The organism is Microbulbifer maximicatervae (SeqCode), assembly GCF_052468295.1.
Genome location: NZ_CP174340.1, coordinates 3305857 through 3421199, shown reverse-complemented (window position 1 = coordinate 3421199; position 115343 = coordinate 3305857). Strand labels below are relative to the sequence as shown.

Sequence of the window (115343 nt, the reverse complement as noted above, 5' to 3'; positions counted from 1 at the left end):
GAGTTGAAATGGGGTTTTTGTTACATTATCCTTGGCGGCAACTTAAACAAGACTGTTTACTATGAAATACACGCAAGAACTTCTTTCTATATGTTGCTGCCAAGCAACCTGCGTGCTTCTGTAAATTTATTCGGAAGCGTTTTTTGCTTCCGTAGAGTCAAAGAACCCGGAGCGGAAGCGCCGGGTTTTTTTATGGCCAGGTGGCAGAGAGGAAATGCGACGGTCTGCAACACCGTTTTTCACCGGTTCGAATCCGGTCCTGGCCTCCATCTATTCTGTTGATCTATGGATATATGCTTGGCAAGCTGTCTTTTGTATAGCTATCCCCCTTTTCTTTTCTCAGCTTGCTTTTAAATTCCGTCGATAGCGCCAAAGAGCCAATAGTTGTCTGGGTTATCCGGGCAGACAGTAGGTCCACACTCTGCGAAGGTTATAAATATATTAAGTGTGGTAATTGAAAATGCAGCCACTATGGCTGTTTTTCCGAGAGCTCTCTGATCTCGAAAGCTAATAAATATGGGGTTCCCATATTGCTTATTAAATGCACTGACAATCGCGATGCCAATAATTGTCATGTAGAAGATAATCAGTGCCCAGGTGTAATAGTGATACCCCATTAATGGATTGCCATAACCTGGCGTTCCGGGAATAACATGTAGGCTGACTTGGCGCAATGCGGTAGCGGCGCCAAATAGCGCTGACAGTGTAGCCAGGCTGTAATGTAGTGGGCGATTGCCATAGAGTACATTTAGCATCAGGCCAAATAAGACTCCTGTGAGCCCAATTCGTTGAAGTAAACAGAGAGGGCAAGGCATTTCTCCATTCACTAATTGAAAGTACTCTGCGGCGACGAGTACTGCACATACGGCAAGTATGCCCAGTGCATTAAGCTCTCGAAATATTTGCCCCATTCACCCTCCCCTACAAGGCTAAGTTGAGATTGTCGCCGGTGTGATAGCCCAGCCAGGCGATGCTTGATATCAAGGCAAAAATGAATGTTGCGGTTGCTAGGGTGTGGTAATTCTTCACGGCTAGAGACATTGCTAGGAGATGGAAGAGAAATAGTAGGCTCATCATAACGAGGTGCCCCTCGGTTTTTGCATCGATCTCACTCCAACCACTTCTTCAATCGTATAAAAAAGCACCACTTGTTACGATAGCTGTAGTGGTGGGGGAGGGGTGATACAGGTAATGCGCTACCTGTCAGGGTTGGCTAGCTAATACTCGATTCGTTGATTTTGAAGGTTGCCGGGTCATTTTAAGGGGGAGCAGTGAATTTAATTGGTTCGACAGTCTTGAATTGTGTGAATTTAACCAAATAAATTTGTCTTTAGGTTGTTGTTGGTGGACTTTGTTTGCCAGTTGGGCTTCTTCCCTGTTTAATGCTGGCTTTGGTTTCCGGCGACTGCCGGGAAGCACTTGTCATCGTAGATGCGTAGAAGAGTGGTACGTTAGGGTATCTCTGAAAATTTAGTAACTATAAAAGTAGCTAGGAGTTGTACTTATGGCACAGATCAAAGCTTTGGATAAAAAGGCACATGCCAACCTGAAACTCACCCAGGACATTACTTTTGACCATGTAAGCGGTAATCACATTTTGCCGCTGGTGGTTCAGGAAATCGTACAGGCAGCCCAGAGCTACCCGATCCTGTTCGTTAAAGACCAGAATACTGACCAGTTTAAAGTTGTGGCGCTTACAGGTCTGCGCCCCGGTGAAAACCTGTTCTCTGGCGCTGATGGCTGGAATGGCAGCTACATTCCTGTGCAAGTGCGCACTTACCCGTTTGTTTTGGTGAAGAATCCAGATAACGCTGATCAGGCTGTTCTGTGCATCGACGAAGACTCCAAGATGCTGAGCGACTCTGAAGGTGAAGCGCTGTTCGATGGGGAAGGCGAGCAAACTGACTTCCTGAAGAATCGTGCTCAGGCAGTGGTTGAAACTGCACAGCGTGTTGCAGTGACTGAGTCTTTTATCGAGTTCCTGGTCTCCAAGGACTTGCTGACCCAGAAGAAGCTGACTTTGCGTGTTAGCGAAGATGATAAGCCTTACGATCTGACAGGTTTCTTTGTTATCGATGAAGAGAAGCTTAACAAGCTGTCTGATGAAGACTTCCTGGAACTGCGTAAACGTGGCGCCCTGCCGGCAATCTACGCCTCTATGATGTCCTCTATGCAGGTTCAAAACCTGATTCGCAAGAAGCGCTTGAACTAATCGCGCTTTGCCCGGCAGCTGCGGCTGTCGGGCGACCCTCCTGACCGGAATAGGCGAACTCGCCAAATCTTGTCTTGATCCCATCTCACGCTCGTACCACTATTGTCTCCCTCTGACGCTTTAGCTCACAAATAATAAGATGAAAAACGTGGCGCGATTCTCTCTTCGCTATTGGCTCGCTTGGTTGGTTTTGTTTTACGGTGTTTGGTTGTTCCTGATTTTACAGGGCGAGAACCTGGCCCTGGCGCTCGAGCATTGGTCCATGGCGCTGGCGATGGCGCTGGGTAGCTATGCCGCAGGTTCTACGCCGATGGGCGGCGGCACAGTTGGGTTTCCCGTGCTGGTGCTGTTTTTTGATATGCCGGCAAGCCTGGGTCGCGACTTTAGTTTTGCGGTTCAGTCGATAGGGATGGTCAGCGCCAGTTTGTTTATTCTCTGCCGACGCCAGCAGCTGGCTTGGTCGATGTTGCGGGGGGCGCTGCTGGGCTCCCTATTGGCGACTCCCGCCGGTATCCTGCTGTTTGCCCCTCTGATACCCGAACTCTGGGTGAAACTCTCCTTTGCCGTTCTCTGGGGCAGTTTTGGCATTTTCCATCTGTATCGCCTCAGCGAAATTATTGATTGTGAGCACGCGGGGGACCCCCAGTGCCCGACTGATTTTCGTGTCGGCTTGCTATTGGGTGCTTTTGCCGGCTTTTGCGTGGTGGCAGTTACCGGTGTGGGTGTGGACATGCTGGTGTATGCGGCTCTTGTGCTGTTGAGCAGGGTGGATCTCAAGGTGGCGATCCCCACATCCGTGGTGATCATGGCATTTTGTTCGGTACTCGGAGTAATAGTGAAGTCGCTGGCGGGAGATTGGCAGCCTGGGGTGTTTGGGAATTGGCTGGCGGCAGCACCAGTAGTAGCCCTGGGGGCGCCTCTGGGCGTTTTTGTCGTTAGCTTGCTGGGACGCAAGCCGACCCTGTTGATTGTGGCCTTCCTGTGCGTTGTGCAGCTTGTGTGGACTTGTGTGTCCGAGAGTGAGGCTATGAAGGGATATGGCGGTCCGCTAGTGCTGCTGGCATTGCTGTGCTGCCTGGCGGGGTTCGAGTGGCTGCGAGCCCTGGGTTTGCGCAGGGAACAAGTGCGAACGCCTACCGCAACTTCAGGAACTGCTGACCTGGAGCCCGATAGCGCCGGAGTGACCGTTATGGAAGCTAATGGTGTGGTGCTGCCGGAGTAGTTGATTTTTGGATAGAGTTCGAGGACGAGTTCTGGCGAGCTATTCGCAGAATCAGATAAAAAAACGGTTGCGTTTTTGGTTGCTGCCCAGATTTGGGCCTGCTAGATAATTTAGGAATATGGCTGGGGCGGAAGGATTCGAACCTTCGCATGACGGGATCAAAACCCGCTGCCTTACCGCTTGGCTACGCCCCAGTTTCAAGATTCACAAAGAATAGTCTCTGTGATTTGAAATGGTAGCAAGGGGGAGACTCGAACTCCCGACCTCAGCATTATGAGTGCTGCGCTCTAACCGGCTGAGCTACCTTGCCATTTCTTTTGTTGTCTCGGCTGTCCCGAGGGCGCGCATTATTAAACGATGGGCCGGGGGTGTCAACACTTTTTTTGTATTCTTTTCAGATAGTTAGCGATTTTTTTCATCTGATGCCCGGGACTGCTCAGAACTGCGCCTGGAACTGATTGCGGCGAGGGCGGAACCGAGTACCACGGCGCCGGCGCCGGCCCAGCTGATCCAGTTGAGCGGCTCAACTGCAATATAGTCGGGCCAGATAGAGCTGATCAGCGTACTGAACAATAGGGTGATGACTGGCACTAATGACAGGGTTGCGCTGACACTGGATGCCTCCCAGTGCGCTAGTGCCTTGCTAAAAGCCCCATAGGCGATCAGCGTGTTGGCGGTGAGAAATGCCAATAGCACCCACTCGAGCCAGCCCAGGTGGGAAACCTTCATTGGCTCCGCCATGGGCAGGAAGAGCAGGGTCCCTGCGATATAAATTACTACCAGTAGATCCTGGGGCGTTGCGCGGCTCAATATTTTTTTCTGAAAAAAGCCGTAAATCGCCCAGGTGACAGCGGCGATCAGGATATAGCCGAGCCCCAGCAGGTATTCGCCGCCGGCGCCACTGGTCAGCTCTCCCAGGCGCTGGTTAAAAAATAGCAGTAGCCCGATTACCACCAGTACCACGCCGCTCCACTGACGCAGAGAGAAGCGCTCTCCCAGCCAAAGCACGCTGGATATCAGTAGAAGCAGGGGGGCCAGCTGGATTACAACCTGAGCGGCACCAGGGGTGATGTAATTGAGTCCACTGGCGTAGGCGAGGTAGTTCACCAGGAGGCCGGCAACGGCTAGGAAGGTGAAAAGCAGTAAGCCGCGACTGAATAGTGGCTTGAGCTGTAATTTGCGCGCTTGTCCGTAGTAGACGCCCGCTAACAGTGCTGCACCGGCAAAGCGATACCAGGTGGCGGTACCGGGACTGATGTATTCCAGAAGCCCTTTGAGAGCGATGGGCAGGGTTGCCCACATAAATACGGTAATTAGCGACAGGGGCAGGCCGACTTTCCAGTTTGATTGAGCCATGGAATTTACACGGGTGGCGCGCCTCCCCGGGGTGGGGAGGCAAAAAAGGAGAGGCGGTTAGACGTTAAAACGGAAGTGGATTACGTCGCCGTCGGCGACAATGTAGTCCTTGCCTTCCAGGCGCCATTTACCAGCGTCTTTAGCGCCGGCTTCACCATTGTTGTCAATGTAATCGCTGTAGCTGATCACTTCTGCGCGAATAAAACCCTTTTCAAAATCGGTGTGGATTTTACCGGCGGCGTTGGGAGCGGTGGCGCCCAGTGGGATGGTCCAGGCACGAACTTCCTTCACGCCAGCGGTGAAGTAGGTGTGCAGGCCCAGCAGTTGGTAGCCGGCGCGAATCACGCGGTTCAGCCCGGGCTCTTCCATACCCAGTTCTTCCAGGAACTCCTGCTTTTCTTCGTCGTCCAGCTCGGCAATTTCCGCTTCGAGCTTGTTGCAGATAGGTACCAGTACCGCGTTTTCTTCAGCGGCGATGGCGGCTACAGCATCCAGATGCGGATTGTTCTCGAAGCCATCTTCGTCCACGTTGGCGATATACATGGTGGGCTTGATAGTGAGCAGGCTCAGTTCGCGCAGGTCTGCCAGTTCGTCTTCTGAAAGCTCGAAAGAGCGCAGCGGCTTGGCTTCATCCAGGTGTGGCTGGATTTTTTCCAGCAACGCTTTCATCTTGATCGCGTGCTTGTCCTGCCCCTTGGCGGCACGGGTAAAGCGCTGTAGGGCCTTTTCCACAGTGTCCAGGTCGGCCAGGGCTAACTCGGTGTTGATCACCTCGATATCCGCTACCGGGTGTACCTGGTTGGCGACGTGGATAACGTTATCGTCTTCGAAGCAGCGAACAACGTGGGCGATAGCGTCGGTCTCGCGGATATTGGCGAGGAACTTGTTACCCAGCCCTTCCCCCTTGGAGGCGCCTGCAACCAGGCCGGCGATATCGGTAAATTCCATGGTGGTGGGAATTACCTTTTCCGGTTTGACGATCTCAGCCAGCTTGTCGATGCGGGGATCTGGTACCGGCACGACACCGGCATTGGGCTCGATGGTACAGAAGGGGAAGTTTTCCGCATCGATACCCGCTTTGGTTAATGCGTTGAATAGGGTGGATTTGCCCACATTAGGTAGGCCGACAATACCGCAAGTAAAACCCATGGTGATATTTTTCCGTTTGCCCGAGGCGCATACAGCGCGCTCTGCTAATTGCGTTTGAGGTCCGGTAGTGATTGCGCTGGCGGGATTTTGGATGGGCGGGGTGTCTCGGCCACCACAGGGTCCGGGCCAGCCGGGAAAATACCGGCAATTTAGCGCAGCACACTATCGAGATTTCCGCGGCAAAAGGCAAGCCGGCGGGTGGGATCTATTTGTTGGTGTGCAGCGTTTTCATGGCTGCGCCCCAGTCGCCGGAAGCGGCGGTGGGCAGAACGTCGATCGAGCGATCGATCGCATCAGCCAGTGTTTCCTGTTCCGCCCTGGGGGCTCGCTGGAGTACAAACCGGGCCACTTCGCTCGAGCTGCCGGGGTGGCCAATGCCGAGTCGCAGGCGCATAAAGTTTCGGTTGTTGCCCAGTGCGGCAATGATATCCCGCAGGCCGTTGTGTCCGCCGTGACCGCCGCCGGCTTTCAGGCGCGCGATACCGGGGGCCAGGTCCAGCTCATCGTGAGCGACCAGAATGGCTTCCGGGGGAATCTTGAAGAAGTTCGCCAGTGGGCCGACAGATTGGCCACTGCGATTCATGTAGGTGGTGGGAATCAGCAGCCGGATATCCTGGCTGCCGACTCGCACACGGCCAGTGAGGCCGTGATATTTGCTGTCGAGGCTGAGCTGGGTGCCTTGTTGGCGGGCCAGCTCGACAACAAAGTCGGCACCGGCGTTGTGTCGCGTCCGATCGTATTCCGGTCCGGGGTTTCCCAGGCCGACAATCAACTGGATCGGAGTATCCGGTGCCGCAGCCAAGGCGATTACTCTTCGCCTTCGCCAGCTTCGGCTTCAGCTTCTACAGCGCCGCGAGGCTTGTGGATAGAAGCTACAACCAGGTCGTGGTCTGCACCGTGGCTCAGTGCCACAGACTCAACACCTTCCGGCAGTTTCAGGTCGGAGATGTGCAGTACGCCGTCCATTTCCAGGTCGGCCAGGTCCACTTCGATGAACTCAGGCAGCTTGCCGGCAGGAGCGTTAACTTCCAGCTCGGTCAGGGTGTGGGAAACGATACCGCCAGCCTTAACACCTTTGCTGCTCTCTTCGTTCAGGAAGTGCAGAGGTACTTTAACGTGTACTTTGGTGTTGGCAGATACACGCTGGAAGTCGATGTGCAGCAACAGGGCTTTAGCCGGGTGACGCTGCAGGTCGCGCAGGATAACTTTCTCTTCCTTGCCGTCTACGTCAACAGTCAGCATGGAGGAGAAGAAAGCTTCGTTTTCCAGAGCTTTGGTCAGGTCTTTGTGCAGCACGGAGATAGAAGCAGGCTCTGCTTCACCGCCGTAGATGATGCCGGGTACACGGCCTTCCAGGCGACGCAGGCGGCGGCTCGCACCTTTCCCTTCATCGCTGCGGGCAATGGCGTTCAATTTAATATCAGACATGGGATAAACCTCGGGTTGTCTGTCCAGAGTGACCTGCGACCGGACCGCTCTGGCATGGATGTTAAATGGGCACTGGGCCCAAAAGTAATCGCCCGGCAGTGCCGGGCGGGCGCGTATTCTACGGGAATCAGCGCTAAAGGCAAAGTGCCCCGGCATGCGGGGCGCGGGGATACCTTGATCGGCAAGTTCCTAGCGGAACATTGCGGACAGGGATTCCTCATTGCTGATACGGCGCATGGACTCGGCCAGCATTGCAGACAGGGTCAGCTGGCGAATTTTTGGTGCCTTCTCCATTTTGTCACCCAGGGGGATGGAGTCGGTAACCACCAGCTCATCCAGAACGGAGTTGTTCAGGTTGGTGATGGCGTTGCCAGACAGTACCGGGTGGGTACAGTAGGCGACAACTTTCTCGGCGCCGTGCTCTTTCAGGGCGTTGGCGGCGTTACACAGGGTGCCGGCGGTGTCGACCATATCGTCTACCAGCAGGCAGGTGCGGCCGCTGACTTCACCGATAATATTCATGACTTCGGCAACATTGGCGGCCGGGCGGCGCTTGTCGATAATTGCCAGGTCGCAGTCGAGGCTCTTGGCCACAGCCCGGGCGCGTACAACACCGCCGATGTCCGGGGATACCACCACCAGGTTCTGGTATTTTTGGCGCTCGATATCGTCGAGCAGGACAGAGGAGCCGTAAACGTTATCCACAGGAACGTCGAAGAAGCCCTGGATCTGTTCCGCGTGCAGGTCGACGGTTAATACGCGGTCGATACCGACGCTCACCATCATATCGGCAACCACTTTTGCGGAAATCGGCACGCGCTGGGATCTTACGCGGCGATCCTGGCGGGCGTAGCCAAAGTAGGGGACTACAGCGGTAACGCGGCCGGCGGAGGCGCGGCGCAGGGCGTCTACCAGCAGGATCAGTTCCATCAGGTTGCGGTTGGTAGGTTGGCAGGTGGATTGCACCACGAAAACGTCGCGGCCGCGTACGTTATCGGTAATTTCTACTGCAATCTCGCCGTCGGAGAAGCGCTTGACCGTGGCTTCACCCAGGGGGATCGCCATATGGTCGACAACCTTCTGTGCCAGTTCCGGGTTTGCGTTGCCGGTAAAGACCATTAAGTCAGCCACTGCGAGTTCCTTTAATTCTGTCTTGAAGTGAATTGAAGTGTAGATGCCTGCATATTTGCTAGCAGTCAGGGTTTTTGCTGCAACACTTTTGTGTTGAGCGGCGCACTGTTGCGCGGATAAAAACAGGGTTTTGGCCACAGTTTTTTTCCTTGCTCAACGGGTTGCTCTGGGTGCGTGCTCGCACAACCATCGGGCGATTGCATTCAAGCCTGCCTTCAGGATTCTTTAAAAATTGGGGAGTGGCTCTGTAAAGCCCTGTGCGAATGGCCTGGGCCGGCTGGATCAGCGTAGACTGAATCATGTCGGAACCGGTTTTTGACTGTGCCATTGCATATAAAGAAAGTGGCTGGGGCGGAAGGATTCGAACCTTCGCATGACGGGATCAAAACCCGCTGCCTTACCGCTTGGCTACGCCCCAGTAATGTTTCCTCAAAAATCTGAGGAGATTTTCGCTAGCGCTTGATGTGTCGGTGAAACCAATACACCCGCTGCTGTAAAACCCTGCCACGCTTCAGGCAGTTTGGCGTGTGCCTCAATGGCTGCCTCTGCCGTAGGGAATGCAGCAAAAATGCAGCCCCCGGTGCCGGTGAGTTGTGCTGGAGCAAATTGCTCGAGCCATTCTCTGGCATCGCGTATTTCAGGGTAGAGCTTTTCAACTAATGGCTGGCAGTCATTGCCGGAAAATGTTTCCAGTTTTTCGCTGCCGAGTCGCATCTCGTTGGCCTGCTCCTCGCGAAGGGCCGCTAATGTAATTGCGACTGAATCTCTTGTCAAACGTGAATCGCGAAAAATTTTTGCAGTGCTCACTTCGCAACCAGTTGAGACAACCAGGTAGTGGCGTTGCTCGGTGGTTATTGGGGTTAATTTTTCACCAACCCCTTCCGCCCAAGCGGTGCGCCCGCGCACAAAAACTGGAACATCCGCGCCTAATTGTCGTCCCAGCTCTGCCAGTTTATCGATCGATAAATTGCACTGCCATAAGTGGTTGAGCCCGAGCAAAGTGGTGGCGGCATCGCTACTGCCTCCACCGATGCCGCCGCCGTGAGGCAACTTCTTTATCAACCGAATAGAGGCGCCGAGAGAATTTTGTCGGTCCGGCTCAGCTTGTTTGCGCAGCAATTGGGCTGCGCGATAAACCAGGTTGTCTTCTTCAGCTACATCCAGCTGGCCGGCATCGACACTGACAATGCCATCGCTGCGCTCACTGAATTCCAATAAGTCGCCGAAATCGAGAAGTTGGAACAGGGTTTGTAACTCGTGATAGCCATCCGGGCGACGGCCGAGAATGCGCAGAATCAGGTTGAGTTTTGCTGGGGCGGGCAGGGTTAGCAGCATGAGGCAAAAAGGGGGCAATCAATTACAGGATCGCCATAATACCTGCATGCTGCGATTTGGGCATTGGCAGAGTTATGTAAAACTCTCTACAAACCCCAGTCTTTAATCACCAGGGTGACGGATACCGGGCCAGTAGGACTGTTGGTTTGTGCTTTGATCCGGGTTGGCAGCATAAATGGACCTTCGCTGCGATATTCACTAAAACTCAAAGCCCAGCCGGATTGTTGCAGGCTTTGCAGCTGGCCCTGGGCGTTGCGCTGCTCGCCACTTTTGGCGCCGGGCGCGGGAAGACCGCGCACCCAGTAGAACATCTCCCGGGCGGGCAGGGGCCAGCCCAGTGCTTCCTGGGTTAGCTGTGCCGGGTTGCGCGCATAAATTGGCGGCTCGCTACCGCGCACCAAACTGACTCCACCGGCTGAGCCGGTGATGACGGTAGTGCCCGCTCCGAGCGGACCGCTGAGATGCAGGCGAAAATTCTCTGCACCGCCCTGAAGCCAGGCCAGGTTAGCGCTGCCGTTTTCTTTGGGGGAGCGAACACCCAGCTTGCCCTTGAGATTCCACTGGGTAAATTCAGCTACTGTTTGCGGTGCCGGATTTTGATTTTCAGTGGGGGAACCTGGCTCCGGTTCTTGTTTGGTTTTTTGTCCGGCACAGGCGGAAATCATTATTGCCAGACATGCCAGCAATAACAGATAGAATCTTCGCGCGGTTGTCTTGTCAGCTATCTGATGCATGTTGTTCCAGTGACTCTTCGATTTGTAGGCGCTTCATGGCAGCCGGAATAATTTTGCTGTGGGGATTCAGCAGAAGACCTTTTCTCCACATTTTCATGGCGGCTTCTCTGTTTCCCTGAACCCAGAGTACTTCACCGAGGTGTGCGGCAATTTCGTGGTCGGGCAACTTTTCCATCGCCTGCCGCAGATACTTTTCCGCAGCTTCGTGATTGCCGAGACGGTACTCTATCCACCCCATGCTGTCGATTATTGCCGGGTCCTCAGGCTCGAGTTCCAAAGCGCGGCTGATCAACTGGTAGGCTTCTGCGTGCCGGGATTTATCTTCAATCAGTTTATAGCCGAGTGCGTTGAGAACTGTGGCGTTATCGGGATTTCTTTCCAGCAGGTCTCTCAAGTCCTTTTCGAATTGTTGTGCGTTGCCGAGTTGGTCATGCAACAGCGCGCGGGTGTACATCAAGCGACCGCTGGTGCTGTTGGTTTGTAATGCCTCGTCTACTCGCTGTAAAGCCATACTGGCTTCACCACTTTTGCGAAGTAATTCGACCTCCATTAGGTAAAAATGTTCTTCCTGAGTGGGGTGTTTTTTTCTCAGTTCAGCAAACCATTCCCGGTTAGTGCTGTGCTGTCCCAGGCTCGCCAGCAATTCCGTACCGCGAGTAATGGCTTCTACGTAATCACTGCCGGGCCCCACTTCGCGGAAATATTTAATTGCATGGGAAAAATCCCCGGATTTTTCTGCAATGCTGCCCAGGTAAAAATAAGCAGCGGATTCGTGCTTCTGTAATTCAAGTAGTTGGGTAAAGAGGACTTTGGCCTCGTCAGTTTGCTCGGTCTCGTACTGAATTAGGGCCAACGACAAAATCAGGTTGCCATCTTCAGGGCGCTGCTTAACCAGTTCGGCAAACTGCTTGCGTGCCAGGGCTAGGTCCTCCCGAATCAACAGGCGGGCGTATTGAAGGCGCAAGCGACTCTCGGAGGGATGGATGCCTACGAGTCGTTCGAGTAGGGAAATGGCTTCCTTGCGCTTGCCCTGATCAACCAACAGGTGACTTTCCAGCAGTGGTGCATCCAGTTGGTCTGGATGGTGCTCTTGGACGCGGCGCACCAGGGACAGGGCGCGGGCGAATTCTCTTTCGGTGCGCAGTACCATGGCATAGGCGAGCACGACCTCGTCATCGAGGGGGTAGACTTTTGCCAGCCGGGCAAACTCCCGCTTGGCTTGTTCCGTGAGTTGCTCGTGCCCGATTGCGGTTGCCGCGAGAGATTGCATGGGCGGATTGCCGCCGAGTTCCAGGGTTTTACTGGCGTGAATCAGGGCAGTGTGTAAGTCGCCGGACAAAGTCAGCTCGGCTGTGAGGGCCAGCTGTGCATCGGCGTTTTGTGGCTCAAGCTCTACCCATAGCCGGGCCGAATCCAAGGCGGCCTGGCGGGCATTTAAAAAGCGGGCAATGCGTGTAGCGCGGGCGGCGACCCCGGGATCTTTGGTGACCTCCGCCTGGTGGTAGTAATTGGCCAGTGCGACATCGTACTGTTCGCGGATACCGGCGACTTCGGCCACCAGAAGGGTGTAGAAGGTATCAATTGGGAAGGTTTTAGCTTCCGGCTCTTCTGACTCAGTGGTTTCCCTACCCTTAAGGTTGCTCGGCTCCAGTGCTGTGCTCGCGATTTCTGTAGAGGGGGCCGCCGGCGTCTGGTGTTGGGTGCAAGAAACAAGCATTACGGATGCTACAAGGAAAGCGGCAAACTTGGGCACGTGGCTGGAAATTCGGGCCGGAAGCTGATTTGTGCGAGGTGGGAGCATAGATCGTGTCCATACGTTACGTTGTCGCTGAAAGCGGGGTATTACTGGCGTGTTTTAAACGATTATCGCCATATAATTCTAGTCGTGAATCGGGTTTGGAACGGTAGTGGGCAGGGGCTCTTGCCAAATCGGCGGGCAATTTTACTGCCTCTTACGCTTGCAAGGGAGACGGCTGCCTATGAAAATGCGCTCCCAGTGCGGTTTCCGCCTTTTAAGATTTAATGCTAACGGAAGTCTATGCCAATTCTTACCCTGGGTATCAACCACGATAGCGCGTCGGTCGAAGTGCGCGAGCGGGTGGCCTTTGCCCCCGAGGTGATGCCCGGCGCACTGGGAGATGCGCGAAAAGCACTGGGGTGCCGCGAGCTGGCCATCCTGTCTACCTGCAATCGCACCGAAATATACGGAAATGTGGAGTCAGAAGCCCTGTTGCAATGGCTATCTGAATACCACCAAGTGCCCCTGGAGCAGCTCAAGGGCTGTGCCTATGTGTACAGCGATGAAGAAGCGGTACGCCATATGATGCGCGTTGCCTGTGGTCTCGATTCCCTGGTGTTGGGTGAGCCGCAGATCCTCGGCCAGATTAAGTCCGCCTATGCGGTGGCGCGGGAATCCGGCAGTGTGGGCAGTGAACTGCACCGGGTTTTCCAGCGGGTGTTTACCGTCGCCAAGAAGGTTCGCACCGAAACTGCAATCGGTGAAAACCCGGTTTCTGTTGCCTACGCCGCTGTTTCTCTGGCTTCGCGTATCTTCACCGACCTGAAAAAGCAGACTGCCCTGTTGATCGGTGCGGGAGAGACCGTGGAGCTGGTTGCCCGCCATTTGCTCGATCAGGGAATCAAGCAGGTCATTGTTGCCAACCGCACATTGAGCCGGGCCCAGTTGCTCGCAGAGAGCTTTGGGGCCGAGGCAATCCTGCTTGCGGATATCCCCGAGCATCTGGCGCGCGCGGATATCGTTATCAGCTCCACCGCGAGCCAGCTGCCGATCCTGGGTAAGGGAGCGGTCGAATCGGCGCTGCGCAAGCGTCGGCACAGCCCCATGTTTATGGTGGATATTGCGGTACCCCGTGATATCGAATCGGAAGTTGGCGAGCTGGATGATGTTTATCTGTATACGGTGGACGATCTGCGCGGGGTTATTGATGAGGGCAAGCGCTCCCGTGAGAAAGCGGCGGAGGCCGCTCAAGAGATCGTAAATGCTGCAGCGGCTGAATTTACCAAAGAGAGCCGCTCTTTGGAGGCTGTGGATAGTATTCGCAGCTACCGGCAGCGAGCCCAGGAAGTGAGCACTTCCGAACTTGAACGGGTACTTTTGCAGCTGGAAAAAGGCGAGGACCCTCGTCGACTGATGGAGCAGCTCGCTCGCTCTCTCACCAATAAATTAATTCATGCACCCACCGTCAGTCTGAAAAAAGCTACGGCGGAGGGTGATATTGAGCGTTTGCGTATCGCTCGCGAGGTCGTTGGGTTGGATGATCTCACCGATATCGATTTAGAGAAAAAGCATCAATGAAAGAATCGTTACTGAATAAACTGGAAACCCTGCTTGAGCGCCATGAGGAAGTATCTGCGCTGTTGGGCGACGCCGACGTAATTGCTGATCAGGATCAATTCCGCGATCTTTCCCGCGAGTATTCTGAGCTGGAAGAAGTGGTTAAATGCTACGGCGCTTACAAACAGTTGCAGGAAGATATGGTCGCGGCTCGGGAGATGCTGGGGGAAGATGACCCGGAAATGCGCGAAATGGCTCAGGAAGAGCTGCGCGAGGCTGAAGGTCAAGTGGAGCCGCTGGAGCGAGAGCTACAGACTTTGCTGTTGCCGCGCGATCCTAACGACAGAAAAAATGTTTTCCTGGAAATTCGCGCAGGAACCGGTGGTGATGAAGCAGCTATTTTCTCCGGTGATCTGTTCCGCATGTACTCTCGCTATGCGGAGAAGCAGGGATGGCGAATAGAAATTGTCAGCGAAAATCTCGGTGAGCACGGCGGTTACAAGGAAATTATCACTCGCGTCGCCGGTGAAGATGTCTACGCAAAATTAAAATTTGAGTCCGGTGCGCACCGGGTACAAAGGGTTCCTGAAACAGAATCCCAGGGTCGTATTCACACTTCGGCTTGTACGGTCGCGGTGATGCCGGAGCCGGATGAGCGCGATGCGATTGAAATTAATAAAGCGGATTTGCGTGTGGATACCTACCGTGCATCCGGTGCCGGTGGTCAGCACGTTAACAAAACCGATTCCGCTGTGCGCTTAACCCATATTCCCACGGGGATTGTGGTGGAGTGTCAGGACGAGCGCTCCCAGCACAAAAACAAAGCCAAGGCGATGGCACTGTTGCAAGCGAAGCTCAATACTGCGCAGGAAACGGCGGCGGCCCAGGAAATTTCCGATGCCCGCCGCAGCCTGGTGGGCAGCGGTGATCGCTCTGAGCGAATCCGTACCTACAACTATCCCCAGGGCCGGGTTACCGATCACCGTATCGGCCTCACTCTCTATAAACTCGATGAGATTATGCAGGGGTCTCTGGGGGAGGTGATCGGGCCATTGCGCACGGAATACCAGGCCGATCAGTTGGCAGCCCTGGCCCAATAAATCCAGATTTTTTACGCCGCCTCGAGCGGCGTTTTTATAGGTTTTTCTCCATGACCAGCGTCAAGGAAAATATCGCACGCTGCGCCCAATTAACCGATAGCGACAGCGCGCGCCTGGATGCAGAGCTTCTGCTCGGCAGTGTGTTGGGGCGCGAGCGCACCTGGCTCTATACCTGGCCGGAATACGAATTGAGTGAAGCTGAGCAAGTGCGCTATGAGCAGTTGCTCCAGCGCCGGCAAGCGGGAGAGCCGGTGGCACACCTTATCGGTGAGCGCGAATTTTGGTCCCTATCGCTAAAGGTGGATTCCTCCACTCTGATCCCCCGCCCGGACACTGAATTGTTGGTGGAGACCGCGCTGGAGTTTTTCCCCCAGGGCAGGTTGCGAGCACTGGACCTGGGCACTGGCACTGGTGCTATTGCACTGGCTCTGGCGTCGGAGCGACCGGGATGGGAAATTATTGCAGCGGAGAAATCACCCGCTGCGGTAGCACTGGCAGAGGAAAACCGGCGCTCCCTCAAGTTGCAAAATGTGCAAGTTATCCAGAGCGATTGGTTTTCTAGTTTGGAGCCACAGCCGTTTTCCCTGATCGTCAGCAACCCTCCCTATATCGATGCATCTGACCCGCACTTGGTGCAGGGCGATGTGCGCTTTGAGCCCCGCACTGCGTTGGTGGCAGAGCGACAGGGTTTGGCAGATATTGAGCATATCGCCACAACCGCTAGTGATTACCTGGAAAACGATGGCTGGCTAATGGTGGAGCACGGTTGGCAGCAAGCCGAGAGCGTGCGGGATATTTTTTCTGCGGCGGGATTGAATATAGTTTCAAGTCGCAGGGATTATTCCGGTTGGGAGCGAATTACCTTAGGGCAAAAATAGTGATACCTGCGGAGCTGCCACAGGGATTTGAGGAGGGAGCCTATGCATGATCATGTCCACCACCGAACCGGCAATGGGGCTTTGCGCCCATTAATTATTGCACTGGTTCTCACTCTCAGTTTTTCCATAGTTGAAGCCATAGGTGGTTGGCTATCTGGCTCCCTGGCATTGCTCGGCGATGCTGCCCATATGCTTACCGATACTTTTGCCTTGGCACTGGGGGCTATTGCCGCAGTACTGGCGAAAAAACCCGCTGATCGGGAATTGTCGTTTGGCTGGGGGCGAGCGGAGGTCTTAGCTGCGGTAACCAACGGCCTGATTATGCTTCTGATCGTGGTCGGTATTTCTTTTATGGCCATTGATAGGTTGCGCAATCCCCAGCCGGTGCATGGCAGTACGGTGATGTTGATTGCAGCCATGGGGTTGCTGATTAATATTCTGGCGGCCTGGGTTTTATTAAAAGGCGAGCGCACGCTCAATATTCGCGGTGCGCTTTTGCATGTGATGGGCGATATGCTGGGCTCTGTTGCGGCACTGGCTTCCGGAGCTGTGATTTATTTTACCGGTTGGGTACCCATCGACCCCCTGCTTTCACTGCTTATTTGTCTATTAATCCTGGTTTCCTGCGTGCGACTGCTCAGGGATGCAATCGATGTATTGATGGAGCGGGTACCCAGGGAATTGAGCCTTCCGGTTGTGGGCGAGACACTGGCGGCGGTAACCGGGGTACGCTCTGTGCACGATCTCCATATTTGGCGCTTGGATTCCAGCACTATTTCCCTGTCGGCCCATATTGTGGTGGATGACTTGCAGGCTTGGCCCAGCGTACTGGAGCGCTTGCGGGAAACCCTGGTCAAGCGCTTCGATATCGACCATATCACCCTTCAACCGGAACCTTTGGCAATGCCCGAAGTGACGGTGATCGATAAGGTCAGTGATTAACAGGTGAGGATTTACTCCTCACCTTCTGTCGGCGGCTGGCGGTTCTCTGGAGTGGCCGGTACTTTACTCTCTGATTTGTCAGCGACCGACTCTTCCGCTACTACTTCCTGGGGCTGGCTGATTTGTTCCTGGGGAGCCTGGATACCGATATGGTAGGCGGCAAATCCCGGTTGCACGACCTGGTTTAATGCCATGCCGAGAATACGGCCGTTGTGTTCAGAGCGAATTTCTGTGCGCACATTGGTAATTGGGTTGGTTACCGTTCCCAGTAAATCGCCTTTACGCACAAACTCACCGAGCTGTACCTCACTAAAGATAACCCCGCCGGTCGATGTCCGCTGCCAGGTGGAGGTGTAGTAAACCGGTTCGGGATCGCCCCAGAGGCGGAATTTACTCACCATACCCAGCTGGTTGAGCAGAGTGCGTATACCTTTCACACTGTGACTTACCGATAGCTCATCCAGCACCATGGGTGCTCCGGCTTCCAGCGTGACGGTTGGGATACCTGCCTCCACAGCGGCGCGGCGCAGGGTACCCTTGGCTCCGGCGCTGTGCAGTACCACAGTGGAGCCAAAACCCTGGGTCATTTTCACTACCTTGGGATTGGTTAAGTCGCCGCGTAACTGTGGCAAGTTGGTGCGATAAAAAGAACCCGTATGTAAGTCCACCACGGCGTTACAGTGGCTGATCACTTCGTGGAAAAATGAATTGGCAATTCGCGAAGCCGAAGAGCCATTGGGATCGCCGGGGAAGTGCCGGTTCAGGTCGCGTCGATCAGTCAGGTAGCGGGAGCCTCGATGGAAGCCTTGCAGGTTGACGATGGGTACGCCGATTACCGCACCGCTCAAATGGTCTGCGTCCAGGTCGTACATAACTCGCCGCACAGTTTCCACACCGTTCAACTCATCACCGTGCACCGCCGCAGTAAGGCAGAGAACCGGCCCTGGCTTGGCGCCGTTAACCACCAATACAGCGGTGGGGCTATAGACGCCTTCGAAGTGTTGGCTGGGAGACCAGGCCAGGCGCGTGGAGGTCGCAGGGGGAACCTCTGAGCCTAACAATCGCAGCGGCTTGGCAGTCTCTCCCGGAACCAGGGAGATGGTGCCGGGCTCCGGTAATTCGGGCTGAGGTTTAACTGTTTCAGTTTCTTTATCGGCAGTGGGAGCAGTCTCGGTGGGAGATGCCGGTTTATCCAGTTCCTGGATAGGTTGGTCCAGCTCCAGATTTTCCGCTTGGGGCAGGGAAACTTCTTCAGAACCAGCATCTGTCGACTGGGATTGATCTTCAGTAGGGGCAACGTTGGTGGGTGGCCCCAGCTCTGTGATCACCGGTTGGTCCAGCTGCATATTGGCAGCCTGGGGGACCGCTTCTGTCTCTTCGCCTGTGCGGTCGTCGGCGCTCAGGGCCTGGGTGGATGAAAGCAGTAAAGCCAGGCTTAACAGGTGTCGGGTCCTTCGGGAGGATTGGCGCGGGATCATTCGGCACTCCGGTCAACTTCGTATATCTGGGTGTGCCGGAGAGCCTTGTGTCCGGCACAGATTGGGACTTTGGAGCGCCAGTATAGTCAATACGTTCCCGAGGAATGTGATACGCGCCGAATTACGCGTATCCGTAGGTTCGCTCGATGGCTTTGCGGCTGGTTCGCCAAAAGCGAATTCCCAGCAGGATTGAAGCCGTTCCCAAGCCGATACAGACACCGGTCCAATAACCGTATACCCCCCAGAAGCTCTCTCCCAGCCAGTAGGCGGTAGAAAGCCCCACCAGCCAGTAGGAAAATAGCTGTATAAACATGGGCGCACTGGTGTCCTTATATCCGCGCAGTGCGCCCCAGGTCATTGCCTGGGTGACATCCACGAGCTGGAATGCGGCACACAGCAATAGCAGGTTGGCAGCCACCGCGATAATTTCTTCATTGCTGGTGTAGGCCTGAACAAACAGGGTGCGCAGGGTAATCAAAAGTACACCGGTGCCCAGTGCGTAGATTAGCCCGCTACTGATGCCCACTTTGCCACAGAAGCGCGCGCGCTTTGGCCGTCCCTGACCGAGTAGTTGGGCGGTGCGGATACTCAGGGCCTGGGCCAGTGCCAGTGCGACCAAGTAAAAAATCGAGCCCACATTCATGCTGATCTGATGGGCGGCGACAATGGCTGCGCCATAAGGGGCAAGCAAAATAGTAAGGCTGGCAAAAAAAGTCACTTCACTGGCTGCACCCACACAAATTGGCAGGCCAACTGCGAGCAAGTGGCGCAGGGTTGGCCAGTGGGGGCGAGGCGGTAACAGCCTAAGTTTTAGCTTGTGGTAGACCGGATCAGTGTTCGCGTGCCAGAAGAGTGCCAGTGCGATCAGGCAGCTGACCGCTGCGGTAGCCCACCCACATCCTGCCCCTCCCATTGCCGGTATGGGGCCGGCACCAAACACCAAAAGAATATCCAGGGGAATATTTAAAATTGCGGCAGTGATATAGATGCGCATTACCGGGCGCACTTGTCCCATACCCTCACAGTAACCGCGCAACGCCGTGCCGAGTGCAAAAGGCAGGGTGCCGACAGTCAGGGCCAGTACATAGCCCTCCATCACCTTGCGGACAGGCTCTTCCGTGTCTATCCAGTGGCTCCAGATAGGAACCGCAAGCAGGGCGGAAAACACCAGGATGCCACCGATCAGTGCGATCCACAGCGCCTGGTGCAGTTGCCTGGCGCAGCCAGCTTCATCGCGGCCACCGCGCAAGTGTGCAACAACCGGGGAGATAGCAGCGAGCAGGCCGATTAGTGTCACTGCGCAAACAGCCCAAATACTGGCCCCCAAGGCGAGCCCAGCGAGACTTACTTCTCCAGCGCGTCCTGCTACCAGAGTATCGACAACTCCCATGCTCACCACAGCCAGGTTACTGACCACCAGGGGGCCTCCCAAGGTGGTTAGGTGCGACAGTTCGGTTTTAGTGGCATTTCGGTAAAGCTTGAACAAAGAAAAACCTGAGCTCTTGTTGCTGGTCTCGATAGAGGGTTCTGGGGTCTGGGCTAATTTTGACAAAAAATTAATCCTGCGGGGGTTGTTAACAGGCCCTGGCCTTCGTAGTTACAGCTGAAAACGGGCGGCGGGCCAAAATTCGGAGAGGCTTTCAGTCTGCCGGGGGAAGGCGGGGCGGTACTGCAAAAAGGTCCGACATTCTACGGTACAAATGGCGCCTGCGCCCAGTGCTGATTACGGACTTTCCTCAAGTAGTTTGGTCACAATTTCTGCCTTACTAATGATGCAGTCGTGGTTTATTGCTACCTCCCGATAAAGCCACCCGCTTATCCGCTTTGCTTTGCGGCTACTGTAGACGGCTGGTGGGTATTCGGGTTGGGTACAGTGAATGAAAGTACACGGCGGGCCCTGTTCAGGAGAGCGTTTTAAGTGGATGGGGTCCAGTAGCGTTTTGATAGGGTGCGGGGTCATACGGCGTTTTAGCCAGTTGATATCATCTGGCTGGGTTATCCCCAAGGCTTCTGGAGATGGAGGCATAATACAGAGAGTACCGTCGATATCCTGTGCCTGCTTGAGCCGCTGCTCTTCAATACCGCTGGGGAGTTGGCTGCTGAATGGGCGCCCGGGCTCTGGAACAGCGCCATCCAGGTAGATCAAGCGGTGCACCCGCTCGGGTAGAGCGTCGGCGGCACCGGTTGCAGCCATTCCCCCAAAGCTGTGGCCCACAAGGGTGACTTGCTGCAACTCCTCCCAGAGGATTGTATTGACTAGGTCCTGGATAAAGGTATCTAGGCCAACGGAGGGGGAGAGTAGGTGTTTGCGTTCCCCCAGGCCACTATGGGTGGGGGTGAATACTCGATGCCCATTACGCTGTAAGAGGTGGGCGACTCTGCTCCAGCACCAGCCTCCATGAAATAGCCCGTGGACCAGTACGTAAGTTTTCCCCACCAGATTGCTCTCAAGTTACTTGGGTTCTGCAAGCATAGATGTGCTTTCTGGGGCGCTGAGATAGGGCCGTGTAAGAGTTGGCGATATCACTCGACTAAAGTGAACAAAGACACTGATAAGAGAGTGAGCTAAATGAGTGGAGCTATGAATAGCCTAAGCGGTTGGTACAACTGCTTTGTACATTATGTACGCAAAATAGACTGGCTGGGGCCATTATTACTACGGATTTATTTGGCGCCAATTTTTATCCTGGCCGGCATGAATAAGATGAATAATATCGAAGATGTCGCTGCCTGGTTCGGCAATCCCGATTGGGGGTTGGGGCTTCCAGCGCCGATGTTGATGGCGTGGGTAGCTGCATTGGTGGAATTCTTAGGTGGCATCGCCATCTTGCTGGGCGTAGCAACTCGGCTGGTGGCGATTCCCCTGATGTTTGTGATGGCAGTGGCAGCCTATACGGCCCACTGGGAGAACGGTTGGTCTGCGTTGCCTGATAAAACCTTGAGTGTGCCCTGGGAGTGGCGCAAGGATCTGATCGATGAAGCCTCAGTGCGTAAAGAGAAAATTGTCGGTTTACTCAAGGAGCACGGAAATTATGAGTGGCTGGTGGAAACTGGAGGAGTGACCATCCTGAAAAATGGTATTGAATTTGCAGCTACCTACTTCATTATGCTGCTGGCGCTATTTTGTAGTGGGGCTGGGCGGTTTTTCAGCGTGGATTACTGGCTGTGCCGTCACTATAGCGGGCAGGGAGCCCCGTAGAGATGTTATACTCGCCGATTATTTGAACATTTGAGCGAGTATTTCACTTGATAGGAAAGTTGTTCCGCCGATCCTCCTCCAAAGAGGATAAGGGCTCCCGCCGGGGAGAAGACAGCTCCGGACGCCGAAAAGAAGGGCAAAAGCCGTCTGATAAGGCTGCCAAGGGGCGTACAAAATCCGCACAAGCGGAGGGGAAGTCGCGCCGGGGCGGTAGCAGAAACGCTCAAAAAGGGCGCCAGCGCAGCAGAAAGCCAGCGGCACCCGCAGCGCCCTGGTCCCTGGATGAATTCCAGGTTCCAGAACAGGAGGGCAAGGTCCGCTTCCACGACCTGGGACTGCCCAATGAGCTGATGCACGCTATCCACGACCTGGGTTTCCAGTATTGCTCGCCAATTCAGGGTCGCTCCCTTCCCCACACCCTCAATGGCCACGACCTGGTGGGTAAGGCACAAACCGGTACCGGTAAGACAGCGGCCTTCCTGATCACAGTGATTGACGATCTGCTCAAGCACCCGTTTGAAGGTGAGCGCTATGCCGGCGAAGCCCGCTCCCTGATTATCGCTCCGACCCGTGAGCTAGTAATGCAGATTGCCGATGATGCCAAGGCACTGTGTAAACACACCGAGCTGGAAATTCATACCCTGGTGGGCGGTATGGATTATGACAAGCAGCAGAGAAACCTGAATGAGCGGCTGGTGGATATCCTGGTGGCGACGCCGGGTCGCCTGCTGGACTTTGTCAGCAATCGGGATTGCTTCCTGGATCAGGTGGAAGTCCTGGTGATCGATGAGGCGGATCGCATGTTGGACATGGGCTTTATCCCCCAAGTGCGCCGCATTGTTCGTCAGACGCCGCGTAAAACTCATCGCCAAACTATGTTCTTCTCCGCCACATTTACTCCCGAAGTGGATGATCTGGTGGAGCAGTGGACGGATGATCCGGTAGTTGTGGAGATTGAGCCGGAGAGGGTTGCCACAGATACCGTGGAGCAGCATGTTTACCTGTCCGCCAGCGAAGAAAAGTACACCTTGCTTTACAACATTGTGCAGCGAGAAGAAGTGGATAGCCTGATTGTTTTTGCCAACCGCCGCGACCAATGCCGCCGCTTGCACGAGCAGCTTCTCGCTCACGGCATTTCTGCGGGCCTGTTGTCCGGTGAAGTGGCGCAAAACAAGCGGGTTCGCACCCTTGATGACTTTAAGTCTGGTAAAACCAAGGTGCTGGTAGCTACCGATGTCGCCGGGCGTGGTATTCATATCGACGGTATCAGTCATGTGGTGAATTTCACTTTGCCTGAAGAGCCGGAGGATTATGTTCACCGCATCGGCCGAACTGGCCGGGCGGGTAAAACGGGCACTTCTATCAGTTTCGCCTGTGAAGATGATGCCATGCGCCTGGAACCTATTGAGCAGTTGCTCGGTGGCAAGCTCAAGTGCGAAGTGCCCCCCGAAGAGCTTTTGGTTGAGCCACCCAAAGTGAAAGTTCAGCGCAGTCACGGTGATCGCGATGGGCGTCGCGGTGGCTCTGGTGGTCATCGTCGTCCACGTCGGCACTGATTCTCCTGTGTGCTGTAAGGGGGTTAGCCCTTACAGCACTTACTACCTGCTTGAGAAAGCCATTCCTCCTCCTGCTATTCAGCGCTCCTCTGCTTTGTTAAGGTTTAAACTGTGACGAATGTACCAGTAGAGGCTTTAATTTCATTCAAACTGTCAATTCTGTCCTAAAATTAAACAAATTTGGCCTATTACGTGAAGTAAGGCCCTGCAACTTCAGATGACACCGGTAATACTGGAGTCTACTTGCGGCCTGAAATTGACATCCTTCGTTCAATAAAAATTACAGTTCATATTCGGATGCGTATCCTTTATTTACATATCGGTTTCCATAAAACTGGCTCCAGCTCCCTTCAATTGGCAATGAAGGAGCAAGTACAGGCTCTGGACCAGGCAGGCTTTGGATTTCTTTCCCTTGGGAAAAAGGGGAACTCTTCAGGGTGTATTGATGTATGCAAAGAGAAGGGCCGTGTCCATTTCCAGGTGAATTCCCGGCTTGATGAGCTGCTTGCTGCGAGCCGCAGTGAGCAAGTGATAGTTTCAGCTGAGCATCTTTCCTATCTGTATCAGCGCGATAGAATCGAGCTTGTTCAGAGAGTATGTAGCAAGTATTTCGATAAGATTGTGGTAATTGTTTACTTGCGTAGGCAAGACTTACAGGCAATATCTTTCAAGAAGCAAGGAGCTAGAGGAGCGGCCTCCAATCGGAGCTCCTCGAGTAAATTACTCGGCCACGATGAAGGGGCTTTCCCTTCTTTCAGTAAAGATATTGAAATTTACTACGACTATTTTACCAAGTTAAAGTTGTGGGCGGATGTATTTGGAGCTGATTCCCTCAAAGTGAGGCTTTTCAGTCGGGAAGCCTTGCACGGTGGTGATATTGTGAGTGACTTTCTCGCTTTGCTTGGCGGGGGAGTAGAGCTTTCTGCTCGCAGAGTGAATGAGGGGGTAGGCAGAAAGGAGTTTTTGCTGACCCATAAATTACTGGAATTGGGGGTGGCGGAATCTGATTTGATTAAGCTGAAGCCAATGATGTTGGAGGATGACACTCAGTTGCTGCCTTCAAGGGGTGATGCCAAGCAGTTCTTTATGAGGTTCAAAAACTCCAACCATTTGTTAAATAATACTTTTCTTAGTAACGATTCCGGCCTGGCATTCGATACGGATTTTTCTGGCTATCCTGAGCAGGGAAATGATTGGATAACGGTTCGGGATCTGTCTGAGTGGATTCCTGAAATTCTTTCTGCAGGTATTCAGAGGCCAGAGGGGTTGCGTGATGCATTGTTGGCAGACAAGCTCCAGCAGATGGTAAGAAAAAAATTTTCAGGTGAAGTGCTTACCCAGGAGCTTGAGGATTTGGCCAATTGCCTGTCGGCTAGCGCTTATATCGCCAAGGATCAGCAGCCCTGGTATCGCGCACTGAAAAAGAAGAAAACATCGGGAAGATAGAGTCAAAATAAAAAGCCCTCTGTACGAGAGGGCTTCCTATCTTACTGGTAAGGTTACTGAAGTACTGGAGTTTGAGTCCCCGGATCCCCTTCAATACGAAGTCGCTCAATCCACAGAGCCGTACCGCCAGCAACTGCCGCAGGCATAATAAAGATATTTAAAATCGGCACCATTTTGGCAAGCATCACGGTCCCACCAAAGGTAAGGCTAGTGAGTTTACGGCGGCGCAGTACCGTTTTTAATTCATCGAATGGCCGCTGGTGGTTATCCAGTGGGTAGTCAACGTATTGAATAGCCATACACCAAGCGCCCCAAACTGCGGTGAGCACTGCGGGGATAATAATGGTCCAGCTGGTGATGGTGGCAATTATAAATACGATCAAACCCCAAAATATAAAGTAACCCAGCTTACGCAATTCCCGGCCCAGGGTACGCCATACCATTTGCATTATCGGCTCGGCAGGAGGAGCTTTACCGGTTAGCAGTTCCTCTACTTTCTCAGCGAGCAAACCGTTAAAGGGGGCGGCAATAATGTTGGTGATGACGCTAAATAAATAGCCGTAAGCAAGGAAAAATAGGAAAAGCACTATTAGTGCAATAATCCAGGCCAGCCAGCGAAAAACACTGGCGGTCCATGCTGCACCCTTGGCCATAATGGCTTCCCACCAGGACATATTCTCCGTATTTACCGGCGTGTGGGAAAGCAGGCTACTTATATAATCCGTAAGCCCTCCGAGCTGTGAAATCATTATGCTACTGATAATAATAAACAGTACCAGATTTATTAGTAATGGCACCAGGATAAATGGGCGTAACTCACGCCGGGTAATCAAGTGGATACCGCGCACCAATGCGTCGATACCGTGAACGGGATTTGAAGTCATACTCTCACCTTTCGCTGGTACGATGCCTAAATTTCCAGAGTTCTCAGTTGGCGCCAGCGGCTTTTAAAATCTCGCTATATTCTGCGCCCTGGCGGTGTTCAGCAATACGTGCCAGCAGAGTTTTTCCATCGGGACCAGGACTGTTCAGATCCAGGCCTTCAGCGAGAAATAATTTTATAAATGTGGCAAAGCTCTCTGCTTTCATACTTCGGTAGGCGCGCTCGAGAAGATGAAAATCCCGGTTTACGCCTGCGGGAGCTTCGCCAATCAAGAATCCAGCAATACGCTCCTCGTCAAAAACTTCTCCGAGTACTTTCTGTTTGTCTTTTTTCAGGCTCAAAACTATATCCTTGCTACATAAATAGGGGGCGGGCGAAGCCCGACCCAGGTCTTGAAATGTTGAGGGTTAAAGCAGTGCGTCCAATTTTTGTTTGAGGATTTTATTAATCATCTGTGGGTTTGCCTGCCCTTTGGACGCTTTCATGATTTGCCCGACGAAATACCCCATCATTTTGGGGCGCTTTGATTCATCGGCCTTGCGGTAGTTTTCTACCTGGGCATCGCTTGCAGCGATCACCTCATCCACCATTTTTTCGATAGCGCCGGTATCCGAAACCTGTTTCAGCCCACGCTTTTCGATGACTTCGTCGGCACTGCCCTCTCCGTCGGCAATAGCCTCGAATACCTGTTTGGCGATTTTGCTGGAAATGGTGTTGTCTTTGATGCGCGAGATTAGTCCAGCTAGTTGGTCGGCAGAAACCGGCGATTGTGAAATAGTTAGTTCACGACGGTTGAGCAGCGCTGCCAGTTCACCGTTAATCCAGTTGGCGGCAAGCTTGGATTCGCCACAGGATTTACTCACAGTTTCAAAATAGTCTGCACTGGCACGCTCCTGTGTCAGCTGGTCTGCATCATAAGCAGATAGCTGGTATTCCGCTTGGAAGCGGGCTGCTTTTGCATCAGGCAGTTCTGGCAGGATGCTGCGCAGTTGCTCGACATATTCATCAGTGAGTACAACTGGCAGAAGGTCAGGGCAGGGGAAGTAGCGGTAATCATTGGCCACTTCTTTACTGCGCATAGAGCGGGTTTCATTTTTGTCCGCGTCGTAGAGGCGGGTTTCCTGGGTAATGGTGCCGCCGTCTTCCAAGATATCGATCTGACGTTCAGCTTCGACTTTAATTGCGCGCTCGACAAAACGGAAAGAATTGATGTTTTTTAATTCTGTACGGGTGCCGAGTTTTGCTTCGCCTTTCAAGCGCACGGATACATTGGCATCACAGCGCAGTGAGCCCTGGGACATATCACCATCGGAAATGCCCAGGTAGGTTACGATGCTGTGAATTTTTTTCAGGTAGGCCACAGCCTCGGCGGCACTGCGCATATCCGGTTCAGAGACAATCTCAATCAGTGGCGTACCTGCGCGGTTCAGGTCGATACCGGACATCCCGTGGAAGTCTTCGTGCAGGGATTTACCGGCATCTTCCTCCAGGTGAGCGTGATGCAAACGCACCTTCTTACTGCTGCCATCTTCCAGGTGAATTTCCACTTCGCCGGGGCCGACAACCGGCTGTTCCAATTGAGTGGTTTGATAGCCCTTGGGCAAGTCGGGATAGAAGTAATTCTTGCGTTCAAAAACAGAGTGCTTGCCGATCTCTGCGTTCATCGCCAGGCCGAACATTACTGCAAAGCGAAATGCTTCCTCATTCGGTACCGGCAGTGTGCCTGGCATGGCCAGGTCCACAGCGCATGCCTGGGTATTCGGCTCGGCGCCAAAGCGGATGCTAGCGCCGGAAAAGAGTTTTGACTGGGTGGAGAGCTGGACGTGAATTTCCAACCCGATAACGATTTCCCATTCCACAATTTATCTCCTTATACGGCGCTGGCTTTGTGCCAGTCGGTTACCTGTTGGTATTGGTGGGCGATATTGAGCATGCGCGCCTCTTCCAGGTAATTACCGGTTATTTGCAGGCCCACTGGCATATTGCCCACCAGGCCACAGGGTACAGACATGCCAGGTAGTCCGGCGAGGTTGGTGGCGATGGTGTAGATATCCTCCAGGTACATAGCTACCGGGTCAGCGCTCTTTGCGCCAAGCTCGAAAGCAGGGGAGGGGGTAGTGGGGCCCATAATCACATCCACTTTTTCGAATGCTTCGACAAAGTCCTGCTTGATCAGGCGTCTGGCCTGTTGGGCTTTGTTGTAATAAGCATCGTAATAACCGGCGGATAGGGCGTAGGTGCCTACCAGGATGCGACGCTGTACTTCTTCGCCGAAGCCTTCACCACGGGAGCGCATATAGAGATCGCGCAGGTCTTTGGGCTCTTCACAGCGGTAGCCGTAGCGCACCCCATCGAATCGAGATAGGTTGGCAGAGGCTTCAGCGGGGGCGATCACATAGTAAGCAGGTATCGCTAACTCGGTATGTGGCAGGCTGATATCGACCAGTTGTGCACCCAGCTTTTCAAACGCTCTCAAAGCCTCCTGAACCCGGCTTGCGGTGTCTGGGTTAAGCCCCTCCCCAAAGTACTCTCGGGGTACTCCGATCCGCAGCCCGGCGATCGGGTTATTCAGTTCGGCGGTAAAGTCTGTGGGCTGTTGCTTCAGGTTGGTGGAATCTTTCGGGTCATGGCTGGCCATCGCGGACAGCAGGTAAGCCGCATCTTCGGCGTTGCGGGCGATGGGGCCAGCCTGGTCCAGGCTGGAGGCGTAGGCCACGATGCCATAGCGGGAAATACGCCCGTAGGTGGGCTTCAGCCCGGTGGTGTTTGTCAACGCCGCTGGCTGGCGAATAGAGCCGCCGGTATCGGTAGCTGTGGCGCCGGGTATCAGTTGTGCAGCAACTGCCGCAGCTGAGCCACCGGAGGAACCGCCGGGTACACAGCGGGTATTCCAAGGGTTTTTTACTGGGCCGTAAAAGCTGCTTTCGTTGGATGAGCCCATGGCGAATTCATCCATATTGGTCTTGCCCAGGGAGACGGTTCCGGCAGCGTTAAGGTTATCTACCACCGTGGCATCGTAGGGAGGGATAAAATTATCCAGCATTTTTGAGGCACAGCTGGTGCGCACGCCGTTAGTGCAAATAATATCTTTGTGGGCGATGGGCACACCGCACAGTGCCGGTGCCTCCCCGTTGGCCAGGCGTTGGTCGGCAGCCGCGGCTTGCGCTAGGGCGCTCTCTTCGGTGACGGTAATAAAACTGTTGTAGTTGCTGTCCAGTTGCTGGATGCGGCCGAGTAAATGGCGGGTTAGCTCTGTACTCGAGAACTCTTTGCTCCGCAATCCACGGATGATCTCGGCGATAGTAAGCTGATGCATATTATTCCCTTAAAGGCTCTAGACGGGCTGAGGGCTGGGTATTTAGGTGAATTTCGTCAGTGTTGGGCCGGCTAATCAATTACTTTGGGAACCAGGTAGAGACCTTCTTCGGTTTGGGGAGCCAGTTCTAGGAAGTCTTTGCGCTTGTCAGCCTCTGTCACTGCGTCAGCGCGCAGCTCCTGGACTTCGTCCAGTGGGTGCGCCATCGGGGCGATACCATCGGTATTGGTGGATTGCAGCTGGTCGACCAGTTGTAATACATCGCCGAGGCGGTTGCTGACTTCTTCGATGGTTTCTTTGGATATGGCGATACGGGCCAGTTCCGCCAGTTTTTCTACAGTTTGCGTATCCACTGCCATGGTGATGGACTCCTCCAGCTTGAGTTGCGAGTCGAAAACTGCCCGGATTAATTGCGGCGGGCAGAACCGGCAAATTTAGCACATTGGGGTTATATTCTCACCGGCTCTGGCAGTAATGGATAGTGGGCCCCAAATGACCTCCCTTCAGCCTTGCCCTGATGCCTAGCGGTTGTTAGAGTTTGCCGAATCCTGCCGAGTGATGAGAGACTCCGGTATTTTGCGTAGAATCCGATTCGAAATGCGGCTCGGAACTCAGAATTATTTTTGCGGACTAATTAGGATTTGTATCCATAAAAGAAGCCGCGCCCGCAGTGCCCGACCTGGGGGCTGATAATTAGTACAAGGTAATCGAATTCCATGTTTAAACGTTTGCGGGGTATGTTTTCCAGTGATCTCTCCATCGACCTGGGAACTGCCAACACGCTGATTTACGTTCGCGATCGCGGCGTAGTACTCGACGAACCCTCTGTCGTCGCAATCCGTCACTACAATGGCCAGAAAATCGTTGAGGCTGTCGGAGTAGAAGCCAAACGCATGCTCGGCCGGACTCCTGGCAATATTACCGCTATTCGCCCGCTGAAGGACGGTGTTATCGCCGACTTCCAAGTGACCGAGAAAATGTTGCAGCACTTTATCAAGAAAGTGCATGAAAATAGCTGGATGCGCCCGAGCCCGAGAGTGCTGGTGTGTGTTCCCTGCCAATCCACAGAAGTGGAGCGTCGCGCGATTCGCGAGTCGGCCCTGGGTGCAGGTGCTCGCGAAGTGTCACTGATCGAAGAGCCCATGGCCGCTGCCATAGGCGCAGGTTTGAATGTCGAGGAAGCGAGCGGCTCCATGGTGGTGGATATCGGTGGGGGCACTACTGAGATCGCCATTATCTCCCTGAATGGTGTGGTTTATTCCGATTCGGTGCGTATCGGCGGTGACCGTTTTGATGAAGCTATCGTCAACTACGTGCGTCGCAACTACGGCAGTGTGATTGGTGATGCAACTGCTGAACGGATCAAAGAGGAAATTGGCTGTGCTTATGCAGGCAGTGAAGTTCGCGAAATCGATGTGCGCGGACGCAATCTGGCCGAGGGCGTGCCTCGCAGCTTTACCTTGAACTCCGACGAAATTCTCGAAGCCCTGCAAGAGCCTCTGACAGGTATTGTGCAGGCTGTCAAAAGTGCACTGGAGCAATCCCCTCCCGAGTTGGCTTCTGATATCGCTGAGCGCGGTATGGTGCTGACTGGTGGTGTTGCTCTGTTACGCGATCTGGACCGTCTGTTGATGGAAGAATCGGGCTTACCGGTAATTGTTGCCGATGACCCGTTGACCTGTGTGGCGCGGGGGGGCGGTAAAGCGCTGGATATGTTGGATCGCAGCCGTCTCTACCTGATGTCTAACTAGTAGACATCGGTATTATGAAACCTGCTAGGGAGCTTGTGGCTATATCCGCAAGCTCCTTGTAATAAAAAAAATGCAAGTTATCTTTTGTGGCTTGTACTGTTCTCACCATCTTTGATTGACCTGTTAAGAGGGGATTGCCTGTGAAACCGCTATTTACCCGCGGTCCCTCTGCCGAATACCGCCTGGGCTTTCTCATCATACTCGCGATCTCGCTGATCGTTTCCGATCATTACACCAATTGGTTTCAGCCTGTCAGAGAACGCTTATCAGGAGTTATTGCTCCACTGTACTGGGTTACAGGAGCCCCCGAGCGTGTGGGTGATTGGGCCGATGAGCAGTTTCGCTCGCGCGAAGAACTGCAAGAGGAAAATAGCCGCCTCAAGCGCCAGGTTTTATTGCTGGAGCAGCGCAGCCAACTATTGGCGGCCGTAAAAGCGGAAAACACTCAGCTCAAAGAACTGATGAACTCAGCAGAAATGGTCGATGATCGAGTACTGGTGGCTCAGGTGATTGGCGTTACCCCGGACCCTTTGGAGCATGTGCTGCTGATTGACAAAGGTCGCGATGACGGCATTGATATCGGTACCCCGGTAATGGATGCCAGTGGATTGCTGGGGCAGGTGATTGAAGCTGGCGACTCCTACAGTCGTATCCTGCTGATAACTGATTCCAGTCATGCCATTCCCGTCCAGGTTCTGCGCAACAGTATGCGCACCGTCGCCGAGGGTACAGGTGATCTGTATCGCCTGAAGTTACGTCATCTTGCTAATACCAGTGATATTCGTGAAGGCGATTTGCTGCTCAGCTCCGGCTTGGGTAGCCGCTTTCCCGCAGGTTATCCGGTTGGGGAGGTCATCTCGGTGCAGAGAGATCCGGGTAAACCTTTTGCGGAGGCTGAAGTGTTGCCGAGGGGGCGGATGAATCGCAGCCGCTTTGTATTGGCGGTCATTGGCAGTGGAGGACATTCTGTTGCAAGCGAATAACCGCTGGTTTATCGCGGTCACTATTCTGCTATCACTGCTTCTCTCGGTTATGCCCCTGCCACAGCAGTGGCTCTGGTTTCGGCCGGCATTTCCGGCTTTGCTGGTGATATTCTGGATTACCCGAATGCCCCAGACCTTTGGGGTGGGGTTCGCTTGGATGATCGGTATTGCCCAGGATTTGGCTACGGGGGCGAGCTTGGGAACCCATGCCCTGGCCCTATCGGTACTCGCCTATTTCAGCTTACTGACTTACCAGCGCACCCGGGCATTTAATCCGGCCCAGCAATTGTTGTGGGTATTTGTTCTGGTGGGCATTCATCAAGTGGTGGGCAACTGGGTGCACGGCCTTGAGGGGAAATCGGTACCCGGGCTGACCTTCCTGTGGCCCGCCTTGACTACAGCCCTGCTCTGGCCCTGGGTGACCCCGTGGCTCAGGGGGCTTTCCGGGCGTTTACACGTTCGTTGACCGTCTCGTCGGCACTGTAAATCAGTGTAAAAAATCGATCATTTTTCGAACAGTGCCGCTATAATCAGCCGCTGACCCACAGGGAATATGTAATAGAGTGACAACAAGCGCTTCAGAAAATCGACTTCTTTTGGCCTCTGGTTCGCCGCGCCGCGCCGAACTGTTGGCCCAGATTGGGGTGCCTTTCTCCCAATTGTCCCCCGCTGTTGTAGAACAGCGCCAACCTGCTGAAAGCCCTCTTGAGTACATAGAACGCTTGGCCCACGACAAGGCTGTCGCCGGGTTTCAAGCCGCTGACAGCCCGCGGGGACTCTGGTCTTTGGGAGCGGATACGGTGGTTATGGCAGGTGAGAGGCTGCTGGAAAAACCCCAAGATTTTGCTGACTTTGAGTCCATGATGCTGGCGTTATCGGGAGGAGAGCACTCTGTTTTCACGGCAGTGTGCTTGCGTTCACAGGATCGACAGTTTAGCCGAGTAGTTGAAACTCGAGTCAGGTTCCGCCACTTGTCCAAAGTTCAAATAGCGGATTACTGGAGTACCGGAGAGCCTGTCGATAAAGCTGGCGGTTACGGTATTCAGGGTTTTGGTGCCGCCTTGGTAGAAGCTTTTAGTGGCAGTTACAGCAATGTTGTAGGGCTCCCATTGGAAGCTGTAGTCCCAATGCTGGATCATGCGGGCATTCCCTATTGGCAGGAGGGCCAATCTTGAGCGAAGAGCTGTTAATTAATGTTGCGCCGACTGAGACCCGGGTTGCGCTGGTAGAAAATGGTGTGCTTCAGGAGGTCTACCTGGAGCGGAGTGCCCGGCGAGGGATTGTAGGAAATATCTATAAGGGAAAGGTGATTCGCGTACTGCCCGGAATGCAGGCCGCTTTTGTCGATATAGGCCTCGAGCGCGCGGGCTTTATCCATGCCTCGGATATTGCACCTCTCGACGAAGAAGGTATGGAGGCGCGGGATGCCGAGGTGGCGGATATCCGCGCGCTAGTCAGAGAGGGGCAATCACTGATCGTGCAAGTAGTGAAGGACCCTATCAGCAGTAAAGGTGCCCGGCTGACTACCCATCTGTCGGTTTCTGCACGTTACCTGGTGTATATGCCGCAGACGCGCCATATCGGTATCTCTAATCGAATTGAAGACGAGAACGAACGCGAGCGATTGCGCCAGTTGGTTGAAGCAGCTTCTCTACGCCTCGCGGAAGATGGTTTGTCGGCCGATGGGGGCTTTATTTTGCGTACCGTTGCCGAGGGAGTGAGTGAGGAAGAGCTGCTGAGAGATATCCCCTTTCTGTACAAATTATGGGGGGAGCTGGATGAGCGCATTAAGGAGCGTCCAGTGCCTTCGGTTATCTATGAGGACCTTCCACTATTTATGCGCGCATTGCGTGACCTTGCGCGCCCTTATACCGAAAAGATTCGTATAGACTCCCGAGAGGCCCACGGCCGTGCGGCAGAATTTGCCGGTAAATATGCGCCGGAAATTGCCGGTCGCCTGGAACACTATCCCGGTGAGCGCCCACTGTTTGACTTGTACGGTGTTGAAGAGGAAATAAGAAGGGCACTACACAACAAAGTCACCTTGAAGTCTGGCGGCTACTTGATCGTAGAGCAGACAGAGGCGATGAGTACAATTGATGTCAATACCGGTGCTTTTGTTGGGCATCGAAACCTTGAAGAGACTATCTTCAAGACCAACCTGGAGGCCGCTACAGCGATTGCCCGCCAGCTGCGTTTGAGGAATCTGGGTGGGATTATCATTATTGATTTTATCGATATGAAAGACCCCGAGCACCAGCGACAAGTCTTGCGCACCCTGGAAAAGACCCTGGAGCGCGATCATGCCAAGTCCAGTATCACCGGGGTCTCCGAACTGGGGTTGGTGGAGATGACTCGCAAACGCACCCGTGAGTCACTGGGGCAGATTTTATGTGAGCCTTGCTCTGTTTGCAGTGGGAGGGGCACCTTAAAGAGTGCAGAGACAGTTTGCTTCGAGATTTTCCGCGAGATTATTCGAGAGGCGCGCTCTTACGATAGTGAAAAAATTATGGTACTGGCCAGTCAGGTGGTAATAGATCTTTTACTGGATGAAGAGTCGGCTAATGTCGCCGATCTTGAAGAATTTATTGGTCGGCCGATTCAGTTCCAGGTAGAGCCCATTTACAACCAGGAGCAATATGACATTGTTCTTGTGTAATCCATTATTCACTCGCCAGCAAGCTAAGAGAGCTTATTGTCAGCGCTCGGTCCATGCCTGTTTGGTGGTGAGGGTATAGCGATGGTTGTAATACGCTGGATTGCAAGAAAGTTCTGGTTACTGTCGGTAAGTTTGGTGATTGCATTGGCAATCATCGTGCAAACAGGCCGACTACTGTCCCCGCAGGTAGAGAACTATCGCCCGCAGATTAGTCATTGGCTTAGTGAGCAGCTAGGCGTTCCTGTACAGATGGATCGTATTTCCCTGCGTTGGGAGGCCCTTGAAGTTGCATTGCAGCTGGATGGACTGCGCCTGGGGGAGCACGGTGAGCTGAGAATGGGGCACGGCCTGTTCCAGCTGGATCTACTTTCCAGTCTCTGGAGCCGGGAGTTGGTCTGGAAAGACCTGCAAATGAATCAGTTTTCGGCCGGGCTCAACCGCGATGAAAATGGCCTCTGGTATCTACAGGGGTTTCCCGATGCCCCGCTTAAGCTTGAAGGCAGCACTGCACCCAATCCCGAAGCGGCAGATCCGGCCCGCCTATTCCGGTTGAGCCCCAAAATTCAAATCAGTGATGCAGCGATCACTGTGCGCCTTCCCGATGAGCAGCTGGCAGAAATCAATTTGCCTGAAATCCAGCTGGAAAATAGCGGAGATTTTCACCGACTGACTGCACGGGCTTTTATTTCCCGTGAAGGGGAGAGCAGCCAGGTTGATGAAGAGACCCTACGGGTTGTGTTAGAAGGGCGGGGCAACCCCAAAGATAAAGAGCACTTCTCACTGCGCGGCTATATGCAGCTTAATGAGTTGCTACTGGATGAAGACATTGTCAGCTTGCTTCACGAACTCACCCCGTTACCTGACCGGTTTCACTGGCAGGGGAAGAAGTGGGCAGACGGCCGCTTGTGGTTGCATAGTGATGCCGTAAGTGGGTATCGCATAGTAGGCCAGGTGGACTTGGCCCAAGTAGAAAGCCTGACCGATATGCAAAGGGCAGGAGATGATATAGAAGAGCATACACTGGCTCCGTTGCGCGCTTTTTCTGGCAACTTGTCGGGCCGCTGGTTGCCGGGAGAGCATTGGCGATTAGCGCTGCAGGATATTGAAATCGATTGGCAGGGCTTGAAAATGCCGTCGCTGAACCTGCAGGTTAACAGTGACCAAGAGGGTATAGCCCTGATGGCCGATCTGGTCGATCTCGCTGGTTGGAGCAGTATCTTAAATCGCTTGTCGTTACTAGAGGGAGCTGCAGATGAATGGTTGCGTGCACTAAAACCCCAAGGTCAGTTGCGCAGCCTGCGTCTGCGAGCTGGTGCAGACCGGCAGTTAGAGATCAGCGCAAACTTGGAAGATATTGCGGTCGAGGCGTTTCGAGGAACCCCGGCAATTACTCAGTTGAGTGGATATCTTCAGGTTGAGGGCGCCAGTGGCCGGGTTGAACTCGACGGTACCTCCCTCGGGGCGCACTTTCCCAGTCTGTATAAGAATGCTTTTGGATTTGAGCAAGCCAGCGGCACCATAGCCTGGGATGTCGATAAGGCGTTGAACGAAGTCAACGTATTGTCGGGCCCGCTGATGCTTGGCGGTGAACTTGGTCAGGTCGGTGGTCAGTTTATGCTGTCACTACCCTTCCACGCCCAAACACGACCTGTGGATCTGGTGCTTTCCCTATCGATAAAAGATGCGGGGGTGATTACCCAGGAAGAGCTGGTGCCATTTGTGGTTAGCGATGATTTGCGCAGCTGGTTGAAAACTGGCCTGGGTAAGAACAATCAAGGGCGCGTTGAGAGTGCGGCCTTTATCTATCGCGGCAGCAGTTATAGCAAAGAGGGTAAAGAAGAATCCCTTAAAGCATTCGCGACTCACCAGAAGCGCAGAACGATTCAGTTGGCGCTCGACTTTTCAAATGCGAGCCTGGACTACGCCAGTGAGTGGCCTGAGGTCAGGGATGTGGATGGCCGTTTGTTGCTCGATGATGAAATTGTGCGGGTCAATGCCGATAAAGCCAAGCTCTGGAATATGGATGCTGGAAATATTCTGGTTGCGGTAACCCCTCAGAAGGGTGGAGGCTCACGCCTTAATGTACAAACTGAGGTGGTTGGACCCGCTACCGATGGGTTGCGACTATTGCGTGAATCACCACTCAGAGATCACCTTGGAAGTGCCTTTGATGATTGGAGCCTGACCGGGAGTTTGGATGGCGTTGTATCCTTAACTCTACCCTTGGGACAGTCATCCGTAGTTCCCGAGCAACAGGTTGAAGTCAACCTGAAGCACGGTGACCTTCAACTGAAAGGGCTCCGCCTCGATGCGACTGCGTTGAATGGTTTGGTGAAATACGATAGTGCGACAGGCCTTGAAGGGACCCAGCTGAATGGCAAATTGTGGGGCCGCCCGCTGACTGCTCGTATCCAACATATTGGCGAGGGGGATGCACGGGATACCCAGGTGGTTATCGACGGCAATGCATTGGTTGAGTCGGTACACGCTTGGAGTTCGCGGCCAGAACTGCAGTGGCTGGAAGGAGAAATGGATTATCAAGCCCTGGTGACCATTCCTGCAAAATCAGCGGAAACCCCCTACGCCGCAGTATTTGAGCTCACTTCCAACCTGGCCGGTGTGGCTGTAAACCTACCTGACCCACTTGGTAAGACGGCGGAAACAGAAACCAATTTTGTATTGCGAGTGCCGATTGGAGAGCAGGGCAGCTTGTTCCACTTGGACTATGGAGAACATTTACAGGGGCAATTCTGGCTGATTGATGGAGAGTTAGATCGGGCTGCAATCGCCTTGAATGCTGAGGCAAATTTGCCCTCCAAACGGGAGTTGACGGTCACTGGAGATATTTCCACTGTTGACTTGCCTCGCTGGCAGTCTCTGTTGGATGTTTACCAGTTGTCTGAACCAGCGAAGCCAAGCGCTGCCAGTTCTGTTGCAAGTAATGCAGAAAATCCAGGAGAGGCTGCGGGTAGTGCCAGTGAGCCACTTCCGATACGCCTGGATCTCAGTACAGATCAGCTTCGGTTGGGCTCTGCAGAAATTGAGCATATCCATGTTACCGGTGAGGGGGTGGGGGCGGATTGGAAGCTCAAATTTGACAGTGAAATGATTGCAGGAAATCTAACAGGCTTATTGGATGGCAGTACACCGTTACGCCTCAAACTGGCTCATTTGCGTCTGCCTCAGCCAGAGAAACCGGCTGAAGTCAGTGATGAAGCTTTTCCCGTAGACCCCTTTGCGGAGGAGGTAGTAGCGGATCCTTTGGCGCAGTTTGATTTTACTAGTTTGCCACAAATCGATTTTAGTACTGATAACCTTCAAATAGGTGAAGAGGCCCTGGGCCCCTGGTCATTTAAGTTGAGGACAGCTGCAGATCGTTTGGTGGTGAGTGATATCCACGGCACGGTGAGAGGGTTCCGGATCGAGGGACAGGGCAAACACAGTGGTGAGCTAGGTGCAGAATTGGTGTGGATGAGGGATGCCGAGGGGCAGCAGTCATCACAATTTATCGGCCGATTGGTGGCTGATGATCTTGCAGATATCCAGCGCAAGATGGGCCATGAGCCATTGATTGAGAGTAAGTCGGCGATCTTTGAAACTGCTTTGAAGTGGGAGGGGGCCCCGACTCAGGTGAAAGGAAGCCTTCTCTCCGGAGAGCTTAAGGTTGATATTCGCGATGGCCGATTCCTGCGATCAACCGGTGCGACAGGCTCTACCGTGTTGCGTCTATTGTCACTGTTTAATTTTGATACCTGGGCGCGACGTTTGCGTCTTGATTTCACTGACCTTTACAAGAGTGGTATGGCTTTTGATAGGGTGCGTGGTGAAGTAGTCTTTGAAGGCGATGGTCAGCTTTTAATCGCTGTACCCATCCAGGTAGAGGGGCCCACCAGTGAACTGCAGATGGCGGGGCGGGTTAATTTAGTCCGCGAAGATCTGGATTTAACGTTGGTGGCTACTTTGCCAGTTGGGAATAACCTGGCTTTGGTTGCAGCCCTAGCCGGTGGCTTGCCTGCAGCTGCGGGTGTCTACCTGATCAGTAAGGCATTTAAAAAGCAGGTGAAAAAGGTCGCCAGTGTCAGTTACCGAATTAGTGGTGGCTGGTCAGACCCGCAAATGCGATTTGAGAAATTGTTTGATGGAGATGGCGCCAAACGAGAGGGCGCGGTTCTGGACCACGAGGGGAACAAGACACAGGTTGGGGTCGGTTCTGAAGAGAAGTCCCCTCCTGCAGCTTGAGTTTTAATATCCAGAGGCAGTGTGCAATAGCCATCTAATCTTAGTGAGGATCCCCTGTAAAAGGAGCACTCTAGATGGCGTTGCATTCATTATTGCCCCTCCTTCTTTTTACAGCCGTCACCCTTTCGGCGTGTTCTGAGGCAGATGACCACCAGCGCGACCAGAATATGACGGTGGCTCAAGCTGAAAAGCATATTGCAGAGGGGACTGATCTCGATCAGATCCCTAAGTCTGTATGGAAGCAGATCCTGCCAGAGGATCGCTATAAGGTTCTCTGGAAAAAAGGTACCGAGCCCGCTTTTAGTGGCAAGCTTCTGAATAACAAAGAGAAAGGTGTTTATGTCACTGCGGGTTGCCGTTTACCGGTTTTCAGCTCTGAGCAGAAGTTTGAATCGGGTACTGGTTGGCCCAGCTTTTGGGATGTTGCCTACCCACAAAATATTGTCTTAAAGGACGATTACAGCTGGGGCTTGAAGCGGACTGAGGTGTTATCAAAGTGCGGGGAACACTTGGGGCATGTTTTTAAAGATGGCCCGGAGCCCACTGGTTTGCGCTACTGTCTAAATTCTCTCGCCCTGGACTTTGTGCCGGCTTCTGGGGATAAGAAAGCGCAATAACTTCTGGTGTCTAGATTGCGGGCGCTGCCAGCAAGTTCACTCTGGAGCGCCCGGAGCCCTTATTCCGCTTCCTGGATAAAGAAGTCGCGAAGATAGCGGAATAATTTTCGTTGATTTGTTGGTGGCTTATTGTTTTTGATTTCTCGATGGGAATCCCTAATCAGTTGGCGCAGCTGTTGGTGGTCGACACCGGGATATTGGTCAAAGAACTCACCCTGGGCACTATTGCCTTCCTCCAGTAGTCGTTTGCGCCAGTCTTCAGCCATTTTATCGAAACGCAGGTGTTGTTGGTCTCGCTCTTTAAAGCGGCTCAGCACAGCTTCTATCGCCTCTTGGTCGGCACTGCGCATCAACTTGCCGATGTACTGCATCTGGCGCCGGCGGGCTTCATTGGATTTGATCCGATGTAGCGTAGCAATAGCCTCCTGCAAGTCCTCATCTATGGGGACTTCAGCCAGTTGGGCCTTGGAGAGCTCGGTTAGTTGCTTGCCGAGATCCTGCAGCTCGTGCATTTCTTTTTTGACCTGAGTTTTACTTTTCGGCAGGTCGTCATCGTAGTCGTCGTATTCGTACATCTTTGATTCGCTTTCGGTAAATAAGGGGGCTTGGTTCAGAGGTGGTTTAGCTAAAGTACCAAGTGGCCAAGCCCAGAAAAGACATAAAGCCTACTACATCGGTGACTGTAGTAAGGGCTACCCCGCCGGCCAGTGCTGGGTCTATATTCATGGCACGCAATGCTACTGGTAATATCGCTCCAGCGAGTGCGGCGGTTAATAGGTTGATTATCATGGCGGCAAGGATAATTACCGCAATCCATATATCGCCAAACCACATGGCGGTTATCAAGCCCATCACAAGCGCCCACAAAAGAGCATTGAGTGCTGCCGAACCCAGCTCACGGGAAAGTAGCCAGCTTAAATTACTGCGTCCTATCTGGCCTAAGGCCATACCGCGAATGACCACTGTCAGCGTTTGGCTACCGGCCACGCCCCCCATGCTGGCGACGATGGGCATTAGGACTGCTAGGGCTACCACCTTGTCCAGGGTATTTTGGAACAAACTGATCACCCAGGAGGCAAGCAGAGCTGTGAGCAGATTAATACCCAGCCAAACGGCCCGACGTCGAGCAGTGCGCCCAACTGGGGCAAAGGTGTCTTCCTCCTCATCGAGGCCGGCAAGGCTCATCAGGGAGTGATCTGCATCCTCTCGGATAACATCTACTACATCGTCAATGGTGATTCGCCCCAGCAGGCGGTTATCCTCATCGACTACTGGTGCGGTAATCCAGTCATACTTCTCAAATAAGCGCGCGACTTCTGTGTCGGGCATATCTGCGGGTATTGGTTCCACATCGGTATTGACCACTTCGCGAACTGTCACCGATGGGTCTGTGGTGAGAAGTTTGGATAGTGGCAAGAGACCGATATATTGGCCCCTCCGGTTAATCACAAAAAGGCTGTCGGTAGATTCCGGTAGTTGTTCATGGCGCCTAAGGTAGCGAAGTACCACATCGAGAGTCAGGTTGGGGCGGACAGAGATGGTGTCCGTGTCCATTAAACCGCCGGCCGTGTTCTCATCATAGGCGAGAACACTTTCAACCCGGAGGCGGTCGGTTTCCGTCATTGATGAGAGCACTTCGGCAACAACTCGCTCCGGCAGCTGCTGAAGTATATCGGCGATGTCGTCGGCATCCAGGCCTTCCATCACCTCCACCATCTCCTCGGTATCCATAGTGGCGAGGATCTGGCTGCGCACATCGTCGGTGAGTTCCTGCAGGACCTCACCCTCTATTTCCCTGTCCACCAAATTCCAAAGTACCTGGCGGATACGGGGTGGAGAGCTCTCCAGCAATTGCGCAACACTCTGGGGAGTCAGGGTCTTGAGCATGCGCCGGACTTCTTGTCCCGTACCGCTATCCAGCGCGGCATACAGCTCACCCAGCTGATTCTGTGCGCGGAATTTGATTTCGGCTTGGGGAGAGCTGGGCACAACAAGTCCTTACTGCTAGTGGTGGATTTGGGAGGCGATGTAAAAGCTTAGCGATTTAATGTTTGGAGTGAGCTTTTCGTGGCAATAGTATACTGGCCTTTATTCAGCTTCGCCGAATCGATCGGAGATCAGTGTGCTGATAGCTTCCAGGGCGGCACTTTCATCTGTCCCCTCTATTTCCAGTTCCAGCTCCGTGCCTTTGCCTGCAGCTAGTAACATTAGGGCCATCACACTTTTTCCATCTACGGCTTTACCCTGGCAATGCACTTTAATATTGGAGCAGAACTTGGAGGAAGTCTGCGCGAACTTGCTTGCAGCGCGGGCGTGCAAGCCGAGTTTATTGATGATGGTCAGTTGGTGTTTCTGCATTGCGCTGCTCGACAAAAATCTATTTTTGTTGCTCCCTGTGGCGTATCTGGACGTTATCAAACTCTTTAGAAAATTTCTTTACCAGCTGTTCAACCATATAAACTGATCGATGTCGGCCCCCAGTGCAGCCGATAGAGACACAGGTGTAGCTGCGATTACTTTTCTGGTAGGAGGGTAGCCAGTTTTCCAAAAAGTTGGTGATGTCAGTCTCCATCTTTGCGGTCTCTGGGTGAGTGCGCAAGAATTCAGCGACCTCGATATCCTTACCGGTTTTTTCTCTTAGAGCTGGTTCCCAGTAGGGATTGGGTAGACAGCGCAAGTCAAAAATCAAGTCTGAATCCACAGGCACCCCATACTTGAACCCGAAGGACTGGAAGAGAATCGCCATGCTGTTTGATTGTTCCCCAACAACACGATTTTTAATCAGTTCGCGCAGTTGGTGCAAACTCAGGGTGCTGGTATCAATAACCATATCCGCGATGGTTGAGATAGGGGTGAGAAGCTCTTTTTCCTGATTGAGAGCTTCTAGCAAGTGGGTGCAATCATTGCTGAGAGGGTGCTTCCGTCTGGTCTCACTGAATCGCTGTACTAAAACCGGCTCGCGGGCATCGAGATAGATAACATCACATTGAACCCCTGCCTCGCGCAAGGACTCAATAACACTGGGAGCCTGTCTAATGTCTTGCCAGAGGTTGCGGGCATCGACACCCAGGGCCAGAGGCGTGTTTTCTTTTGGCGGTTGTGCCTTGACCCTCTTAACCAGCTCCGGGAGCAGGCTGGTGGGAAGGTTGTCGATACAATTGAAGCCGACATCTTCCAGTAATTGTAGTGCAGAACTTTTTCCGGAGCCGGAGCGTCCACTAATTATCACCAAGCGCATGGAGAGCCCTTTTCTTTGATCAAGTTTTTATTATTTCGCTTGTTGCACTACCTGAACAACGAGGTGAATGTCAGCTCTGAGACTCAGTTACTAACAAAACCTCCTCTAGGCTGCTGCGGTACTATCAATAGCGAGGGCATATAGCTCATCACTACTTTGTGCTTGCCTTAGCTTATCTCTAACCAGGCTGTTGGAAAACAGAGCGGCGATTTCGGCTAGTGTATCCAGATGTTCCTGTTCAGCATCTTCGGGGACCAGAAGAGTAAATAGCAAATCGACAGGCTGGCGGTCGACAGAGTCAAAATCAATGGCGGGCTGGGTGGTACAGAGAACCCCAATGGGGCTATCACAGCCGGGTAACCTGCAATGGGGAATGGCAACACCATCGCCGATACCGGTGGAACCAAGGCGCTCACGGGCGATCAGTTGGTTAAAAACTGTATCGGAGTCGTGTTGGGGATATTGTTCGGCGATGGCCTGGGCAATATTGAGCAGTAGCTTTTTTTTGCTGCTCCCCGCCAGATGGCAAAGGCTAAGGCGGGGAGAGAGTAATGCTTCCAGTGTCATAGTTCAGCGATGGTTCTGCAACTTCTCTTTGTGTTTTTTTAGTTGGCGGTCCAGCTTATCGGTGAGCGCATCAATTGCCGCGTACATATCTCTGTCTTCGGATCCAGCACAGAGGTCGTGACCGTTTATATGTACCGTCGCCTCAGCTTTTTGGATCAGTTTTTCGACGGATAAAATTACTTGCGCGTTGGTGATGTTGTCGTAATGTCTGGACAGCTTTTCCATTTTGCTTTCGCAGTAGCTGCGCATAGGTGAGGTAACGTCGACGTGGTGGCCACTAATATTGATCTGCATGGATTTCTCCTTAAAGGTGCATCACAAGCCGGCGCTCACCCCCTATCGGGTCGCAACCCTACTAGGAAGTGGGCCAGAATGGAAGGATACACTCAAATTTTGGATTTTGGTTGCAGGTTGGGGGCGGAAGGCGCCAGTAGCGTATGACTGGAGGTGGGTTAGGGGTCAGTTTAATTGGCTGTGTTTGGGGTGTGACTTAAATGAGCCTCTTTCTCTCACTTGAGGAGGGGATACCCATAGATTCGCGGTATTTCGCTACCGTTCGGCGCGCAACCTTGATGCCTTGCTTGTCCAGCTCCTGAGTGATCTTGTTATCTGATAGCGGCTTTCGAGGTACTTCTGTGTCAATCAGCTTGCGAATCAGGGCTCGAATGGCGGTGGATGAAGCATCCTCACCGGAATCTGTACTGACGTGGCTTGAGAAGAAATATTTGAGTTCGAAAACTCCCCGTGGAGTCAGCATATATTTTTGAGTGGTCACTCGGGATATGGTGGATTCATGCATGCCAATGGTTTCAGCAATATCTGCCAGAACCATTGGTCGCATTGCCTCTGGGCCTTCCTCAAAAAAGCCTTGCTGCTTATCCACAATGGACGTGGCGACCTTTAGCAGAGTGTCGTGGCGGCTCTGTAGGCTCTTCAAGAACCAGCGGGCCTCCTGCAAGTGATCCCGCATGAAATTGTTTTCCCGGGAGTTATCCGCCCGTTTTACCAAGGAGGCGTAGTGGCCATTAATCCGGATCTTTGGAGTGATTTCTGGATTAAGTTCGACCAGCCAGCGGTGATCCTTGCGGGACACAATAATGTCGGGAATGACATAAGCGGGCTGTTCCCCGCTGAACTCCTCACCTGGGTTGGGGGTTAGTGTCTGGATAAGGCGGATCACTTCGCCGAGCTGGGCTTCGTTGAGGCGTGTGCGTCGGGTGAGTTGCCTGAAATCCCTTTTTCCAAGTAATTCCAAGTGGCGCTCAATGATGGTCTGCGCTTCGTTTAGCCACGGAGTTTCCGCTGGTAGCTGCTTGAGCTGGAGTTGAAGGCACTCTTGGAGGCTTCTGGCCCCACAGCCAGCTGGTTCGAATTGTTGTACAGCTTTAAGGACTGCAACTACCTCATCTTCTTCGAGCTGAAGGGAGTTGGCCACGTCATCAACGGTGGTATTGAGGAGACCGTTTGGGTCGATGGCGTCAATAAGGTGCTCGCCGATCCATTTATCGTGACTGGAAAGTGCTGTCAGGTTTAATTGCCAGCGCAAGTGGTCTTGAAGTGTGTCGGTGGAAGAGTTGCGCTCAAAATTGGGGTCGTCGCCCTCGGCGGGGCCACTGTAGCTGCTGTAAATGTCGTCCCACTGAGAATCAACGGGCAGCTCTGTTGGAATATCCTGGTTCCAGTCGGAATCACCAACCTCTTTTTCCTCAGCGGCTGCGTGGTTTAAATCCTCCCCTACAGCGGCTGGTGGCTCTTGTTGTGCGTTGCTCTCGGTATTGACTGTTGCTTGTTGAGCCAGATCTTCACCCTCAGCTTCCAGCATTGGGTTGCTGTCGAGGGCTGCCTGGACTTCTTGCTGTAAATCTAGTGTGGAGAGCTGCAGGAGGCGTATTGCCTGCTGCAACTGGGGGGTCATAGTTAGCTGTGCGCCGAGTTTGAGCTGGAGAGACTGCTTCATAATTTAAAGTTGCAGGCCAGTGCGACAAAGGGTTCGTCAAAATTAACCCGAGATGGCGCAGACTACCTCGGCCCTCAAACTATTACAAGCAATAAGCATGCCGACTATTGCCTGCCAGGAGGTCGACTTCTATGTGGAGTATGATATGTTTTTCGAAATTTTACCTATTGAGTTACGCCTGTCATCATTTGCCATTAAATGGTGAACTCGTGTCCCAAATAGACTTCGCGCACTTGCTGGTTAGCGAGGACATCATCGGGCGTGCCTGAGGCAATAATATGTCCCTCGCTAACGATATAAGCGGTTTCACAGATATCCAAGGTTTCCCTTACGTTGTGATCTGTGATCAAGACGCCAATATCCCTGTCCCGCAAGTGGCGAATAATGTGTTTGATATCGTTCACTGAAATAGGGTCGACACCAGCAAAAGGTTCATCGAGCAAGACAAAGCTTGGGTCTGTAGCCAGGGCTCGTGCAATCTCTACCCTGCGCCGCTCTCCGCCGGATAGAGCCATTCCTAGGCTGTTTTCGATGTGTGTAATGTTGAACTCTTCGAGCAACTCCTGGGCCTGCTCTTCGCGCTCTGTACGATTGAGCCCTTTTCGGGTTTCGAGGATTGCGAGAATGTTGTCACGTACTGACAGGCGTCGAAAAACAGAGGCTTCTTGGGGCAGGTAACCGATTCCCTTGCGGGCGCGCCCGTGCATTGATAGGCGGGTAATATCTTCGTTGTCGATTAGGACTTGCCCGGCATCGGCCTGCACCAGTCCTGCGATCATATAGAAACAGGTGGTTTTCCCAGCTCCATTGGGGCCAAGTAAGCCAACGACCTGTCCACTTGAGACGCTGACAGAGACATCTTGGACAACTTTTCTTTTCTTATATTGTTTGGCGAGGTGTAACGCTTGTAGCGTTGGCATAATGAGTCCTGAAATCTAACCGCAGCCGAGACAGGCCGCGGATTACATCATTGTAAATAGCGCTGTTTTACAGGCATTGAAATTTGGGTGGATTACTGATCTGTGTCGGTATTTGTTTCAGTTGGCTCGCTGGATTCGGTGCTCTCAGGTTTCCAGATCATCTCAACTCTGCCTTGACCAGGTTGGCTGCGAGCGCTCATTTGCTCAGTAGCGAGATCGTAGTCGATTTTCTCGGCAGTCAGGGTGTTGCCATCGCGATCGATATAAGCTTGCCCTGTGAGCTGCAGTTCTTCAGAGCTGATGACATACTCTATGCGCTCAGCGCGGGCTTTAACTGGTTCCTCGCTCTCCAGTATCTTTTGCTGGAAGTGCGCGGGGCGGCCCACAGCAATGACCCGGCTGATTTCATCGCTGGCCGTAAAGTACACTTCCACGCGATCTGCCCTGATTTGGAGTGAGCCCTGTGTGATGACCACATTGTCACTATATACCACTAAGTTATTGGCGCGGTCGGCTGACATAGATTCCGAGCCCACAGAGATTCTCTGGGTTCTATCATCAGGTAAAGCCTGTGCTACGGTGGTAATAGCTGCCAGCGTAATCGCAGTGAAGGTCTTAAGCATAGAGGGATAGCGGTTATTGGGTGTCATAGCTGCTCTTCACGTCGGATAGAATTTCCATCCGGTTTTCTTTCAGGTAAGCGCGCATCCCCGTTCCTTCAGTGCGGTTGGGGCCGGAGCTAATAGTAACAACTTTGTCGGTCTCGGCGAATTCCCTGTCAGGGAAGATTGTGATTCGCGGTGTCTCCAATTGGATGCCATTCGGGCCAGGGAGTTCATCAATTTGAACGTCGCCACTAAGTACGATACGTTCTCCTCGATTGAAGGCCACCCCCCTTTTGGACCGAGTTGCCCACTTGGGCTGGTCGTCCGTATAGAACAGCATGCGCGGCTCTTTAAGGTTGGCTCGATCCCGACGTTTAAATTGAAAATAGGTGATTTGCTCTGCATCCACTCGATAAGCTAGGTTGCCTGCCTGGTCAAAATGGCGAGTTTCAGCCCCTTTGATAACAAGGTCCGCAGCCCGATTTTGTTGCTGAGGAGTGGGCCTTTTGCCTAAGAACTGTTCTGGCGGACTCTCGGAAAACCAGAGCCCGGCACTTATAAGCAGAATGACCAGTATGAGAGGCAACCACGAGCGCATCATTTTTCTCCGATATAGGGGGCGAGCGCCGCGTCAAAGGTCCCTTGTGCAATCATAATGCGGTCGCAGACTTCGCGTACAGCACCCTCGCCGCCACGGGCCTCTGTGATCCACAGGGCTCGCTCCCGTACGGGGGGGGCTGCATTAGGTGGTGCGATGGGACATCCGATCTTGGTCATTACCAGTAGATCGGGATAATCATCCCCGACATAGGCGATATCTTCCAGGCGGCATGACTCTTCAGAAAGTAACTCCTGTAGTGCGGCAAACTTGTCCTCCCGGCCCTGAATCAATTTATTGATACCCAGGTCGTGTGCTCGGCGCTCTACAACATTACTGCGCCGGCCGGTAATGATTGCTACACGTACACCAGAGTTTTGCAGCATTTTAATGCCGTGCCCATCCAGAGTGTGAAAGGTTTTGAGTTCGTTGCCGCTATTGTCAAAATAAAGCTTGCCATCTGTCAGAACACCGTCCACATCCAGAACAAGCCAGCGGATATTATTCAGGGAATCATTTAATTTTTGTTCGGGTATCACCGGAGTAATCTCTCTTCGCCTTTGATTGTGAGGGCAAAACTTGCGTATTAATTGTCCGGTATTATCTCAGATAACTCCGGCGCGCAGAATATCGTGCATATGGAGTACGCCGACAGGGTGGTGGGCTTCATCTTCTACTACTAATGCAGTGATTTTGTAGTCCTCCATAATTCTCAGGGACTCTGCAGCGAGAGTGTCAGCAGAAACCGTTTTAGGGCGGCGGCTCATCACCTCTTCCATTACAGCTTTGTCGAGTGCGATTTTTTGATCTATTACTCGGCGCAAATCGCCGTCGGTGAAAACGCCGAGTAATTCACCGTCGCTATTTACAATAGTTGTCATACCGAACCCTTTGCTGGTCATCTCTAGCAGGGCTTTTGATAGCAGCGTCTCTGGAGTTACCTGGGGGAGTTCATCGCCCGCATGCATCACATCCTCAACCTTTAGAAGAAGTCGGCGTCCGAGGGCTCCGCCGGGGTGGGAGAAGGCAAAATCTTCGGCAGTAAAACCCCTGGCCTCGAGCAGGGCGACTGCAAGTGCGTCTCCCATCACCAGAGTAACTGTTGTCGATGAGGTGGGGGCCAAATTGAGCGGGCAAGCCTCTGTGGCTACTGAGATATCCAAATTGACTTCCGCAGCTTGAGCCAGAGGGGAGTCAGTTTTTCCTGCCATGCTAATCAGTGGAATGCCCAGGCGTTTTAGCAGAGGCAGTAGGGTGAGGACTTCAGCGGAGGAGCCAGAGTTGGATATGGCTATGACTACATCATCCCGGGTGATCATACCGAGATCACCGTGGCTCGCCTCGCCGGGGTGAACAAAAAAGCTTGGTGTGCCAGTACTGGCAAGCGTAGCAGCGATCTTGCGGCCAATATGCCCAGATTTCCCCATGCCGGTAACTATCGTACGGCCGCGGCATTGCATGATCATTTCACAAGCACGCTGGAATTCGCCATTAACTCTGTTTTCCAGTGCTGCTACCGCTTCGGTCTCCATGCGGACGGTGCGGCGCCCGGCTTCCAAGATCAGATCCTGTGTCATCAACTGCCTCAAATCGCTTACTAGTGCTTAATAGGTGGTAATCAAGCCGTCTTATTATGCGACAGCTTCAATATTTACTTATGCGACAGCGTGAATGATTTTTGTCATAAGATTCCAGTAGTTTGAGGAAAGCTCAGTTTTTTGCTGTCGTGCTAATCTATATTAGCGGGCTGCTGGCGGCTGAAAAAGCCAGTGTGCTTTTCCTGGGTGTCAAATGACACGCTCGTACACCACCACATTGCCGTGTGCGGCCATGGTATAGTTTGCCGTCACCGCTGTCAGCTATGTCACTCAATGGATGATCGACACACTCTCAGTTGGACTGCGGGAAGGTTGGTATGTGGTATTGCTATGGCACTAAATTGCGCCATATGCGTCCAAGGAATGATTTGCTAATTGGAGATAATTTGTGAACGTATCATTTTGGATTGGCCGGTACGGTTTGTCGCGATGGATTAGGTTTGCGCTTTGTGCTGTTTTTGCATCTGCAATAGTGCCTGTAGCTAATGCTGCCCAAAACCCTTATGTAATGATTAAAGGGGTTTCTGATGAGTTGCTGGGGGTGATCCGATCCAATGCCCAGTATGCAAATTCAGACCCACAAAGATACTACAGTGCTGTTGAGGGGGTTTTGACCCCGGTTGTTGATTTTGACTTTATCGCTCGCGGTGTAATGGGGCGCTATGCCAAGCAGGCGACTGCCGACCAACGCTCTCGCTTTACGGATGCTTTTCGTCGCGATCTTGTAGCGACATTTGCTCGCGGTGTGGCAAATTTTGGCGACCTGGATGTAAAAGTGGTCAATCCCGGCACCACACCTCAAGGTAATCGTGTAAATGTGCTGCAAGAAGTTCGCAGTAAAGAGGGTATAACAAAAGTTTCGTATACCTTGGTGCGCAATCGGGCAGGCCAGTGGAAGTTGATCAATGTGATTCTGAATGGGGTCAACCTGGGTAAGACTTTCCGCAGTCAGTTCTCACAGTCAATGCAGACTTATGGGGACATCGACAAGGTGATTTCTAATTGGTCAGCGGCAGACGATGCCGCAAATAAAGTGAGTTGATCCGCGAACTTTGGGGTGCGTAGCTGCGCACTCCGCTTGATTCAAGTACACTTGCGTGCTGTTTTTAACCAATCGCAAGTCCCTCCTATGCAACCAGATGAAATCAAGGCCCTGATCGAAGGGCAAATTCCCGACAGCACTGTTGAAGTGGCTTTTGAAGGTAGTCACCTGATGGTCACTGTAGTGAGCAGTTCCTTTGAAGGTCTGAGTCGTTTAAAAAAGCAACAGCTTGTCTATGCCGCTCTTGGTGAAAAAATCGCCGATGGCACCTTGCATGCCGTGCAAATGCAGACTTTGACCCCAGAAGAAGCCAGTCGTTAACTTGCCATTGCCACTGAGGTGTTGGCTATCTAGAAAGAGATTGAATGGATAAGTTGATAATAGAGGGCGGCAGCCCAATTTCCGGGACTCTGCGGATTTCTGGAGCTAAGAATTCAGCCTTGCCGATATTGGCTGCTGCTTTATTGGCTGACGGGCCTGTACAAATCGATAATTTGCCGCATCTCAACGATATTACCACCATGATCACCTTGCTCCGGTGTATGGGGTGTGACGTCACTATTGATGAAAAGCTGGGTGTTGAGATTGACCCTCGCTCAGTCAATGACCTGACCGCTCCCTATGAGTTGGTTAAGACGATGCGGGCCTCAATCTTGGTTCTTGGGCCCCTGTTGGCTAGGCATGGGGTTGCGAATGTCTCCTTCCCTGGTGGTTGTGCAATTGGCAGTCGCCCGGTCGATATTCACCTAAAGGGCCTTGAGGCAATGGGTGCTGAGATAACCATCGATGGTGGTTTCATTCGGGCGCGCTCCAATGGTCGTCTTAAGGGAGCCAATATTGTCATGGAGAAAGTGACAGTTGGCGGCACTGAAAACCTGTTGATGGCAGCGGCACTGGCAGAGGGAACTACGACTTTGCACAACGCCGCTCGCGAGCCCGAAATCGTCGATTTGGCAGAGTTCCTTATTGCTATGGGGGCTCAGATTGAAGGGGTTGGCACTGACACCCTGCGTGTTCACGGTGTACCTAAGCTTACCCCCTGCAAGTTCACTGTTATGCCGGACCGTATTGAAACCGGAACCTTCCTTGCGGCAGCTGCTGCGGCGAGGGGCAAAGTGCGCCTGCTCAATACTCGTGCCGATATCCTCGATGCGGTTATGGTTAAGTTCGAAGAGGCCGGAGCTCATATCAGTTGTGGCGACGATTGGATTGAGCTGGATATGAAAGGCAATCGCCCTAAAGCGGTGAGCTTCCGTACCGCGCCTTACCCAGCCTTCCCTACAGATATGCAATCCCAGTTCACAGCAATGAATGCTGTTGCCGAAGGGAAGGGTACTGTAGTTGAGACAATCTTTGAAAACCGCTTAATCCAGGTTCATGAGCTGAATCGAATGGGGGCGGATATCACTCTGGAGGGCAATACAGCAATTGTTACCGGGGTGGAGAAGCTTAAGGGCGCTCCAGTAATGGCTTCAGATCTGCGCGCGTCAGCTAGCTTGGTTATAGCTGGTATGGTGGCGGAGGGTACTACTATGGTAGATCGTATTTATCATATTGACCGCGGCTACGAGTGTATTGAGGAAAAGCTACGACAGCTCGGCGCGAATATTCGGCGTGTCCCTGGCTGATTGCTGCCAAGTTAACCTTAAGAGCCAATGACGGACTGGCATAAATCAAAATGACTGCACAAATTACAATCGCACTGACAAAAGGGCGGATTCTTCAGGAGACTCTACCGCTTCTTAAGGCGGCGGGGTTGGAGCCTACTGAAGACCTAACTAAAAGCCGAAAGTTGATATTTCCGACGAATCGCGAAGGGGTACATCTCCTCCTCCTGAGGGGAGTGGATGTACCAACTTATGTGCAGCATGGAGCCGCAGATATTGGCGTGGCGGGGAAAGACACTCTTCTCGAGCATAGTTCTGATGGTATTTACGAGCCTCTCGATTTGGGCATTGCCCGCTGCCGCCTGATGACAGCTGGTGTCAAGGGCGGGCAACTGCCCAGCGGTCGAATTAAGGTCGCTACCAAGTTTGTACAAAGTGCCAAAAAGCACTATGCCTCTATTGGTCGTCAGGTTGACATCATTAAACTGTATGGAGCTATGGAGCTTGCTCCACTAATGAATTTGGCTGACGAGATTGTCGATATTGTAGATAGTGGCAATACGCTAAAGGCCAATGGCCTTGAGGCCCGAGAAACCATCGCGCAAATCAGCAGTCGATTGATCGTCAATAAAGCAGCCATGAAGATGAAATATTCGCCAATCAATAGTTTGATTGAGAGGCTGGCATCGGCTGTGGCACAAACCAAATAGATACCCGAAGCATTATGACGAGCAAAGTAATTCGTCGGCTAAATACGGTCGATAGAGATTTCGATGGCCAATTGAAGCAGCTATTGGCTTGGGAGGCAGTGGCGAATCAAGAGGTCGAAAGTATCGTTGCAGAAATATTGCGGCGTGTTCGCTCCCTTGGTGATAAGGCTGTTATCGAGTTCACCAACCGCTTTGATCATCGGCATCTGGAAAGCGCGAAAGACTTTGCTCTATCGGCCGCTGAGCTTACCGCAGCTCTAGGTCGTATTGGTATCGAGGAGCGCGAGGCCCTGGAGGCAGCCGCTGATAGGGTGAGGCGCTATCACGAGCATCAAAGGCAGGAGTCCTGGCGCTATACGGAAGCCGATGGGACTGTCTTGGGGCAGCAGATTACCCCTATGCAAAGTGTTGGCATTTATGTTCCCGGCGGGAAGGCTAGTTACCCTTCCTCCGTGCTTATGAATGCAATTCCAGCAAAAGTAGCTGGCGTAGATACTGTTTATATGGTGGTGCCGGCTCCGAAGGGGGAGCTGAACGACCTGGTGTTGGCGGCAGCGGCAATAGCTGGAGTGGACCAGGTGTTTACGATTGGTGGTGCCCAGGCAGTAGCGGCGCTAGCCTATGGTACTGAGTCTATTCCCGCGGTGGATAAAATAGTTGGCCCGGGGAATATCTTTGTGGCCAGTGCCAAGCGAGCTGTTTTTGGTCATGTTGCTATCGACATGATTGCTGGCCCCTCTGAAATTCTGGTGATTTGTGATGGGCAAACAAATCCTGACTGGATTGCCATGGATCTGTTGTCACAGGCTGAGCACGATGAACAGGCGCAGTCAATTCTGTTGTGTCCTGACTCCAAGTACTTAGATCGGGTTGAGAGTTCGCTGCAAAGGCTTTTGGTCGAGTTACCTCGGGCTGAGATTGCTTCCCGTTCCCTTGCTGATCGTGGAGCGTTGATCCAAGTGGAGTCCATACAGCAGGCGATCGAAATCTCTAATCGGATTGCACCGGAGCACCTGGAAGTTTCAGTAGATAATCCTGAGGCTTACCTTCCTGAGATCCGGAATGCCGGAGCCATTTTCCTTGGGCGCTATACGGCAGAGGCATTGGGGGATTACTGTGCTGGCCCCAATCATGTCCTTCCTACCAGTGGCACTGCCCGTTTTTCCTCACCGCTGGGAGTTTACGATTTCCAGAAGCGAAGTTCGGTGATCCACTGTTCTGAAAAAGGTGCTGATACCTTGGGGCGCGTGGCGCATACTCTTGCGCTCGGGGAGGGGTTAGAAGCTCATGCCCGCTCTGCGGGTTTTCGGGTCAAGGATCTCTGAGTAATACACCCCGACAGGTTCCTCTATGCGGGATGTACATAACGCACTTATTCTATAGGGGGGATGCGGGTAGCCTGCCAGGCTAGCGCGCGCCACTCACCGTCCCGTTTAATAAATGTGCCGGTATTAAAGTAGTAGCTTTGTTCACCCTTGCCGCTGTCATTTGCAGATAACTTGAATGCAATGATAGCGATATTCCCTAGCAACCGAATGTCGATCTCCTCGGCGGCATAGCTCGTAGTTACAGGCTCGGTGGGAGATGTTTGCATTCCTTGCATAATCTCGCTTTTTCCAAAGCGTTTTCCTCCGGAGCTGGTATATACCAGATCCTCGGCCCAGAAACGTTGATGGGCCTGGGAATCAGTGGCGGCCTTGCCGATAAAGTTTGTCAGCAATTGGTGTAAATCCTCTCTATCCCCAGCCATTGCGGGCGCAGTAGAGGTAATAAAGAGCAAGGCTAATACCAGTGAGCGCATAGAGACACTTCCTTATGAATTTACTCTATCGTCGTTTTTGTTTGGGGTTCTTCTGAAACAGTTGCTTCAACTGTGTGGGATGCCCCATCACGAATAAAGGTGATGGAGATGGTGTCGCCGGGACGCAGGGTGGCCATAGTTGCTTCTCCTTGCTTGCCATCGCCGATGGGCAAGCCATCCAGGTGCGTGATGACATCCCCTGGTTGAAGGCCAGCAACATGTGCGGGGCCTTCATTGTAGATGGCTGTCACCAATACACCACCCATGGAATTTAAATTGAACTCTTTGGCCATTTGGGGGCTAATGCCGGTGGCTTCAATACCCAGCCAGCCGGGCACGACGCGACCGTAAGCGATAATATCCTGCATTACTTTAAAGGCAATATTGGCTGGAATGGCGAAGCTAATACCGCCGGAATAACCGGATTGATTGAGTATTGAGGTATTGATGCCGAGCAGGCGTCCACGGGAATCAACCAGGGCGCCTCCTGAGTTCCCCGGATTGACTGCAGCATCTGTCTGCAAAAAGTTCTGTAAGTAGCTGCCGGTACCTGAGTTTTCAAGGTGACGGCCTTTCGCACTGATAATACCTTGGGTCACAGTTTGTCCAACACCAAAAGGGTTGCCGATTGCGAGGACGACGTCGCCCACTTGCGCCCTGTCGGGCTCACCAACAGAAATAGAAGTCAGCCCGTCTAGATCAATCTTGAGGACGGCTAAGTCAAAATCGGTATCGCTTCCGACGAGTCTTGCTTGTGCTTCCCGTCCATCAGCTAAAAGAATAACAATGGCATCAGCCTGATCGACGACGTGATGATTGGTTAAAATGTAACCGTTGTCGCTGGCAATGACACCTGATCCAAGGTTGGACTGCATCCTCTGCCTTTGTGGCACGTCCATATTGTCGAATAAACGCCTAAAAAGGGGGTCGTTAAATAGAGGGTGCTGGCGTTTAGGCATGGCCATGCGGGTATAGATATTCACAACAGCGGGACCTGCCACATTGACGGCATGGGCATAGGAAACCGGGCCTTGGATACTGCTTATATCTGTCTTGGGGGCGACACCACGCAGTTGAGGGAATATAACCAAGAGCAGGGCGGCCATGGCAAGGCCTATCAGGGCAGGTAGGGCCCAATCTTGTAGAAATCGGTTCTGGGACACTCGTGACTCCTCTTTGCCCTGATTATACACACGTCCTTAGGGAGAATCGCTGTGGACAGCATGAAGAGAGGGAAAATCTTGTCCTCTCTTGTAGAGCTGATGTCACGATGTAATGGGCAATCTAGAGCTCTGTATTGCTTACAGGTTTCCAATTGCTATGTTTCAAGGAATAAGCCTCCTCTAGTTGGTATCTCGTTTGAAGCTTTTGTGTTGGAGGAACCGCCACTAGCGCCTCATGCAAATTGGTGGCGGTTGTCGTTATATCTGTTTCTAGTGGCTATGCGAGGTGTCAAGGCACTGGACGGTCATATTTCTAGCGTATTCAACAGCGATAGGTAAGGCGTAAAGCATGTAGGCGTTGCGAGAAGGCTCTATATGATATTCGGCTTCACGTGCCGTGTCCGTGCCTATATCGTGGTTGTCTTGTAAGTATTGTGATTTAAAGGCAAACCATCCTGATGTGTTGTTCTCGGTCGGCATATCATCAATTCTGCTTTTGAAGTCGACATTGTGATCCTTCATTTCCTGAAAGAGCGCGTCTGCCACACTTAAGTTCCACTCTAAAGCAGCTTTACTTTCCTGATTGCAAGTAGCTTGGTAGCCGATGCCATTAAACATGGGGGCCAAACTTTGCGAGACGAAAACGCCTTTGGCAAAGGTGGCATCTGACTCGGGGGTTAGATATACATTGGCTAATTGTTGAGGCAGTAATGACAAGTTAAGGTTATCGCTCGATGCAGGTTCAGTATGAAAGTAGTAGTGTGCATCGAGAAGGGCAGACAGCTTGCGGTCAAGTTTGTAGTGTACCTTTAGGTTGTTGTGGCCTGGATAGTTTTCTTGCCAGTAATCGGGTGATAAAGCAAAGGCTTCATGCTGACTGTAAAAGTGAGGCAGAAACTCCTCTAAAGCATCCCTTATCTTGGTTTCGTGAACTACTTGCCCATTCTCTATTCTGCCTGTGAGGGCTTTGTGGGTACTAAGCATCGCAGACATTGAAGGAAAAGGTGTACTGGTAAAGTAATATTTCTTTATGTGATCCCGCTGTTCTACTGGTGAGGCGTTTTTGGGGTATGGGTATCTATTCATATGGTAGTAGATGAAATCCTGATAACCTTTCAATGTGTCGAAACTGGCAAGGTCATCAAAAAGAAAATACTCATACATAATTGAGGAAAGGTCCTCCCCATCACTTATCTGTTGCATGACGTCTAGTGCAGGTTTTGTCCAATAAAAAGGAAAGCGTGAGTCCTTACCGCCCAGGTATTGACCTGTAAAGTGGGGGGCGTTGGATATACTTGTTTCGAGTTTGTGAGAAAAGTGGAAGTCCCGGGTGTGTCGATTCGCTTTGCGGGCAAAATCTATATATTTTCGGTCTCCAGAGCGGGCCCAGCTGAAGATACTATTGCGAACAATGTGGTAGTGAGAAATGGTTTGCCGATACCAGTTTGGGTAAATGTCAAAGTTGCCCTCAGAACTTTGTGATGGATTTTTCATAAACCGGTTGTAAGGTACTCTCCCATAATCGTACCAGCCGCTAAGTGGATACCATTCACTTTGCTCTAAATAATGATCAAACCATTGTGAACGCAAATCCTCGAGATTTTTGTTGTAATCGACTCCCTGTAGGTAGGTAGCCATTACTGGAAATACAGCGTTATCAACATGCGTAATGTATTCAGGGTCGATGTAAGCCAAGTGTGGTGAAATTAGGGTTTGAAGGAGATAGTTTTCTATGGCGGTGTTGTCGGAACCTTGGGGAGGAAAGGATATTCGTAATTTGTGAGTGCGGGCAGTGCCTAAATGAAAGGGTTTTTCTTTATAGTGGTTGATCACATCCTCAGGGCTGTTGAAGTCTGTCATCTCCGAGATTGTTTGAACATATGCCTTAGGGAAGCTATCAAGAATGGATCTTAGTTTGTAGTCAACGTGTTGAATGTACTCTTCATCTTCAGTGGACCAAAATATGAATGGGGATGTAGTTAGGCTGCTGTTTTCGGTGGTTAACGTGTTTTCAGCCCGCTCCTGGCTAGATGCAAAGAGCTCAAACTGATCAGTAGGCTCTAACATTATTCCTAGCTCTCTGTATTGAATTTCCTCCTTGATGTTAAATAAAGTGTGTTCAATATCGATGATGTCAGAGTTGTGTTTTAGTGTAAATCTGACTTGAGCTTCGGCTAATATAGCATCGCTCTCTGTTACGTAATTCGCTCTTCCGGTGATGATTATTCGTAGAGGACTATCGCGTTCAACCTTCCAGTGAACGTTGTCGATTAACTTGGATGTTGTAGTGCAGTCACTTGGATCGCAGTCCGAGCTATCTTTCAAATAAAAGTGAGGGAGTATGGAGGTGTTTAAAATGGGCTCAGAAATTTGACTGCTGGACTGCTCGATGTTCTGAGGGAATAGAGAGGTATTGTTAAATGCTAGTCGAATTTTTCCTGTGTTAATAGTTATGGAATTATCTTCCATATTTTCAATGGTGATCCCACCTTGTAAGGTATTTTCTCTTGGGTTTTGCTGGGGGGCGAGATTGAGTTCGCACCCAGAATATTCAGGAGACCACTGGTATTCAACCCAGGCCCAACGAACACTTCCATCGCTCCAAACATTTTTTACCTCTTGGTGAGAGGGAGCATCTTCTTCTTGCTCCGCCTGAGTACAAGTTACCCGAGTATTGAGTAGGTCGGATTGACTCATAACACCTTTTTTAAATGGGATGCCAAAGCCGAGTATCTCTGAGAAGTTGTTATCAGCTCCCCCTAAGCGTTGGTCAGGAAAGGCTACTTCAATATTAATCTTACTGGGAAGAGGGGGTGATTCAGTTGTGGCAATAGCATTACCGCTAAAGGTGAGTGAGGCTAGTAGCGCCATCCCTGTAGTTGCGATTGTTTTATGTCTTATTGGCAGCACTTTTACATTCATTGGATTCAAGTTGATGATCTCCATATTGAGTGTTATTTCAAGATCTAGGTGGCCCCCTTAAAAGTTGGCTAATCGCCTCTGGGTGCTAGGGGGATTTACCGTGATATCTGATTACCTCTTGCATCATTTGTTGGCACTTATGGGTGTCACCAATTGATAAATAAATAGTAATAATTTGATTAGTGAATTTGGAGTACTGCTGGATTACTGATCATTACACGTCAAAGTTGGGGGCTTACTAAGTAGGTGGGATTTTCTAGTGCTTAGTGGGTGCTTTGCCCTGCTCTTGGATGCAGGGGCCTAAAGCTTCCCTATCTGTGCGTATAATATGGCCCATGTATCCTTTTGAAATTGGTCGCTTGCGATAGATGCGTATAATGGCCAGTCAAAATTTTAAGACTAACCGGTAACTACTGTTTTTGGAGACCTAAATGTCCCTAGTTCGCCCCCATGGCAGCGTTGAGCTTCAGCCGCGCTTTGTATATGACAGTGAAAGGCATCACCAATTGATGCACGAAGCGGAGTCCCTGCCGTCAATCGTGGTCAGTTCTGCTGCCGCCGCCAATGCGGTGATGCTTGGGGCGGGGTACTTTAATCCGTTGCACGGCTATATGAATTTGGCAGATGCTATGAGTGTCGCTGAAACCCTGCGCACGGTAGATGGTTTATTCTGGCCGGTGCCGGTTGTTAACGTTGTAAAAGATGTCAGTGAAATCGAGGGTGCCTCTCGTATTGCCCTGCGCGACCCGAACGTAGAGGGTAACCCGGTTCTCGCCGTAATGGATGTTGAAGCGATCGAAACCATCTCTGAAGAGCAAATGGACACCATGGCTGAGCAGGTGTTTGGTACTCTGGATGGGAAGCATCCTGGTGTTGCAACTTTTAAGTCTGCGGGTCGAACTCTGATATCGGGACCGATCGAAGTGTTGAACTTTAGCTACTTCCAGAATGACTTCCCGGATACTTTCCGCACTGCGGTTGAGATTCGCAATGAATTCAAAGAGCGTGGCTGGAATAAGGTTGTAGCCTTCCAGACTCGCAACCCGATGCACCGCGCACACGAAGAGCTTTGCAAGATGGCCCTCGACGGAGTGGAAGCCGATGGTGTGCTGATTCATATGCTGCTTGGCCAGCTGAAGCCTGGTGATATCCCCGCTCCGGTGCGCGATGCCTCCATTCGCAAGATGGTAGAGTTGTACTTCCCGGCGAATACTGTGATGGTGACCGGCTATGGCTTCGATATGTTGTATGCTGGCCCGCGCGAAGCGGTATTGCATGCGGTGTTCCGCCAGAACTGTGGCTGTAGCCACCTGATTGTTGGTCGCGATCACGCCGGCGTTGGCGATTACTACGGCGCTTTCGATGCTCAGACAATCTTCGATGAAAAGGTGCCCGAAGGCGCTCTTGAGATTGAAATTTTCCGTGCTGACCACACCGCTTATTCCAAAAAACTGAATAAGGTGGTGATGATGCGTGATGTTCCTGATCACACGAAAGAAGACTTTATTCTGCTTTCAGGTACTAAAGTGCGTGAAATGTTGGGTGATGGTATTGCGCCGCCTCCTGAGTTTTCTCGCCCTGAAGTGGCGCAGATTTTGATGGATTACTATCAAAGCCTGTAAGTACTGAATAAAAAAGGCGGGTGATTACCCGCCTTTTTTATTTCTTAGAAATCTGCGTTTCATCATCTCGTACAGCTTGTTAATTATTAGCTGCTCTCATGGGCCTCTTTTTCGAGCCCGTAGTCCTCAGCAAGCGTGCCTTTGGCGCCAGGTTCCTTGGGGGCCCAGTCGCGAGGTGGCTCTATATCCTGCAATTTCTCATCGTTGTCTTTTAATTTTCCACTGCCGGCTTTTAGCATCTGGCGGCCAATATCCTGGCTGGATAAGCGCAGCGCACTATTGGATAGGTATTCGTGAACCTCTTTATAGCTCTCGGTGAGGTTGTGAACAAGTTGTGACGTTTGGTCAAAGTGATCGTTGACCTGCAACTGGAAATCTTCGAGTTTGTTGTTGGCTTCGCGGAGTCTCTGCTCCAGTTCCTCTGAGCGCTCCACACTGGTACGCCCGCGCACAGCCAGGAATGCGAGAAATGCACCCAGGGTCATACCGAGGACGCCAACTAGAATTAATACCGATGTAGAGTGCACTTACTACCTCCTCAACTTGCTTTTTTATTGTACAGATCGCCTCGTGGAGAGATGAGGCTGCCAATCTTGGCCCAGCCGGTTTCTGCACTTTGGGTAGCCCGCGTTCGTGGCTATTGCCGCTCATAATAGAGAGGCCAGTATACGCGATTATTACGCTGACAATTAATGTTGTCGGTCAATTGCGACAGAATGGTTAGTGCCTGGTTCCAGTTTGCGGGGAGGGCTGGCTATTTCGGGTGGTTGCACTGTTGTAAAGGATGCCAGCCCCGTCGCTCTGCGGTCTATGCGTAGATTGGTTGAATTTGATAGAGTGCGCGCCAGTTATTCAGTAGTCGAAGAAATTTTCCTCTATGTTGCCCGCCAAACCACTATTTTCTTCCCCTCTTGAGCGTTATGAGAGTGATCTTCAGCGCCCGGACTTCGTTGAGGATCAATCCCAGCGTCAGGCAGTTGAGGAGTTGCAGGATCTTCATCGGCGCCTGGTGGCTCGGTCTGAGCGCGGTGCGATCGTCAGTTTTTTGTCCCGTATTCGCAGTGGTGCTAATGAGCCCGAGAAGGGTCTCTACTTTTGGGGTGGGGTAGGCCGTGGAAAAACCTACCTAATGGATGCGTTTTTTGAGTCCCTGCCGTTCGCGGAAAAACAGCGCACCCATTTCCATCGCTTTATGCGTCGAGTTCATCAGGATCTAAAGGAGTACGCAGGGGAGAAGAATCCGCTGGAGAAGGTGGCGGATAAGATTGCCCGCCGCGCTCGGGTGCTCTGCTTTGATGAGTTTTTCGTCTCAGATATTGCCGATGCCATGATATTGGCCGGTCTGTTGGATGCGCTGTTCCGCCGGGGGGTGGCCCTGGTGGCGACCTCGAATATTGTGCCCAAGGGCTTATATAAAGATGGGTTGCAGAGGGTACGGTTTCTCCCGGCCATCGATCTGCTGGAGAAGTACACCAAGGTGGTTAATGTCGATAGCGGTACCGATTACCGGCTGCGCACCCTGGAGATATTGGAACTATATCATTCTCCGCTGGGACCTGAGGCGGATAGCAGTCTGGAGCAGAGTTTTTCGCAGCTGAGTGTCAGTGGCTGCGAAGCTCGTAGCGAGGTTCAGCTGCAAGTGGAGGGGCGTCCAATTCGAGCCTTGAAAGTAGCGGATGATGTTGCGTGGTTTGATTTTGTGGATTTGTGCGATGGGCCGCGATCGCAAAATGACTATATCGAATTGGCCAGGGAGTTCCACACGGTGCTTCTGGGGTCGGTAGTCAAGTTTGATGAGCGTATGGATGCCCAGGCGCGTCGCTTCATTAATCTAGTGGATGAATTTTACGACCGGTGCGTGAAGTTGGTAATTTCTGCGGAGGTTCCAGCTGAGGAGTTGTACGTCGGCCGGAATCTTAAGTTTGAGTTTGAGCGCACGGTGAGTCGGCTTTTGGAGATGCAGTCCCGCGAATATCTGGAGCGGCCCCATCGCCCCGAATAAGTCTGTCGAGTCGGGGTAAATTCCGCTTGAAAAGCATACACTCCTTTTGTACTATCCGCGCTCTTTTGTGGGACGGCCCCTAATTCTGGGGGTCATATTACAGGTGTTTATAACATGAAGACTTACAGTGCCAAGCCAGAGGCGGTAAAACGCGACTGGTACATTGTTGACGCTGCGGACAAGACCCTCGGCCGTATTGCTGCCGAGATCGCAACCCGCCTGCGCGGCAAGCACAAGCCTGAATACACGCCCCACGTGGACACTGGCGATTACATCATTGTAATCAACGCAGAAAAGGTTCGCGTGACCGGTAACAAGGCCAAAGACAAGATCTACCACAGCCACTCCGGCTACCCTGGTGGTCTTAAATCCATCAGCTTCGAAAAGCTGATCGAAAAAGCGCCCGAGCGCACCGTTCAAAGCGCCGTTAAAGGCATGCTGCCGAAAGGTCCTTTGGGTCGTGCCATGTTCAAGAAGCTGAAAGTATACAGCGGCAGTGAACATCCTCATGTGGCTCAACAGCCGATTGAACTGGCGATCTAAACGGGAATAAATCTGATGGCAACTACTCAATACTACGGTACCGGCCGCCGCAAGACCTCTACTGCTCGTGTATTCCTCACTGCAGGTGAAGGTAAGGTCACCGTAAACGGTCGCACCCTGGACGAATACTTCGGCCGTGAAGTGGCTCGCATGATCGTGCGTCAGCCGCTGGAAAAGGTTGAAATGGTCGAGAAATTCGACATCACTGTTACTGTTAAAGGTGGCGGTTCCTTTGGTCAGGCGGGTGCTATCCGTCACGGCCTGACCCGTGCCCTGATGCAGTACGATGAGGCACTGCGTCAACCGCTGCGCGCCGCTGGTTATGTTACCCGCGACGCCCGTGAGGTTGAGCGTAAGAAAGTGGGTCTGCGCAAAGCGCGTAAGAAGCCGCAGTTCTCCAAGCGATAAGCTTTCTTTTTGGCCCGGCTTTTGCCGGGCTTTTTTATATTCCCGTATCTGTGGTTATCCAGCGCTCTTATGACTTTTGCTGGATATATCGCGGTTTCGCCGCGTGATTCCCGACGTTCCCCATAGCATTGCCTTGTATCAAATTGGCATTTTCTTTAACATTGCGCCGATTTGTATCCGCTTGATTTGTGGGGTTTATTCGCGCGGGCAATCTGCCGGGCGGGACTTCTTTCAAGACTTTTTGGGTTTGGGCCAGCGAATCTCCGGGCTATCGGGGTCGCTGTGATGGGAGAACTACGTCATGAGTGATGACGGTGTAAATGTAGGACGGCGCCGTTTTCTAACCGCTGCCACCTCAGTTGTTGGTGGCGCGGGTGCGGTGGGGGTTGCCGTTCCCTTCGTCGCTTCCTGGAAGCCGAGTGCCAAGGCGAAAGCTGCGGGCGCTCCAGTTAAATACAATGTTAGCAAAGTCGAACCGGGCCAGATGGTCACTGTAGAGTGGCGAGGTAAGCCGGTCTATGTTGTGCGCCGTACCGATGAAATACTGCAAGACCTGGAGAGAGTGGAGCCTCTACTGCGCGACCCTAACTCCGAGGAGTCTATCCAGCCAGCTTATGTAGATCCGGAAAACCGCTCTATCAAGCCAAAGCTGTTGGTATTGGTTGGTCTGTGTACGCACCTTGGCTGCGCGCCTATGTACCGCCCGGAAGTGGGTGCTGCCGACCTGGGTGGCGATGAGTGGATGGGTGGCTTCTTCTGTCCCTGTCACGGTTCCAAATACGATATGGCTGGCCGTGTTTATACCGGTGTTCCCGCGCCTACCAACCTGGAGGTGCCGCCTTATTCCTATGAAAACGACGATGTAATCGTGATTGGCGTAGACCAGGAGGGCACCGCATGAAATGGCTCGCAGATTTCGGTGATTGGGTAGATCAGAGACTACCCATTTACCAAGCCTGGGATAAGCACATGGGCAAGTACTACGCGCCCAAAAACTTTAACCTGTGGTATTTCTTCGGCGTTTTCTCCCTGTTGGTTCTGGTTAACCAGCTGTTGACCGGTATTTGGCTGGTTATGAGTTACAACCCCTCTGCCGAGGAGGCGTTTGCCTCGGTTGAGTACATCATGCGCGATGTGGAGTGGGGTTGGTTGATACGCTATCTTCACTCGACGGGGGCGTCCGCCTTCTTCGTGGTGGTATATCTGCATATGTTCCGCGGTCTGATGTACGGCTCTTATAAGCCGCCCCGCGAGCTGGTGTGGATCTTCGGTATGTGTATCTACCTGGTGCTGATGGCAGAAGCCTTTATGGGCTACGTACTGCCCTGGGGCCAGATGTCCTACTGGGGTGCCCAGGTAATTGTTTCTCTGTTCGGAGCAATCCCCGCTGTTGGCGACACCTTGGTTGAGTGGATTCGCGGTGACTACCTGATTTCTGGTATTACCCTGACCCGCTTCTTCTCCCTGCACGTGATTGCACTGCCGCTGGTACTGGTGCTGTTGGTCGTTCTGCATATCCTCGCATTGCACGAAGTGGGCTCCAACAACCCGGACGGTATCGAGATCAAGAAGAACAAGGACGAGAACGGTATCCCTAAAGACGGTATTGCTTTCCACCCTTACTACTCTGTTCACGATCTGGTAGGTATTGCGGTATTCCTGTTTATCTTCGCCACCGTTGTGTTCTTCTTCCCGGAAATGGGCGGTTTCTTCCTGGAGCACGCTAACTTCGAAGAAGCGAACTCGCTGAAGACACCACCGCATATTGCACCGGTTTGGTACTTCACACCGTTCTACGCAATTTTGCGTGCGGTTACTATGGATATCGGCCCGCTTACTGCCAAGTTCCTTGGCCTGGTAGCCATGGGTGCAGCTATCGCGGTGCTGTTTGTACTGCCATGGCTCGACAAGAGTCCGGTTCGCTCGATCCGCTACAAGGGTTGGTTGCCCAAGGGCTTGCTGCTCCTGTTTGCTGCAGTATTTATTATTCTTGGGTATCTAGGTGTTAAATCCCCGACTCCGGGACGTAACTTCCTGTCTCAGGTAGCAACCTTGTTCTATTTCGCCTTCTTCTTGACCATGCCTATTTGGTCTAATCCGAAGGCGCGTAAAGGTTTGCTCTCCTGGGTTGTGAGTGGGGCTTTTGCGGTACTGTTCCTGTGGATGGCATTCGCAAACTTGACCTTCGGTGATGACGATCCCGCTAAGAATGGCTTTGTAAATACCTTCGTGGGTATCGCAACTCTGGCACTGGCTGGCTTCTTTGCGGTATTGCCTTGGCTTACCAGCCGCGATGAAGTCTATCCAGAGCCCGAGCGTGTAACCAGTCCGTCTGGTGGTAAAACTTTTGGTATCCTGTTTATCGGTATTGTCGTTGTCGGCCTGCTGACCTTTATCCCGATTAAAGCGGTAGGTGCAGAATCTGAAGTGGAGCTGGACCACATCAGCATCGATTTGCAGGACAAGCCGTCTCTGCAACGCGGCGCCAAGTACTTTGTCAACTACTGCATGGGTTGTCACAGTGCCAACTACTCCCGCTGGGAGCGTGTGGCCACCGATCTGGATATCCCGCTTGAGTTGATGAAGGAGAATCTGGTTTTGGGTGACGACAAGATCGGTAACCTGATGACAATCTCCATGCGCCCGGATGATTCCAAAGTATGGTTCGGCGCCGCGCCGCCGGACCTGACGCTGGTTGCTCGTTCTCGCTCACCGGAATGGCTCTACACTTACCTCCGCAGCTTCTATAAGGACGACAGTCGTGCTACCGGGGTAAATAACAAGGTCTTCCCGAGTGTGGCCATGCCTCACGTTCTGATGGAGCTGCAAGGCTTGCAGGAGTGTGCCCCTGGTCCCAAGCGCGACCACGGTAAAGTTGTCCGCGATGAGCTCGGTAACCCGATTATGGATGCTGCCTGTGGTAGCCTGGAAGTCGGTAAGGTGAAGGGCTCTATGACACCTGAAGAGTTTGATGGGGCAATGTATGACCTCGTCAACTTTATGGAGTACATTGCTGAGCCGATGGCTGAAGATCGCAAGCGTGTTGGCTTCTATGTGCTGGCGTTTATTTTTGTGTTCTTTATCTTCGCCTGGTTGCTGAACCGCGAATACTGGAAAGACGTGCACCACTAAAGCCGTCGCTAGTTTGTCTCTAATGGGTGGTGGGTTTACTCACTGCCCTTTTATATTTTGAATAAAAGGTCGGCTCTAGCCGGCTTAAAGTTTGAGGTAGTTTGAACATGGGTGTGCCTACCAACAAGCGCTCCTCGATGACCTTCTTCTCCGATGGTCGCAGCCACTATAGCCACCGAGTACGTATCGTACTTGCAGAGAAAGGGGTTTCCGTCGATATCACCGATGTGGACGCCGATGATAAACCAGCTGAACTCGCTGACCTCAATCCTTACAACTCCCTGCCAACCCTGGTAGATCGCGACTTGGTTCTGTTCGAGACCAAAGTGATGATGGAGTATCTGGACGAGCGTTTCCCGCATCCGCCGCTGCTGCCGGTTTACCCGGTTGCCCGCGCGCAGAGCCGCCAGATCATGCATCGTATCGAGCGCGACTGGTGTCCTTTGGTGGACAAGATCCTTGCCGGTGGTAAGGACGCGGCCTCCGCTCGCAAAGAACTGCGCGACAACCTGGTTGGCATCGCTCCGATGTTTACCGACCTGCCGTACTTCTTTAATGAAGAGTTTTCTCTGGTAGATTGCTGCATGGCTCCGCTGTTGTGGCGCCTCGAGCAGTTTGAAATCAGCCTCCCGAAAACAAAGCAGGTTAAGCCGTTGCTGGACTATATGGACCGCCTGTTTGCCCGCGAGGCATTCCAGCAGAGTCTGACCGAATACGAACGGGAAATGCGTTGAGGGGATACTGGTGAGCAAGCCGGCCATGACATCCAATCGTCCCTATATTCTGCGGGCGTTTTACGAGTGGATAACCGATAACCGGTGCACTCCTTATATTCTGGTTGATACGCACCTCCCCGGTGTTTTGGTGCCGCAACAACATGTGAACGACGATGGTCAGATAGTGCTGAACATCTCGGAATCAGCGGTTGCCAGTCTGACTATGGATAATTACGCCATCAGGTTTAACGCCCGTTTTGGCGGGGTTCCGACAGATATCCAAGTTCCAGTGGGGTCTGTGGTCGGAATCTACGCGCGGGAAAACGGGCAGGGGATGGTATTTGAGGCCGAGGAAACTCCAGAGCCGCCCGAACCGACGCCACCCACCAGTTTGGGTAAAAAATCGGTGAAAAAGCCGGCTCTGCGTGTCGTTAAATAGTGCTCCTTTTTGCTGGTAGGGCAGATTTCTGAAGCCCTGCCAGTTCCCTTCCTCCACTTTTGTGACCTGGTTCCGGGTATACGCTTGTCCCAAGTCCGTATAATGTCGCGTTATCTTTTATTGCCGCGAATGTCATGCCGCCGTACCTTCAATGGCTGCGCTTTATTTGGCTGCCAGGGATGCTTCTGGTGCTTCTCGTTGCGCAGTATCTCCCCTGGATCGATCTGACCCACTTATACAGTCCGCAGCTGCCTGTGTTGCTATTGGCTATGGCGGCATTGCTCAGTTTTGGTTTTCGCTCAAGCCGGGTTGCGCTTGCAGCGCTGCTTATCATGGCCCTATACATCGCGGCTCACTCCCAGTTGCTCCCCAGCTTGCACAGGGATCTCCCACTTTATCTCTCACTGGTTGCGGTAAATCTTGTTCTGTTCACTTGCAGTCGTGATCGCAGTGTCTTCAGTATTTTTGGGCTGCTGTGGGGCCTGTTTTTGCTGGCTGAGGGGGTGGGTTTTGTCTTGCTCTACGATTGCTGCGCGCCGCTGAAGCTGGCATTTCCGGTCGAGAATTTGCCCAGGGGGTTGTCCGGGTTTTTACCCGACGCATTTTCGTTACCACAATTGATTGGCAGTGTCTCCGCTCTCGGTGCTTTTGCCTTACTTTTTCTCTACCCTGGCCCCACCGCTATGGGTCTGTTTAGTTGTTCTATTTTGCTGCTGTGCAGTGTTTGGTTGAGCCTTCCTCTCGAGTTTACCGGGTCTGTAGCGGGAATATTGTTGGTCGCTTCGCTGCTTGGGGCCAGTTATGAATTGGCGTTTCGCGATGAACTGACTGGGCTTCATTCCAGGCGGGCCTTCCGCTATCAGATGCTGACGCCAGCATGGAATTACAGTCTTGCCATGGTTGATATCGATCATTTTAAGAAGTTGAATGATCGCTATGGGCACCAAGTGGGTGATCAGGCTTTGCAAATGGTTGCGGCTCAACTCGCGCGCCACTCTCACGGTACCGTGTTTCGCTATGGCGGCGAGGAGTTTGTTATTTATCTTCCGGGCCGCAGTCGCGAGGGGAAAGAAGCTTTATTGGAAAAAATCAGGGAGAAAATCTCAAGTTACCCACTGCGCCTAAGGTCATCGGGGCGTCTTTCCGCAGGGGCTTCGCTCAGGGGAAAGGGCGGAGGGAAGCCAGTAAAAGTTACTGTGAGTATTGGCGTTGCCCACCGCAATAAAAAACTAAAGAAACCCGAGAGTATCCTTAAAGCGGCTGATCAAGCGCTTTATAAAGCAAAGCGCAGCGGGCGAAATTGCCTGTCTGTCCACAGCTGATATAAATCAAGTAAATTTGAAAGTGACGCTTAATTCCCTTTTGGCATTGGTCAATCTGTTGTGCGCCACCGATACTGCAAAGCAGGGTATTGGAAGGGAGATTTGGTGTGCGGATACTCAGTCATACAATAGGTATTCTTACCAACCCGGAAAAAGAGTGGAAAGCGATACGCGCTGATCGCCATTCTTTTTTTGAGGTGTTTGTAACTCATGTGCCGCTTCTGGCGTTGATTCCTACCGTGGCCGGTTACTTTGGGGTTACCCGGGTAGGCTTTCAGGTTGGGGGACATCTAGCAAAGCTGACACCTGAAAGTGCAGCTGTTCTGTCGGTTGTTACTTACTTTGCATTGCTGGTTGGCGTCTATTGCCTCGGAGAGTTTATTAACTGGATGGCGCGATCCTACGGGGTTGAGGGCGATGAGCCCACACGCCATTATGAAGGGACGGCACTTGCGGTGTTTATTACTACGCCAATCTTCCTGGCGAGTATCGTCGTCCTTTATCCGCACCCCTGGCTCACGATGGCGTCCGTAGGCATTGCCGGGATGTATTCTATTTACCTGGTCTTTGCCGGCATTCCGATCCTGATGAATATGAATAAGGATCGAGCATTTCTGTATGCCTGTGCAGTATTAACCGTTGCCCTGGTAATGATGGTTACGGTGCTTATTGGCTCCGTCATTTTGTGGAGTGTGGGCATCGGGCCGGTTTATCAGCACCATGCCCATTAAAAGTCCGCAGCGCCAGCATTTCTGCTGGCGTTGTGCGGCTATCTAGCCTTATCGATAATCGGTGGCATAGGGCAGTCCAGGCTGTCAGCGATGGCCCTTAACAATTCGATCTCCTCCGCTTTAATTACCCCATTGTGATTCAAGGTGATCACAATCGCTTTTAGTAAGTCGGGTTTCTCCAGGGGCGGGATAAGGCTGGCGATTGCAATGGCCTTGTCCAGTCGTGGCAGGGTGATATCAGCGATGCCGGGTAGCGGGGTTATTTCAAGGCTGAGAGCATTGAGTCCCTTCTCATAAGCACGTTTTGCTGGAAGGTATTGGCTGTTTCCCGCATGGGCGATGGCTGCAATGATAAATCGTGAAGCATCTTTATTGGCATGTTTGCTGTGGGAGAGGCGCTGTCGATCTGGAGCGCCGTCGAGCGCGTGCATTAATACCCGGTACAGGGCCCACTCCCAAACTTCAACTTTCCCATCGCTGTGTAGAAGCTTGATAAGATTTCGTTTAAAGATCTGGTACTGCTGAGGGACTAGGGCACGCAAGGCCGGGATGCATAGGTCTATCAATGCGAGGCGAGCGTTGCTTTGCAGTGATTCCATATGTGGAGTGAGTTTTTTCATCTCGCGGATAACAGCGGGATGGGCAATTTTCTCCAAGAGGTTTAGCTGTTTGTCTCGCTCGGTTTTATCCTTGTGTAGAAGAAGGTAGTAAACCAGTGCCCGGGCGGTAAAAGGTTCGTGTGCAGCCTGTTGGATCAGAGGTGGAATAGAACCCAGCAGTTGATGCCCAAGCTCAACTTGGTGTGTATCTGGTTTGGCAATGCTGTTGTCCACCGCATCCAGAGCAGCCTGGAAAGGCGTTGTAGGAGCGGCCATGGCGAACTGAGGATTTTGCAATTCACTGGGTTTTACAGTCTGGGCTTCACTTTTTACCTGTTCTTCCGTATTGGCGAACAGGCCATTCCAGGCGGGTTCTAACCTCTTTATGCGCACCGGTAGTGGAGGGTGGGTGGCAAAAAGGCTGAGCAGGGAGCGTTTTACCCCAACCGCGAACAATATATGGTTAAACTCTGCTGCATTGGGGCTGCTGAGTTCTGAGCCTAAATCGTGGCCACCGATCTTTTTCAGCGCGTTGGCAATACCGAGGTTGTTGCGAGTAAATTGTACTGCGGAGGCATCGGCAAGAAACTCCCGTTGCCGACTGACAGCGGCCTTGATCAGGTTGCCGATCAGCGTACCGGTGTAGCCGAGGATAATCAGAGTTATTCCCAGGCCTAGTAGCGGATATCTTATGGGGGTTACGCGCCTGTGGGGTGCTGGGCTTCTGACAAGGAGCTGCCCCAAAAGTCCAATAATTAAGATTCCATGTAGTAGCCCGGTGATTTGGGTGTTTAGACGAATGTCTCCATTGAGAATATGACTGAACTCGTGGGCAACAACTCCTTGTAGCTCCTCCCGGGTAAGCTTTTCCAAGGAGCCCCGCGTCAGGCCAATAACGGCGTCGGTAGGGTTTTGGCCAGCGGCAAAGGCATTGATGGTGCTGTCCTCAATGATGTAGACATCGGGTACCGGAATACCTGTTGCAATAGCGATCTCTTCCACAACATTGAGTGCTCTATTTTCCCGCTCAGTTCGCGCGGAAGTATTAAGCTTGCGCCCTCCTAGGGATTCCGCCACAGCCTTTCCCCCAGGGGATAATTGATGGAACTTGTACAGACTGCCCAGGATAACGACGGTACCGATAACAAAGGCTATTGAGCCAAGGGTCTCCCAGCCCAGAAGTTGCGCAACGTCAAAGGGAGTAAATGGTTGGCCGCGGGACAGTGACACCATGGCTGCCGTAGCCAGGGTGCTCAAACTGATTAGGGCAATGAGGGCCAGGCTGAACAGGAAAACCAGCAAACGACTGCTGTGCTTGGCTTTGTCCTGGTGAACGTAAAAGTTCATATTTAAAACTCGATACGTGGCGCGACTTGAAAGGTTTCTGAGTCTGCAAACTCAAGCAGTTGGGCGTTGGCTCTGTGGCCAAAAAAGCCGGCCAGAAATACTGGGGGGAAGCTCTGCTTGTAGATGTTGTAGCTGGTGACGCAGTCGTTAAAAGCTTGGCGTGCAAATGCCACGCGGTTTTCGGTGCTGTTTAACTCCTCGTTGAGTTCGCGAAGGTTCTGGTCGGCTTTCAATTCCGGGTAGGCCTCAATCACCATATTCAGGCGGCCCAGAGCGCTGTTGAGAAGGCCTTCTGCGCGGCCGAGCTTATCGATTGCGGCGGCATTAGTGGGGTTTTTAGCGGCGGTTTTGAGATCTGACATTGCACCATTGCGCGCGCTGATAACCGCTTCCAGGGTGTCTCTCTCATGGTTCAGGTAGGCCCTGGCGCTCTCCACCAGATTTGGCACCAGATCGTGGCGCCGTTTTAACTGTATGTCGATCTGCGCAAAAGCATTTTCACTGTGGTTTTTCAGTGAAACCAGTTTGTTAAAGATACTGATAATGAAAAAGAACAGTGCGATGACCACCGCCAGCACAACAAGTCCCGTAGATCCCATAACGCTCCCCTATTTATCCCTGTTGGTGGCGTAAATAGTAACACGATGGGCTGATACTGCTGCGCACTGGTCGCACCCCTGGCGGAGCGGGGTGGGGCTTCGGCTATAATGCGGCGACATTAAAACAATTGCCGCCACCACAGTGATGGCGGCACAGAACTTGGAGCAGCCAGAATGAGTGATGTAACTTCGGACCCTGTAGTGATTGTCGGAATGTCGCGTACGCCAATGGGCGCTATGCAGGGCAGCCTTTCAGCCCTCACTGCCCCGCAGTTGGGTGCTGCGGCGATTCGCGCAGCCCTTGAGGACGCGGGTGTGGCACCTGCCGATGTGGATGAAGTACTGATGGGTTGTGTACTCCCGGCAGGTGTTGGTCAGGCTCCGGCACGTCAGGCATCACTGGGTGCTGGCATCCCGGTCGGCACTCCTTGCACCACTGTTAACAAGGTGTGTGGCTCTGGAATGAAGACTGTGATGATGGCCCGCGATGCCCTGCTGATGGGTGAGGGTAAGGTTATCGTTGCTGGTGGTATGGAAAGTATGAGCAATGCCCCCTACCTGCTGGCCAAGGCCCGCTCTGGTATGCGCCTCGGTCATGGAGAGGTCAAAGATTCCATGTTCCTGGATGGCCTGGAAAATGCTGCAGATGGCAAGCTGATGGGTACTTTCGCCGAATCTACTGCCGATAAGTACGATTTCACCCGCGAAGAGCAGGACGCTTTTGCCCTGGAATCTCTGGCGCGTGCCCAGGCCGCGATTGAAGGTGGTGATTTTACTCGTGAAATCTCCCCGGTCACGATTGCCTCTCGCAAAGGTGAGATTGAGGTGAGCGTCGATGAGGCCCCAGGTAATGCCCGTCCAGACAAAATCCCTCAGCTAAAACCGGCGTTCCGTAAAGACGGCACTGTAACTGCAGCGAACTCAAGCTCTATTTCTGACGGTGCTGCGGCGCTGGTGTTGATGCGCAAAAGTGAAGCTGAGAAGCGCAGCTTGAAAATTCTGGCTGTTCTCAAGGGGCAATCCCAGTTTGCCCGTGAGCCCGAGTGGTTCACTACGGCTCCGGTCGGCGCTATGCACAAGCTGCTGGAAAATGCCGGTTGGTCTGCGGCGGATGTGGACCTATTCGAGATTAATGAAGCATTTGCGGTAGTGACTATGGCTGCAATGCGTGAGCTCGATTTGCCCTGGGAAAAGGTCAATGTTAACGGTGGTGCCTGTGCCCTCGGCCACCCGTTAGGTGCTAGCGGTGCCCGTATCCTGGTTACCCTGTTGGCAGCGATGGAAAAGCGTGATGCCAAGAAGGGCGTGGCAAGCCTGTGCATTGGTGGCGGTGAGGCTACAGCGGTTGCTATCGAGCGCGTATAAGTTACAGACTTGAGCGCTAACAAAAACGGAGGCAGTTGCCTCCGTTTTTGTTTGTGTAGTGCGGGAACTATTAGTTGATGTATTCCACTGCTTTTACAACCTTCTGTACCCCGCCTACCGAGCGGGTCACTTCGGCTGCCCGTTCCGCTTCGGCAGGAGTTAGCAGTCCCATCAAATAAACAACTCCATTCTCGGTCACGATTTTGATGCGACCACTGTCTACTTCCTTATTGGCAAACAAGTTGCTTTTCACCTTGGTGGTTAGCCAGGTATCGCTGGTGCTAGCCAGTAAAGTGACTTTGCCGCGCACCTGAATTTCGTTGTAGACCTGGCGAACATTCTGTACTTGTTCCGCTGTGCGTCCGGCGAGCAGGCGCAGTTCCTGGCTGGGCACCTGGCCGGTGAGCAGTACAACACCATTAAAAGAATTGATATTGATATTCGACGCTTTCAGGTCCGGGTGAGCTTTGTTGATATTGACTGTGGTCACCGTCTCGATACGTTGGTCATCAATATAGGTACCAAAAGATCGCTCGCCAGGGTCCTGCTGTATGGGACCGTCATGGGTGGCCTCCAATACAGTGCTGCATCCCGCTAACAAGGTGGTTGCCGCGAAGGCAGCCAGGAGATATTTCCCCAGGGTCAACTTTTTGTTGTTCATCGTTTATTCCTCGTAGCCACCAAACAAACTACTGTCGATTAGGTCGCACAGGCAAAAAATTGTCAGAAGATGTACTTGGTGTACCTCTGCTGCGACATCGGATGGCACCCGTAGTTCAATATCATGGGTATCGAGCAGGGCGGCGCAGTCGCCGCCATCACCGCCGGTCAGTGCGAGTATGCCCATATCCCGGTCCCGAGCCGCACGCATGGCCTGAACCAGGTTTGAGTCGCGCCCATCGCTGCTGATAATTACGAGAAGGTCACCGGGTTGCCCCAGGGCGCGAACCGGGTGTGCGAAGGTGTCTGCACCGCCGTGGTTCGAGGCAACGGTGCCCATGGAGACGCCGTCGCTGTTGAGGGCCATAGCCGGTAAGCCGGGGCGTTCGCGCTGGAAGCCGCCGGTCAGTTGCGAGCTAAAACTTTGCGCCAATGCGCCACTGACACCATTGCCACAGAGCAGGACTTTGCTCTCTGCCAAGAGTGTATGCACCACCATTTCGCTGGCTTCTGCAATCAGCGGGGCCAGTATCTCGCCAGCGTTCATTGTGGCTTCAAGGCTGTGGTGAAAAAGGGTTACGACTCGCTGTTCCATTGTGTCCTTAATTCAGGTGAGTTCGAACTCACCATAACTTGACGGGGTAAATCTCGGTTTTGCCTCAGGCTTCGAAGGCGCTTTTAATCCACTGGATGTTTTGTGCATCGCCATCTATGGCCAGGACATCGAAGCGGCACGGACAGTCCAGTTTATGTTGCTGCAAATAGCGGCTGGCAGTGGCCAATAGCTTAGCTTGCTTGCGTGAATCCACGCTGGCTGCGGCCCCGCCGAACTGGCTCTTGCGGCGGAAGCGCACCTCCACGAACACGACAGTATCGCTTTCACGGGCGATAAGGTCTATCTCTCCGTGTGAACTGCGATAATTGCGCTCCAGTAAGGTGAGCCCCGCGCGCTGCAAATAGCGGGCTGCGGCAGCCTCCATTTGGCTGCCGACAGTGCCGCTTGAGCCCTTAAAAAGCCTCACGATTCCCACTTAATTCGATCGGCTCCCGCTGCGGCAATTGGGGCTCGACGGTAGTGATGGGCACCGGCACCCCTTTGTCGATTCGCGCCCACATTTGTTCGCGCACTATGCGGCCATCAGCGCTCAGGCTCAATGCGCCAGTGAGACCGTGTACTTTCTGTTCCGGGAATTGGCGCAGCATCGGCAAGCGCGGGTAGAGGCGGAAGGCATCGGCACCTAGGGCATACAGTCTGGCAAAAGCCGGTGCGGGCGACGCCTGCTCCTCGATATCCTGCTTGGTTTGATTGCTTTCAAACAGCCAGGGCAGGGCGGTAAAGCGAATACCGTTCATATCCCTGTCGCGATTGCGGTTGATGCTGCCACCAAAGACATGAGAGGTAGCGTATACGGGCAGGTCACTGGCGTAGTAGTAGGTGAGCATGGGGTTGAGCTGGCGCGCCTGCTGGGGTTGTGCTGCCAGGAATACCATATCGACATCGTCACGGCGTCTGGGGGTAAATTCCAGCTTTGCCGCCAGGCGACTCTGCAATTCCTTCTTGCGCGCGTTGCTGGCGGGAATTAACAGGGCATCGCTGACCAGGGCCGAGAACTTGCTGTTGTCCTTAAATGTCCGGCGAATGCTGACTGAGCCACCGAGGCGCAGCCACTCTTCTTCAAATGCTTCAGCGCCGCGCTGCCCCCAGCTATTGTCAGCGGTGAGGACCATTGCCTGTCGCTTGCCTTGCCGGTAAGCGTGCTGGGCAATTTGCCGCGCTTCATCTTCAATTGCCAGTCCAAACTGGACCAGGTCTGTGGTCAGGCGCCCCTCATCGCCGTAGTTGAGGGCGAGAGTAGGCACTGGCAGTTTTTCTGTGGCAAGCAGGTTGGCTACCTTGCTCTTATCCAGTGGGCCAACAATCATCTGCGCACCGGCATCTACGGCGCTCTGGTAAATTTCCTCAAATGGCTGATCGGAACCGGTGTCGTAAACCATCACTTTCGGAGTTGCGCCGCCAGCATTCAGAGCAGTGTAGTGGGCGGCCATAAAGCCATCCCGGATTGCCCTGCCGGCGTTGCCCAGGGGGCCGGACAGAGGCAGGAGCAGCGCCACGCGGTCTGCCCGCTGGGCGGCCAAGCGCTCTAACAGCTGCAATGCCTGTGGCGGATGGGAATTGGCACTATGGGCGGGCCAGCGCTCGCGCCAGCGGCTGAGTGCGGTCAGCTGTGAGCTGATATCCGTCTGTGTGTCGCGGCCCAGCAGGGCGAGTTGATACCAGGCGCGCATCTGGGTGTCATTACTTTGGGTGGCGCGAGCCTGCAATTCACTGGAGGGCAGCTGGGTCAAGAGATGCCAAAAGCCGTTGTTATTCTCTGTGATCGCTTCGTCGGACTGGGCGATATAGGAGATTTCGCGCCGCTCACTAATTGCGCTGTCGAGATTTCCCAGAAGTCCCCATAGGTCAGCGCGCAGGCTGCGTAGAGGTAAGGCAGTCTTCTGTGGTAACTCCGGCCACACATTTTCCAGGCGTGGAGAGGCTGCCAGGTCGAGGGCCTCAAAGAAGTCGTCGTCTGCGGCAAGTAGGCTGCCATAGACCTGTGCATAGCTGGCGAAGAGGTTGTCGTCCAGCTGTTCGGGCGTAATTTTGATTACCGCCTCTTTTGCCGTCTCTTTATCTCCCAGCTCGTATAGAATAGCGGCCGCTTGCAGGCGCTGTTGATCCCGCGCCGGTGCCGGCAGGGTGTCGGCACGGCGCAGCATACGCACAGCTTCACTGCGGCTTGCGGTGTGGCCGGCCGAATAATCCGGCTGGTAAACGTTTGGCCGGGAAGCCGGTGTCTGGCAAGCAGCCAGTGCGACTGCCAGTGAGGCAGCTGCCATTCTGGTGATTACAGTAGAGGTGCGCCGGGAAGAGGCGGACATAATCTTCTCCCGCAATATTTATATTTGGAGTGAACAGCTATGGGGCCGGATCAGGCGCTGCTTTATATTGTCGCTACGCCCATTGGTAATTTGGCCGATATGGTACCGCGAGCGATCGAAGTTCTACAATGTGCCGATCTGGTTGCGGCGGAGGACACACGTCACAGTCAGCGATTATTTTCCCATTTTAATATCGATACGCCACTGATGGCATATCACGATCACTCGGATGACAAGCGCACAGAGCAGATTTTGCAGCGCTTGGAGCAGGGCCAGACTATTGCCCTGATTTCCGATGCGGGCACCCCTCTGATCTCAGATCCCGGCTATCGCCTGGTACGTGAAGCCCGGGAGCGTGGAATCAAAGTCTCCCCGATACCGGGGGCTTGTGCTTTCGTCTCCGCACTGAGTGCCGCCGGACTCCCCAGTGACAAGTTTAGTTTCGAGGGATTTCTGCCGGCCAAGTCCGGTGCCCGTGAGCGAGCCCTGCAGGAATTGGCCAGTGATACCCGTACCCTGGTGTTCTACGAGGCCCCGCATCGCGTTGCTGATACTCTGGAAGCAATGGCTGTCGTATTCGGCGGTAATCGAGAGGCGGTGATAGCCCGTGAGGTCAGCAAGGCCTTTGAAACTTTTCAGTTGATGCCTCTGGCAGAGTTGGTTGAGTGGGTCCGAGCTGACAGCAATCAGCAGCGCGGTGAGATTGTTTTGATGGTGCGTGGTGCAGAGCGCTCTCGCGAAAGTGAGCTGGATGGGGAGGCACAGCGTGTAATGTCGCTGTTGCTGGCGGAGTTACCGCCGAAAAAGGCGGCGGCGATCGCTGCCGAAATTACTGGAGTGAAAAAGAAAGTCCTGTACAACTGGAGCCTGGAGCAAAAATAAGGCACTGATTGCTGCAATTGCCTGTTGCAATCCGTCTGTCGCCTCTTTACTCTTCGCCGCGAGCTGGCCGGGCAATCGCTGTCGCCTTGTGCGATGGAGGAAAGTCCGGGCTCCATAGGGTGGAACGCCAGGTAACGCCTGGGGGGTGCGAGCCTACGGAAAGTGCAGCAGAGAGTAGACCGCCGATGGCTCCTTTTTGGGGAGTACAGGTAAGGGTGAAAGGGTGCGGTAAGAGCGCACCGCGCGGCTGGTAACAGTCCGCGGCATGGTAAACCCCGTTCGGAGCAAGACCAAATAGGCCCTCTATAGGTGTGACCCGCACTGAGGGCGGGTAGGTCGCTTGAGGTGTCTGGTGACAGGCATCCCAGATGAATGATTGTCCTCGACAGAACCCGGCTTACAGGCCAGCTCAACAATTTCAAAAGCCCGGCATTTGCCGGGCTTTTTTGTTTGCCTGATGTGGTGGTCCCGGCTCCGGTAGCCCTCTTTGTATTCGCCTATTTCTTCTCGTTTAATTTCGGCTAAAGCCTCTTCTTGGCGCAAAAAAATTGATTAACTGTTAAGGGGGCGATCGTGCCAGATAGTGCTGTTCCGACTAGTTTCAATGTGCCAATATGCGCCACTTCTTTGGAGGCCGCGATTTTACAAGGGGTTATGGGGACTTTGGGGTCGAATTCCTTGACTTTGTGTCGACCAGTTTTATAGTGTCGAGAGTGGGAAAAAGTGGAAAATCGTGGAAATTTGTGGTTTATTCGCGATAAGTAAGTGGGTGTTCACACCGCCAGGTTAAAGTCGAACATCTTTCTCCATTGACCTGCCATATGGGAGTGAGTCGCGAGAGGCGCGATCTCCAAAGCGAGAACCACTAAACGTGTATTTGGGCAGCCACGCAATCAATATGGACGCCAAGGGGCGTCTGGCAATACCGGCACGCGTCCGCGATAGGCTGTTGGATGAGTGTGCGGGGTGCTTGGTGGTGACCGCCCATACAGAGGAACGCTGTTTGTTGGTGTATCCGTCGCCTCAATGGCAGCAAATTCTCCCGAAGATTGAAGCGTTGCCCAGCTTTAACAAAGTGGCTCGGCGCGCTCAGCGCCTGCTGATCGGGTATGCCTGTGAGCTGCAGGTGGATGGCAATGGCAGGGTATTGATTCCGCCAACTCTGCGTGAGTACGCGGGGCTGGAAAAGAAATTGATGTTAGTGGGCCAGGGGAAAAAGCTGGAGCTCTGGAGTGAGGAGCGCTGGATGTCCTGGCTCGATGATAGTGAAGACGAAGAGGGTATGCCTGAGGAAATGGCATCCCTCTCTTTATAAGGGGAGTACCGGGTGTCTCAAGAATTGCATCGCAGTGTGTTGTTACGCGAGGCCGTAGACGCTCTGGTGACTGAGCCGGATGGGTTTTATATCGATGGCACCTTTGGTCGGGGTGGGCATAGCGCCTCAATCCTTGAGCGCTTGGGGCCCAATGGCCAGTTGGTAGGGGTGGATAAAGATCCCCAGGCTGTTGAATTTGCAGAGCAGCGGTTTTCCGGTGAATCCCGTTTTTCCATTTGGCATGGGTCTTTTGCCGATATGGATAAGGCTGCCGGGCAAGCTGCCGGTAAAGTCAGTGGAATATTGCTCGATCTGGGAGTGTCTTCGCCGCAACTGGATCAGGCCGAGCGCGGTTTCAGTTTTATGCAGGATGGCCCCCTGGATATGCGTATGGATACCAGTCGGGGTATCAGTGCAGCGGAGTGGGTCAACACTGAGGCTGAGGCCGAAATGGCCCGGGTGTTTAAAGAGTACGGTGAGGAGCGTTTTGCCCGTCGAATGGCTGCTGCCATTGTAAAGCGCCGGCTGGAAAAACCATTTGAGCGCACCCTCGATTTTGCCGAGGTTGTGAAAGAGGCGAATCCGGCTTGGGAAAAAGGTAAACATCCTGCTACCCGAGTCTTTCAGGCTATTCGTATCCATATTAATGGCGAGTTGGATGATCTGCAGAGCGCATTGGATAAATCCCTGCAGTTGCTGGCACCGGGTGGGCGCCTGGTGATTATCAGTTTCCACTCTCTTGAAGACCGAATAGTGAAGCGTTTTATTCGGGAAAAAGAGCGTGGTCCCCAGTTGCCTCGTGGCCTTCCGGTTATGGATAGTCAGATAGCCAAGTCACTGCGCTCGGTGGGCAAGGCAGTGAAAGCCAACACGGTTGAAGTGGATGAAAATCAGCGGTCCCGCAGTGCAGTAATGCGGGTGGCAGAAAAGCTGGCGGGAAGCTGAGTTTATGTCTGGCAAGGCTCTACTTGGAGTGGGGGTAATGTGGATAGTGGTAATACTGTCGTCGCTATCCGTTATTCATACCACCCAACAGAGTCGAGAGTTAACTGCTGAGCTGGGTAAGGCACAAAAAGCCCACGATGAATTGCGCTATGAGCAGGAGCGTCTCCTTTTGGAAAAAAGTGCCTGGTCTGCCTATAGCCGGGTCGAACAGGTCGCTCGAGAGAAATTAAAAATGCATATGCCAGCACCTTCGGAACAGGTATTGGTAGTGGCGGATTAAGTTTTAACCGCCTTGGATGAAGACGTAAGTACCCCACTGCTTGCCCGGTGGGGTTTCTGCGTTTGGGGGCTTTGGCCTTTAAATAATTATAAAGAATTTTGCGTTAATTGAGTTTTGGAGTTCAGGCCCTGGAGAGTGGCATGCTCAGCCGGGATGCAAAATAAATAGATAACGCCAACTGGGAAAACATGGGCGCAGTCAAAAAAAAGGATATTCAGCCGGGTATAGCCCGCTGGCGCTTTGCGCTGGTGGCGGTCCTGCTGTGCCTGCTCGCTCTTGCCCTTGTGTTCCACTTGGCCAAACTGCAGGTAGTGCCTGCTGCTGAGCGCGGATATCGTTTCCTGCAAGACCAGGGTCGGGCCCGCACCTTGCGCACCGAAGAGATTGCTGCCTATCGGGGCTCAATAGTCGATCGAAACGGAGAGCTTCTCGCTGTCAGTACACCGGTACACAGCCTGTGGGCCAATCCCAAGCTGTTGAGTGAAATAAGCGATGCGAATTTAGTGCACCTGGCTCGCGCGCTGGATTTACCGTCATCCAAACTGGGCTCTCGCCTAAAGAAATACCGCAATAAAGAATTTATGTACCTGCGCCGGCACCTGTCTCCAGAAGAGGCTGAGAAAGTGCTGGACCTGGGTATTACAGGTGTTTTCAGTAAAAAAGAGTATCGGCGATTCTATCCTGCCGGGGAGGTCGTAGCCCAACTTCTCGGTTTTACCAATATCGATGATCGCGGCCAGGAAGGAATGGAATTGGCCTACGACGATTGGCTGTCCGGACAGCCGGGGTCACGTCAGGTAATTAAAGATCTGAAAGGGCGCACGGTAAGGGATTTGGCAATTCGTCAGGAAGCGCAACCGGGCAGGGATCTGCGTTTGTCTATCGATATGCGCCTGCAATATTTGGCCTACCGGGAATTAAAGCGGGCGGTGTCGGAAAACGGCGCCGCTTCCGGCTTTATGGTGATTCTCGATACTCACAGTGGCGATGTGTTGGCCATGGCCAACCAGCCTTCATTTAATCCCAATGACCGCAAAGGGGTTAAATCGGCGGCTATGCGCAACCGTGCGCTGATCGACCAGTTTGAGCCGGGTTCTACAGTGAAACCCTTAACGGTATTGGCGGCTTTGGAAACCGGGCGCTACACCCCAAGAACAGAAATAAACACCAGCCCTGGATATATTCGCGTGCCGGGAAAAACCCTGGTGGACCCGGTTAATTACGGAAAAATAGACCTCACCAAGATTATTACCAAGTCGAGCCAGGTGGGAATTACAAAAATTGCTCTCGATTTGGAACCAAATTCTCTGCGGGGACTCTTTTATCGCTTGGGTCTGGGCGAGGCAGTGGGCAGTGGCTTCCCCGGTGAAGCACAGGGGATCTTGCCCAGCCGCAGCCGCTGGCACCCAATCGAGCGGGCTAATTTCGCCTTCGGCTACGGTTTAACAGTTAACGCTGTGCAACTGGTACAAGCCTACAGCGTACTGGCGAATGAAGGGGTTAAGCGTCCTGTTTCCCTGGTTTTATCCGGTGACAAAGTGCCGGGCGAACCTGAGCAGGTTATTGAGCAATCCTTGGTTGGACAGGTTACAGCGATGTTGGAGACGGTGATTTCCCGGGGTACTGGGCGCCTTGCCGCTGTAGAAGGTTATCGTGTCGCCGGCAAGACCGGTACTGTGCACAAAGTTGGCAGTAGTGGTTATGCGGATAATCGCTACCGCTCAGTATTTGCGGGCTTTATCCCCGCTGATAATCCGCGCCTTGCCGCGGTAGTTGTTATTGATGATCCCAGTCATGCCAAATATTACGGTGGTGAAGTTGCTGCACCGGTATTCGGTGCGGTGATGACTGGTGCTATGCGCCTGTTGCAGGTTCCGCCAGAAAAAATTGAATCGGCGGAAGGGCAATTGGCCGCGCAGTTAAGCGAGAGGGGTTCAAAATCGTGAGTCAGCGCGAACAACATTCTGTTTCTATCAAAGAATTAGTGCCGGGTTACGCCGGTATTCCCGATATTTCTGTCACTGGTATTGCCCTGGATAGCCGCAAGATAAAAGCGGGCGATGCATTTATGGCCTTGCGCGGTTCTGTGGTCGATGGTCGGGAATATATCGATGCGGCAATTACTGCAGGTGCTGCGGTAGTGCTTGCCGACGGCGACAAGTTGGAATGTAAAAGCCGTGGTGATATCCAGGTGGTCAGTGTTCCGGGTCTGGCAAAACGGGTAGGGGAAATTGCCGCGCGCTTCCACGGTAATCCCAGTGGTGAAATGCACTTGGTTGGAGTGACTGGCACCAACGGTAAAACCACTTGCGCCTATTTGACTTCCCAATTACTGGCTCGCCACTTTGGCAGTGCGGCATTGATAGGCACCATTGGTAATGGTGTCTGGAAAGATAACCAAATCGAATTGCAGGAAACGGGTTTAACAACGCCTGACCCGGTGAGCTTACAAGCGGACTTTGCAAATTATCGCGATAGTGGCGTTGCCGCTGCCGCAATGGAAGTTTCTTCTCATTCCCTTTCTCAGGGACGTGTGCATGGGCTGATTTTTGATACGGCAATTTTTACCAATTTGAGCCGCGATCATTTGGATTATCACGGCAATATGGCCGCTTACGGCGCAGCCAAAGAGAAACTTTTCGGACTGCCAAAATTGAAGCGAGGAATCATTAACCTGGATGATCCGTTTGGCGCCCAGTTGGCAGAACGCTGCAAATTGCGTGGCCTGCGCGTTATTACTTATGGGCTGCAGGCGGGTGATTTATATGTTGCTGACCTGCGTCGCCATGAGCGCGGTTTTTCTGTAAAACTTAATTCCCCCTGGGGCAACGGTGAGCTGCACGCACCCTTAATCGGCGATTTCAATATTCACAATGCTCTGGCTGTGGTAGCTGCTGCAGCGGCAGAGGGCATGCCTTTTGAAGATATTCTTGACGCTTTCCCGACTATTAAAGCGGTGCCGGGGCGTATGGAGCGTGTCCTGGTTGAGGGTTCCGATGATGTGGGTGTATTGGTGGATTATGCCCATACACCAGATGCTCTTCGCGCGGCTTTAGCAGCAGCGCGCCCTTACTGTCGCGGTAATTTGTGGTGTGTTTTTGGTTGTGGTGGTGACCGGGATACGGGTAAGCGCGCGGCGATGGGGCGTATTGCCTCCGAGATGGCGGACCGTGCCATTGTGACTAGCGATAACCCGCGCAGCGAGGAGCCACAAAAAATTATCGACGATATTCTCGAAGGGGCTGCCAGTAACATCGAAGTTGAAATTGATCGCGCGACTGCGATATCTCAGGCGGTATCTGCAGCCCAACCGGGGGATATTGTATTGATCGCCGGTAAAGGGCATGAGAATTACCAAATTATCGGCAGTGAAAAAATTCACTTCTGCGATCGTGAGCAAGCTGCTGCAGCTCTCAAAGCCCGCGTGGATGAATCGGGCCAGTCAAGTGAAGGCAAGGAGAGCCAAGGTGATTAATCCCCTTACGTTGCAGCAACTGCAGAGCCGTTTTGGTGGTGAGTTAATCAATGGCTCTGTGGAGTTTGAACTGGTTTGTACGGATACCCGCAAGCTGGACCCCAAATCTTTATTTGTTGCTCTGGTTGGCGAAAATTTTGATGCTCACGACTTTGTCGGTGAGCTGGATGGCCAGGTATTGGGGTTGGTCGTCGATCGTGAAGTGCCCAGTTGCAGTTTACCGCAGTGGCGTGTTGAAGATACGACGGTCGCATTAGGACAAATTGGCTTACTGTGCCGTGAGCAGTTTGACGGTCCGGTTGTGGCGATCACAGGGTCCTGCGGAAAAACCACCGTTAAGGAGATGCTGTCTGCAATTTTTTCCCAGAGTCATACACCCTGTGTAACCGAGGGAAACCTGAACAACCAGTTCGGTTTACCCATGACTTTGTTTGGGCTGACAGTGCAACACGATGTGTTGATTCTCGAAATGGGAGCTAACGGCCCTGACGATATTGGCTACCTGTGTAGTATCGGCAAGCCGCAGGTGACGGCGGTAAATAACGTAATGCCAGCGCATGTCGAGGGCTTTGGCTCAGTTGATGCTATCGCAAAAGCCAAGGGCCAAATTTATACCAGTTTGGATGTATCGGCGACGGCGGTGATCAATACCGATGATGGCTATGCGAATTACTGGTTGGAGAATATGCCCGAGGGGGTAAAGACTCTGGGTATTGGCTTATCCAATGAGTGTGCTATCCATGCGGATAATATTGTATTGAATCCCAATGGTTGCCCTTCATTTGACTTGGTAATTGAAGGCGTTGCCCACCCTGTTAGCCTGAAATTGCTTGGTGAGCACAACGTTCACAACGCTCTGGTTGCTGCTGGATGTGCTTTTGCTGCGGGAATACCTGCGGTTGAAATTATCAGCGGACTTAACACGGTGACCGGGGTTGCTGGGCGCTTGCAGGAGCAGGCAGGTATAGCCGGTGCAACCGTTATTGATGACAGTTACAACGCGAACCCGGGTTCAGTAGGTGCGGCCATTGAATTGTTGTCACAGCGTTCAGGTAAAAAAATTCTGGTGCTGGGGGATATGGCGGAGTTGGGGCCGGACGCGGAGGAAATGCATAGAAGCGTTGGAGCTTTGGCACGAGAGCGGGGCTTGGATGCGCTGTTTACATTGGGGCCGCTGGGTACTGCCGCCAGCATGGCCTTTTCTGCGGGGAGGCAAGAGTCGCTGCGCAATTATCGCGAGAGAGAGCCCCTGGTTACTGCTCTCACTCAACAATTGGATGAACAAACCACAGTTTTGGTTAAAGGATCACGCAGCGCCCGTATGGAATTGGTAGCGCAGGCACTGCTTGGCAATAGCAGAGGGGAGAAGTAATGCTGCTTTGGCTAGCGGAGCTATTACAACAACATGTCAGCGGTTTTTCGGTATTTAACTACCTGACAGTGCGCGCAATTCTTGCTGCGTTGACGGCTCTGGGTATTTCACTACTTGTGGGTCCGCGCATGATTCATTGGTTGAATCATTTACAGGTGGGGCAGGCTGTTCGCGATGATGGTCCGCAAAGCCATTTGAGTAAATCTGGCACCCCGACTATGGGCGGCACCTTGATTCTCGCCTCAATTTTTGCCTCAGCCCTACTCTGGTCTGACCTCAGCAATCGTTACGTGTGGGTTACTTTATTAGTTACCTTTGTTTTCGGTGCTGTGGGCTTCGTGGATGACTATAAAAAAGTCGTTTATAAAAATCCCCGTGGCCTTATTGCTCGCTGGAAATATTTCTGGCAATCCGTTGCCGGATTGGGTGCAGCTATTTATCTGTATATGAGTGCTTCAAGCCCGGCAGAGACCCAGTTTTTTGTTCCCTTTTTTAAAGATGTTGCGATAAACCTGGGACCGGTATCTTTTATATTGCTGACCTATTTTGTTGTTGTTGGCTCCAGTAATGCGGTTAACCTGACTGATGGCCTCGATGGCTTGGCGATTATGCCTACTGTGATGGTGGGTGGAGCACTTGGGGTGATTGCTTATCTATCCGGCCATATGGAGTTTGCTGACTACCTGCATATTCCCGCAATTCCAGGAGCCGGGGAGTTGGCGGTGTTCTGCGCTGCCCTCGGTGGTGCCGGACTCGGATTCTTATGGTTTAACACTTATCCGGCCCAGGTGTTTATGGGGGATGTGGGCGCTCTGGCACTGGGGGCGGCGCTGGGAATTATTGCGGTAATTACCCGTCATGAAATTATTCTGTTCATTATGGGCGGTGTGTTTGTGATGGAAACGGTTTCCGTAATTTTGCAGGTGGCATCCTTTAAATTAACGGGGAAGAGAATTTTTCGTATGGCGCCTCTGCACCACCACTTTGAGTTAAAAGGGTGGCCGGAGCCTCGAGTCATTGTGCGCTTTTGGATTATTACCGTCATTCTGGTCTTGGCTGGTTTGGCAACACTGAAAATTCGATAAATAGATAAATGAGCCTGATCGCGACTTCTTCACAGCAGAAAGTGGTAATAGGTCTTGGCGCTACCGGAAAGTCGGTGGTGCGCTACCTGCTGCGTCACGGCCATACGCCGGTCGTGGCAGATAGTCGCGATAACCCGCCGGGGCTCGAAGCTTTCCGTCAGGAGTTCCCTGAGGTTGCGGTGGAAACAGGTCCACTGCGCCCGGGGACAATACTCGCCGCGAGCTTGATTATTGCCAGCCCGGGAGTTGCGCTTGCTGAACCCGTATTGCAGCAGGCGATTGCTGATGGGATTCCTGTGGTTGGGGATATTGAGTTATTTGCCCAGGCTCTGACTCGGATGCAGTCGAAAGCAAAGCTCGCCGCGATCACCGGCTCCAACGGAAAGAGTACAGTGACCACACTCCTGGGGGAGATGGTTGAAGAAGCGGGGCTGACAGTTGGTGTGGGTGGCAATATCGGTGTGCCGGTGCTGGATTTACTTGAGAAATCTCTACCGGACATCTTTGTTTTGGAGCTTTCCAGTTTTCAATTGGAAACCACCTATTCGCTGGCGCCTACCGTAGCCACCATTTTAAATATGAGTGCGGACCATATGGACCGCTACCCCAGTATGGTGGAGTACCACCGGGCCAAGCAGCGCATTTATCGCGGAGCGGATCAGTTCGTGATAAATCGCGCGGACCCTTTATCCCAGGGGCCTCTTTCCCGAGAGAGACGGGAGTGGAGTTTTGGGCTTGATCAGCCGGATCTCAATCAGTTTGGCCTGCGCTTGCATGAGGGGCAGAAGTGGTTGGCTCGAGGCACAGAAGTTTTAATGCCTATGGCCGATTTGGCTATGGTGGGTAAGCATAATATTGCCAATGGTTTGGCAGCCCTGGCAATGGGCTATGCACTGGGCCTGCCCACAGAGGCGATGTTAAAAATTTTACGCAGCTTTCGCGGGTTGAAACATCGCTGTGAGCGCGTGGCTGATTTTGAAGACGTTGTTTATGTTAACGATTCAAAAGGCACCAATGTAGGAGCAACCCAGGCGGCATTGGATGGCTTGGCTACGGCAAGCAGAAAAATAGTGCTTATTGCTGGAGGGGATGGCAAGGGTGCTGACTTTGCTCCCTTACGAAAAAGTGCAGGAGCGCTCCGGGCCCTGGTTTGTATCGGTGTGGATGGAGAGAAAATAGCCGGTGTCTTTGATGGCCTGTGCGAGATTCGCAGGGCTAGCACAATGGTAGAGGCCGTCGCTGAGGCCAGACAATTAGCCAATGGCGGTGACTTTGTATTGTTATCACCGGCATGTGCCAGCTTTGATATGTATAAGAATTTTGAAGCCCGCGGTGATGATTTTCGCCAGGCCGTTTTGGAATTAGGCGATACCGCTGGAGGCTCCCAGTGAGTGCCCAGGTAATCAAGGCTCAAGGTAGTGAATGGCAGGATGGGCTGCTGCTACTCAGTGTTCTGGTTCTGGCTAGCATTGGTGTGGTGATGGTCGCTTCAGCATCTATCGCTTTTGCTACGGATATTTATGGTGATCCCTGGTATTTCCTCAGGCGTCATTTGGCTTTTTTGATGGTTGGTGGATTAGCTGGATTTGTCGTTAGTCAGATTCCCCTGTCAATTTGGTCGCGACTGTCCTGGCCATTATTACTGTTTGCCTGCCTGCTATTGATCGCAGTGCTTGTGCCGGGGATTGGACGGGAGGTGAACGGTAGCCGGCGTTGGCTGGTATTTGCAGGCATAACTGTGCAACCCGCGGAAGTGGCTAAGTTCTGTCTGTTAGTTTTTTTTGCCAGTTTTTTAACTCGTCGAAATAAGCAACTACGCCACTGGACCAGCTTTATGGTGCCAGTGGTGATTCTCGCAACGGTTGCTCTGTTATTGCTTTTACAACCGGACTTCGGTTCGGTGGTTGTAATTTCAGGCACCGTATTGGCAATGGTTTTTTTAGCGGGAGCGCGTCTTCCCCATACTTTTTTATTGGTAGCTGCGGCTGCGAGTGGACTGGCGCTAATGGCACTGATGAGTCCCTATCGCTTACAGCGGTTGCTGACGTTTCTGGATCCTTGGGGGGATCAGTTTGCCAGTGGCTACCAACTTACCCAGTCCCTGATTGCATTTGGTCGCGGAGAGTGGTTTGGAGTTGGTTTGGGCAATAGTGTGCAGAAACTGTTTTATCTGCCTGAGGCCCATACGGATTTTATTTTTGCCATTCTGGCAGAGGAATGGGGAATGTTGGGTGGCGTAGTACTGGTAGGGTTTTTTGTTGTTCTCACCTACTCACTGCTCCGCCTGGTAAAAGAGGCCCTGGTGCAGGAGAAGTTTTTTGCTGCACTTCTAGCTTTTGGTATGGCAGTACTATTGGCAGGACAAGCTTTCGTGAATATGGGTGTTGCTTCAGGCCTGTTGCCGACTAAAGGGCTAACGCTGCCATTTGTTAGCTCTGGTGGCAGCAGCCTGTTTGTATGTTGTGCATTACTCGGCTTGGCGATGCGGATTCGGGCTGAACTAAAAGAGCCTGTTGAAAACGGAAGCGGGGGGCTTGAGCTTTTGCGTCAGCTGCCAATATTTCATTCACCCAAGTCCAGTGTGAAGGGCAGCAACGGAGAAACGGTTTGATGTCTGAAGTAAATAAGCGTTTTTCTGGAAAGAAGTTTTTGCTGATGGCCGGTGGTACCGGCGGTCATGTGTTCCCAGCGTTGGCTGTGGCTAAAGCGTTGCAAGAGCAGGGAGCTGTTGTCGAGTGGTTAGGTACTGCCCGTGGGATTGAATCCCGATTAATCCCTGCGGCGAATATTCCTTTGCACTGCATTAAAGTGGAGGGTATTCGGGGGAAGGGAAAGTTGGCCTTACTCAAAGCCCCGTTGCAAATTTTGCGGGCAATTGCTCAGGCCAGGACAGTTGTTAAGCAGGTACAACCTGATGCAGTACTCGGCTTTGGCGGCTTTGCGACCGGCCCAGGGGGCGTTGCAGCCCGTCTCGGGGGGATACCGTTGATTATTCACGAGCAAAATGCTGTTGCCGGAACGACAAACCGCTTGTTAGCGCGGATTTCCAGCCAGGTGCTTGAAGCATTTCCCAGTGGGTTACCCGGTGCCAGGCAAGTGGGCAATCCAGTGCGCAAAGAGATTGCAGAATTGCCTGAGCCAGAAACTCGAATTGGCAGCCAGTCGTCTCTGCGCCTTTTGGTATTGGGCGGTAGCCTCGGCGCTGTAGCAATTAATGAACTGGTTCCTAAGGCAATCGCATTGCTGAAACCCTCCCTGCGCCCGGTAGTGATCCACCAGGCTGGAGAGCGTCACCTTCAGGCAGCCAAAGATGCCTATAAAGAGGCGGCAGTAGAAGCTGAGGTGGTCCCTTTTATTGCGGATATGGCTGAGGCCTACCGCTCTGCGGACCTGATTATTTGCCGTTCCGGGGCTTTGACTGTTTCTGAAATTTCAGCTGCGGGAGTCGGTGCAATCATGGTGCCTTTCCCCTTTGCAATTGATGATCATCAAACGCGTAATGGCGAGTGGTTGCAAAATGCTGGCGGAGCGATTGTTGTGCAGCAGCGGGAAATGGACGAGCAGAAGTTATCCGGCTTGTTACAAAGCCTGTTAGAAGATCGCGAGAAACTATTGCAAATGGCGACCTCCGCGCGGTGCGCGGCAAAAACTGATGCGACTGAGCAAGTGGTTAACGCTTGCAGAGAAGAGCTGGCCTCGGCCAGGTAACACAGAATAAGTGGACGAAGGTTAAAGTAATGTCTTCAGTGCGGACAAGCGAAGATAAAAGTTATGCGGTACCGGCCATGCGCCGTATCCGCCGTATCCACTTTATTGGGATCGGTGGTGCCGGTATGAGCGGCATTGCAGAAGTATTGCAGAACCAGGGCTACGAAGTCTCAGGTTCTGACCTGCGTGAATCTGCGGTTACTGATAGATTGCGCAAATTGGGAGTTAAGGTCCAAATCGGGCACAGCGAGGAAAATGTTCGCGGCGTTGATGTTGTGGTTAATTCCTCTGCCGTACATGGCGATAACCCGGAGCTGATTGAAGCGAGAGAAAAGAGAATCCCTATTGTACGCCGTGCTGAAATGCTCGGTGAACTAATGCGCTATCGCTATGGCATTGCTGTGGCAGGAACCCACGGAAAGACCACCACGACTAGCTTAATCGCCTCAATCTTTGCTGCAGACAAAAAAGATCCGACCTTTGTTATCGGTGGCCTGGTCAACGCTGCCGGTGCCAATGCTGCCTTGGGCGAAAGTCGTTATTTAGTGGCTGAAGCTGATGAGAGCGATGCGTCTTTTATTCACTTACAGCCGATGGTGACGGTGATTACCAATATCGATGCGGACCATATGGAAACTTATGGTGGCGACTTCGAAAAGGTGAAACAAATCTTTATTGATTTTGTACACAATCTGCCATTTTACGGTCTGGCGGTAGTTTGCGGGGATGATGCCAATGTTCAGGAAGTCATCCCCAAGTTTTCCCGCCCGGTTCTGACCTATGGATTTGATGAGGGTAATGACTACCGCATCGTTGAAGCAAAGCAAGAACCTCTGCGCAGCCATTTCACGGTACAGAGACCCAAGGGTGATCTATTGCAGGTTTCTGTGAATACACCCGGTATTCACAATGTTCTCAATGCGACTGCAGCAATTGCTGTAGCTAGTGATGAAGGCGTCAGTGATGAAGCAATTCGCCAAGGTCTAATAGGCTTCCAGGGCGTTGGTCGTAGATTCCAGATCTACGGTGATTATGCCGTTAGCGATGATGTCGAAGCTGATAAGGTGATGTTGGTAGATGACTACGGTCACCACCCACGTGAGGTAGCCGCTACCGTAAAGACAGTTCGAGATGGCTGGCCGGATCGTCGCTTGGTAATGATTTATCAGCCCCACCGTTATACCCGTACGCGGGACTTGTTTGAAGACTTTGTTCAGGTCCTCTCTGAGGTGGATAAGTTAATTTTGCTGGATGTATACAGTGCGGGTGAAGCGCCAATTGCTGGTGCCGATGGCAGAACGCTTGCGCGAAGTTTACGCAACAGGGGACAGGTAGATCCGATTTTTATGGAAACTATCGATCAGGTTCCCCCGGTATTAGCTGATCTGTTGGAGCCAGGTGATATTGTTCTGACCCAGGGAGCTGGCAACGTCGGAGCACTTTCGCAAAGGTTGGCTGATTGGCGCTTGGGCGAGCGCAGTGGCGAGGGCTAAGTAGCTAGTGAAAGGAGCTGGAACGAAATCAGCCGGGAGAAAAAAAAAGACAGCTCGCGGTGCGAGCCCTCTTGGAACCGATGATCCCGAGAAGCTTCGTCTGAACTGGAAGCGGTGTTTTTTTTTATTGGTGATGTTCGCAGGCTTTAGTGCTTTGCTCTATGGTGCAGTTTGGTTATGGCGATGGGTGCCATCGGTTGAGTTGAGTAATGTTGATGCCCTGGAGCAAGTTGAAGTACGCGGGGCTTTTAATGCGGTAACTGAAGAAGAGTTAAGAGAGGTGCTTCTTCCTCACTTGAAAGCGGGCTTTTTTTCAGCGGACATTCAGGCGATGCAGCAGACATTACTGTCTAACCCCTGGATTACTTCCGCCTCGGTGAGCAGGCGTTGGCCGAAGGGCGTTGAGGTTGATATCACTGAAGCGCAACCTCTCGCCACCTGGGGTAAAGATAAATTGTTGGTAGCGAGTGGGGATCTGCTGCCGCGTCCGTCACATATGGGAGTTCAGTCCTTGCCCGAGCTTGCCGGGGATGAAGAATTGGTAGAGCGGATTATGCTGCAATACCGCGCTCTTGCAGGACTGCTGACCACGCGGGATATGGAGGTTAAACGGTTGTCATTTGACGACCTAAGCGGTTGGCATCTGGAGTTAGTGTCGGGAATTGAATTAAAACTTGGCCATGATGCTTTATTGGAGCGGGTACACCGCTTTCTGTATTTGAGTCGAGGTGTACTGGCGCCGCACTTGAAAAAAGTTGTCAGCGTCGATACGCGCTACAGCAATGCAGTAGCGGTTCAGTGGAAAGACGAAGAAAAGTAAACACCGAGGCAGCCCGGGTGGCTGTTTTATAGATAAAAGTTTAAAAGCGAATGCTGTGTTCTGGTCCGATAGCAGAACCTGAAACAGAATGCAGCTCAGCGAGGTTGGCACGAAAATGACACAGGTATCCGATCAGCGCATGATTGTTGGACTGGATATAGGCACCTCTAAAGTAGTCGCTATTGTCGGTGAAGCTTCCGGTGATGGGGAGCTTAATATTGTCGGTATCGGCTCTCATCGTTCCACTGGAATGAAAAAGGGCGTAGTGGTTAATATTGAATCAACAGTGCAATCTATACAGCGCGCTGTGGAAGAAGCTGAGTTGATGGCGGGTTGTGAAATTCACTCTGTGTACGCAGGAATTGCGGGAAGTCACATTCGCAGCTTGAACTCTCACGGTATAGTTGCGATTAAGGATCGAGAGGTTACCCAGCAGGATCTCGATCGTGTTATTGATGCTGCCAGGGCTGTCGCTATTCCTGCGGACCAGAAGATTTTGCACACGCTTCCGCAGGAATACCTGATTGATAATCAGGAAGGGGTAAAAGAACCTCTCGGAATGTCTGGTGTTCGCCTCGAAGCAAAGGTCCATTTGGTCAGCGGTGCAGTGAATGCTGCACAGAATATTGAAAAGTGTATTCGTCGATGTGGTCTGGAAGTAGAAGATGTCATTCTTGAACAATTGGCTTCAAGTTACGCAGTCCTGACCGAAGATGAAAAAGAGCTGGGAGTATGCATGGTAGATATTGGTGGGGGAACTACCGATATTGCTGTGTTTACTGGTGGATCTATTCGGCATACCGGTGTGATACCGATTGCTGGAGACCAGGTTACCAATGATATTGCCATGGCTTTGCGCACACCGACACCGCACGCAGAAGATTTGAAAATCAAATATGCGTGCGCGTTGGCAAAACTCGCTCGCGAAGGGGAGACCATTAAGGTACCGAGCGTTGGTGATCGCGCGCCTAGGGATTTATCCCGACAGGCATTGGCCGAGGTCGTTGAGCCGCGCTACGACGAATTGTTTACATTAGTACAGGCGGAGTTACGTCGCAGCGGCTTCGAAGATTTGTGTGCGGCGGGTGTAGTACTTACCGGCGGCTCTTCAAAAATGGAGGGCGCGGTTGAACTGGCTGAGGAAATTTTTCATATGCCGGTTCGCCTAGCAGTGCCTCAGGGTATTGCAGGTTTGACGGATATCGTCAGCAACCCAATTTATTCCACTGGAGTTGGATTATTGATGTATGCGATGCAGCAGGAAGAGGCTCGAGAGGGCAAAATACAGCCTGTGCGCAACGATAATCAGTGGTGGGACAAGGTAAAGCACTGGTTTCGCGGAAATTTGTAATAGAGTGCAACCAGATTTAGCCATCCGGTGAAGGATTTTTTTTAGGCATGGCTGTAAAATTCGACATGAGCAAGAAAGGGGAACAGCAATGTTCGAACTAGTTGATAGCGTACAGGATAAGCCTGTCATCAAGGTGATTGGTGTCGGCGGCGGTGGTGGTAATGCTGTTAAGCATATGATCGCCAATGATGTTGAGGGTGTAGATTTTATCTGTGCAAATACAGATGCACAGGCCCTCAAAGATGTTGAGGCCCGCACTATCCTGCAACTGGGTAACACAATTACACGCGGTTTGGGCGCAGGGGCAAACCCGGATATTGGCCGTCAGTCCGCACTTGAAGATCGCGATCGCATTGCTGAGGTATTAACCGGTGCGGATATGGTATTCATCACTGCCGGTATGGGCGGTGGTACCGGTACCGGTGGTGCGCCGATTGTCGCTGAGATTGCAAAAGAACTGGGCATTCTTACCGTTGCGGTAGTTACTCGCCCATTTAAGATCGAAGGGCGCAAACGCACTGTTGTAGCTGAAGAGGGTATTCTCGAGCTGCGCGATAAAGTTGATTCTCTGATTACTATCCCCAACGATCGTTTGCTGGAAGTACTCGGTAGCAAGATCACAATGAAATCTGCTTACAAAGAGGCAGATAACGTTTTATTGGGTGCTGTACAAGGTATTGCCGACCTGATGATTCGTCCGGGTATCATGAATGTGGACTTCGCCGATGTGCGCACCGTAATGTCTGAAATGGGCATGGCGATGATGGGGTCCGGTTCTGCCGTCGGTGAAAACCGTGCGCGCGAAGCGGCTGAGAAAGCCGTGCGAAGCCCGCTACTGGATAACGTCAACCTGGCAGGTGCTCGCGGTATCCTGGTAAATATCATCACCGGTAGCGAAGAGGCGGGCTGTCAGGAACTGACCCTGGGTGAGTACTCTGAAGTAGGTGAGATTGTCCAGGAAATCGCCTCTGATGAAGCTACTGTGGTTATCGGTACAGCGGTAGATGATAAGCTCGGTGATGAGATGCGGGTTACCGTTGTGGCCGCAGGTCTTGGCGAGGGTACTCCGGCAGCGCGTCCGGCGAAGGTAGTGGATAATACCCACCGCTCAGAGCCTCGCGAGCCTGTTCGTGAAACCCGTGAGGTTCGCGATAGTCACAGCGCTCACGCTGGCCACAGCTCTGCGGGACTGGCAAGCCGCGAGGCCATTGATCCGCGCCCTCGTGCTGAAGCGGAGCGCCCTAAGCGCCCGGCTCCTGCCCTGAATCCCGCTGATGCGGATATGGAGTACCTGGATATTCCAGCCTTCCTGCGCCGTCAGGCAGACTAGGAAACGGTACCGCAGAGGCAGAACACCGCTCATGTCTGCCCGGCTCCGGCTGGGTATTGCCGCTGCGGTGCGGCTTTTGCTCGGGTCTACCTTGTCGAATGGGTGGGCCCTTGCCCCGTTTGTGTAGATTTTGATCAGAACTGGTGAGTCGCAATAACTATCTAAAATAATTAACAATTATTAACAGCGCTTGCGGAGCTTAGGATCTTAGAATGCTGTCATAGCGACATGCGTTGGCGCTGCAATCTTTGCTTGATCTATCCTCATATAGGTAGGTGGTGCACAGTTGTGGTGACCACTCGCCCAGAATTGGTATTGGCGTCGCAATTGTGCTAGTATCGATGGCTTGCTGCGCCTTAGGGGCGTAGTCCACCGACGGGGAAAAGATAGTTTCATGATCAAACAGCGCACGCTTAAGAATGCTATTCGCGCCACTGGCGTAGGTCTGCATACTGGCAAGAAAGTTGTACTTACCCTTAAACCAGCGCCCGTAGACACCGGTATCGTGTTCCGTAGAACCGATTTGGACCCGGTAGTTGAAATCGAGGCTCGTGCGGAAAATGTCGGCGACACTCTCCTTTCAACCACCCTGGAAAAGGGTGATGTTCGCATTGCTACGGTAGAGCACCTGCTCTCGGCAATGGCGGGCCTTGGCATTGATAACGCGGTCGTCGAGTTATCCGCGCAAGAAGTGCCCATTATGGATGGCAGTGCCGGCCCATTTGTATTTCTAATTCAATCTGCAGGTATCCAAGAGCAAGCAGCTCCGAAGAAATTCCTGCGAATCAAGAAGCCAGTAACTGTAGAGGATGGCGATAAGGTTGCCAGCTTCCTGCCTTTTAATGGCTTTAAAGTATCCTTCACAATCGACTTTGACCACCCGGTTTTCCAGGGGCGTAACCTGAGTTCATCCGTGGATTTCTCCAGCACCTCCTTTGTGAAGGAAGTGAGTCGCGCCCGTACCTTTGGCTTTATGCACGAGATCGAGTACTTGCGCTCCAAGGGCCTGGTTCAGGGCGGTTCCGTTGATAACGCAATTGTGATTGACCAATACCGTATTCTGAATGAAGGCGGGTTGCGTTATGAAGACGAATTTGTGAAACATAAAATTCTGGATGCGATTGGCGATCTCTATCTTCTGGGGACCAGCCTGATTGGTGAGTTCAAGGCCTTTAAGTCTGGCCATGCGCTGAACAATAAATCCCTTCGCAACCTGATGGCTCAGGAGGATGCTTGGGAAATGGTCACCTTTGAAGGTGAGCAGGAAGAAGCACCGATCTCCTATATTAAGCCTATTTTGGCAGTTTGATACTTTCGCAAGAAGCCGGCATTATAGTGCCGGCTTTTTTGTATGATTGTTTCACAGAGAAAGCCTATAGATTTTTGGTATCCTTATCGGTTTGGCACCTCGGCTTGTGAGCTGGGGACTAACGAAAATTAAAAATGTCGAACTCCTCACAGTTCCTATGAAAGTAATCCTGGTTAATGAGCGCGGTGCGACTCGCAGCTTTAATTTTGGCAGTTTGAGCAAAGCCCTGTTGGGGTTGTGCTTGCTGAGCCTCCCTGTGGGTGCATTTCTGCTGGGGGCGAATTTACCGGTTACTAAAACTGACCTATTTGATTCCCGAACGGCCAAGGCCTGGAGCCGCGCACTGCGCAAACAGCAGGAAGAAATTGCTGAAGCAGATAGAGAGGCGCGGGAGCAGCTGGCAGCTCTTACCGTTAAGCTTGCAGAGTTGCAGGCGCGTTTAACTCGCCTTGATGCACTGGGTGAGCGTTTAACCTCTGTTGCCAGTCTCGATGAAGGAGAGTTTGAGTTTGGCAGTGCACCTGCTATCGGTGGGCCGGAAGACCCCGGAATCGCAGGTGCATCAGAGTTGCCGTATCAGCCACCGGAATTCCTGGATGTTATTGGAGATCTCTCTCATCAGATTGAAGATCGCCAAATGCAGCTGAACACTCTCGAATCCCTGATGGCGAACCTCAAACTTGAGGATGAGCAGTTTTTGGCAGGCCGTCCGATCAGCAAGGGGTGGATGTCTTCCCGTTATGGTTATCGCACCGATCCATTCACTGGCCGTAGGACCTGGCACAAGGGGGTGGATTTTGCTGGCAAGATGGGCTCCGATGTTGTTTCAGTAGCCGCAGGTGTTGTTACTTGGGCTGATGAGCGCCATGGTTATGGTCAGTTGGTAGAAATTAATCACGGCAATGGTTATTCAACCCGCTATGGGCACAATAGCGAGCTGAAAGTGGGATTGGGTGACGTGGTCAAGAGGGGGCAGACTATTGCCCTGATGGGTTCCAGTGGCCGTTCTACCGGGCCCCATGTTCACTTTGAGATATATAAGAACAACCGCACGGTTGATCCAGCTAGCTATATCCGCCGCACAGGCAGATAAGAACTATCCTTCCTTTACGCGTAATTGTTGGTAGCTTGGCATAAGAGTTGCCAGCGCTTGCGCCTTCCTGTTTACTTGCACCCCTCGCATAAAGGAGCGTCGGTGCATCGATCTGCCCGATATTAGCGCCGACAGCGCAAATAAGATAAGTGGTTTCTAGATAATGATTGGCAAACTGATTAAATCGGTCTTTGGTTCAAAAAATGACCGCGAGCTGAAGCGCATGCGACGCGTCGTGGGAAAGATCAACGCTTTGGAAGAGGATTTCCAGAAGCTTGACGATGCAGGCCTGCGGGCTAAAACGGATGAGTTTAGGCAGCGACTCGCTGACGGGGAAAAGCTCGATCAAATTCTGCCTGAGGCGTTTGCTGCAGTGCGTGAAGCGGGTCGTCGGGCCATGGGCATGCGCCACTTCGATGTTCAGCTGATCGGCGGGATGACCCTGCATGAAGGGCGTATTGCAGAAATGCGTACCGGTGAAGGTAAAACCCTGGTTGCAACCCTGCCGGCCTATCTGAATGCGCTTGAAGGTAAGGGCGTTCATATTGTTACGGTGAACGATTACCTCGCTTCGCGGGATGCCAATTGGATGCGCCCGGTATATGAATTCCTGGGCATGACGGTGGGAGTTATTGTTTCCCAGCAGCCACCGGAAGAAAAGAAAGCGGCCTATGAGGCTGATATTACTTACGGCACTAATAACGAATTCGGTTTTGATTACCTGCGTGACAACATGGTGTTGCGCAAAGAGGACCGCACCCAGCGCCCTCAGAACTTCGCTATTGTCGATGAGGTGGATTCCATCCTGATCGATGAGGCGCGTACTCCGCTGATTATTTCTGGAGCCGCCGAAGACTCTTCTCACCTTTATACGGCAATGAATAAGTTGGTTCCCCAGTTGGAGCGTGCCGAAGAAGGTGGGGAGGGGCACTACACCGTTGATGAAAAGACTCGCCAGGTTGAGCTGACGGAGCAGGGCCACTTGTTGATCGAAGACCTGCTGTCACGCAGTGGGTTGATGAAGGAAGATCAGTCCCTTTACGCCCCTGGGAACCTGGGCCTGTTGCACCACGTGCACGCCGCCCTGCGCGCGCATGTGCTGTTTAACCGCGATGTGGATTACATCGTGCAGAACGGCCAGGTAGTGTTAATTGATGAGCACACAGGTCGGACCATGCCGGGTCGCCGTCTCTCCGAAGGGCTGCACCAGGCGCTGGAAGCAAAAGAGAGTGTGCAGATTCAGAGTGAGAGCCAGACCCTCGCTTCTACAACATTCCAGAACCTATTCCGCTTCTACCCCAAACTTGCGGGAATGACCGGTACAGCGGATACAGAAGCGTTTGAATTCCAGCAAATTTATGGCCTGGACGTGGTGGTGATCCCCACCAATAAGCAAATTCAACGTGAAGATCTCAATGACCTGGTTTACCTAAGCCAGGAAGAGAAGATGGAAGCGATTATTGAGGATGTGAAGCACTGTCGCGAAAAGCAGGCTCCAATCCTTGTAGGTACCGCTTCTATCGAAACCTCTGAAGAAATGTCCCGCAAGTTGCAAAAGGCGGGCATTAAGCACCAGGTTCTCAACGCGAAATACCACGAGCGCGAAGCACAGATTATCGCCCAGGCGGGTCGCCCGGGTGCAGTGACTATCGCTACCAATATGGCTGGTCGCGGTACCGACATTGTTCTCGGTGGTAACTGGGAGGCTGAAGCGACGGCCTTGGGTCAGGAAAAAGATCGCGAACTGACTGAAGCGGAGCTCACACAAGTCAAGGATGATTGGAAGAAGCGTCACGAGCAGGTGATCGCTGCGGGCGGTCTGCATATTATCGGTACTGAGCGTCATGAATCCCGCCGTATTGATAACCAGCTGCGAGGTCGTGCAGGTCGTCAGGGTGACCCGGGTGTTACTCGTTTCTACTTATCTCTGGAAGATAACCTTATGCGCATCTTCGCCTCTGACCGGGTGAAGAATTTTATGCAGATGCTGGGTATGGAGCGCGGTGAGGCGATTGAGCACCGCATGGTTTCCAACGCTATCGAAAAAGCCCAGCGCCGTGTTGAAGGTCGCAACTTTGATATTCGCAAGCAGTTGTTGGAATACGATGACGTGGCCAATGACCAGCGTCAGGTGATTTACGGCCAGCGCAATGAGCTGCTGGAAGCTGAGGTTATCAGTGATACCATCTCTGCCATTCGCGAAGATGTGGTTGACGGCATTGTCTCCGGTTCTATTCCTCCCCAGAGCGTAGAAGAGCAGTGGGATATTCCAGCCCTTGAGCAGCAGCTCTCTGGCGAATTGGGTATCCAGTTGCCGGTTCAGCAGTGGCTCGATGAAGATCGCACTCTGCACGAAGAGAGCCTGCGGAAAAAGATTACTGTCGCCGCGCAGGAGGCTTATGCGGCAAAAGTTTCCCGCATTGGTGAATCTTCCGGTGATGCCAATCTGATGCCGACTATCGAGCGTCAGATTATGCTGCAAGTGTTGGATCAGTTGTGGAAAGAGCATCTTTCCAGCATGGACCACCTGCGTGCGGGTATTGGTTTGCGGGCTTACGCCAACAAAAACCCCAAGCAGGAATTCAAGCGCGAGTCTTTCCACCTGTTCCAGAGCATGCTGGAGAACCTCAAGCATGAAGTGGTGCGTATTCTTGCCCACGTAGAGCCGATGACTCGTGAGCAAGCGGAAGAGATGGAGCAGCGTCGCCTGGAAGAGCAGCGCAGGCAGCAGCTTGAGCTGCAACACGCTCAAGCTTCGGCGCTTCCAGAAAGTGAGCCCAAGGAGCAACAGCCGGCTACCCCGGCACCGGAGCGTCGCGGTCCTAAAGTCGGGCGCAATGATCCCTGCCCCTGTGGTTCCGGGAAAAAATACAAGCAGTGTCACGGCAAGCTGGCTTCCTCTACCCAGAGCTAATTCTCTACTGCTTGAATTCAGAAAGTGCCCCGCTTGGCGGGGTATTTTTTTAATCGAAAAAAGAATTATCTGCGGAAAAAAAATTTCATTCCGCAGATAAGTTTATTTTTGGCTTGCCTTACTGAGGTTCGGCTTTGATAATGTCGGCCGCTCATTTATTTCCGCTATTCCGTTTGGGTGGACCGGGGTTCAGGTTTGCCTGCAGCTGTGATAGCCCAAAGTCGTTATTCTTATGCCTGAATTATCCATACCCGTTGTCGAAGGGGTTCGCCTCGCCAGTGTGCCTGCCAGGATCAAAGACTGGGAACGCAATGACCTGTTGTTGGTTGAGCTTGCTGAAGGAACTTCAGTTGCAGCCACTTTTACCCAGAATACTTTTTGTGCGGCTCCAGTAACGGTGGCCAAAGAGCATATCGCCAAAGGAGAAGTGCGAGCCCTGGTGATTAATGCCGGCAATGCCAATGCCGCTACTGGGGTAAGGGGGCTGGCGGATACCCGGGCTACTTGCGAGGCGGTGGCAGATGCACTGAAGATTTCGGCCGAACAAGTATTGCCTTTTAGTACTGGTGTCATTGGTGAGCACTTACCGATGGAGAAGTTACTCACTGCTATTCCGGGGTCTGCTGGACAGCTTGATCCCGCCGGATGGGAGTTGGCGGCCGAGTCCATTATGACTACGGACACCCGGCCAAAGATTGCGAGCCGCAAGTTAATGATTAATGGTGAAGAGATTGCCGTTGTCGGTATTGCCAAAGGTTCCGGCATGATCCAGCCGAATATGGCTACCATGCTCGCCTATGTCGCCACTGATGCCGGCGTAACGCAGCCCCTGCTAAATCAAATGGTGCGCGAAGTTGTCGGGGCCTCATTTAATCGAATTAGCGTAGACGGAGATACCTCGACGAATGATGCTTGTGTTTTGATGGCCACAGGTGCGCGGGGGGAGATGATCAGCAGCTCTGAGAACACTGGCTACATGGAGCTGTACAGAGCAATTTCGGAAATACATATAGAGCTGGCCCAGGCCATTGTCAGGGACGGTGAGGGGGCGACCAAGTTTGTTACCGTACAAGTGGATGGCGCGCTCAGCAGTGAAGAGGCCTTGGCAGTAGCTTTTGAGGTCGGTGATTCTCCGCTGGTGAAAACTGCACTTTATGCTTCAGACCCTAACTGGGGTCGGCTAGTTATGGCGATCGGCAATGCTATCCAAGGCGAGTTAGACACCGATAAGGTGGAGATTTTCCTCGATGATGTACAGGTGGTAAGTGCCGGTGGGCGCGCATCTGGATATCAAGAGCAGGCTGGAGAGCGGGTATTTTCAAAACCCGAATTTAAAATCCGTATAGAGCTGGGTCGCGGTGTCTGCAGTGAGCATATCTGGACCTGTGACTTCTCTCACGAGTATGTCACCATCAACGCAGAATATCGGACTTGAGGTAGTAGAGTGAGTAAGGTTGTCCATGTTGCTGTCGGTGTAGTAACCCGAGGGGATGGCAAAATCCTGATTGCCCGTCGTCCCGACCATTTGCATATGGGAGGGCGCTGGGAATTTCCCGGTGGCAAGGTGGAAGCAGGTGAGTCTGTGCAGGAGGCGCTCTATAGGGAGCTGCTTGAAGAAGTGGCCATTGAAGTACAGGAGTTGCAGCCGCTAGTAGAAATTCGTCACGATTACCCGGAAAAAACCGTGCTGCTGGATACTTGGCAGGTAACGCAGTTTACGGGTGAGGCCCTCGGGCGAGAGCAGCAGGAAATTAAGTGGGTGTCTGCTGGGGAGCTGGATAACTTCCACTTCCCCGATGCCAATCAAGCAATTATTGAAGCGGTAAAAGGGCGTTTATCCTAAGCTTTATCTTGAACAGCTGCTTGCAGGCAGCTGTTCAAGTGGGTTGGATGGCCTTAATGGCGGGGCTTGTTCGGGTCCAGGTCATCACTCAGCACATCGTCATATACTGACTCCCCGGGAATCTTGTGTCCCTCACTGGCCCATTCGCCGAGATCAATCAGCTTGCAACGTTCGCTACAAAAAGGTTTGAAGGGAAACTTATCGCTCCATTCAATGGGCTTTTTGCAGGTAGGGCAGTTGAGTGTCGGCGTCACGCTGGATTTAGGCATAAGATAGCTTGGGCTCTAAAGTGATCTGAATCGGAATTGTACTCCAATTAACTTAGCTCGACTGTTCCGGCCGAGCAATCCGTAAGTATTCCCGGTGGAGCTGCTCTACTTGAGCATTGAGTGAGGCTAAGTCACTAGCGTTATCCAGTACGTCATCCGCTTTCTCTAGTCGTTGTTCCCTTTTTAGCTGGGCCGCCATGATTTTGCGAATCTGCTCCCGCTGACTGTTATCTCGTGCACTGGCGCGCTCAAGCTGCAAAGCCTCGGGTAGATCGACTACACAAATCCTGTTAACGAGCTCATATTGGCCTGACTCAATCAGGAGGGGGGATTCCAATATTGCGTAGGGCCCCTGACTTGCGTTCAGTGAGGAAGTTATTTCTTCTCTAATCAGTGGGTGTAATAGACTTTCCAGCCATTGCCGTTCGCCCGGGTCGTCAAATATCAGTGTGCGCAGTTTGCTCCGGTTTAATTCGCCACTTTCCAGTAAGACATCGGCCCCGAAGTGACGGGCTATCTGTTCCAGAGCGGGCTTTCCCGGTTGTACCACAACCCTTGCCGCCCAGTCTGCATCTACTACATTAATGCCCAGGTCACGGAAATACCCAGCTGCTGCTGACTTTCCGCTACCGATCCCGCCGGTTAAACCTACGGTAAACAATGGCTGTCCTCCCCAAAAATAAACAAGGTTGCGGTAGAAATAAAAACCCCGGCCAGATAGCTGGCCGGGGTCATAGTAAAGCAAATAGGCGGAGAATGGTGAGTTGGTCGCTTAGCTGCTGAGACCAGAGATATTGAAATACCAGTTCATAATGCGGTCCCCCCACAGCATAGCGATCCAGCCGGCACCAGCGAGATAGGGGCCAAAAGCGATGGGCAGGTTGCGATCTCGTCCTACGGCGATACTCCAGGAAATGCCAGCAGCTGCGCCAACAGCAGCGGAAAGTAGGATGACCATTGGCAGCACTTGCCAGCCAAACCAGGCGCCAATGGCTGCCAGGATTTTAAAATCTCCAGCCCCCATACCTTCCTTGCCGGTAACAATCTTAAAGATGTGGAACACCAGCCAAAGAGATAGGTAGCCGGCGATAGCACCAATTACTGCGTCCTGCAGAGAAGCAAATGCTCCCCAAATATTGATTAGCAAACCGGCCCAGAGTAACGGCAGAGTAATGCTGTCTGGAAGCAGCTGCTTGTCAAAATCGATACCCGTTAAGGCGACCAAGGCCCAGGTAAAAAAGCATCCAGCCAGTGCCTGCCAAGTGAAGCCCAGCTGCCAGGCAACGACAGCGGTCAGAATGCCGGTAATCAGTTCTATCATTGGGTAGCGCTTGGAAATAGCGGTGCCGCAGGAGCCGCACTTGCCACGAAGCAAAAGGTAGCTAATGATGGGGATATTTTGCCAGGGCTTGATCTCCACTTTGCACTTGGGACAATGGGAGTGAGGAAGTACCAAGTTAAAGGGCTTGCCTAGTTCACGCTGCTCCTCACTTGAGGGTTTTATGTCAAAGTAATTGTAGAAATCCCGCTTGTAGCTATGTTCCATCATTACCGGGAGGCGCAAGATTACAACGTTGAGGAAGCTGCCTATTAGGGCGCCAAAAATAAAGGCGCTAACGAGAAGTAGCGCCGGATATAAGGATAGATTTTCGAGCATTAAAAAGTTTCTTATACCACTCGGCCAAGCTGGAAGATAGGTAAATACATGGCGATCATTAAACCACCAACGAGTATGCCGAGTACAGCCATAATCATGGGTTCAAGCAAGGTGGTTAGGTTGTCGACCATATTATCTACAGCCTCCTCATAAAAGTCGGCGACTTTTCCAAGCATTTCATCGAGTGCACCAGATTCTTCACCAATAGCAGTCATTTGTATTAGCATGGTGGGGAAAAGTCCAGATGAACGGAGGGCAGCATTAAGAGGAATACCCGTTGCTACAGCGTCCCTAATTTTTAAAGTTGCTTCTTCATAAACACTATTACCTGTAGCACCGGAAACTGATTTTAGGGCATCAATTAAAGGTACGCCTGCGGCAAAAGTTGTAGAAAGGGTGCGAGCAAAGCGAGCTGCTATTGAATTGTAGGTTATTTGCCCTAGGATAGGTATTCTTAGTACAAGCCTATCAATAAATTCGGCAACGCTTTTATTACGTTTTTTCGCTTCAAGAAGACCGCCTATTCCGATGACGGCAGCAGCTAGAAGAATAAACCAGTTACGTTGCATCCATTCAGATAAGCTGACTACAAGCTTGGTAAAAGCCGGTAAATCGGCGCCAAAACTTGAGAATGTCTCAGCGAACTGAGGAACTACCTTAATAAGCAATATAGAAGTCACAACGATCGCTACTACAATAACCGCAATAGGGTAAGTCATTGCTTTTTTAATTTTTGCTTTTAATGCCTCAGTTTTTTCTTTATAGGTCGCAATCCTGTCTAGCATAGTTTCAAGTGCGCCAGATTGCTCACCAGAGGCTACTAAATTACAGAACAGATTGTCGAAGTGCAAAGGGTGCTTACGCAGGGCATCCGCAAATGTAGTTCCTGAGGCGACATCCTCCTTGATTTTGAGTATTAACTCTCTAACCCCCTGATTATCCAAGCCATCAGCAACAATTTCAAAACTCTGCACCAAAGGAACGCCGGCTTTCATCATGGTGGCCATTTGGCGAGTAAAGAGTGCGATATCCGCTGGTTTTACTTTCTTCTTTCCACTACCAAACAGAGCCTTTGGTTTTTTTTGGACTCGATTGGCAATAATACCTTGCTTTCGCAACTGGGCTTTGACTAAGGCCGGGCTGGTCCCGCTAATCTCCCCTTGCACCTTGGTACCCTTGCGATCTATGCCTTTATAGATGTACTCAACTGCTGTGGCATTAGCCATGGTTACTGTTCCTGTTTTCATTCTCTCATAAAAGGCTGTCAAACTTGCAAAAGGTAGCCTTTTATTCTTAGCTCATCCTAGGAATAACTCTAAAGTGGGGCTAAAAGGCTCCCTGCAAAATTTCAAGTGCGCTATGTATCCCCGAAGGCGCCGCTAGTCCTGGGTGACCCTATTCGCCTCTTCCAGGCTGATGACTCCCATTACAACTTTTCTTAAAGCTGAAATCCTTAGGTTATTAAAGCCTTCCTTAAGGGCTTGGTCGGCAATCTGTATTGAGTTGCCGCCTTCCATTATAATTCTGGAGATACTGTCTGTAATGCGAACTACTTCATATACACCTACGCGGCCCTTGTAACCCTTTGAGCAGTGTTCACACCCAACCGGCTGAAAAATTGTCCACTCCTCTTCAGGGATAGTGACTGTGGAAAAGCCTTCGGCTTTTAATACCTCATCGGGCAATGTGATTGGTTTTTTACATTCGCCACATAGTCTGCGAGCCAGGCGCTGCGCAATAATTACACTTACGGATGTGGCGATATTGAAGGTGGGTACCCCCATATTCATAAGTCGAGTTAGGGTTTCGGGGGCGGAGTTCGTATGTAGAGTTGATAATACTAGGTGGCCCGTTTGCGCTGCTTTAATTGCAATTTCAGCAGTTTCTAAGTCCCTGATCTCCCCCACCATAACAATGTCGGGATCTTGTCTTAAAAAGGAGCGGAGTGCTTCGGCGAAATTGAGCCCGACCTTGGTTGATACGTTAACTTGGTTTATGCCTTCTAGATTGATCTCAACAGGGTCTTCCGCGGTGGAAATATTGAGCTCTGGAGTATTTAGAATATTTAGGCCAGTGTAGAGAGAGACCGTTTTACCTGAGCCGGTGGGCCCTGTAACTAGAATCATCCCTTGGGGTTGTGCAAGGGCATCCATGTAGAGCTTCTTCTGCGCATCTTCATAGCCTAGAGCGTCAATACCAAGCTTGGCCGAGGATGGATCTAGTATACGAAGTACGATTTTTTCCCCCCAGAGGGTGGGCAAGCTGTTTACTCGAAAGTCGATAGCCTTGGTTTTCGACAGTTTCATTTTTATTCGGCCGTCTTGGGGTACCCGACGCTCGGAGATGTCCATTTTAGACATCACTTTTAGGCGAGCGGACAAGCGTGTTGCCAATTGTATGGGAGGCTTGGCAATTTCATGTAAAATCCCATCAGTGCGAAAGCGCACGCGAAAAGATTTCTCGTAGGGCTCAAAGTGAATGTCCGAAGCGCCGGTTCTTATTGCGTCAAGTAAGACCTTGTTTACAAATCTGACGACAGGGGCTTCGTCACCACCGGGTTCACTGTCACTGTTTTGTTCGGTCTCCGTATCATCTACATCTAATCCATCAAGGGCTTCGTCGTCTATATCACCGAGTCGTGAGCTAATATCATCACTGCCAGATAAATAGCTCTCGATAGCTTTGGCTAGTTTATCGGCTTCAACAAGGACCGCATCGGTATTTAGCCCGGTATTAAAGTTGATTTCAGTGAGGGCAGAGAGGTTGGCTGGATCAGCAACAGCAACAAATAATCGATTCCCCCGCTTAAAAAGTGGAAGGGTAAAGTGTTTACTGATTAATTTTTCATCCACGATACTCTTGGGGATTAGATCAAAGTCATAACTGCCAAGGTCAAAAAGTGGACATCCAAAGGCTTGCGTGGCAATTTTCGCGAGCTCTTTGCTACTAAGAAGCTTGGATTCAACGGCATGCTGTGCAAAAGTTAGGCCTTCCCGTTTAGCGGCCTTAATAGCCTCCTCTGCTGTACTTTCCTCCAAAACCTGGTCTGCTACTAATCGCTTGGCCAGTCCGCTTAACAAGGGGGTTGTCATAGTTAATACTGCCGCATTTAGTTTCGCTGGGGAGCGAAGTCGCCAATCCCTGCGCTTGAAGTTTTCGCCATTATAACAGTGGATGCAAGGGAAGGGAGTACGAGGACTGTGGTGTATGGAGCGTATGGGGTAGGTTACGAGATAGCGCGGATTCAAGCAGGTGGTGACAATTTTTGTCAGCACCTGCTTGAATTTGTCAGTATCTGTAATTCCTGTGTTAGTTATAAGATTGAGTGCAGTTAATGAAGTATCTTGAAGGGGCAGTGGTATTGGGCCTTGTCTCTCTTGGCACGAAGCTTGTATATTGTTCTGCGACTTCCTCATGGGATTCACTAAATTAAAAGTCTGTATGGAGACGGTTACAATGAAAAAGCAACAGGGTTTTACTCTTATTGAATTGATGATCGTGGTAGCGATCATTGGTATTTTGGCGGCAGTAGCACTGCCTGCCTATCAGGATTACACCTCAAAAGCCAAAGGCACAGAAGTGATGATGGCGGCCTCTTCTTGCCGTACGGCGGTGAGTGATGTTGTTAATAACGCACTCGACCCAGATGTTTCTGGGATCCTGCCTAGTATTTGTAAATTTGTACCAACAAAGTATGTTAAAGATGGAGAGGTTTCTGCAGATGGTGTGATCACCATTACTGCGGATGAAGCGGAGCTTACTGGTTTAACAGCTTCCACCAACCAAATTGATTTGACTCCTTACACCTCTACTGGTGCTGTTGTTGGTACTACTGATGGCGGCAAGCAAATCTTTGAGTGGAAGTGTGGCCCTAATGCGACTAATTCATACCCGCGTCAACTTCTGCCAGGAAGCTGTCAGAACTAAGGTTTAAAACTCTTAAAGGGCGTGAATTCACGCCCTTTTTTTTGTTTATTTTTTAATTCTATATTTGTTAATTCAGTGAAAGATCGTTTACAAGCATTCTCTATACATCTCGCTATTAGCTTTCTGTTGTTTATCATGCTCGGGGCTTTTATTCGTTGGGTTTGGTATCCAGGCTTCTTATTTGAGGTGGATGGTGGCTGGCAAGGCATTAAAATAATTGCCGGTGTGGATTTGATAATAGGTCCGTTATTGACGCTACTTGTGTTTAATAAAGCTAAGGCGAGTTTGCGTAAGGATTTGGCTGTTGTTGGTTTTTTGCAGCTTTTATGTATTGTTGGTGGTATGTGGGTTGTTGGAGATAGCCGCCCCTTGGTAGTTGCTTACTATGATGGAAGCTTCTCGACCGTCAATAAATACTCTTTTGAAAATAATAATGTCCAGCACGAAGATGTGGTAGGGCATATCTCTTGGCTTGGGCCAACTTGGGTTTCTTTGGAGTTGCCGGATTCTGCAGTTGATCGAGAGCTTATCTTATCAATGTGGGGCTTTATGGGGGAGGATATTGCTACTAATGTAAATTTATATGCTCCTTATGGGGAGAATAGCTTTGAGCGGGTAAAGGAAATTCAGCAAGATAAACAGGACTACTTGAAAGTCCATAGTTACTCAGCGCGGTATTATCGTGGAGAGCTATTGGTAGATGTTCGTTCGGGAGAGGTTGTTGAACTGCTTTCTAAGCTATAGCACTCGTAACACATGCTCGCACTAGGTAGCTAGTATAAGTGGCGCTCGTATATCTGCTGGAATTTTCATTGGGTTCATGTGAGGTTTTTAGGTTGTTTGCGTGGAGGCTAACCGGCCTGGAGCCCGCACGCCCTCCTCTTTTACTTGTGCGGGTGTAGCAGTTGTCTGATGCTTGTTTGGGGTTATTCCATTATGAAGTCATTTTCATAGGATCCAGTATTTCTTAGATATGCCAGGGGATAATGATCTTCAATTTCCTAGTAGAGTCGGTGAGTATTCATTTGCGGTTAGAAAAAGTCTCTAGTCTCTTGAGTGGTTTCCCATTTTAAGCTTTCTAGTTTATGTCCAACCAGGTGTATTGTTTTATAAGTATTTTGATCGCTGTTATTTGTCGACTGCAATAACCCACTAATCAATAAAACTTTCCTGCTTATGATTTCGGTTCTGTATTTTTCTTGTAGGGCTTTGTGAAGTACTACATTGACAGAGCCAGTTTCATCTTCAAGCGTTAAAAATATAACCCCTGAAGCACTTCCTGGCCTCTGTCTGCAGGTAACTACTCCTATTACACTAATATATTGGTTATCTCTGCAATGAGGAAGGTCCTCGGCAAAGGCACACTTATGAAAGCGTTTCTTCCTACGTAAAATCGCAATTGGGTGCTCTGCTAAAGATAGGCCAATGCTCTGGTAATCACTATCGGTGTTATCTTTTATTGTGGTTTTAGTTTGAAAAAAGATTTTACGATCAATTTTCTTACGATCTAAGGGGGCCCAGCTATCTCGGTAGCGGTTTTGACCAAGTGAGGCGAAAGCATTGGCTCTGACAAGATGAGTAAGCTGTTCCTTATCAATGCTTGTGCTACTTTGTACCTGTGCTAGGGAGTAAATCCTTTCTTTGCTTCTTAATTTTCTAATAGTTTCTGCTGTAATTTCTTTGAGTCCTTTAATTAGACGCATACCTAAACGAATGGCAGCTACTGTGGGCCCATTGCTTATTTTTTGGCTGGATGCCAAAGGTGAATCATTGGCTTGTTGTTTGTCTCTATTATTATAATTTATAATAGGGGGGGTATGTAAAAAAGAAGAACCTGCTACTTCTAGGTTATGGTCCCAAATGCTATAGAGCACATCAATGGGTAGTACCTTAACTCCATGTCGCTGGGCGTCATAAACCAGTTGCGCCGGTGCATAGAAGCCCATAGGTTGGCTATTGAGTAGTCCGCAGTAGAAGGCCGCTGGGTGATGAAGTTTTATCCAGGCGGAGAAGTAGGCTAAAAGTGCGAAGCTAGCAGAATGAGATTCTGGGAAACCGTAAGAGCCAAATCCTTTCATTTGATTAAATAATTGTTCAGCGAAATCTTCCCTATAGCCATTACTTTGCATTCCCCGCACAAGCTTATCCCTGAATTTATACAAGTCCCCATTTTTTCCCCAGCTGGCCATGGCTCGGCGAAGCTCATCAGCTTCACCACCGCTAAACCCCGCTGCGACCATCGATAGTTGAATAACTTGTTCTTGAAATATAGGAACACCGAGAGTGCGCTCAAGCACTGGGCGTAAACTGTTATGAGGGTAGCGCACGGTCTCCAACCCCTGCTTGCGTTTCAAATAGGGGTGTACCATGCCGCCTTGAATTGGACCTGGGCGGACAATGGCGATCTCTATAGTAAGCTCATAAAAATTTCGAGGTTGTAATCTTGGCAACATGCTCATTTGAGCGCGAGATTCAATTTGAAAGACTCCAACGGTGTCGGCCTTGCACATCATTTCGTAGACCTGTGGATCTTCGGCGGGAATATCCTGCAATCGCAATTTGGGGCCGTATAGAGCAATATAATTCAGGGATTTACGCAGTGCAGTTAGCATACCCAGCGCGAGTACATCGACCTTCATTAGTTTTAAATCTTCGATATCCTCTTTGTCCCATTGGATTAGGGTGCGATCCTCCATAGCGGCATTTTCAATTGGAACCAGCTGGTATAATGGTTGTTCTGTAATAACAAAACCGCCTACATGTTGCGATAGATGTCTTGGAAAACCATATATTTGCTGCAGTAACTGTGGAAACATTTTTCCTATTGCGCTGCTCGGATCTATTCCCACTTTTTGCATCTGCTGGGGGAAACTATCTAGAGTGTCCCACCAGGCGCGTTCAGCAATAAGTTGTTCTATTGTGGCAGCGTTGATACCAAGGGCTTTGCCAATATCCCTTACGGCGCTTTTAAAGCGATAGGTGATCTTACTAGCGGTAAGTCCAGCTCTTTCGCGGCTATATTTTGTGTAAATATACTGAATAACTTCTTCACGTCGTTCGTGCTCAAAGTCTACATCAATATCTGGGGGTTCATTGCGTTCCCGTGAGATAAACCGTTCAAATAGCAATCCAATTTTATGAGGATCTATCTCTGTGATGAATAGGCAGTAGCAAACTACTGAATTGGCTGCGGAGCCACGGCCCTGGTACAAGATATGATTTTCGCGGGCAAACTGAACTATATCGTAAATGGTTAGAAAGTAATGCTCATATTGCAGTTCTGCTATTATTGCGAGTTCTTTATTGATAATCTCATCAATTCTCTTTTCAGGGCCCTGTGGCCAGCGAGCAGCCCTTCCTATTTGTACTAGCTTTTTTAAATAGCTACTCGCATTACTTTCTTGAGGGATAACTTCTGATGGGTATTCGTAACTGAGTTCGCTCAAGCAAAAAGTACACTGTTTGGCAATGAAGTTGGTATTGTCTATAGATTCTTTGGAGTGTAACGACTGAATATCACCTAAGCTGCGAAGGTAACGTTCAGCATTTTGCTCAATACGATACCCTAGATTATCCAGGGTACAGTTATGGTAATTTGCGTTGAGTACATCTTGTAGTGGCTTTCGGCTATAGCAGTGCATCAATACATGATTGGTTGCAACCAAGGGAATATTCTCTCTTCTTGCAAGCTCAGTAATTCTATTGCACTTAAGGCTTTCCTCTGCGTGTAGGTGATTGTTGATGGCAATGTAAAGCCGTTCGCAGAAGGTTTTCTTGATTTCTTCAGGTATTTCTATCTCAATAAAATTTGGAATCGAGATGGCAATTAGATTTTTGCATAACTCTACCAGGTCACTTTGATAAGTAATGTAGGTTCCTTTTTCCGCTCTTAAGCGTGATTTTGAAATTAACTGGCATAGCTCGCTGTAGGCAGTTTTGTCGGGAGCCAGTAGAACTATTTCTATATTGTTATGGAGCCGGAAATAACTGCCAAAAATTAGTTTAAACTGGGGATTTTTAGAGTCTGAAGACTTGATGGTTTCAAGTTCTTTATAGGCTCTAACGGCTCCGGAAAGAGAGCATTCATCGGTGATAGCAAGGGCTGTATATTGCAAGTTGTAAGCAGTGTGGACCAATTCATGCGGATGCGATGCCCCCTGCAGAAAAGAAAAATTGCTTTGACAAAAGAGTTCGGCGTACCTCATGCTGATTCTCTCGGCGTCTATCTGTTGATTGTGATGGGATTTGGATTTTGGTGAAAACCAGTATGAAAAGGGGTTTTAGGCTTAGCTATAAACGCCATGTAAAAACCACTCTTCGGTTGTAAGATCCTGAAAAACCCAGTACAGCTCATCTCTTCTATTTCTTGCGATATAGTAATCCCGCCCATGACGCCCGTGTTGCCACCAATAGCCATCAATTCGCTCTGGCCCCTGTAATAGTTGTAGCTCTCCCTGATAAAACAATTTGTGTTCGCTACTTTCCAGTTTGGTTGGACGAGCTAATAGCCAGTTGGGGCGCGGTGCTTGGATAGGCTTAATTTGCTGTCCCTTAGCGTTACTTTTAATTATCAGGGTATCTGTATTTTGCCAGGCCTGCTCTGGTAGGTAACTTTCTTTCAGGGCAATTCCCGAAAGTGCTTGATGACCGAGGCGGGCTTTTAATTTGTCTAATAGCTGTTGACTGCGTTTATGTTGGCTGCCTTCACCAAATAAATCTTCATCCAGTGATCCCTGCTCCAAGGGGAGTAAATGCTTGCAATTTAAGCTGATGGATTGTACTGGCTGATTAAGTGTTACTCTTTCCAATTGCAGTTTGGTTAGTGCTATTAGGCGTTGAGGGTCCAACTGCGGAGTGGAGAGTTCTACGGTTATTTCCTGAGATTTATTTTGGCCGAAATCCATATGCCAATTTAACTGTTGTGTGTAGAGCTGGCGTCGCTGCAACTGGGAGCATAATTCCCTTAGTAGGCGACCGATAGGAAATAGCAGCTGTTCGCTATTATCCAGGGGACTGGGGAAAAATAGCTCGCTGCGGAATTGCGCTGGGGGCTGATAACTACAGACTGGATCTTGGCGAGTTCCGTTCAGGCGTGCAAGGTAGTCCACAAAAGGACGGCCAAATCGAGAGCCTACCTCAGAGAGTGGAATAGCGAGCAGCTGGCTTACTCGCTTGATACCACATGCGTAGAGCTTGGAAATAGTTTTGTTGTCGCAATTAAGGAGCTTGGATGGGGCAAAGCTAATCCACTGTCTCCACTGCTGAGGACTGGGCGGAGAATCTGATTGCGCAAGCCAGTGCCGGTGTTCTGTCAGTTGGCTTAGCATATGAGCTGCACTGGGACTGTGGCTGAGGCCCATCAGGCTGTAGATCCCCATCTGCTCAAGCTCATCGCTCAGCTGTTGTATCAATGCCTTGAAGCCACCGCTGGCTTTTAGGCAGCCACTCAGTTCCAGGTAGAGGTGGGCGGGAGTGCTCTCACCATTGCTCATAGGCCCTGCGGACTGAGGTGATACAAGTGGTGTAAAACTGTATGCCCACTGGGCCAGTTGCTGTAACTCTTGTTGTTCCCGCTGGGAATCGCGTTGTAGCAGCTGTAAATCTGCACAGAGAGCAGACGCAGTGGCAATACTGAGCCCGGTCTCAACGCCGCATTGGGATGCCGCTGGGTTTCTATCAATCACCAACTGTTTTTCAGCCACAACTTGGGGTAGAGCCTCTTCTTCTTGTTGCTGAGCGCGGGTCAGAACTTCTAACGGAAGCCTGGGGAATTGAATGCAAAGCCAGAGCATGGAGCTATCCCTCGAAACCGTTCAGTGCATTGGTTGGTCCCGTCGGACCAGTTTTGCTGCTCTTGCCAAATAGAGGTTTTGGCCTGAATTTCCACCCAATTGCTTTAAAAGCCTTAGTGCCAGCTCTCCTTCCCTAGGTGTGAGCTCTAGGCGCAAGCTCGCGGGTGAGGGGTTTGCTGTTTCACACTGAGGGCGAAAGTGGAAGTGCAGACAGTCCCCATTGCGGGCAGCGAGCTGCAGGCGACGAAGATCTTTATGGTTCAGGGATTGCCGCCCCTGCCAGCTGAGTAAGGCACCACAGCTTCCGGACTGTAGGGACTGCTCGATCGCCCAGAGAGTATCCTTGGGGCCTCGGGGGTGCAGGATCAGCAGGTTCTCAAGGTGGATACCACTGTTGGCCAATGAGGGCGCATAGGGGATATGGGGTGGATTGACCAGTATGACCATTTGCCCCCTCTGAGTGAGATTTGCCAAGGCCGGTAGTATTAGGGTGAGTTCACCGATACCCATCTGGTCCATGAGTAGCTCAGTAGTGGCCCCTCTTGGCCAGCCGTGGTTCGCTAGGAGGGCATCGAGGCTTGGATAACCACTGGCGATGCCGTTTCGCTGCCGTCGGGGTTCATTTGCTGCTTGCCAGATATCGGCTCTGGTGAGTAGCTGTGCCAGTTTCTGGTGTTTTTCCTGGCTGTCTAACTGATTGTTTTCTATGAAGTTTTCTGCGCTGCCCACGATTCCACCACTGAATTTTAGTCCGATCTGGCCACTATCTTCGTCTTGAGCTGTATATGTATACAGTGATGCTGTTAATTTATACAGTATCTATCCAGTGGCAACAAGTGAGAATTCATTGGATAGGCACTTTTTTGCACAGCCTAAACCGGCTATGATTCCGCCTCTTTAATTGAGCACTAATTATTCTATTCAGGGGGACGGAGTGAGTATCAAGTCCGACAAGTGGATTCGCCGCATGGCAGAGCAGCACGGTATGATTGAGCCTTTTGAGGCCGGTCAGGTGCGTCATAACGATAATGGCGATCGACTCATCTCCTATGGCACCTCCAGCTATGGCTACGATGTTCGCTGTGCTCGTGAATTTAAGATCTTCACCAATGTTCACTCAGCGACAGTTGACCCCAAGACCTTCGATGAAAACAGCTTTGTGGATGTTGAAGGCGACCACTGCATTATTCCGCCAAACTCCTTTGCCTTGGCGCGTACAGTGGAGTATTTCCGTATCCCGCGCTCTGTATTGACGGTTTGCCTGGGTAAATCCACTTATGCCCGTTGCGGTATTATTGTCAATGTGACGCCACTGGAGCCGGAGTGGGAAGGTCATGTGACTTTGGAGTTCTCCAACACCACTAACTTGCCCGCGAAGATCTATGCCAACGAGGGTGTGGCACAGATGCTGTTCTTCGAATCCGATGAAGTTTGTGACGTGTCCTATGCCGATCGCGGTGGCAAATACCAGGGCCAGCGCGGCGTTACCCTGCCTCGCACCTGATCACCGGACTCACTGCAGTACTATTTCCACCTATGACAGAGGTTTCTACCAGCCAGCTACCGGAAAGCGTCGATGTATTGGTCATTGGCGCTGGGGCAGCTGGACTAATGTGCGCAGCTACAGCGGGTCAGCGCGGGCGCAACGTGTTGGTCCTGGACCATGCCAACAAAGTCGGAAAGAAAATCCTGATGTCTGGTGGTGGCCGCTGCAACTTTACCAATCTCTACACCAGTGCAGAGAACTTCTACAGTAATAACCCCCATTTTTGTAAGTCCGCCTTGGCTCGCTATAGCCAGTGGGACTTTATTGCGCTGGTGGAGAAGCATGGGGTTGCCTATCACGAGAAAACTCTCGGTCAGCTCTTTTGCGACAATAAATCAAGGGATATTGTCGACTTGTTACTAGCGGAATGCCGTACGGCCAAGGCACAGATCCGCACGCGCTGTAGCATTACTCAAATTCGAGCTCTGGGGCAGGGATATAAGGTCGAAACCAGTATGGGGACAGTTACCTGTGAATCCTTGGTCGTGGCTACCGGAGGCCTTTCTATCCCCACCATGGGGGCGAGCGGGTTTGGCTATGAGATTGCTAAGCAGTTTGGGCTTGATGTAGTCCCAACTCGAGCAGCGCTAGTGCCATTCACCCAGCATAATCGGCAATTAGAGCGTCAGGGTATCCTGCCCGGCACCTCTCTATCAGTTACCGCTTCTTGCGCTGAAGGTAGTTTCCAGGAGCAGATGCTGTTCACTCACAGGGGACTGAGTGGGCCAGCGGTTTTGCAAGTTTCCAGCCACTGGCGAGAAGGTCAAACGGTAATATTTGACTTGGCTCCAGAGAAAAACCTGGCAGAGTGGTTACCGCTGCGCCGACAACAGAGCCCGGATAGCCACTTACACAGCGTTTTGGCCGAGGTTTGGAGCAAAAAGTTAGCACAG

General features: G+C 51.9%; 104 protein-coding genes, 4 tRNA genes and 1 other RNA gene (1 of these 109 running past the window's edge). 58 read left to right on the top strand and 51 right to left on the bottom strand.

What is annotated here, in order from left to right; translation table 11 throughout:
• The first annotated feature begins 194 nt into the window (after window positions 1–194).
• Window positions 195–269 (top strand) — tRNA-Cys (locus tag ACJJIQ_RS15285).
• A gap of 81 nt (window positions 270–350) precedes the next feature.
• Here the strand turns inward: ACJJIQ_RS15285 and ACJJIQ_RS15280 are convergent.
• Together ACJJIQ_RS15280 and ACJJIQ_RS15275 are read right to left on the bottom strand one after the other, a co-directional pair.
• On the bottom strand, window positions 351–911 hold the full coding sequence (locus ACJJIQ_RS15280) for a disulfide bond formation protein B (RefSeq protein WP_445362346.1): 561 nt from the start codon (window positions 909–911) through the stop codon (window positions 351–353).
• A 10-nt stretch (window positions 912–921) separates the two neighbouring features.
• Window positions 922–1041 carry a DUF5993 family protein gene (locus ACJJIQ_RS15275; RefSeq protein ID WP_445359684.1) on the bottom strand — a complete coding sequence of 40 codons (120 nt, stop codon included), beginning with the start codon at window positions 1039–1041 and terminating at the stop codon, window positions 922–924.
• Window positions 1042–1504: 463 nt separating this feature from the next.
• Here ACJJIQ_RS15275 and ACJJIQ_RS15270 point away from each other — a divergent pair, with 463 nt between their 5' ends.
• Both ACJJIQ_RS15270 and ACJJIQ_RS15265 read left to right on the top strand, forming a co-directional pair.
• Window positions 1505–2212 carry a SapC family protein gene (locus tag ACJJIQ_RS15270; protein WP_444907459.1) on the top strand — a complete coding sequence of 236 codons (708 nt, stop codon included), beginning with the start codon at window positions 1505–1507 and terminating at the stop codon, window positions 2210–2212.
• A 139-nt stretch (window positions 2213–2351) separates the two neighbouring features.
• Entirely contained in the window at window positions 2352–3434 is a 1083-nt protein-coding gene (locus ACJJIQ_RS15265) for a sulfite exporter TauE/SafE family protein (protein WP_445362345.1), read from the top strand.
• Between the two features lie 119 nt (window positions 3435–3553).
• Here ACJJIQ_RS15265 and ACJJIQ_RS15260 read toward each other — a convergent pair.
• The 11 genes from ACJJIQ_RS15260 to ACJJIQ_RS15210 all read right to left on the bottom strand — a co-directional run bounded on the left by ACJJIQ_RS15260 (window position 3554) and on the right by ACJJIQ_RS15210 (window position 12284).
• Window positions 3554–3628: transfer RNA gene (locus tag ACJJIQ_RS15260), tRNA-Gln, on the bottom strand.
• 39 nt (window positions 3629–3667) lie between these two features.
• Window positions 3668–3744 (bottom strand) — tRNA-Met (locus tag ACJJIQ_RS15255).
• Between the two features lie 92 nt (window positions 3745–3836).
• Entirely contained in the window at window positions 3837–4790 is a 954-nt protein-coding gene (locus ACJJIQ_RS15250; protein WP_445362344.1) for a DMT family transporter, read from the bottom strand.
• A gap of 57 nt (window positions 4791–4847) precedes the next feature.
• A complete protein-coding gene (gene ychF, locus ACJJIQ_RS15245) occupies window positions 4848–5939 on the bottom strand; it encodes a redox-regulated ATPase YchF (RefSeq protein ID WP_413663075.1) in 1092 nt (363 codons plus the stop codon).
• Between the two features lie 205 nt (window positions 5940–6144).
• Window positions 6145–6741 (bottom strand): aminoacyl-tRNA hydrolase, encoded by a 597-nt coding sequence (pth, locus tag ACJJIQ_RS15240; RefSeq protein ID WP_444892988.1) that lies wholly within the window; start codon window positions 6739–6741, stop codon window positions 6145–6147.
• 5 nt (window positions 6742–6746) lie between these two features.
• The gene (locus ACJJIQ_RS15235; RefSeq protein ID WP_413663073.1) at window positions 6747–7367 is read right to left on the bottom strand and encodes a 50S ribosomal protein L25/general stress protein Ctc; all 621 of its coding nucleotides are present in this window, start codon (window positions 7365–7367) and stop codon (window positions 6747–6749) included.
• Between the two features lie 189 nt (window positions 7368–7556).
• The gene (locus ACJJIQ_RS15230) at window positions 7557–8486 is read right to left on the bottom strand and encodes a ribose-phosphate pyrophosphokinase (protein WP_108735320.1); all 930 of its coding nucleotides are present in this window, start codon (window positions 8484–8486) and stop codon (window positions 7557–7559) included.
• Window positions 8487–8841: 355 nt separating this feature from the next.
• A tRNA-Gln gene (locus tag ACJJIQ_RS15225) sits at window positions 8842–8916 on the bottom strand.
• Between the two features lie 11 nt (window positions 8917–8927).
• Window positions 8928–9851, bottom strand: coding sequence for a 4-(cytidine 5'-diphospho)-2-C-methyl-D-erythritol kinase (gene ispE / locus ACJJIQ_RS15220; protein ID WP_445362343.1), 924 nt, complete (start codon window positions 9849–9851; stop codon window positions 8928–8930).
• A 68-nt stretch (window positions 9852–9919) separates the two neighbouring features.
• Window positions 9920–10567 (bottom strand): lipoprotein insertase outer membrane protein LolB, encoded by a 648-nt coding sequence (lolB, locus tag ACJJIQ_RS15215; protein ID WP_445361238.1) that lies wholly within the window; start codon window positions 10565–10567, stop codon window positions 9920–9922.
• Complete coding sequence (locus ACJJIQ_RS15210; protein ID WP_445362342.1) at window positions 10551–12284, bottom strand: tetratricopeptide repeat protein; 1734 nt, start codon at window positions 12282–12284, stop codon at window positions 10551–10553. The genes lolB and ACJJIQ_RS15210 overlap by 17 nt, the downstream gene beginning before the upstream one ends.
• Before the next feature lie 321 nt (window positions 12285–12605).
• Between ACJJIQ_RS15210 and hemA the strand changes: the two genes are divergently transcribed.
• The 4 genes from hemA to ACJJIQ_RS15190 are packed head-to-tail and all read left to right on the top strand — an operon-like array spanning window position 12606 to window position 16782.
• Window positions 12606–13883 carry a glutamyl-tRNA reductase gene (gene hemA, locus ACJJIQ_RS15205; RefSeq protein WP_282933939.1) on the top strand — a complete coding sequence of 426 codons (1278 nt, stop codon included), beginning with the start codon at window positions 12606–12608 and terminating at the stop codon, window positions 13881–13883.
• Window positions 13880–14962, top strand: a complete 1083-nt coding sequence (prfA, locus tag ACJJIQ_RS15200; protein WP_282933938.1) for a peptide chain release factor 1 — start codon at window positions 13880–13882, stop codon at window positions 14960–14962. Before hemA ends, prfA begins: the two co-directional genes overlap by 4 nt.
• A 50-nt stretch (window positions 14963–15012) precedes the next feature.
• Window positions 15013–15840 (top strand): peptide chain release factor N(5)-glutamine methyltransferase, encoded by an 828-nt coding sequence (prmC, locus tag ACJJIQ_RS15195; protein ID WP_444925732.1) that lies wholly within the window; start codon window positions 15013–15015, stop codon window positions 15838–15840.
• Between the two features lie 42 nt (window positions 15841–15882).
• Window positions 15883–16782 carry a cation diffusion facilitator family transporter gene (locus tag ACJJIQ_RS15190; RefSeq protein ID WP_444892994.1) on the top strand — a complete coding sequence of 300 codons (900 nt, stop codon included), beginning with the start codon at window positions 15883–15885 and terminating at the stop codon, window positions 16780–16782.
• An 11-nt stretch (window positions 16783–16793) separates the two neighbouring features.
• Here ACJJIQ_RS15190 and ACJJIQ_RS15185 read toward each other — a convergent pair whose 3' ends face one another.
• From ACJJIQ_RS15185 to ACJJIQ_RS15175, 3 genes are all read right to left on the bottom strand, one after another.
• Window positions 16794–18260: a succinylglutamate desuccinylase/aspartoacylase family protein gene (locus ACJJIQ_RS15185; protein WP_445362341.1), complete on the bottom strand. Its 1467-nt coding sequence runs from the start codon at window positions 18258–18260 to the stop codon at window positions 16794–16796.
• Between the two features lie 121 nt (window positions 18261–18381).
• On the bottom strand, window positions 18382–19812 hold the full coding sequence (locus ACJJIQ_RS15180; protein ID WP_444933986.1) for an MATE family efflux transporter: 1431 nt from the start codon (window positions 19810–19812) through the stop codon (window positions 18382–18384).
• Between the two features lie 171 nt (window positions 19813–19983).
• Window positions 19984–20697, bottom strand: coding sequence for an alpha/beta fold hydrolase (locus tag ACJJIQ_RS15175; RefSeq protein WP_445362340.1), 714 nt, complete (start codon window positions 20695–20697; stop codon window positions 19984–19986).
• A 144-nt stretch (window positions 20698–20841) separates the two neighbouring features.
• Here ACJJIQ_RS15175 and ACJJIQ_RS15170 point away from each other — a divergent pair, with 144 nt between their 5' ends.
• The 3 genes from ACJJIQ_RS15170 (at window position 20842) to ACJJIQ_RS15160 (ending at window position 24461) form a co-directional block, all read left to right on the top strand.
• Window positions 20842–21459 (top strand): HvfX family Cu-binding RiPP maturation protein, encoded by a 618-nt coding sequence (locus ACJJIQ_RS15170; protein WP_445358857.1) that lies wholly within the window; start codon window positions 20842–20844, stop codon window positions 21457–21459.
• Window positions 21460–21506: 47 nt separating this feature from the next.
• Window positions 21507–23015 carry an ATP-dependent RNA helicase RhlB gene (rhlB, locus tag ACJJIQ_RS15165; protein ID WP_444940933.1) on the top strand — a complete coding sequence of 503 codons (1509 nt, stop codon included), beginning with the start codon at window positions 21507–21509 and terminating at the stop codon, window positions 23013–23015.
• A gap of 243 nt (window positions 23016–23258) precedes the next feature.
• Entirely contained in the window at window positions 23259–24461 is a 1203-nt protein-coding gene (locus ACJJIQ_RS15160) for a hypothetical protein (protein ID WP_445362339.1), read from the top strand.
• 53 nt (window positions 24462–24514) lie between these two features.
• Here the strand turns inward: ACJJIQ_RS15160 and cysZ are convergent, their stop codons facing one another.
• The 5 genes from cysZ to gatC form a co-directional block, all read right to left on the bottom strand.
• Window positions 24515–25345 (bottom strand): sulfate transporter CysZ, encoded by an 831-nt coding sequence (gene cysZ, locus ACJJIQ_RS15155; protein WP_444958474.1) that lies wholly within the window; start codon window positions 25343–25345, stop codon window positions 24515–24517.
• Between the two features lie 43 nt (window positions 25346–25388).
• Window positions 25389–25685, bottom strand: coding sequence for a PA4642 family protein (locus ACJJIQ_RS15150; RefSeq protein ID WP_444896334.1), 297 nt, complete (start codon window positions 25683–25685; stop codon window positions 25389–25391).
• 66 nt (window positions 25686–25751) lie between these two features.
• Window positions 25752–27203 (bottom strand): Asp-tRNA(Asn)/Glu-tRNA(Gln) amidotransferase subunit GatB, encoded by a 1452-nt coding sequence (gatB, locus tag ACJJIQ_RS15145; RefSeq protein ID WP_445362338.1) that lies wholly within the window; start codon window positions 27201–27203, stop codon window positions 25752–25754.
• A gap of 11 nt (window positions 27204–27214) precedes the next feature.
• The gene (gatA, locus tag ACJJIQ_RS15140; RefSeq protein WP_445362337.1) at window positions 27215–28660 is read right to left on the bottom strand and encodes an Asp-tRNA(Asn)/Glu-tRNA(Gln) amidotransferase subunit GatA; all 1446 of its coding nucleotides are present in this window, start codon (window positions 28658–28660) and stop codon (window positions 27215–27217) included.
• A gap of 71 nt (window positions 28661–28731) precedes the next feature.
• Window positions 28732–29019 carry an Asp-tRNA(Asn)/Glu-tRNA(Gln) amidotransferase subunit GatC gene (gene gatC / locus ACJJIQ_RS15135; protein ID WP_445361249.1) on the bottom strand — a complete coding sequence of 96 codons (288 nt, stop codon included), beginning with the start codon at window positions 29017–29019 and terminating at the stop codon, window positions 28732–28734.
• 357 nt (window positions 29020–29376) lie between these two features.
• Here gatC and ACJJIQ_RS15130 point away from each other — a divergent pair, with 357 nt between their 5' ends.
• From ACJJIQ_RS15130 to msrB, 7 genes are all read left to right on the top strand, one after another.
• Window positions 29377–30411 (top strand): rod shape-determining protein, encoded by a 1035-nt coding sequence (locus tag ACJJIQ_RS15130; protein WP_445362336.1) that lies wholly within the window; start codon window positions 29377–29379, stop codon window positions 30409–30411.
• Window positions 30412–30551: 140 nt separating this feature from the next.
• A complete protein-coding gene (mreC, locus tag ACJJIQ_RS15125; protein WP_413663056.1) occupies window positions 30552–31394 on the top strand; it encodes a rod shape-determining protein MreC in 843 nt (280 codons plus the stop codon).
• Window positions 31381–31860 (top strand): rod shape-determining protein MreD, encoded by a 480-nt coding sequence (mreD, locus tag ACJJIQ_RS15120; protein WP_413663055.1) that lies wholly within the window; start codon window positions 31381–31383, stop codon window positions 31858–31860. Before mreC ends, mreD begins: the two co-directional genes overlap by 14 nt.
• Window positions 31861–31957: 97 nt before the next feature.
• Entirely contained in the window at window positions 31958–32569 is a 612-nt protein-coding gene (locus tag ACJJIQ_RS15115) for a Maf family protein (protein WP_445362335.1), read from the top strand.
• A complete protein-coding gene (gene rng, locus ACJJIQ_RS15110) occupies window positions 32566–34053 on the top strand; it encodes a ribonuclease G (RefSeq protein WP_413663053.1) in 1488 nt (495 codons plus the stop codon). Before ACJJIQ_RS15115 ends, rng begins: the two co-directional genes overlap by 4 nt.
• A 36-nt stretch (window positions 34054–34089) precedes the next feature.
• Complete coding sequence (locus ACJJIQ_RS15105) at window positions 34090–38292, top strand: YhdP family protein (protein WP_445362334.1); 4203 nt, start codon at window positions 34090–34092, stop codon at window positions 38290–38292.
• 74 nt (window positions 38293–38366) lie between these two features.
• Entirely contained in the window at window positions 38367–38909 is a 543-nt protein-coding gene (msrB, locus tag ACJJIQ_RS15100; RefSeq protein WP_413663051.1) for a peptide-methionine (R)-S-oxide reductase MsrB, read from the top strand.
• Window positions 38910–38968: 59 nt separating this feature from the next.
• Here the strand turns inward: msrB and yjgA are convergent, their stop codons facing one another.
• From yjgA to ACJJIQ_RS15040, 12 genes are all read right to left on the bottom strand, one after another.
• Window positions 38969–39484, bottom strand: coding sequence for a ribosome biogenesis factor YjgA (gene yjgA, locus ACJJIQ_RS15095; protein WP_413663050.1), 516 nt, complete (start codon window positions 39482–39484; stop codon window positions 38969–38971).
• Window positions 39485–39530: 46 nt separating this feature from the next.
• Window positions 39531–40898: a magnesium transporter gene (gene mgtE / locus ACJJIQ_RS15090; protein WP_413663049.1), complete on the bottom strand. Its 1368-nt coding sequence runs from the start codon at window positions 40896–40898 to the stop codon at window positions 39531–39533.
• 99 nt (window positions 40899–40997) lie between these two features.
• Window positions 40998–41267: an HPr family phosphocarrier protein gene (locus ACJJIQ_RS15085; protein ID WP_444907482.1), complete on the bottom strand. Its 270-nt coding sequence runs from the start codon at window positions 41265–41267 to the stop codon at window positions 40998–41000.
• A gap of 19 nt (window positions 41268–41286) precedes the next feature.
• A complete protein-coding gene (gene rapZ / locus ACJJIQ_RS15080) occupies window positions 41287–42147 on the bottom strand; it encodes an RNase adapter RapZ (protein WP_445362333.1) in 861 nt (286 codons plus the stop codon).
• A 105-nt stretch (window positions 42148–42252) separates the two neighbouring features.
• A complete protein-coding gene (gene ptsN / locus ACJJIQ_RS15075; RefSeq protein WP_445362332.1) occupies window positions 42253–42714 on the bottom strand; it encodes a PTS IIA-like nitrogen regulatory protein PtsN in 462 nt (153 codons plus the stop codon).
• A gap of 3 nt (window positions 42715–42717) precedes the next feature.
• The gene (gene hpf, locus ACJJIQ_RS15070) at window positions 42718–43008 is read right to left on the bottom strand and encodes a ribosome hibernation-promoting factor, HPF/YfiA family (RefSeq protein WP_108734230.1); all 291 of its coding nucleotides are present in this window, start codon (window positions 43006–43008) and stop codon (window positions 42718–42720) included.
• 196 nt (window positions 43009–43204) lie between these two features.
• A complete protein-coding gene (locus ACJJIQ_RS15065; protein ID WP_445362331.1) occupies window positions 43205–44671 on the bottom strand; it encodes an RNA polymerase factor sigma-54 in 1467 nt (488 codons plus the stop codon).
• A gap of 194 nt (window positions 44672–44865) precedes the next feature.
• Complete coding sequence (lptB, locus tag ACJJIQ_RS15060) at window positions 44866–45591, bottom strand: LPS export ABC transporter ATP-binding protein (protein WP_444940945.1); 726 nt, start codon at window positions 45589–45591, stop codon at window positions 44866–44868.
• Between the two features lie 92 nt (window positions 45592–45683).
• Window positions 45684–46241 carry a lipopolysaccharide transport periplasmic protein LptA gene (gene lptA, locus ACJJIQ_RS15055; RefSeq protein WP_444940946.1) on the bottom strand — a complete coding sequence of 186 codons (558 nt, stop codon included), beginning with the start codon at window positions 46239–46241 and terminating at the stop codon, window positions 45684–45686.
• A complete protein-coding gene (gene lptC / locus ACJJIQ_RS15050; protein ID WP_445362330.1) occupies window positions 46228–46797 on the bottom strand; it encodes an LPS export ABC transporter periplasmic protein LptC in 570 nt (189 codons plus the stop codon). The genes lptA and lptC overlap by 14 nt, the downstream gene beginning before the upstream one ends.
• Window positions 46794–47333: a KdsC family phosphatase gene (locus ACJJIQ_RS15045; RefSeq protein WP_445362329.1), complete on the bottom strand. Its 540-nt coding sequence runs from the start codon at window positions 47331–47333 to the stop codon at window positions 46794–46796. The genes lptC and ACJJIQ_RS15045 overlap by 4 nt, the downstream gene beginning before the upstream one ends.
• Before the next feature lie 66 nt (window positions 47334–47399).
• On the bottom strand, window positions 47400–48371 hold the full coding sequence (locus ACJJIQ_RS15040) for a KpsF/GutQ family sugar-phosphate isomerase (protein WP_444896349.1): 972 nt from the start codon (window positions 48369–48371) through the stop codon (window positions 47400–47402).
• Window positions 48372–48780: 409 nt separating this feature from the next.
• On the opposite strand from ACJJIQ_RS15040, the gene ACJJIQ_RS15035 reads away from it, so the two are divergent.
• The 5 genes from ACJJIQ_RS15035 to hisD all read left to right on the top strand — a co-directional run bounded on the left by ACJJIQ_RS15035 (window position 48781) and on the right by hisD (window position 53076).
• A complete protein-coding gene (locus ACJJIQ_RS15035; RefSeq protein WP_444896350.1) occupies window positions 48781–49434 on the top strand; it encodes an MlaC/ttg2D family ABC transporter substrate-binding protein in 654 nt (217 codons plus the stop codon).
• 87 nt (window positions 49435–49521) lie between these two features.
• On the top strand, window positions 49522–49755 hold the full coding sequence (locus ACJJIQ_RS15030; protein WP_444896351.1) for a BolA family protein: 234 nt from the start codon (window positions 49522–49524) through the stop codon (window positions 49753–49755).
• Window positions 49756–49799: 44 nt separating this feature from the next.
• Complete coding sequence (murA, locus tag ACJJIQ_RS15025; RefSeq protein WP_444896352.1) at window positions 49800–51062, top strand: UDP-N-acetylglucosamine 1-carboxyvinyltransferase; 1263 nt, start codon at window positions 49800–49802, stop codon at window positions 51060–51062.
• A 50-nt stretch (window positions 51063–51112) separates the two neighbouring features.
• Window positions 51113–51751 (top strand): ATP phosphoribosyltransferase, encoded by a 639-nt coding sequence (gene hisG, locus ACJJIQ_RS15020; protein WP_444925713.1) that lies wholly within the window; start codon window positions 51113–51115, stop codon window positions 51749–51751.
• Window positions 51752–51765: 14 nt separating this feature from the next.
• Window positions 51766–53076, top strand: a complete 1311-nt coding sequence (hisD, locus tag ACJJIQ_RS15015) for a histidinol dehydrogenase (RefSeq protein WP_445362328.1) — start codon at window positions 51766–51768, stop codon at window positions 53074–53076.
• Window positions 53077–53123: 47 nt separating this feature from the next.
• On the opposite strand, the gene ACJJIQ_RS15010 is transcribed toward hisD, so the two are convergent.
• From ACJJIQ_RS15010 to ACJJIQ_RS15000, 3 genes are all read right to left on the bottom strand, one after another.
• The gene (locus tag ACJJIQ_RS15010) at window positions 53124–53552 is read right to left on the bottom strand and encodes a nuclear transport factor 2 family protein (RefSeq protein WP_445362327.1); all 429 of its coding nucleotides are present in this window, start codon (window positions 53550–53552) and stop codon (window positions 53124–53126) included.
• A 20-nt stretch (window positions 53553–53572) separates the two neighbouring features.
• Window positions 53573–54715 carry a trypsin-like peptidase domain-containing protein gene (locus tag ACJJIQ_RS15005; protein WP_445362326.1) on the bottom strand — a complete coding sequence of 381 codons (1143 nt, stop codon included), beginning with the start codon at window positions 54713–54715 and terminating at the stop codon, window positions 53573–53575.
• A 270-nt stretch (window positions 54716–54985) separates the two neighbouring features.
• Window positions 54986–57661 carry a hypothetical protein gene (locus ACJJIQ_RS15000; RefSeq protein ID WP_445362325.1) on the bottom strand — a complete coding sequence of 892 codons (2676 nt, stop codon included), beginning with the start codon at window positions 57659–57661 and terminating at the stop codon, window positions 54986–54988.
• Window positions 57662–58068: 407 nt separating this feature from the next.
• On the opposite strand from ACJJIQ_RS15000, the gene sat reads away from it, so the two are divergent.
• Entirely contained in the window at window positions 58069–59259 is a 1191-nt protein-coding gene (sat, locus tag ACJJIQ_RS14995) for a sulfate adenylyltransferase (RefSeq protein ID WP_445362324.1), read from the top strand.
• Window positions 59260–59345: 86 nt separating this feature from the next.
• Here sat and ACJJIQ_RS14990 read toward each other — a convergent pair whose 3' ends face one another.
• On the bottom strand, window positions 59346–59786 hold the full coding sequence (locus ACJJIQ_RS14990; protein WP_157954137.1) for a Z-ring associated ZapG family protein: 441 nt from the start codon (window positions 59784–59786) through the stop codon (window positions 59346–59348).
• Between the two features lie 350 nt (window positions 59787–60136).
• On the opposite strand from ACJJIQ_RS14990, the gene zapE reads away from it, so the two are divergent.
• The 9 genes from zapE (at window position 60137) to ACJJIQ_RS14945 (ending at window position 68552) form a co-directional block, all read left to right on the top strand.
• A complete protein-coding gene (gene zapE, locus ACJJIQ_RS14985; protein WP_444918002.1) occupies window positions 60137–61261 on the top strand; it encodes a cell division protein ZapE in 1125 nt (374 codons plus the stop codon).
• A gap of 114 nt (window positions 61262–61375) precedes the next feature.
• A complete protein-coding gene (gene rplM, locus ACJJIQ_RS14980) occupies window positions 61376–61804 on the top strand; it encodes a 50S ribosomal protein L13 (RefSeq protein WP_108734214.1) in 429 nt (142 codons plus the stop codon).
• Window positions 61805–61819: 15 nt separating this feature from the next.
• On the top strand, window positions 61820–62212 hold the full coding sequence (rpsI, locus tag ACJJIQ_RS14975) for a 30S ribosomal protein S9 (protein ID WP_445362323.1): 393 nt from the start codon (window positions 61820–61822) through the stop codon (window positions 62210–62212).
• A 301-nt stretch (window positions 62213–62513) separates the two neighbouring features.
• On the top strand, window positions 62514–63113 hold the full coding sequence (gene petA, locus ACJJIQ_RS14970) for a ubiquinol-cytochrome c reductase iron-sulfur subunit (RefSeq protein ID WP_445362322.1): 600 nt from the start codon (window positions 62514–62516) through the stop codon (window positions 63111–63113).
• Window positions 63110–65344 (top strand): ubiquinol-cytochrome c reductase, encoded by a 2235-nt coding sequence (locus tag ACJJIQ_RS14965; protein WP_445362321.1) that lies wholly within the window; start codon window positions 63110–63112, stop codon window positions 65342–65344. Before petA ends, ACJJIQ_RS14965 begins: the two co-directional genes overlap by 4 nt.
• A gap of 107 nt (window positions 65345–65451) precedes the next feature.
• Complete coding sequence (locus tag ACJJIQ_RS14960; RefSeq protein WP_108734210.1) at window positions 65452–66078, top strand: glutathione S-transferase N-terminal domain-containing protein; 627 nt, start codon at window positions 65452–65454, stop codon at window positions 66076–66078.
• 25 nt (window positions 66079–66103) lie between these two features.
• Window positions 66104–66499 carry a ClpXP protease specificity-enhancing factor gene (locus ACJJIQ_RS14955; protein WP_108735312.1) on the top strand — a complete coding sequence of 132 codons (396 nt, stop codon included), beginning with the start codon at window positions 66104–66106 and terminating at the stop codon, window positions 66497–66499.
• A gap of 134 nt (window positions 66500–66633) precedes the next feature.
• Window positions 66634–67821 carry a GGDEF domain-containing protein gene (locus tag ACJJIQ_RS14950; RefSeq protein ID WP_445362320.1) on the top strand — a complete coding sequence of 396 codons (1188 nt, stop codon included), beginning with the start codon at window positions 66634–66636 and terminating at the stop codon, window positions 67819–67821.
• 107 nt (window positions 67822–67928) lie between these two features.
• Window positions 67929–68552: a Yip1 family protein gene (locus ACJJIQ_RS14945; RefSeq protein WP_413663026.1), complete on the top strand. Its 624-nt coding sequence runs from the start codon at window positions 67929–67931 to the stop codon at window positions 68550–68552.
• A gap of 38 nt (window positions 68553–68590) precedes the next feature.
• Here ACJJIQ_RS14945 and ACJJIQ_RS14940 read toward each other — a convergent pair whose 3' ends face one another.
• Together ACJJIQ_RS14940 and ACJJIQ_RS14935 are read right to left on the bottom strand one after the other, a co-directional pair.
• Window positions 68591–70498 carry a M48 family metallopeptidase gene (locus ACJJIQ_RS14940; protein WP_445362319.1) on the bottom strand — a complete coding sequence of 636 codons (1908 nt, stop codon included), beginning with the start codon at window positions 70496–70498 and terminating at the stop codon, window positions 68591–68593.
• Window positions 70499–70500: 2 nt separating this feature from the next.
• Window positions 70501–71097: a LemA family protein gene (locus ACJJIQ_RS14935; RefSeq protein ID WP_444915740.1), complete on the bottom strand. Its 597-nt coding sequence runs from the start codon at window positions 71095–71097 to the stop codon at window positions 70501–70503.
• A 174-nt stretch (window positions 71098–71271) separates the two neighbouring features.
• Between ACJJIQ_RS14935 and ACJJIQ_RS14930 the strand changes: the two genes are divergently transcribed.
• The gene (locus ACJJIQ_RS14930) at window positions 71272–72462 is read left to right on the top strand and encodes an acetyl-CoA C-acyltransferase (protein ID WP_444907500.1); all 1191 of its coding nucleotides are present in this window, start codon (window positions 71272–71274) and stop codon (window positions 72460–72462) included.
• 70 nt (window positions 72463–72532) lie between these two features.
• Here the strand turns inward: ACJJIQ_RS14930 and ACJJIQ_RS14925 are convergent, their stop codons facing one another.
• From ACJJIQ_RS14925 to ACJJIQ_RS14910, 4 genes are all read right to left on the bottom strand, one after another.
• Entirely contained in the window at window positions 72533–73123 is a 591-nt protein-coding gene (locus ACJJIQ_RS14925) for a BON domain-containing protein (protein WP_445362318.1), read from the bottom strand.
• 3 nt (window positions 73124–73126) lie between these two features.
• Window positions 73127–73717 carry an SIS domain-containing protein gene (locus ACJJIQ_RS14920; protein WP_108734203.1) on the bottom strand — a complete coding sequence of 197 codons (591 nt, stop codon included), beginning with the start codon at window positions 73715–73717 and terminating at the stop codon, window positions 73127–73129.
• Between the two features lie 64 nt (window positions 73718–73781).
• Complete coding sequence (locus ACJJIQ_RS14915) at window positions 73782–74144, bottom strand: YraN family protein (RefSeq protein ID WP_413663021.1); 363 nt, start codon at window positions 74142–74144, stop codon at window positions 73782–73784.
• Complete coding sequence (locus ACJJIQ_RS14910; protein ID WP_445362317.1) at window positions 74131–76044, bottom strand: penicillin-binding protein activator; 1914 nt, start codon at window positions 76042–76044, stop codon at window positions 74131–74133. The genes ACJJIQ_RS14915 and ACJJIQ_RS14910 overlap by 14 nt, the downstream gene beginning before the upstream one ends.
• 39 nt (window positions 76045–76083) lie before the next feature.
• Here ACJJIQ_RS14910 and rsmI point away from each other — a divergent pair, with 39 nt between their 5' ends.
• The 21 genes from rsmI (at window position 76084) to mutT (ending at window position 101259) form a co-directional block, all read left to right on the top strand.
• Window positions 76084–76926 (top strand): 16S rRNA (cytidine(1402)-2'-O)-methyltransferase, encoded by an 843-nt coding sequence (rsmI, locus tag ACJJIQ_RS14905; protein WP_444911383.1) that lies wholly within the window; start codon window positions 76084–76086, stop codon window positions 76924–76926.
• Window positions 76927–76985: 59 nt separating this feature from the next.
• Window positions 76986–77342, top strand: an RNA gene (rnpB, locus tag ACJJIQ_RS14900) — RNase P RNA component class A.
• Window positions 77343–77797: 455 nt separating this feature from the next.
• On the top strand, window positions 77798–78241 hold the full coding sequence (mraZ, locus tag ACJJIQ_RS14895; RefSeq protein WP_282933875.1) for a division/cell wall cluster transcriptional repressor MraZ: 444 nt from the start codon (window positions 77798–77800) through the stop codon (window positions 78239–78241).
• A gap of 12 nt (window positions 78242–78253) precedes the next feature.
• Window positions 78254–79186, top strand: coding sequence for a 16S rRNA (cytosine(1402)-N(4))-methyltransferase RsmH (gene rsmH / locus ACJJIQ_RS14890; RefSeq protein ID WP_445362316.1), 933 nt, complete (start codon window positions 78254–78256; stop codon window positions 79184–79186).
• Window positions 79187–79190: 4 nt separating this feature from the next.
• On the top strand, window positions 79191–79466 hold the full coding sequence (gene ftsL, locus ACJJIQ_RS14885) for a cell division protein FtsL (protein WP_445362315.1): 276 nt from the start codon (window positions 79191–79193) through the stop codon (window positions 79464–79466).
• A 188-nt stretch (window positions 79467–79654) separates the two neighbouring features.
• On the top strand, window positions 79655–81412 hold the full coding sequence (locus ACJJIQ_RS14880) for a peptidoglycan D,D-transpeptidase FtsI family protein (protein WP_445362314.1): 1758 nt from the start codon (window positions 79655–79657) through the stop codon (window positions 81410–81412).
• A complete protein-coding gene (locus ACJJIQ_RS14875) occupies window positions 81409–82941 on the top strand; it encodes a UDP-N-acetylmuramoyl-L-alanyl-D-glutamate--2,6-diaminopimelate ligase (protein WP_445362313.1) in 1533 nt (510 codons plus the stop codon). Before ACJJIQ_RS14880 ends, ACJJIQ_RS14875 begins: the two co-directional genes overlap by 4 nt.
• Window positions 82934–84313 carry a UDP-N-acetylmuramoyl-tripeptide--D-alanyl-D-alanine ligase gene (locus ACJJIQ_RS14870; RefSeq protein ID WP_444915749.1) on the top strand — a complete coding sequence of 460 codons (1380 nt, stop codon included), beginning with the start codon at window positions 82934–82936 and terminating at the stop codon, window positions 84311–84313. Before ACJJIQ_RS14875 ends, ACJJIQ_RS14870 begins: the two co-directional genes overlap by 8 nt.
• A complete protein-coding gene (mraY, locus tag ACJJIQ_RS14865; protein WP_444893034.1) occupies window positions 84313–85398 on the top strand; it encodes a phospho-N-acetylmuramoyl-pentapeptide-transferase in 1086 nt (361 codons plus the stop codon). The genes ACJJIQ_RS14870 and mraY overlap by 1 nt, the downstream gene beginning before the upstream one ends.
• A gap of 8 nt (window positions 85399–85406) precedes the next feature.
• Complete coding sequence (murD, locus tag ACJJIQ_RS14860) at window positions 85407–86789, top strand: UDP-N-acetylmuramoyl-L-alanine--D-glutamate ligase (protein ID WP_445362312.1); 1383 nt, start codon at window positions 85407–85409, stop codon at window positions 86787–86789.
• Complete coding sequence (ftsW, locus tag ACJJIQ_RS14855) at window positions 86786–88009, top strand: putative lipid II flippase FtsW (RefSeq protein WP_445362311.1); 1224 nt, start codon at window positions 86786–86788, stop codon at window positions 88007–88009. The genes murD and ftsW overlap by 4 nt, the downstream gene beginning before the upstream one ends.
• Complete coding sequence (gene murG, locus ACJJIQ_RS14850) at window positions 88009–89106, top strand: undecaprenyldiphospho-muramoylpentapeptide beta-N-acetylglucosaminyltransferase (protein WP_445362310.1); 1098 nt, start codon at window positions 88009–88011, stop codon at window positions 89104–89106. Before ftsW ends, murG begins: the two co-directional genes overlap by 1 nt.
• A gap of 29 nt (window positions 89107–89135) precedes the next feature.
• Window positions 89136–90599 (top strand): UDP-N-acetylmuramate--L-alanine ligase, encoded by a 1464-nt coding sequence (gene murC, locus ACJJIQ_RS14845; RefSeq protein ID WP_445362309.1) that lies wholly within the window; start codon window positions 89136–89138, stop codon window positions 90597–90599.
• A 133-nt stretch (window positions 90600–90732) separates the two neighbouring features.
• Window positions 90733–91419 carry a cell division protein FtsQ/DivIB gene (locus ACJJIQ_RS14840; RefSeq protein ID WP_445364820.1) on the top strand — a complete coding sequence of 229 codons (687 nt, stop codon included), beginning with the start codon at window positions 90733–90735 and terminating at the stop codon, window positions 91417–91419.
• Between the two features lie 115 nt (window positions 91420–91534).
• Window positions 91535–92770 (top strand): cell division protein FtsA, encoded by a 1236-nt coding sequence (gene ftsA / locus ACJJIQ_RS14835; RefSeq protein ID WP_282933862.1) that lies wholly within the window; start codon window positions 91535–91537, stop codon window positions 92768–92770.
• Window positions 92771–92858: 88 nt separating this feature from the next.
• Window positions 92859–94100, top strand: a complete 1242-nt coding sequence (gene ftsZ / locus ACJJIQ_RS14830) for a cell division protein FtsZ (protein ID WP_445362308.1) — start codon at window positions 92859–92861, stop codon at window positions 94098–94100.
• A 394-nt stretch (window positions 94101–94494) separates the two neighbouring features.
• The gene (gene lpxC / locus ACJJIQ_RS14825; RefSeq protein ID WP_282933860.1) at window positions 94495–95409 is read left to right on the top strand and encodes a UDP-3-O-acyl-N-acetylglucosamine deacetylase; all 915 of its coding nucleotides are present in this window, start codon (window positions 94495–94497) and stop codon (window positions 95407–95409) included.
• A 157-nt stretch (window positions 95410–95566) separates the two neighbouring features.
• Complete coding sequence (locus ACJJIQ_RS14820; protein ID WP_445362307.1) at window positions 95567–96502, top strand: M23 family metallopeptidase; 936 nt, start codon at window positions 95567–95569, stop codon at window positions 96500–96502.
• A gap of 163 nt (window positions 96503–96665) precedes the next feature.
• Window positions 96666–99416, top strand: coding sequence for a preprotein translocase subunit SecA (secA, locus tag ACJJIQ_RS14815; RefSeq protein WP_445362306.1), 2751 nt, complete (start codon window positions 96666–96668; stop codon window positions 99414–99416).
• Window positions 99417–99648: 232 nt separating this feature from the next.
• Window positions 99649–100851 carry a bifunctional glutamate N-acetyltransferase/amino-acid acetyltransferase ArgJ gene (argJ, locus tag ACJJIQ_RS14810; RefSeq protein ID WP_445362305.1) on the top strand — a complete coding sequence of 401 codons (1203 nt, stop codon included), beginning with the start codon at window positions 99649–99651 and terminating at the stop codon, window positions 100849–100851.
• Between the two features lie 9 nt (window positions 100852–100860).
• Window positions 100861–101259 carry an 8-oxo-dGTP diphosphatase MutT gene (gene mutT, locus ACJJIQ_RS14805; RefSeq protein WP_445362304.1) on the top strand — a complete coding sequence of 133 codons (399 nt, stop codon included), beginning with the start codon at window positions 100861–100863 and terminating at the stop codon, window positions 101257–101259.
• Between the two features lie 53 nt (window positions 101260–101312).
• Here the strand turns inward: mutT and yacG are convergent, their stop codons facing one another.
• From yacG to pilB, 5 genes are all read right to left on the bottom strand, one after another.
• On the bottom strand, window positions 101313–101528 hold the full coding sequence (yacG, locus tag ACJJIQ_RS14800; protein ID WP_108734183.1) for a DNA gyrase inhibitor YacG: 216 nt from the start codon (window positions 101526–101528) through the stop codon (window positions 101313–101315).
• Between the two features lie 52 nt (window positions 101529–101580).
• Window positions 101581–102189: a dephospho-CoA kinase gene (gene coaE, locus ACJJIQ_RS14795; protein WP_445362303.1), complete on the bottom strand. Its 609-nt coding sequence runs from the start codon at window positions 102187–102189 to the stop codon at window positions 101581–101583.
• A 111-nt stretch (window positions 102190–102300) separates the two neighbouring features.
• Window positions 102301–103185: a prepilin peptidase gene (locus ACJJIQ_RS14790; RefSeq protein ID WP_445362302.1), complete on the bottom strand. Its 885-nt coding sequence runs from the start codon at window positions 103183–103185 to the stop codon at window positions 102301–102303.
• An 11-nt stretch (window positions 103186–103196) separates the two neighbouring features.
• A complete protein-coding gene (locus tag ACJJIQ_RS14785; RefSeq protein WP_445362301.1) occupies window positions 103197–104411 on the bottom strand; it encodes a type II secretion system F family protein in 1215 nt (404 codons plus the stop codon).
• Window positions 104412–104564: 153 nt separating this feature from the next.
• Window positions 104565–106277 carry a type IV-A pilus assembly ATPase PilB gene (pilB, locus tag ACJJIQ_RS14780; RefSeq protein WP_444896380.1) on the bottom strand — a complete coding sequence of 571 codons (1713 nt, stop codon included), beginning with the start codon at window positions 106275–106277 and terminating at the stop codon, window positions 104565–104567.
• Between the two features lie 364 nt (window positions 106278–106641).
• On the opposite strand from pilB, the gene ACJJIQ_RS14775 reads away from it, so the two are divergent.
• Both ACJJIQ_RS14775 and ACJJIQ_RS14770 read left to right on the top strand, forming a co-directional pair.
• Window positions 106642–107112, top strand: coding sequence for a pilin (locus ACJJIQ_RS14775; protein ID WP_445362300.1), 471 nt, complete (start codon window positions 106642–106644; stop codon window positions 107110–107112).
• 75 nt (window positions 107113–107187) lie between these two features.
• Entirely contained in the window at window positions 107188–107856 is a 669-nt protein-coding gene (locus ACJJIQ_RS14770) for a hypothetical protein (RefSeq protein WP_445362299.1), read from the top strand.
• Window positions 107857–108143: 287 nt separating this feature from the next.
• Here the strand turns inward: ACJJIQ_RS14770 and ACJJIQ_RS14765 are convergent, their stop codons facing one another.
• The 3 genes from ACJJIQ_RS14765 to imuA form a co-directional block, all read right to left on the bottom strand.
• Window positions 108144–111317: an error-prone DNA polymerase gene (locus ACJJIQ_RS14765; protein ID WP_445362298.1), complete on the bottom strand. Its 3174-nt coding sequence runs from the start codon at window positions 111315–111317 to the stop codon at window positions 108144–108146.
• 81 nt (window positions 111318–111398) lie between these two features.
• Window positions 111399–112904 (bottom strand): Y-family DNA polymerase, encoded by a 1506-nt coding sequence (locus ACJJIQ_RS14760; RefSeq protein WP_445362297.1) that lies wholly within the window; start codon window positions 112902–112904, stop codon window positions 111399–111401.
• A gap of 21 nt (window positions 112905–112925) precedes the next feature.
• A complete protein-coding gene (gene imuA, locus ACJJIQ_RS14755; RefSeq protein WP_445362296.1) occupies window positions 112926–113633 on the bottom strand; it encodes a translesion DNA synthesis-associated protein ImuA in 708 nt (235 codons plus the stop codon).
• A 205-nt stretch (window positions 113634–113838) separates the two neighbouring features.
• Here imuA and dcd point away from each other — a divergent pair, with 205 nt between their 5' ends.
• Window positions 113839–114408 (top strand): dCTP deaminase, encoded by a 570-nt coding sequence (dcd, locus tag ACJJIQ_RS14750; protein ID WP_282933840.1) that lies wholly within the window; start codon window positions 113839–113841, stop codon window positions 114406–114408.
• Window positions 114409–114440: 32 nt separating this feature from the next.
• Window positions 114441–115343: the 5' portion of a BaiN/RdsA family NAD(P)/FAD-dependent oxidoreductase gene (locus ACJJIQ_RS14745; protein WP_445362295.1), read on the top strand. Its footprint extends 306 nt past the window's final position; the window shows 903 of its 1209 coding nt (coding positions 1–903); the start codon lies at window positions 114441–114443; its stop codon lies off the right edge, out of view.

Bases quoted from the DNA above. Each gene is read 5' to 3' on its own strand.
- ACJJIQ_RS15280 (WP_445362346.1), bottom strand. From the start codon at position 911: ATGGGGCAAATATTTCGAGAGCTTAATGCACTGGGCATACTTGCCGTA.
- rpsI (WP_445362323.1), top strand. From the start codon at position 61,820: ATGGCAACTACTCAATACTACGGTACCGGCCGCCGCAAGACCTCTACT.
- gatA (WP_445362337.1), bottom strand. From the start codon at position 28,660: ATGCATCAGCTTACTATCGCCGAGATCATCCGTGGATTGCGGAGCAAA.
- zapE (WP_444918002.1), top strand. From the start codon at position 60,137: ATGTTGCCCGCCAAACCACTATTTTCTTCCCCTCTTGAGCGTTATGAG.
- yacG (WP_108734183.1), bottom strand. From the start codon at position 101,528: ATGCCTAAATCCAGCGTGACGCCGACACTCAACTGCCCTACCTGCAAA.
- rapZ (WP_445362333.1), bottom strand. From the start codon at position 42,147: ATGCGCTTGGTGATAATTAGTGGACGCTCCGGCTCCGGAAAAAGTTCT.
- secA (WP_445362306.1), top strand. From the start codon at position 96,666: ATGATTGGCAAACTGATTAAATCGGTCTTTGGTTCAAAAAATGACCGC.
- ACJJIQ_RS15230 (WP_108735320.1), bottom strand. From the start codon at position 8,486: ATGGTCTTTACCGGCAACGCAAACCCGGAACTGGCACAGAAGGTTGTC.
- argJ (WP_445362305.1), top strand. From the start codon at position 99,649: ATGCCTGAATTATCCATACCCGTTGTCGAAGGGGTTCGCCTCGCCAGT.
- rsmI (WP_444911383.1), top strand. From the start codon at position 76,084: ATGGGGCCGGATCAGGCGCTGCTTTATATTGTCGCTACGCCCATTGGT.
- ACJJIQ_RS14880 (WP_445362314.1), top strand. From the start codon at position 79,655: ATGGGCGCAGTCAAAAAAAAGGATATTCAGCCGGGTATAGCCCGCTGG.
- prfA (WP_282933938.1), top strand. From the start codon at position 13,880: ATGAAAGAATCGTTACTGAATAAACTGGAAACCCTGCTTGAGCGCCAT.
- ACJJIQ_RS14935 (WP_444915740.1), bottom strand. From the start codon at position 71,097: ATGGGATCTACGGGACTTGTTGTGCTGGCGGTGGTCATCGCACTGTTC.
- ACJJIQ_RS14920 (WP_108734203.1), bottom strand. From the start codon at position 73,717: ATGGAACAGCGAGTCGTAACCCTTTTTCACCACAGCCTTGAAGCCACA.
- yjgA (WP_413663050.1), bottom strand. From the start codon at position 39,484: ATGTACGAATACGACGACTACGATGACGACCTGCCGAAAAGTAAAACT.
- ACJJIQ_RS14820 (WP_445362307.1), top strand. From the start codon at position 95,567: ATGAAAGTAATCCTGGTTAATGAGCGCGGTGCGACTCGCAGCTTTAAT.
- ACJJIQ_RS15275 (WP_445359684.1), bottom strand. From the start codon at position 1,041: ATGTCTCTAGCCGTGAAGAATTACCACACCCTAGCAACCGCAACATTC.
- murA (WP_444896352.1), top strand. From the start codon at position 49,800: ATGGATAAGTTGATAATAGAGGGCGGCAGCCCAATTTCCGGGACTCTG.
- ACJJIQ_RS14955 (WP_108735312.1), top strand. From the start codon at position 66,104: ATGACATCCAATCGTCCCTATATTCTGCGGGCGTTTTACGAGTGGATA.
- ptsN (WP_445362332.1), bottom strand. From the start codon at position 42,714: ATGACACTGGAAGCATTACTCTCTCCCCGCCTTAGCCTTTGCCATCTG.
- ACJJIQ_RS15265 (WP_445362345.1), top strand. From the start codon at position 2,352: ATGAAAAACGTGGCGCGATTCTCTCTTCGCTATTGGCTCGCTTGGTTG.
- ACJJIQ_RS15065 (WP_445362331.1), bottom strand. From the start codon at position 44,671: ATGAAGCAGTCTCTCCAGCTCAAACTCGGCGCACAGCTAACTATGACC.
- ACJJIQ_RS14840 (WP_445364820.1), top strand. From the start codon at position 90,733: ATGTTCGCAGGCTTTAGTGCTTTGCTCTATGGTGCAGTTTGGTTATGG.
- ACJJIQ_RS14760 (WP_445362297.1), bottom strand. From the start codon at position 112,904: ATGCTCTGGCTTTGCATTCAATTCCCCAGGCTTCCGTTAGAAGTTCTG.
- ACJJIQ_RS15030 (WP_444896351.1), top strand. From the start codon at position 49,522: ATGCAACCAGATGAAATCAAGGCCCTGATCGAAGGGCAAATTCCCGAC.
- lptC (WP_445362330.1), bottom strand. From the start codon at position 46,797: ATGATGCGCTCGTGGTTGCCTCTCATACTGGTCATTCTGCTTATAAGT.
- ACJJIQ_RS14930 (WP_444907500.1), top strand. From the start codon at position 71,272: ATGAGTGATGTAACTTCGGACCCTGTAGTGATTGTCGGAATGTCGCGT.
- ACJJIQ_RS14765 (WP_445362298.1), bottom strand. From the start codon at position 111,317: ATGAGGTACGCCGAACTCTTTTGTCAAAGCAATTTTTCTTTTCTGCAG.
- hpf (WP_108734230.1), bottom strand. From the start codon at position 43,008: ATGCAGATCAATATTAGTGGCCACCACGTCGACGTTACCTCACCTATG.
- lptA (WP_444940946.1), bottom strand. From the start codon at position 46,241: ATGACACCCAATAACCGCTATCCCTCTATGCTTAAGACCTTCACTGCG.
- ACJJIQ_RS15270 (WP_444907459.1), top strand. From the start codon at position 1,505: ATGGCACAGATCAAAGCTTTGGATAAAAAGGCACATGCCAACCTGAAA.
- murC (WP_445362309.1), top strand. From the start codon at position 89,136: ATGTCTTCAGTGCGGACAAGCGAAGATAAAAGTTATGCGGTACCGGCC.
- rplM (WP_108734214.1), top strand. From the start codon at position 61,376: ATGAAGACTTACAGTGCCAAGCCAGAGGCGGTAAAACGCGACTGGTAC.
- msrB (WP_413663051.1), top strand. From the start codon at position 38,367: ATGGCGTTGCATTCATTATTGCCCCTCCTTCTTTTTACAGCCGTCACC.
- ftsA (WP_282933862.1), top strand. From the start codon at position 91,535: ATGACACAGGTATCCGATCAGCGCATGATTGTTGGACTGGATATAGGC.
- ACJJIQ_RS15130 (WP_445362336.1), top strand. From the start codon at position 29,377: ATGTTTAAACGTTTGCGGGGTATGTTTTCCAGTGATCTCTCCATCGAC.
- lptB (WP_444940945.1), bottom strand. From the start codon at position 45,591: ATGCCAACGCTACAAGCGTTACACCTCGCCAAACAATATAAGAAAAGA.
- petA (WP_445362322.1), top strand. From the start codon at position 62,514: ATGAGTGATGACGGTGTAAATGTAGGACGGCGCCGTTTTCTAACCGCT.
- hemA (WP_282933939.1), top strand. From the start codon at position 12,606: ATGCCAATTCTTACCCTGGGTATCAACCACGATAGCGCGTCGGTCGAA.
- ACJJIQ_RS15185 (WP_445362341.1), bottom strand. From the start codon at position 18,260: ATGATCCCGCGCCAATCCTCCCGAAGGACCCGACACCTGTTAAGCCTG.
- ACJJIQ_RS15235 (WP_413663073.1), bottom strand. From the start codon at position 7,367: ATGTCTGATATTAAATTGAACGCCATTGCCCGCAGCGATGAAGGGAAA.
- ftsL (WP_445362315.1), top strand. From the start codon at position 79,191: ATGTCTGGCAAGGCTCTACTTGGAGTGGGGGTAATGTGGATAGTGGTA.
- hisG (WP_444925713.1), top strand. From the start codon at position 51,113: ATGACTGCACAAATTACAATCGCACTGACAAAAGGGCGGATTCTTCAG.
- lolB (WP_445361238.1), bottom strand. From the start codon at position 10,567: ATGCATCAGATAGCTGACAAGACAACCGCGCGAAGATTCTATCTGTTA.
- ACJJIQ_RS14785 (WP_445362301.1), bottom strand. From the start codon at position 104,411: ATGGCTAATGCCACAGCAGTTGAGTACATCTATAAAGGCATAGATCGC.
- murG (WP_445362310.1), top strand. From the start codon at position 88,009: ATGTCTGAAGTAAATAAGCGTTTTTCTGGAAAGAAGTTTTTGCTGATG.
- ACJJIQ_RS14775 (WP_445362300.1), top strand. From the start codon at position 106,642: ATGAAAAAGCAACAGGGTTTTACTCTTATTGAATTGATGATCGTGGTA.
- ACJJIQ_RS15210 (WP_445362342.1), bottom strand. From the start codon at position 12,284: ATGCTTGTTTCTTGCACCCAACACCAGACGCCGGCGGCCCCCTCTACA.
- ACJJIQ_RS14790 (WP_445362302.1), bottom strand. From the start codon at position 103,185: ATGCTCGAAAATCTATCCTTATATCCGGCGCTACTTCTCGTTAGCGCC.
- hisD (WP_445362328.1), top strand. From the start codon at position 51,766: ATGACGAGCAAAGTAATTCGTCGGCTAAATACGGTCGATAGAGATTTC.
- ACJJIQ_RS15250 (WP_445362344.1), bottom strand. From the start codon at position 4,790: ATGGCTCAATCAAACTGGAAAGTCGGCCTGCCCCTGTCGCTAATTACC.
- ACJJIQ_RS15190 (WP_444892994.1), top strand. From the start codon at position 15,883: ATGCATGATCATGTCCACCACCGAACCGGCAATGGGGCTTTGCGCCCA.
- ACJJIQ_RS15170 (WP_445358857.1), top strand. From the start codon at position 20,842: ATGAATAGCCTAAGCGGTTGGTACAACTGCTTTGTACATTATGTACGC.
- sat (WP_445362324.1), top strand. From the start codon at position 58,069: ATGTCCCTAGTTCGCCCCCATGGCAGCGTTGAGCTTCAGCCGCGCTTT.
- mraY (WP_444893034.1), top strand. From the start codon at position 84,313: ATGCTGCTTTGGCTAGCGGAGCTATTACAACAACATGTCAGCGGTTTT.
- ACJJIQ_RS14950 (WP_445362320.1), top strand. From the start codon at position 66,634: ATGCCGCCGTACCTTCAATGGCTGCGCTTTATTTGGCTGCCAGGGATG.
- prmC (WP_444925732.1), top strand. From the start codon at position 15,013: ATGACCAGCGTCAAGGAAAATATCGCACGCTGCGCCCAATTAACCGAT.
- lpxC (WP_282933860.1), top strand. From the start codon at position 94,495: ATGATCAAACAGCGCACGCTTAAGAATGCTATTCGCGCCACTGGCGTA.
- ACJJIQ_RS15085 (WP_444907482.1), bottom strand. From the start codon at position 41,267: ATGCAGAAACACCAACTGACCATCATCAATAAACTCGGCTTGCACGCC.
- murD (WP_445362312.1), top strand. From the start codon at position 85,407: ATGAGCCTGATCGCGACTTCTTCACAGCAGAAAGTGGTAATAGGTCTT.
- ACJJIQ_RS14960 (WP_108734210.1), top strand. From the start codon at position 65,452: ATGGGTGTGCCTACCAACAAGCGCTCCTCGATGACCTTCTTCTCCGAT.
- pilB (WP_444896380.1), bottom strand. From the start codon at position 106,277: ATGACAACCCCCTTGTTAAGCGGACTGGCCAAGCGATTAGTAGCAGAC.
- ftsZ (WP_445362308.1), top strand. From the start codon at position 92,859: ATGTTCGAACTAGTTGATAGCGTACAGGATAAGCCTGTCATCAAGGTG.
- ACJJIQ_RS14910 (WP_445362317.1), bottom strand. From the start codon at position 76,044: ATGTCCGCCTCTTCCCGGCGCACCTCTACTGTAATCACCAGAATGGCA.
- ACJJIQ_RS15040 (WP_444896349.1), bottom strand. From the start codon at position 48,371: ATGACACAGGATCTGATCTTGGAAGCCGGGCGCCGCACCGTCCGCATG.
- ACJJIQ_RS15010 (WP_445362327.1), bottom strand. From the start codon at position 53,552: ATGCGCTCACTGGTATTAGCCTTGCTCTTTATTACCTCTACTGCGCCC.
- ACJJIQ_RS14940 (WP_445362319.1), bottom strand. From the start codon at position 70,498: ATGAACTTTTACGTTCACCAGGACAAAGCCAAGCACAGCAGTCGTTTG.
- cysZ (WP_444958474.1), bottom strand. From the start codon at position 25,345: ATGACTTCAAATCCCGTTCACGGTATCGACGCATTGGTGCGCGGTATC.
- ACJJIQ_RS14925 (WP_445362318.1), bottom strand. From the start codon at position 73,123: ATGAACAACAAAAAGTTGACCCTGGGGAAATATCTCCTGGCTGCCTTC.
- ACJJIQ_RS15000 (WP_445362325.1), bottom strand. From the start codon at position 57,661: ATGGAGATCATCAACTTGAATCCAATGAATGTAAAAGTGCTGCCAATA.
- ACJJIQ_RS14965 (WP_445362321.1), top strand. From the start codon at position 63,110: ATGAAATGGCTCGCAGATTTCGGTGATTGGGTAGATCAGAGACTACCC.
- gatC (WP_445361249.1), bottom strand. From the start codon at position 29,019: ATGGCAGTGGATACGCAAACTGTAGAAAAACTGGCGGAACTGGCCCGT.
- ychF (WP_413663075.1), bottom strand. From the start codon at position 5,939: ATGGGTTTTACTTGCGGTATTGTCGGCCTACCTAATGTGGGCAAATCC.